This window comes from Photobacterium jeanii (assembly GCF_001650345.1).
GTDB classification, from domain to species: domain Bacteria; phylum Pseudomonadota; class Gammaproteobacteria; order Enterobacterales; family Vibrionaceae; genus Photobacterium; species Photobacterium jeanii.
The window spans coordinates 1-103,139 of record NZ_LVHF01000026.1; the positions used below are offsets into that span (position 1 = coordinate 1).

A 103,139-nucleotide genomic window follows, 5' to 3' on the forward strand; every position below is an offset into this window, starting at 1 on the left:
AAAAAAAACACCAAGCGAACAGATATTAATCAAAAGTCATAATTTCTGTCGTTAAAGTCTCCTTTTCTAGGCTTTTGTTACCTAATTCCATCATTGAATAGTGACAATTAACACTATGCTCATCACTCACCTGATAGTTGATTGGTACTTGATGCTGGCATTTCTCTGTTGCGAAGCGACATCGAGTATGAAATCGACACCCTTTAGGCGGATCGATTGGTGATGGCAATTCACCCGTCAGCATAATGCGTGCTTGATTTCGTCGGCGAGGATCAGGAATAGGGATCGCTGATAACAGCGCTTGGGTGTAAGGATGTTGCGGTTGATGGTATACCGACTCAGTTGGCCCCAACTCCACAATATTACCTAAGTACATCACTGCAACGCGATCAGAGATATGTTTTACCACCGACAAATCATGGGCAATAAAGATCAGTGATAAATTCAGCTCTTGCTGAAGTGACAATAGCAAGTTGATGATTTGCGCTTGGACAGAAACGTCCAGTGCCGATACAGATTCATCGCACACTAACAATTTGGGCTTTAGCGCAATTGCTCGCGCTATACCTATACGTTGCTTCTGCCCGCCAGAAAACTCATGGGGATAACGCTCCGCTGCCGACTCAGGCAATCCTACTTTGCGCAATAATTCTTTCACCCATTTATCACGCTCGCTCTTATTACCTTTGTTATGAATAATAAAGGGCTCTTCAATGATCATCCCGACGGTATGACGCGCATTAAGTGATTCGGTCGGGTCTTGAAATACGATTTGCATTTCTTGGCGTAAGCAACGCATAGCCTTTGGCGATAATGCTGTGATATCTCGCCCTTCAAACAATATTTGCCCCTCGGTTGGCTCAAACAACTTTAATAAAGTTCGCCCCAAGGTACTTTTACCGCAACCAGACTCCCCCACCAGCCCAAGTGTTTCACCTCGTTGTAATGTCAAGCTGATACCATCTACTGCTTTGACTGCATAGCCTTTGCGAAGTAACCCGCCACCGGAGTAAAAATATTGCTTAATGTTCTTTAATTCCAACAATGCTGTCATTGAGCCACCTCGCGCCAGTGATGACAACTTACGCTGTGGTCGTGACTCACCAATTCCCATTGAGGCACCTGGTGCTGGCAAGTATCTGTCGCATGTTGGCATCGAGTACAAAAACGGCACCCCTCCGGCATGTCATTTAAATGTGGCACATTACCTGGGATCGTTTTTAGTAGGGATTTATGACCCGTGTTTAGCGTCGGCATCGATTGCATCAACCCTATGCTATATGGGTGCTTGGCTTGTTCAAATAACGCAAAAACATTGGTTGATTCCACCGCTTTTCCGGCATACATCACCACCACGTCATCACACACCTCTGCCACAACACCTAAATCATGAGTAATAAAGATAATCGCCATGCCAGTTTGTTGTTGGATTTCACGCATCAGATCAAGGATTTGCGCTTGAACTGTCACATCAAGTGCTGTTGTGGGTTCATCACAAATCAATACATCAGGCTGACAGGCCAACGCTATCGCAATCATCACTCGCTGGCGCATCCCTCCCGATAAGTTGTGCGGAAATTCGTGAATACGTTGCTCCGGCGATGGGATCCCAACCTTCGCTAACATCGAAATAGCGTAATCGTAGCGCTGGCGTTTAGAAAGCTCAGGACGATGCAACACCAACACTTCGTTGATTTGCTTACCAACGGTATGAACTGGGTTTAGCGCAGTCATCGGATCTTGAAAGATCATCGAGATCCGGTTTCCCCGCATTTGATATAACTCTTGCGGCGACAGGCTCAGTAAGTCGGTTTGCTTAAATCGTACTTCCCCTGATACGACTTGCCCGTAAGGACGTGGAAGTAAGCCCATGATGGACATGGCTGTGACACTTTTGCCACAGCCTGATTCGCCAACAATGCCAAGAGTCTTACCTTGCTTTACCTCAAAGGATACGCCATCAAGTACCCTGACAAGGCCATTATCAGTGGTGAACTCTGTCACCAAATCACGCACCGATAGAATGACTTCTGCTGCCATTTATTGACTCCCTGTCAATTTGTAGGTGTCATCCACCACTGTCACAGGCTCAAACTGGGTGCCTTTTTTAAGCGCGGCTTTAGTTTCTTTATATGCCACCGGATCAATCCAGAATGTTCCATAATCACGGAATGTCCCAGTGGTAAACAAGAACTGAGTCAGCTTAGTCATCGCAGGTTTTGGATACTTCAACCAGCGCCAGTACCCTTCACGGGTATAAGGCACCATATAACCCGGGACGATAACATTGGCATCGGTGACAATTTGTTGGATCTGACGCGAAAGCGATTTCTTTTTCGCTAAATCAAACTCCCCACGATACGCAATGATCAACTTGTCTAACTCAGGTGTGCTGAAGTTAGTAAAGTTGTTGGTCTGCGGTTTATTGGCATTTACCGAATGGAAATACTCCCAATACGCTGGAATTTCCGAGGTTCCCATTTGATGGAAAGAAAGCTGGTGTTTTTTCTCAAGTACGTATTTAAACGCCGACGAACCATCAACTAAATTCAGAGTTAACTCTAATCCCGCTTGCTTAGCCTGCTCTTTAAGGTAGGCAATACGTGCTGTGTGCTGGGTATAACCGTATGTTACCGCAAAACTTAACCGCTCCCCTTTGGCATTAACACGGATACCATCGGTGCCTAACTTATCAAACCCTGCTTTCGCGAAGTGTTGAGCCGCAAGCTCTGGGTCAAACTTCGGCGCAGCAATAGTGGTATTGGTGTAATCGCCATGCCCGACACCGACACCATTTGGCTGACGAATATAGTCACCACGTAATAACTTGACAATTAGGCCATCAAAATCGAGCGCGTTCGCCAATCCTTTTCGCACTTCAATATTGTTCAAATGCGGCTTAGCAGTATTAATCCATAGTCCGCCAGCGCCTTGCGGTGTTTGGTTATAGCCCCAAAACTTATGGATGTAACCATCTTGATAGGGCTTGCCATTAGATTTGTCATGCCACAGTGATGGGATCAACAAGCCAAATGTATCGATATCCCCTTTTTCAAAGTGCTTTCTAGCGATGTCGTTATCGCGGATCACCTTGATATTGATCTGCTCAACGTTATAACGGTGCTTAAAGTAACGGTTACTATAGCCCCACCAATCTTGCCCCACATGTTTAAAGGTGATGGATTTGCCTTTCTTGATTTTATCAACATAGTAAGGCCCTGCAGATGGCTCGGGCTTGAAGTTAAAACGGCGAATAAATTTATCGTCGATCCCATCATTATTGTTATCAACTTTGACAGCATAAAAATGTGCAGGACGAGGTTGCATGTTGCTGTAAATCATCAACTCTTCACGGTTACGTGGTTTGGTCGATACCACAGCATAGGTGTGATCATCGTATTTCACGATATCGGCAATTTCTTCCGTATAAAATTGGTTGTACCAAGGGGCGATAATGTCTTTAGAGCGCATTAACGTCAGTACAAATACAAAGTCATCAGCGGTGATTGGCTTACCGTCTGACCACGTCGCTTTGGGGTTAATTTTAAAATAAACCGTTTTGTTATCAGCCCCGTACGCCCATTGCGAGGCTATCTCGGGAATCCATTTATTGGTGATAGGATGACGTGTTACCGAAGAGGGGCGATTATCCACCAGCCACGAGCGAAATGCGCCATTTGAGTCAGGACCGATCACACGGAAAGTCTGCGGGAAGCTTTGAATATAAGTACGGAACTTGCCACCAAACTGCGCTTCTGGCGAGGCAAAAAGCGGCTCGTTAGCGTTAGAGATCCATGTGAGATCCGAGGGCAATTGCGCAGCAAAACTACTGGTAGTCAGCAAGCAGGCGCCAAACGCCGCCGAAAGAGAAAGTCTTTTCATCGATATACGTCCTTGTGATGTGATGAACCATGTCTGTTTTAAATATAGCGGGTGTACTTTTTCGGATCGAAAGCTTCACGAATGGCTTCGCCAATAAAGGTCACCATGACCAATACCATGACGATGGCAGTGACAACTGAAACCACAATCCACGGCGAGTCCAAATTCGCCTTTCCTTGTTGCAATAAATCTCCCCAACTCGGTGTGGGGGGCATCAAGCCCAACCCCAAGTAATCCAATGCCGTCAGCGCTGTAATATTGGCTGCAATGGTGAAAGGCGCCAAGGTAACTATCATCACCATGGTATTAGGCAAAATATGCTTAAACATGATCCGCGCGGTTGACGCACCCAGTGCGCGAGCAGCCATCACGTATTCGCGGGCCGCTTCTTTATAGGTCATCGTACGCATGTACCATGTCATGCCCATCCAACCAAAGAGGACGTTAATAGCGACAAACAAAGTAAAAGTCGGTTGAGTGATCGACACCAATATCATGATGACGTACAAAAACGGCACCATAGACCAGACCTCAATCAAACGCTGAGCAATCAAATCAAACTTACCGCCCCAAAACCCCATCGCACATCCCACCGCAACACCTATTGCATACGAGATCACCATGGTGCTAAGTGCAAAGCCCATCGCGATACGAAAGCCATACACCAAACGCGCCACAATATCGCGCCCTATGGTATCAGTACCTAAATAATGCTTATCGGCGAAACTCGGGGCTGTGGGCGGAAAGTCACCGCTAAAATCTTGCTCATAAGGGTCCCAAGGAATAAGTGGCATCACCACAAAATTGCCTTCGCCCTGTTGCTGATAAAATGCTTGGAGCTCGCGGTAATCCGCCTCTTTTTGATAGCCCAAACCAAATTCCGCACCAGTTCGCACTTGGCTAACAACAGGGAAATACCACTGGTTATTGTAACTAACCAGCAAAGCCTTGCTGTTAATGAGTAACTCCGCGACCAGTGATAACAACAGCAAAGTCGATAGAATGATCAGAGAGTAATAGCCTCGCTTGATCTGCTTAAAACGTTGGAGCTTACGTTGAGTTAAGGGATTGAGTTTCATCACTTACGCTCCAAATTTCACGCGAGGGTCAACCACGGCGACACACATATCCGATAAGATATTGCCCACCATCAACAACACTGCATTGATCGCCACAATGCCCATCACCACCGGGTAGTCCCGCTCCATGATGGCTTCGTACCCAAGCAAGCCAATGCCATCGATATTGAAAATCACCTCAATCAAAAATGAACCCGTCATAAAGAACAGTAACGAGTTACCAAAGTGGCTCGCAACAGGGATCAAACTGTTACGCAACGCATGTCGACGTACTGCGACTTTAAAGGGTAAACCTTTGGCTATTGCCGTTCTTACATAGTCGGCTGATAGGTTTTCCATCAGGTTATTTTTCATGGTCATGGTCAACGTGGCGAAATCACCGATCAAGTAGCAGATCAGCGGCAAAATCGCATGCCACATGATGTCTTTGAATTGCTCATAAAAGGTTTCATAATCGTCAAAGTCATCCCCAACAAAACCGCCCATCGGGAACCATTCAAGGTGATAGCTAAACAAGGTAATGAGTAAGATCCCAACCACGTAACCGGGCAAGGCATAACCCACGAAAATCATGATTGACGAGGTGGAGTCAAAGACGCTGCCGTGGCGCATGGCTTTGAAGTACCCCAAAGGAATAGAGATAAAATAACTAATGAAGAAAGTCATTCCGCCGTAGAAGGCTGATACCGGGATCCGCTCGGCAATCATGTCCCACACTGGTTCGTAATAACGGGTCGATTCGCCAAAATCGAGAGAAAGCAGCTTACCGAGCCACTCGGTATAAGCTTCAAAGACAGGTTTATCCAACCCATAGAAAGCGTTGAGCTCTGCAATTTGGTCTTCCGACAACGCATTACTCATGCCCACATCAGAGGTGGTTTGTACATCGCCCTGCGTTTGCATGGTTGCCAGCAAGCGCTCAACGGGCCCACCGGGAACAAAGCGGGTGATGGTAAATATCAGCAAGGTGATCCCAAGAAACGTAGGGATCACTAACATCATCCTTCGTAAAAAGTATGACAACATCGACGACACTCCTTGTCGTTATTTTTAATTGTTATCTGTTAAAGTTTAATACCATAGTGCCAGTATAAGTGTTTATTTTTAGTCTAAAGTTTCAAAATAGATCAACACTTAATCAATGAAATCATCCACTTTTACCAGTTTTTAGTAGTGTGAGAGCTAAAAACGCAAACAGGCCGCCTAAGCGACCTGTTTTTTTGTATCTGTGATGCAGAAATATTAGCGAGCAGCTAACCACGCTGGTACATCTGCCACGCTGTCGAGCACCACGGAAGCTAATGCTTCGCCTTCTTCCGTCACAGGCTTACCAGTGCGAACTAACACTTTAGTACCCACATCTGCAGCTTGTGCGGCTCTCATGTCATCGGTCTTATCACCGATCATGATGGAATTCGCCATATCGATTTTTAGGAAATCGCGGGCTGAAATGAACATACCTGGATTTGGTTTGCGACATTCACATGCTTGCAGGTAGTCACCTTTGCCTTCCGTTGGGTGGTGCGGGCAGTAATAGATACCATCAAACTCAACACCGTTATCGACAAAATTCCAATCCATCCACTCGGTTAGTGATAAGAATTCATCTTCGGTGTACATACCACGCGCGATACCCGCTTGGTTTGTCACAAGCACCAATAGGTAGCCCATTGCTTTTAGTTGCTTACAAGCGTCAAAAACACCATCGATATATTCAAATTCATCTACAGTGTGAACATAGCCGTGATCAACGTTGATCACACCATCACGGTCGATAAAAACTGCTGGTTTGGCCAAAGGAAAGCCCTCTAAAGATCATTTGGGTTGATTATGGCATGCCTGCGGTACTGAATCATCTATTTGCCGATGTTCACTGGCAGTGAAAGCTGCAAATACCGAGAACAAGAGAAAAGAACACATCGTTTAGCCGTCTAGACGTAAAAATATCTATTGACTTAGCCATCCAGACTGCTAATCTCGAGTTCAACATAACGCAAGATAATTCAACTTTTCGCACAAACGCGTTACAAATACAACACAAGAAATAGCAAACACGTATTTTTTATCTGGTATCAGGAAGTTCGATGATAGAAATAAACAGAGTAGACAAAGTGTTTTATCAGGGAGAGACTGCAATCAATGCTCTTCGTGATATTAACCTCACCATTGAACAAGGTACGATTTTTGGTGTGATCGGCTCGTCCGGCGCAGGTAAAAGTACCCTGATCCGTTGTGTCAATTTGCTTGAGCGCCCCACTCGCGGCCAAGTGATTGTCGATGGCGTTGACTTAACCCAACTATCAAACCATGAGCTCACTCTAGCGCGTCGAAAAATCGGTATGATTTTCCAGCACTTTAACCTGCTCTCATCGCGTACTGTGTTTGATAACGTTGCGCTACCGCTTGAACTAGCAAATACCTCTAAAGCTGATATCAAAGCAAAAGTCACCGAGCTACTGCAATTGGTGGGGCTGGCTGACAAACACCACAGCTACCCAGCGAATCTCAGCGGTGGTCAAAAGCAGCGGGTCGCAATTGCCCGTGCCCTTGCGAGTGACCCAAAAGTATTGCTTTGTGATGAAGCCACCAGCGCCCTCGACCCTGCAACCACCCATTCTATTTTGGCGTTGCTGAAAGAGATTAACCGCAAGCTCAACTTAACCATTTTGCTAATCACCCATGAAATGGATGTGGTTAAAAACATCTGCTCAAAAGTGGCGATCATCGGTGGCGGTGAGCTAGTCGAAAAAGGGCCGGTTGGCGATATTTTTGCTCACCCGAAAACAGAACTGGCACGTGAGTTCATTCGCTCGACTTTGGATCTGTCGATCCCAGAAGATTACAAAGCGCGTATGACGCCAGAGCGCATTGAAGGCAGTTACCCGTTGGTTCGCTTGGAGTTTACTGGCTCTTCGGTAGATGCCCCACTCATTAGCCAAGTGGCTCGCGAGTTTAATATCGATATCAGCATTTTAAGCTCAGACATGGATTACGCTGGCGGCGTGAAATTCGGCCTGATGTTGGCTGAATTCTTCGGGACTGAACAAGCTGCAGAGAATGCCATTGCCTTCCTGCGCGATCATAAAGTTAACGTAGAGGTACTGGGTTATGTGGCTTGATTCTATTTCTGCATGGTGGCAAACCAACGAGCGCCTGATTCAACTGCTGATCACCGCCCTAGGGGAAACACTCACCATGGTTTTTGCCTCAGGTTTAATCGGCTTTGCAATTGGTATTCCCCTTGGTGTTGCACTCCATTTAACCAAAGACAACGGCTTAATGGCGAACCCAAAGTTAAATAAAGCCTTAGGTATTGTGGTTAACATTGGTCGCTCGATCCCTTTCATTATCCTGTTAGTGGCAATCATTCCGTTCACTCGTTTCGTGGTGGGTAGCTCAATTGGTACCGCTGCCGCTATCGTTCCGTTAACCGTGGGTGCTATCCCTTTCATTGCACGTTTGGTTGAAGGCGCGCTATTAGAAGTCCCATCAGGTTTAGTTGAAGCCGCGCAAGCGATGGGTGCCAAGCCAAGTCAGATCATCAGTAAGGTGCTACTTCCAGAAGCCTTACCAGGGATCATCAACGCAGTCACCATTACTTTAGTGACCTTGGTGAGCTACTCAGCGATGGCTGGCACAGTTGGTGGCGGTGGCTTAGGTGATGTCGGTATTCGCTATGGCTACCAACGCTTTGACGGCACGGTTATGGCAATCACAGTGATCATGCTCGTCATTTTGGTACAACTGATTCAATCGGCGGGTGATCACTTAGTGAAACGCGTCGACCACCGCTAACGGCAACATTATCGCATTTCCCCACGTCTAAGGGGTTAACACAGACATCAAAATTGGCTGATAACGACAATCAGCCCTATAAATTAGGGAATCCCCCACTAAGGAGAAGTAACATGGCATTTAATCTTAAAAACCTTTTCGCAGTCGCTGGCTTGGCATCAGCTTTAGTACTTACTGGCTGTGGTGAAAAAGAGGCAGCAGTCGATACCAGCAAGATTAAAGTTGGGGTGATGGCAGGCGCTGAAGCACAAGTAGCTGAAGTCGCAGCCAAAGAAGCCAAAGACAAATACGGTTTGGATGTGGAGCTAATTACCTTTACAGACTACGTATCACCAAACGCGGCACTGGAAGAAGGCTCTATCGATGTGAATGCTTTCCAACACAAGCCTTACCTCGATCAACAAATCACCGACCGTGGTTACAAATTCACTATCGCGGGTAACACCTTTGTTTACCCAATCGCAGGTTACTCAAACACCATCAAATCGATTGACGAACTACAAGAAGGTGACCAAATTGCAGTACCAAACGATCCAACTAACCTAGGTCGTTCACTACTACTGCTACAACAACAAGGTCTACTGAAGTTAAAAGAGGGTTCCGGTCTAACCGCAACAGTCTTGGATATTGTTGAAAACCCGAAAAACCTAAAAATTGTTGAGTTAGAAGCCGCGCAACTACCTCGCTCACTAGACGATGTAAAACTGGCGATCATCAACACCACGTACGCAAGCAGCATCAACCTAACACCAGAGCGTGACGGTGTGTTTGTGGAAGATAAAGAATCACCATACGTGAACCTTATCGTGTCTCGCCAGAACAATGTTGACGCTGAAAACGTAACAACCTTCGTAAAGGCCTACCAATCAGAGGCTGTATACACAGCAGCGAAAGACATCTTCCAAGGTGGTGTCGTAAAAGGCTGGTAATCATTCCCGCTTAAATTTCGCTTCACATACAACAAGCCCCTCATCACGATGAGGGGCTTTTGCTTTCTTAACACTCAATTTCCTTGAAAAGCGTTACTTACGCTTTTTCACCCGTCCTTGCACCGCTTTAAAACGCGGGTTGGACTTACAAATCACGTACAAACGACCACGACGCTTTACCACTTGGCAATCACGATGACGAAGCTTGGCGCTTTTTAACGAACTTAGAACCTGCATACCTTCCTACCTCACTATTTTCTTAAACAATTATTTGCGTGAACCAATCTGACCAAAACGACGATTGAAGTTTGCCATTCGGCCTTCAGACGAAATCACACGTTGTTTACCGGTGTAGAATGGGTGCGATTCTGACGACACATCCAAGGTGTAATACGGGTATTCTTTACCGTCTTCCCACTTGATGGTGCGATCCGTTGTTAAGGTTGAACCAATCAAAAAATATTTATCAACGCTAGTGTCGTGGAATACGACAGTACGGTAATCAGGGTGAATACCAGGTTTCATGGGTGACTCCTTTTCTTGTGAAACGCTTATCTTTTACAAATTTGCAGATAGCCGTGAGAAATAGCCATCTGAGAACGTTATATTGTAACAATTGTTATAGTGTAACACTTGATAATGATTCTCAACAAGTTATTGGTGATTTTTTTATGCTAAGGTCAGCGCAGTTCCAATGACCGTGATTTAGCTATGTCTGTTGAAATTGAACCTGTGGGCATTATTCGCTCGCCTTACAAAGAAAAATTTGCCGTCCCACGCCAGCCGGGATTAGTGCCTAGTGCAAAGGCTGAAATTCGCCTTCAAGGCGACGCCAACACCCTTGAAGCTGTGCGAGGCATTGAGCAATTTAGCCACCTTTGGCTACTGTTTTTATTTGATCAGAATTTAGAAGCGGGTTGGCGTCCGACGGTGCGCCCACCGCGTTTAGGTGGCAACGAGCGCATTGGTGTGTTCGCCAGTCGTGCCACTTTTCGTCCTAATGGCATCGGCATGTCAGCAGTCGAACTCAAAGGGGTGCGTCAGGAAAAAGGGGATGTGATCATCGAACTTGGTGGGGTTGATCTCGTCGACGGCACACCTATCGTTGATATCAAGCCCTACATTCCCTACTCCGATAGTTTGCCTTCGGCCCAAGGGGGATTTGCCGCTGACGAACCACAGACTTTGCCCGTGAACTTTAGTGAATTAGCATTGAGTCAGCTCGATCAGAAACAGGCATCACACCATCAAGCGGTGATCAGTGAAGTGCTGGCGCAAGACCCTCGCCCTGCGTATAAAAAGGGAAAAACTGACACTAAACAATATGCTGTACACTTATTTCACTATAATGTGCGGTTTTCAGTGAGTGAGTCAGTAGTTACGGTTACCGCATTAGAGCCGATTAACGATGAACTCTTTGGCGAGTCGCGTAATTGCTGATAATATAACTCCCTTCACACCAAATTTTTATCAACAAACGGATACCATCAATGCGTACCAGTAACTATCTTCTTTCTACTCTGAAGGAGACTCCAAATGACGCAGAAGTTATTAGCCACCAGCTAATGCTTCGTGCAGGTATGATCCGTAAGCTGGCTTCAGGTCTTTACACTTGGCTGCCTACTGGTCTGCGTGTTTTACGTAAGGTCGAGAACATCGTTCGCGAAGAAATCAACAATGCAGGTGCAGTTGAAACTTTGATGCCCGTTGTTCAGCCATTTGAACTTTGGGAAGAAACAGGTCGCTCAGAAAAAATGGGCCCTGAACTACTTCGCTTTACTGATCGTCACGCTCGTCCGTTTGTTCTAAGCCCGACAGCTGAAGAGGTTATCACTAGCCTTGTACGTAACGAAGTGAGCTCTTACAAGCAGCTTCCACTTAACCTGTACCAAATCCAGACTAAATTCCGTGATGAGCGTCGCCCTCGCTTTGGTGTAATGCGTGCACGTGAATTCTGCATGATGGATGCGTACAGCTTTGACATCGATAAAGAAGGCCTACAAAAGTCTTACGATGCAATGCACGATGCTTACTGTAAAGCGTTCGATCGCATGGGTCTTGAGTACCGTCCAGTTCTGGCAGACTCAGGCGCAATCGGTGGTAGCGGTTCTCAAGAGTTCCACGTACTGGCTGAGAGCGGCGAAGATTTGATCGCATTCTCAACAGAATCTGATTACGCAGCAAACATCGAAAAAGCTGAAGCTCTTGCACCAGCAGCTGAATGCGCAGCGCCAACGCAAGAAATGACGCTAGTTGATACACCAAATGCGAAAACAATTGCTGAACTTGTTGAGCAGCACGGCCTGGCTATCGAAAAAACCGTTAAGACGCTATTTGTTAAAGCATCTGATGAAGTTGATGCCGACATCATCGCACTGATCATCCGTGGTGATCACGAGCTTAACGAAGTAAAAGCTGAAAACTTAAAAGAAGTTGCTGCTCCACTAGAGATGGCAACGGAAGAAGAAATTCGCGCACTGATCGGTGCAGGCCCTGGTTCACTAGGCCCTGTTGGTCTAGAGCTACCATTCATTGTTGACCGTACAGTTGCAGTAATGAGTGACTTTGGCGCTGGCGCTAACGTTGACGATAAACACTACTTCGGTATCAACTGGGGTCGTGACGTTGAACTAGGTCAAGTTGAAGATCTACGTAACGTTGTTGAAGGCGATCCAAGCCCATGTGGTAAAGGTACAATCTCGCTGAAGCGTGGTATCGAAGTGGGTCACATCTTCCAACTAGGTACAACCTACTCTGAAGCAATGAACTGTGGCGTGCTTGACGCTAACGGTAAACACTCAATCCTAGAGATGGGTTGTTACGGTATCGGTGTTTCACGTGTTGTTGCATCCGCTATCGAACAAAACCACGACGAAAACGGCATCATCTGGCCTGCTGCGATTGCACCTTTCCAAGTGTCTATCGTACCAATGAACATGGCGAAGTCTGACGAAGTGAAAGAAGCAGCAGAGAAGCTATACGCTGATCTAACTGCAGCGGGTATCGAAGTACTATTCGATGACCGTAAAGAGCGCCCAGGCGTAATGTTTGCGGATCACGAACTGATCGGTATCCCACACACTATCGTTATCGGTAACCGCAGCCTAGAAAACGGCGAGATGGAATTCAAAGACCGTCGCGCGGGCACCAAAGAAGGTGTTGCGATTGCAGACATCGTTGAATTCATTAAGCAAAAACTGGCTTAATTGAACGCCTGATTTCAGGCCATTCAACCTATGCAAAAAAGCCTCCTCGCGGAGGCTTTTTTATTGCCTGTGATTTCTTACCAACTGAAAACTATGGTCATCTTCACCTTGATGCTTGTATAGTTAAACAAGAACGATGGGAGTGATGATATGGCGAAGGATAAGCCTAAAATCAGTTTACTACTCAGTGGGGGTGGCGCACGGGCGGCGTATCAAGTCGGTGTGCTCAAGGCCATCTCTGAGTGGTATCCGCGCGTCCATCATAGTCCGTTCACTATCTATTGCGGCACCTCCGCCGGTGCAATCAATGCAACCTCCATTGCCTGTTATGCCTCTTGCTTTCGTCTTGGGGTGAAAAAGCTCGAATGGATTTGGGGACGCCTCCACAGCCGCCGTATTTTTCACTCAAGCCCTGCGGGTATGCTCGGCTACCTCGGTCACCAATGGTTCGCTCGCATGCAAGCCGATCACCACGAACGTCCGCCTTTTGGCTTACTCAATAACCGTCCGTTACGCCTGCTCCTCAATCAAGTGAACAACTATAGTCGGCTAGAAAAACAAATCATGGCGGGTAACCTGCAAGGGTTATCAATCACGGCATCCAGCTACAAGAGCAGGCTGTCGGTCAGTTTCTTCCAAGGCCAATCACGCCTGAATGAATGGGATAGAGCCAAATCTAAAGGTCGCCGCGCGATGATCAACACCGACCATTTAATGGCTTCCTCTGCTATCCCTTTGGTTTTTCCAGCCAGCCGTATTGGTCGCACTTACTATGGTGATGGTTCTATCCACCAGCTCGCCCCGCTTCGTCCGTCACTCAAGATGGGGGCCGATAAAATTCTTATCATCAATCTGATCAACCAACAATTAACGTCGCCCGACCACACCCAAACGCCAGGGTTAGCAACCTTGGGCGGTCACTTAATGGATACCATTTTCAGTGATACCCTCACCGCCGATCTCGAACACCTTGAGCGCACCAATAAATTACTTAAAACATTAAGCCATGCCCAACGTCAACAAAATCGGATGAAAGTAGTAGAGCACATCCATCTCTCTCCCAGCCAATCTTTTGAACCTATCGCACAAGAAAACTACTGCTACCTCCCGCCAATGACTCGAGCATTGATGCGAATGATAGGGATCAGCCCTCGCGATGACGCTGCAATCACCAGCTATATACTGTTTGAACCTAGTTACATTAAGGCGCTTATTCAGCTTGGTTATGAGGATGCGTTAAGCCAAGAAGTCACACTACGCAACTTTCTGAAATAGAATCAGTAAATTATTATCAAATTTAACAACAAACTGTTGATCAGACGCTGTTTTCCCTTATAGTTACTGGTCACAGCAATTTATTGATAGTGTTATGGATCCGATTCATTGGAATAAATTAGCCGCCGAGCCTCAGAAACCAAGACGTAAACCGCTTGGTGCTGACGTACGTCTGCTGATCCTGCAAAAGATGCAAGGTAAACTTGACCTATCACTGCTGTTTGAAATCTTTGCTCGAGAAATCGAAAAACAAATCGATGTTTATCGTCTAGTATGGGAACTCGAAGGCACCACAACGCTGATCCGCCGTGGCAAAGCCACTGAGCACCGTCAGACTTTTGTATTGCGCTTCGGTGAAAATGAACTAGGCAAACTCCAGTACTGCACCCCGTACAAGCTCGACAAAGACGAAATCAACCTTCTTCATACTTATCACCGCTTGTTTGCTGGCCCACTGGTTAATGCGCTGGAATACCGCCGCGTGAAGAACCTAGCGCTGCAAGACTACCTATCGAACCTTGGTAACCGCACCAGCTTTGAGCAAGACATTCGCCACGCGATTGCATTAAGCGAACGACGTAATGTCGGCTTGGTCCTGCTAATTTTCGATCTCGATAACTTCAAGCAAGTGAACGACCGCTTTGGTCATTTGGATGGTGATAAGGTGATCCGTCGCTTTGCGACCATCTTGAAAGACTCGGTTCGTGCCACTGACCGTTGTTACCGTTTAGGTGGCGACGAGTTCACCGCTATCTTGCAACCAGCAACAGCCGAGTCAGCAGGCAAAGTAGCAAGCCGTATCAAGCAACTGATGCAGCAAGACCAAATTCTGTGCTCACTAAATATCAGTGTGTCACTGGGTTACTCGCTGTACCAAAAAGGCGATACTTCGATTTCGCTGATCGACCGTGCCGACCGTCAACTGTACCAACACAAGCGCCAAGTGAAATAACTGGCACACCCTTCCCCCTAAATCTTCTCGATTGTTAATCTTGATCAATCCCTCACTTTTCGCGTTATACTAATCTGCAAATGTGAATCATTCGCTGAATGTAGCAAGCTGGTAATATCGGCAGCCGCTGGATTGAGCCAATGATTTAGTTAAGGAAAAACCGATGAAAGTACAAGAGTGTTGCGAACTGATCCGTATGAACTACGCCCAAATTGGTGGTGGTGAATTGGGTTACATTCCTAATGCGATTCACTGTGCAGTGAAAGCGCTCGACTACATCGCTGCCAATACCGACCTACCACAGGAAGTACGTGAGCGAGCAGCCTATGCCGCGGCTAACTTGCTAATGAGCGATCACGAGGATTAATCATGAATCTAGCAAAGTTTGAAACCATGGATCCCGTGATGCTAATGAGCATCGTGAATATGAAGATCCGTGATGAATTTGGTGATTTAGACGGCTTGGTCAAATACTACGATATCGATAAAGAAAAGTTAGTCGCTCGCCTTGCCAGTGCCGGTTTTGACTACTTACCTGAAGCTAAGCAGTTTCGTTAACCCGCACTGTTATCACCGTATTTGAGTAGCAAAGCGGTTGATACTTTAAAAACAGAGATAAAAAAACGGAAGCCATGGCTTCCGTTTTTTTCGCTCAATCTGTAACTCTGAACGAATACTAGCCTTTAAATACAGGTAGTAAGTTCGCCATTGCCATTACATGGAAGATTGCAGTCAGTACCCCGAATGCCATTACCATATAAATGGTCACGTTACCGCCCGGTACTACAAAACCAGCCTGCTCAGGTGTACGTTGACGCAATGTCTTCGCCAAGGTTGCAGGAACAATACAAGTCCAAATCGTCGCTGCCGCACCTGCTAGACCAATCGCTGCCACAAAACCAAATGGGGCGACTAATGAAAATACCAATGGTGGTAGGAAAGTAACACCCCAGGTTTTTAGTCGACCTTGCTTGGTATCTGCAAAACCAAACAAATCCGCTAGGTAATCAAATAGTCCTAAACCAACACCGATGAAAGACGACACAATCGCAGCGATAGAAAACACGTGCAGGGCTTGTTTAATGCTGTTTGAGTCAATCGCTGAAGTTAGTGCTGATAACAATGCATCCACACCGCCACCCGCTGTTACCACAGGGCCAAATTCCGCACGAGGTAAGTTACCGAAGATACAAACAACCCAGCCAAGATAGAACGTCAGCGCAATCATAGTACCGCCTAGAATGGCTTTCTTAGCACGGTGCTCATCCTGATAGTAATCACGCATAGTACTCACTGAATGGTGGTAACCAAACGAGGTTAACGCCACAGGCAATAGCGCTAATGCGTAAGTTGAGTAAGAGCTCTCCCCTTCACCTTGAGCAAACAGGACAGGCACACTGATATTCGATGCCAGACCGGAAATACCAAGCACAAAACTCAGGATCATAAAGAGGATTAATACAATCGAAATACGGTCAACCGCTCGTGTTGAGTGCAACACGAAAGCCGAGCACAACGCCACAAACAAGATGGATGCAAACTCACGGCTCATACCCAACATTTCGCTGAAAATCATACCTGACGACGAAATGTACGCGTAAAGCAAAATACCGCCCACAAAATACAGCGAAAGGTTGTTTACAAAGTTAGCCTTTTTGCTGAGCAGATCTTTTGCCACCGTATTAAAAGAAGCTTTGAGCTCGTAATGTTTTAGAGCTTCCAACAACAACCAGCCAGAAAGCGTCATCATGATCATGGTGAAAGAAATGGCAATTACACTCCATAGCGTCCACGCACCCGCACCTGCGCTTGGCAACCCAAGCATGCCTGCTCCAACACAAACACTGGCGATAATACACGCTCCCCCAAGTGTGGATGGTTTACTCATAATGACTCCTAAACAAAATTATTGTATCAGCGTGCTAGTACAATAATATGTTCTATGTTTTTTGGCAACTAAAGAATGAGTAACTGAGCATTTCTTCGCCACTAGTGAAAAACCAATGAGCTTTCCGAAATACAGGTGAAAAGTGACAAGCAGAAAAAAACCGCCACTACTTTCATAGTGGCGGTTCTTATCAATACGTCTTTAATACGAGTGATTACTTCAGTTGGGCATAATAAGCGGCAACATTCGCAATATCGTTATCATTGAGCATGGCGGCTTGAGGCTGCATCAGCATCGCCATCGCACTTTTGCGCTCTTTGTTTTTATACGCTTTTAGCGAGTTAACGAGGTACTGCTCGTTTTGACCTTTAAGGTTCGGATACCCTGGGATCACGGCGATACCATCAGGGCCGTGACATGCGGCACAAATAGCGGCTTTTGCTTTACCAGCAACAGGGTCGCCAGCAAGTGCAGGGGCTGACATTACAGTAGCGAGTAGTGCAAGTGTAAGAACTTTTTTCATGATGTCCTCTATTATTATTGCTTCCTTAAGCCGCATTGTGCCTGTTTTACGAAAGCGATGCACTTTTAATATCAACCAGATAAGCTATTGTGCCAAGTGAGCTCACACTCTTTGCCTGCAAAACCATCAACGACAAATAACCCTGCAACAGCAGCTAACTGCTCGCCATAAAACACCAAAGGAGTACGACGACGGTTCCAACTCGGCACGCCGTATTCTTGAAACAGCTTTTTCATTTTGCGCTTACCCACTCGTCCAAGCGGTTTAACCTGTACCCCTTCAGGATCAAAACGCACAGTGACAACTTCTTGTGGTATAGGTTGACGCAAACGCAGCGCCTGTTGTTCGTCGCCATGAGCTAATTGAGGTTCGGTACTAGCTTCCTTACATGGCGTTAACCATAACTGCCCAAGGTCTTGGGGCAACAAACAAGGCTGATTTAGTGTCAAAGCGAATTCTTGCCCTTGGATATCTGGCCATTGCTGAATAAGGTATAAACGCTGCGCATAGCGACGAAGCTGATAATGGTGCCAATTCACCTGCGGATTCGCATCATCTTTAGCTAAGACGACCGACTGCCATACTTGCTCTAGCTGCGCTTGTGAAGGCATTAATACTTGCTGAGCTTGAAGCCATTGGCGGATCAACGCCTTACCCAAGCGTGCATTGGTTAACGCAGCCAACGCTAGGCTTCCATCTGACTGAAGAGCACTAGCGAGTTTATCAGCCAAGAGTTCAGCCAACAGCGCTTCTTGCTCACCACATAATGCGGCACTACGCCCCACCGCTTTACGGATCCCCGGCCAACGCTGCGCTAACTGCGGCGTAATATGATGACGGAGAAAATTGCGGTCATAGCGGGTATCTTGGTTGCTTTCATCTTCCACCCAATCCAATTTTTGCGCTGTTGCATAAGCTTCGATATCCGCTCGGCTCACCGTTAATAGCGGTCTAACATGCTTACCATTACCAAACGCCGTGCAAACGGGCATCGCGGCTAATCCAGCCGGACCACTGCCCCGCTTTAACGCCAGTAGAAAGGTTTCCATTTGATCATCGCCGTGCTGGGCGGTCAGTAACACATCACCAGCAACCACATGCTTCGCTAAAGCTTGATAACGAGCGTGACGCGCCAATTGCTCGATACTCTCACCTTGGGTATTGGACAGTGTGACATGCTCCACCACACAGGGAATACCCACTTGCTGCGACCATGTCTGGCACTGCTGCGCCCATGTATCTGCGTTTTTACTCAACCCATGGTGAACATGCACGGCAATAACGTCGATGGTTTGACCTTCCGCTTGATGCTTTGCTTGGTATTGCGCCATCAGATCCAGCAGTACCCGAGAGTCCATCCCACCGCTGAGCGCCAACACAAAACGCTGTGATGACGACGAATATGCCGCTAGGCAAGCTTGTAAATGGGAGAGCAAAGAAGATGAAGACATAACCGCAAGACGCTCGTGAACAAGGAAAATTAAGCGGTATCATACCAAGGGCGGCTGTAATGAGAGAAGTGACGAATAACAAAATGGGGCGACCGTTGCCGATCGCCCCATTGGGATAGGTTATGACTGTTGTTAGCGAAAGCTATAACAGACGGCTAATTAGCAGTAACCGTAGCTCATCAGGCGCTGGTAACGACGCTCAAGAAGAGTATCGCTATCTAGCGCATCAAGATCTTCTAGCGTTGCTTTAAATTGCGCTTTTAGCGCTGCCGCCATTTTCGCAACGTCACGGTGTGCACCACCTAGCGGCTCTTCGATAATGTTATCGATAAGCTCTAGCTCTTTTAGGCGCTCAGCGGTAATACCCATAGCTTCTGCCGCTTGAGAGGCTTTATCTGAATCACGCCACAAGATAGAGGCACAACCTTCAGGTGAAATTACCGAGTAAGTCGAGTATTGCAGCATGTTCACGCAATCACCTACACCGATTGCCAATGCACCACCAGAACCACCTTCACCAACAACGTTACAGATGATTGGCACTGTCAGACCTGCCATTTCTTTTAGGTTGGTTGCAATCGCTTCAGATTGACCACGCTCTTCCGCACCAACACCTGGGTATGCACCTGCCGTATCAATGAAAGTGATGATTGGCATTTTAAAACGCTCAGCCATTTTCATCAGACGTAGTGCTTTACGGTAACCTTCTGGTTTTGGCATACCGAAATTACGCAATACTTTTTCTTTAGTCTCGCGACCTTTCTGGTGACCAATCACCATTACAGGACGACCATCGATACGCGCGATACCACCCACAAGGGCTTTATCATCAGCAAAAGCACGGTCACCCGCTAGTTCATCAAACTCTTCAAAGATGTGTTCGATGTAGTCGAAGGTGTATGGACGCTGAGGGTGACGCGCCATTTGGGCAACTTGCCACGCACCAAGATCGCTGAACACTTTCTTAGTCAGCTCTAGGCTTTTCTTTTCAAGTTGTTCAATTTCTTTATCAAGATCAACCGACGCTGACTCGTCACGACGAGACACATCACGTAGTGCTTCAATCTTGGCTTCTAGCTCTGCAATTGGTTGTTCAAACTCAAGAAAGTTCAGGCTCATACCACTCAAAATCCTTTTGTCAGCAAGCGCTTGGCTCGCCAACATTATTAATTAAACTCAAGCTCGACTTGCTTCTCACCCAGCAGACCCTTGAGTTCAAGGATAAGCTTATCACTCGGCGTTACCCGCCATTCCGTGCCTAAAGTGAGTTTCACGCGTGCGTTCGAGCGCTGATAATACACATTAACAGGTACAGTACCTGCTTTGTGTGGCTCCAGCACTTGGCTGAAGCGTGCAAAAAACTGGTCATCAATTTGCCCCTCGCTAATCGAGATGGCAAGACTTCTTAGGTGCTTTTCTCTGGCTTCTGAGATATCGAGCACTTCTCGCGCCGACATTTTAAGGCCACCATTGAAATCATCAAAGCTGACCTGTCCCGTTACGACCACAATTCGGTCTTTTTCTATCAGATCCAAATAACGGTCAAGGGCTTCAGAGAACAACATCACTTCCATTCTGCCCGAACGGTCATCCAGCGACATTACACCAATGCGTGTACCGCGTTTAGTGGTAAAGACCTTAGCCCCGACCACCAATCCAGCCACAGTCGCTACTTTATCACGCCCAGTTGGATTCGCATCTTTTAAACGACAAGTTGTGTAGTGCTTCAACTCTGAAATGTAAGCATTTATTGGGTGGCCCGTTAAGTAAAGACCGAGCGTTTCACGTTCACCCTCTAGCCATACCGCATCTGGCCATTCAGGAATATTAGCATACGCATGCTCCACCTCTTCCGGCGCTTCGGTCAGTACCCCAAACATATCGGTTTGACCAAAGGCTTCAGCTTGGTGGTGTTGGCTTGCCGCTTTGATTGCATCATCAAGACTTGCCATCATCGCAGCTCGGTTTGGACCTAAACGATCCATCGCACCGGATTTGATCAGTTTTTCCAGTACGCGCTTATTCACTTTCTTGGTGTCGATACGGGCACAGAAATCGAATAAGTCTTTGAAGTGACCACCTTTATTGCGGGCTTCGATAATATTATCGATCGGGCCTTCACCCACCCCTTTCACCGCACCGATACCATAAACAACGGCACCGTTATCATCGACGTTAAAGCGGTACAGACCTTTATTCACATCTGGCGGCAGCAGCTTAAGCTTCATACGTAGACATTCGTCTACTAGCCCGATCACTTTATCGGTGTTATCCATATCGGCGGTCATTACCGCAGCCATGAATTCAGCCGGATAGTGCGCTTTCAGCCACAAGGTTTGATAAGAAACTAGTGCGTAAGCGGCTGAGTGCGATTTGTTAAAACCATAACCCGCAAATTTTTCTACCAAGTCGAAGATTTTCATCGCCAACTCACCGTCGACGCCGTTCTTCACCGCACCTTCTTCGAACGTCGCCCGCTGTTTCGCCATCTCTTCCGGCTTTTTCTTACCCATCGCACGACGAAGCATGTCCGCTCCACCTAGGGTATAGCCAGACAGAACCTGCGCGATCTGCATTACCTGTTCCTGATACAGGATAATGCCGTAGGTCGGATCCAAGATATCTTTGAGCGACTCGTGCTGCCATTGCTGATCAGGATACGAGATATCTTCGCGACCGTGCTTACGGTCGATAAAGTTATCTACCATCCCCGATTGCAGCGGACCCGGACGGAACAGGGCTACCAATGCGATCATGTCTTCAAAACAGTCGGGTTGCAGACGTTTGATCAGATCTTTCATCCCGCGGGATTCAAGCTGGAATACCGCCGTCGACTCCGAACGTTGCAACATCGCAAACGACTTAGCATCGTCCATCGGGATTGCAGCTATATTCACAGGGTCTTTACCCTGCGCTTCTAAACGCGGGTTGATCATCCCCAATGCCCAGTCGATGATGGTGAGGGTACGTAACCCCAAGAAGTCGAACTTAACCAAACCGGCCGTTTCAACATCGTTTTTATCAAACTGAGTTACTGGGTTGCCACCTTCCGCATCGCAGTACAGAGGCGCAAAATCGGTGATCGTGGTCGGTGAAATAACAACACCACCAGCGTGTTTACCGGCGTTACGGGTCACACCTTCTAGGATGCGACACATATCGATCAGATCTTTAACTTCTTCATCGCCATTATAGGCTTCACCCAACTGCGGCTCGGCATCAAAGGCTTTTGCCAGTGTCATCCCCGGCTCTGCCGGCACCAGTTTGGAAATACGGTCCACAAAACCATAAGGGTGCCCTAGTACACGACCCACATCGCGAATTACTGCTTTGGCCGCCATCGTACCGAAAGTGATGATCTGCGATACCGCATCACGCCCGTACAATTCCGCAACGTGGTCGATAACCAAATCACGCTTATCCATACAGAAGTCGATATCGAAATCGGGCATGGAGACACGTTCTGGGTTCAAGAAACGTTCGAATAGCAGGTCAAACTCAAGCGGATCCAAATCGGTGATATCAAGAGCGTATGCCACCAATGAACCGGCACCCGAACCACGTCCCGGCCCTACCGGTACATCGTTATCTTTCGACCACTGGATGAATTCCATTACGATCAAGAAGTAACCTGGGAAGCCCATTTGGTTGATTACGTCGAGTTCGATTTTCAAACGTTCGTCGTATTCAGGGCGGCGACGCGCACGCTCTTCTTCATCAGGGAACAAGAACGCCAAACGACGTTCCAGACCTTCTTCTGACTCCTTCACCAAGAAGTCTTCGATGGTCATCTCACCCGTTGGGAAGTTCGGCAGGAAGTATTCACCTAAACGTACGGTGACGTTACAACGCTTAGCAATCTCAACGCTGTTTTCCAGTGCTTCAGGAATGTCTGAGAACAACTCACACATTTCTTCTTCACTACGCAGGTATTGCTGATCGCTGTACAGTTTAGGGCGGTTAGGATCGGCTATGGTGTAGCCGTCGTGGATACAAACACGGATCTCGTGAGCATCAAACTGATCTTGCGTAATAAAACGTACGTCATTGGTCGCCACAACAGGCAGATCGTTTTGCTCAGCCAACTCAACTGCAAAATGAAGATACGCTTCTTCATCAGCACGGCCAGTACGCACCAACTCAAGGTAATAATGATCGGTAAAGTGCTGTTGATAAAAGCTTACACAGCGCTCAATCAGCTGCTGATTCCCTTTTAGCAAGGCTTTACCGACATCACCACTTTTACCACCGGAGAGTAAGATCAAGCCTTGTTTATGCTCAACTAACCACTCTTTGTCGATCACCACATTATGCTGGTAATGACCACGCTGATACGCTTTGGAAATCAACATGGTTAAATTCTGGTAGCCGTCGTTATCCGCCGCCAGAATGGTCAGATCAGATAGCTCATCACCCATTTCCTCTGACTTTACTTTGAAATCAGCACCAATGATCGGCTTCATGCCTGCGCCGTGGGCTGCAAAGTAAAACTTCACCAAACCACACAGGTTAGTGAAATCTGTCAGTGCCATTGCTGGCATGCCCATCTCGGCTACTTTTTTTACCAACGGCGGGACTTTCGACAAGCCGTCAACCATAGAAAAGTCACTGTGGACACGAAGATGAATAAAACGAGGTTCTGCCATGACAACCAGATAATAGATAGGTAATTGCGTGAAGGGTATTGTGCCAGAAAACACCGCGAGGGGCGCGTTTCTGGCACAAAAATTTATGGGTGAAATCAGTCTGCAGACAGAATGATTATTCGATACCCAAAATACGTTTTACAGGTTTAAAACTCTTACGGTATTGGTCAATAACACCGTGCTCAGCCAAGGCTTCAAAGTGTGCCTTGGTTGGGTAACCTTTGTGTTTGGCAAAGCCGTACTGCGGATACTGAGCGTCTAGCTCTTCCATCTCACGGTCACGGGTCACTTTAGCCAAAATCGACGCCGCACTGATCTCTGCAACCCGCAAATCGCCTTTAACGACCGCTTGTGCTGCCATTGGCAATTGTGGAATTTTATTACCATCAACCAATACAAAATCAGGTTGGGTATCAAGCCCAGCAACAGCACGCTGCATTGCAACCATAGTGGCTTGCAAAATATTGAGCTCATCGATTTCTTCAGGCTCACAACGACCTAACGACCACGACAATGCCTTCTCTTTGATCTCATCAAACAAAAGGTTACGCTTTTTCTCGGTCAGTTTTTTCGAGTCGGTCAGACCTTCAATTGGGTTATTCGGGTCTAAAATCACGGCAGCAGTCACTACTGCGCCAACTAAAGGACCACGACCCACTTCATCGACCCCTGCAATGCAATTGGCTTGCGGGTATTCGAATGGTTCAAATTCTTTCATTGTTCTAACTACAACTTGTGGGATTCTGCTGGTACGTCACGGTTGATCAATTTAAGTACCGCTTCTGCCGCTTTAACGTCTGCATTACAACGGATTTGCTGATGGAGCTGATGGAACTCAGCCAGCAACTCACTGTTATCTGCACTCAAGTAATGATTAACCTGCGCGGCCAATTTTTCTGGGGTACAGTTTTCTTGCAGCAGCTCCGGCACCAGCTCTTTATTCGCCAGAATGTTCGGTAACGACACGTACTTGGTTTTCAGCATTCGCCGTGCAATCCAAGCGGTTAGCGGTTTAACGATATAACCGACGACCATTGGGCGCTTCACGAGCATGCACTCTAGCGATACTGTTCCCGAGGCCAATAACACCGCATCGGACGCAATCATTACGTTACGTGCGGTATCGTCCACCAGCACAAAATCAAGCTCAGGCGCAGTTTGTTGCCACGCTTGCTCAAACTGTTGACGACGCTTGTCGTTCACCAAGGCAACCACAAAACCCAAGTCGGGATGTTCTGCTTTCAAACGGCGACAAGTTTCAATAAACGGTGCCGCAATCATGCTCATCTCACCGCCACGGCTACCCGGTAACACGGCTAGCCAACGCTTACCGGGGTCTAAGCCCAGCAATTCACGCGCGGCAGCTTTGTCGGTCAGCAACGGAATGGCATCCGCCATCGTGTGGCCAACAAACTCGCAAGGAACATTAAATTTATCGTAAAACGCTTTCTCGAACGGTAAGAATGCCAGTACCAAGTTGGTCGCAGCTTCAATTTTAAAGATCCGCTTTTGGCGCCATGCCCATACCGATGGACTCACGTAGTGCACCGTTTTAATGCCGCTGTCTTTCAAATCACGCTCAAGACGTAAGTTGAAATCAGGCGCATCGATGCCCACGAATACATCCGGTGGATTATCAGTGAAATACTTCACCAACTCGGCTTTTATCTTGAAAAGCCGAGGCAGACGCCCAAACACTTCCACAATCCCCATTACGGCCAGCTCTTCCATATCGAACAAGGCTTCACAGCCTGCTTCGATCATACGAGGGCCAGCCACGCCAACAAATTCAGCGTCTGGGTATTGGGCTTTGATTGCTTGGATAAAACCGGCACCTAAAATATCGCCGGAGATTTCTCCGGCGACGATACCTATTCGAAGAGGTTTAGTCATTAACGAATAATACCGCGAGTCGAGTTTTCAAACAGTTTGACGAACAGGCCAATCGATGGGAACTCTTGTGCCATCTCTTCTAACACTGGCTTCACTTCAGCCAATGTTTTACCTGAACGGTAAATTTCTTTGTAAGCACGACGAATCGCATGTAGCTCAGGCTTTTCAAAGCCACGACGCTTCAGACCTTCAATATTAATACCGAATGGTTTTGCGTGGTTACCTTGTGCCATCACAAATGGAGGGACGTCTTGCACCACAATCGAGCCACCGCCAATGAAGCTGTGTGCGCCAACAGTACAGAACTGGTGAACAGGTGATAGCGCTGACACGATAGCGTAGTCTTCAACCGTTACGTGACCCGCAAGCGTCGCGTTGTTACCCATGATGATGTTGTCACCCACGACACAGTCGTGAGCAATGTGAACATTCACACAGAACAGGTTGTCGCTACCTACCGTGGTCACGCCTTTATCTTGAACCGTACCGCGGTGCATTTGCACGCTTTCACGGATCACGTTGCGATCACCGACCACTAGACGCGTTGCTTCACCGTTGTATTTTTTATCCTGACACTCTTCACCAATAATGGCGAATGGGAAAATTCGGTTGTCCTGACCAATGACCGTTGGGCCTTTGATCACAACATGCGACATCACTTCTGTGCCGTCACCGATCTCGACATCCTTACCGATATACGTAAATGGACCAACAGTTACGTTAGCGCCGATCTTTACCCCTTCTTCAATCACTGCTGAAGGGTGGATTTGTGCCGTTTCGTGGATCATTAAAATTCTCGTCTTGCGCATTTAAGCTCAGCAGAGCAAACAACTTCGTCATCAACTTTTGCTACACCGTTAAACATAGCAATACCACGACGCTCTTTTAGGAATTCCACTTCAATCACAAGTTGATCGCCAGGACCAACAGGCTTACGGAACTTCGCTTTATCAATACTAGCAAAGTAGTAAAGTTCGTTCTCAGCTGGAGCACCAAAGGTTTTAAACGCCAGTAGACCCGTTGCTTGCGCCATCGCTTCAAGGATCATTACACCAGGGAATACAGGCATCTTAGGGAAGTGACCTGTAAATTGTGGTTCGTTCACTGATACGTTTTTGATCGCCGTTAGTGTCTTACCTTCATCGTAATTCGTTACGCGATCGATCATTAGGAACGGGTAACGGTGTGGAAGAAGCTCTTGGATCTCAGTGATATTTAACGTTTTGTTCTCGCAAGTCAAAACTTGAATTCCTGTCAGTAAGTGAAACGCACAATAACCGCGGATAAGCCAACCTGCATTGGCAGCGGTTATTCAGAGCGCCCACGAAGCCCTTAGGCTTCGTCGTCTAATTTTTTCTCAACAGCACGCAGACGCTTGTTCATCTCGTCGATTTTCATAACGCGCGCTGCCGTTTTACGCCATTCTTTGTTTGGCTGTACCGGAATACCCGAAGAGTAGAAACCCGGTTCTGTGATTGGACGCATTACCATCGCCATACCAGCAACAGTCACGCCATCACAAATTTCCATGTGGCCGTTGAACACACTCGCACCACCGATGAAACAATGCTTACCAACTTTCAGGCTACCCGCCATTACAGTCGCGCCAGCAATCGCTGTATTTTCACCGATTGATACGTTGTGAGCAATCTGACACTGGTTATCGATAATAGCACCGTCATGAATGATGGTGTCATCCAATGCACCACGGTCAATTGTGGTACAAGCACCAATTTCAACACGGTTACCGATACGAACAGATCCGAGTTGTGGGATCTTCACCCAGTTACCACGGTCATTCGCGTAGCCAAAACCGTCGGAACCCAGTACCGCACCCGATTGTACTAAACAATCTGTGCCCAATGTCACGCGGTGGTAAACAGTAACGTTTGCCCACAGCTTTGAGTTCGCACCAATCTGTGCTTCTTTGCCGATGAAACAACCCGCACCGATTTGTACGTTATCACCTAGCTTCACGCCAGATTCGATCACAGCGTTGTGACCCACGACCACACCTTCGCCAAGCTCAACGTCATCGGCAATCTGTGCTGATGACGCAATCTCAGTCGCGGCTTTTGGCGTAGTATCTAGAAGTTGTGCGGTAAGCGCGTAACCCAAGTATGGGTTTGCCATCACCAGCGCGTTACCTTCAAAATATGGCAGATCCGCTTCGGTCAACATCACCGCAGCGGCTTTACAATCAGCTAACTGCTTACGGTACTTACTGTTTGAAATAAATGTAATCTGACCTTCACCAGCTTGCTCAGTGCCCGCAATAGAGTGAATTTCGACAGCGCCATCACCATGCAGCTCTGCACCTAATTTTTCTGCTAATTCAGCAAGGGTAATTACAGTCATTGGGTACCTTATTATATTAGTTTAACGTCACAGGTTACTGTTCGCTTTATCAGTGATACATCGCCAATACCAAATAGAGTAAAAGACGACAAAGCTGCCATACGCAGAGCGCATAGCAGCTTAGATAAACCGTGACGCTTTAATCGGTTATTTTACAGCAGAGATAACCTTGCTCGATAGGTCATCTTTTGGATTTGCGTAAAGAACAGCTTGAGCATCAACAACGATGTCGTAACCTTCTTTCTTCGCTACATCCTGAATTGCTGTACGAAGTTTCATCACTAGTTTTTGCTCTTCTTCAGCACCACGACGACGCTGATCTTCTTGAAGCGCTTTTGCTTTCAGTTTGTAATCTGAATCTAGTGAAGCCAATTCACGTTGGATCTTAGTGCGGTCAGCATCGCTTAGTAGCTCGCCATCACGCTTTGCTTTATCCACTTTTGCTTTCATGCGGCTTTCGATACCACGAAGCTCATCGATACGGTCTTTGAATTCACTGCGCAACTTTTCGGTCACATTATAACGTTTCGCCAACTGTTGCATAGCCTGACCAGTTGCCACGTAACCTACTTTTTGCGCCGCTTCTGCTGCGTGAGCGTACATAGACGACGATAGAATTACTAGGCTAAGGCCTGCAGCTTTCATCCATTGTTTCAAAAGAGTTCTCCTCAAAAATTTAGAATGTCTGTCCGATGGTGAAGGTGAAGAATTCTTCCTGGTCACCGTCGTATTTCTTAATTGGTTTCGCAATCGAGAATACCAATGGCCCCATTGGAGACATCCATTGAAGCGCGGCACCGTATGACGCACGAATTAACGATGGATCGGAGTAGTCATATAGATACTTACCATCGATATCTTTTAGATCGTACTCGGTATCCCATACCGAACCAGCGTCAACAAAGAGGCTAGTACGGATTTGGTTTTTAAATTCTTCCGATGCAAATGGGGTTGGAACAATCAGCTCCAAACTTGCCAACGCAATGGCATTACCACCCGCTGCATCTTTGGTACCCGTTGCACAGTTGTTGTTACCAGATGGGCCACCACCTGAACAACCTTCAACGTACACCGCTTTCGGACCTACAGTATTAGAGCGGAAGCCTCGCAAGGTACTAAAGCCACCCGCGTAGAAATTTTCATAAAACGGCATTAAATGATCGCTACCGTTGTCAGTTTGACCATAACCGTTGCCGTAACCCAACTTACCACGTAGTAATACGGTGAAGTCGTGGCCTTCGTTCAATGGAATGTACTGACGCACATCGTATTGAACCTTAAAGTATTGCGCATCCGAGCCCGGAATCGTCATTCGGTATGACGCACGTTGGTGGTTACCAGCCGTTGGGAAGTAACCTCGGTTAAGGTTGTTACGCGACCAAGATACCGACCAGTCAAAGTCATCCAACTCGATAATATTCTCACCGCGGTCAAAACCGTGGATCGCTTTGAATTTCTCGATTTGGTAGTACTCACGAGTATTAGAGATCTTGTTATGATCGTAACCAACACCGAATTCAAAGAAGTTTAGCTCATCGAACGGGAAACCCCATGTCAGACTCGCACCGTAACTTTGGTTGGTGTAGTCCGAGATGTTCGCATTGGATGCTTCAAACTCGTTGTAGTAAATCTTACCACCCAAGCTAATACCATCGAGTGTGAAGTACGGATCACGGTAATCCAAGCTCACGTTCTTCTGGTATTTGTTGGTCATGGCATTAATACCAAAACGGGTACCTGTCCCCAAGAAGTTATCTTGCTGTAGACCTGCTTGGAAGCTGATACCTGATTCAGTACCGTAGCCAATACCAAAGTTAACGCTACCTGCGTTCGCTTCTTTTACGGTATACGATACATCGACTTGGTCATCAGAGCCTGGGACACGCGTAGTTTGTACATCGACGGTTTCAAAGAAACCCGTACGGCTCAAACGCTCTTTACCACGCTCAACCGATTTCGAGTTCAACCAGCTACCTTCCATCTGGCGCATTTCACGACGCAAGACTTCGTCTTTGGTTGTGGTGTTGCCGTTAAAGGTAATATTACGGACGTAAACACGCTTACCAGTCTCAACGTTCACAATCAAAGAGACTTGATTATTGTCGTCGTCAAAATCAGGAATGGTGTTTACTTGCGGGTACGCATAACCAGATTCGCCAAGCTTACGCTTGATCGCTTCTTCCAGTGCCGTGACTTGCGCGCCGTTGTAGATATCGCCGTCTTTGAATGTGATCAGGTTTTTCATTTCTTCCTGACGACCAGCAACATCACCACGGAACTTCACGCCACTCACTGTGTATTGATCGCCTTCGTCGATTTTAAGGGTGATGTATACCCCTTTCTTATCAGGCGAGATCGATACTTGCGTCGATTCCAGTTTGTATTTTAGGTAACCGTTATTGAGGTACTGCGAGCGCAAGACTTCCATATCACCAGCCAGTACCTGCTTCTGGTACTTTTCATTGGCAAGGAAGTTCCACCATGGCACGTTCGCCTTAAGGTTGAATTTGCCGCGCAGCTCATCATCAGTAAATACGTTATTACCGATGAAGTTAATTTGTTTAATGGTAGCCGAGACGCCTTCGGTGAAGACAAACTTCAAGTCAGCACGGTTACGTGGCAATGGGGTCACCACTGCGTGTACCGTGGCGTTGTATTTACCAACGCTGTAGTAGAAGTCCTCAAGCCCTTTTTCAATCTTGCTTAATGTGGTGCGATCAAGCGCTTCACCAACCTGAATGTTAGAAGCATTCAAGTTTTCTTTTAGCTGCTCTTCTTTGATCGCTTTGTTGCCTGAGAATGAGATGTTAGCAATGGTTGGACGCTCCAACACTTTCACTAACAGCGCGTCATTATCACGATAGACTTTGATATCTTCAAAGTTACCAGAAGCAAATAGCGCCTGAATCACATCCGCGATATCTCGGTCATCAACCTTATCGCCAACGCGTACTGGCATCTTCAAAAGTGCCGCACCTAAGGTCACACGCTGAAGACCTTCAAAACGAATGTCATCGACCACAAATTGTTCAGCACTTTGCGCAACACTACTACTCAGGAGTAGTGATGCGACCAACAGTTTTTTCATCGCCATTACTGTTCTGATTATTCCTTGCAAAAACGCATTTATTAAAGGCGGGTAAAGTCATTGAATAGCGCAACGGCCATTAACGCAACCAAGATGGCTGAGCCCACTCTGTAGCCTATGTCCTGAACACGTTCAGAGACAGGTCGGCGTGTTACCGCTTCGATCGCGAAGAACATCAAATGTCCGCCATCTAAGACTGGAAGCGGTAGCAAATTAACAATACCTAAGTTCACACTGATCAATGCCAAGAAACCAAGGAAATACACCAAGCCGTAATCGGCGGTCATTCCAGCCCCTTTGGCAATTGAAATTGGTCCGCTTAGGTTCTTCACTGCCACATCACCAGTGATCAGCTTAGTCACCATGTCGAAAGTTAGCGTTACCAACTGCCAAGTTTTTTCAGCCGCTTTACCAACAGCTTCAAATGGACCGTACTGTAAATTAATACGGTACGACGCTGGCCACTCTTCCACTGTCGGTGCAAAACCCGCGTAACCAATCACTTCACCAGAAGCGAGTTCTTTTGATTTCGGCGTTAAGGTTAGCGCAATGCGGTTGCCATCACGAATCACATCAACAACCAAGGCTTGCTCTGGGTGAGAGCGTACAGCATCAACAACTTGTTGCCATTTATCAACCGCTTGGCCATCAATCGCGACAATACGATCATTTAACCGCATATTAGCAGCAATTGCTGCGCCATCATCGACAAGTTGTGAGATAGATAAAGTGATTTCTGGTGTGAATGGCTTCATACCCAAACTCACCATCACACGTTCAGTTTCAGGATCAAACGACCAAGTTGATAAGTCGAGTGTCTTTTCCACCGTGCGACCTGAATCTTGCTCCGTCGCGGTGATCACCATTTTCTCATCACCGATATGGGAGATCATCGCCATGTTAACGGATTCCCAATCTGCGGTTTTGATACCTGAAATCGTTTTTAGTTCCATTCCTGGTGCAATTCCTGCCTGCGCAGCAATGGATTGAGGAGCGACTTCACCAATTACTGGCTTCACGGCTGGCACCCCAATCAGGTATACCACCCAGTAAGCAGCAATGGCGAAGATAAAATTCGCCAGTGGACCAGCTGCGACAATCGCACTGCGTTGCCACAGTTTTTTATTGTTAAACGCTTGGTTTCGACGGTGTGCTGGAACGTCATCAACACGCTCGTCGAGCATCTTAACGTAGCCGCCCAGCGGGATCATTGCTAACGTATATTCAGTGCCATCTTTGCCTTTTTTCTGCCAAATCGCTTTACCAAAACCAATGGAAAAACGTTCAACAAAAACCCCGCAACGACGTGCGACCCAAAAGTGACCAAATTCATGGACGGCGATCAAAATCCCTAACGCAATTAAAAACGCGCCCAAATTCCATAAAATGCCTGTCATTTTGCTACCTTAGCAATCTCATCCTGAGCTAAACGTCGTGCCATTCTATCTAGCTCAATTACACTTTCCAAGTCAGTCGGTTCAGTCATTGGTGCTAACGCTAATACTTTCTCATTAACCTTGGCAATATCAGTAAAACCAATACGATTAGCAAGGAATGCCGCGACCGCTTCTTCATTGGCGGCATTTAGCGCCGTTGTCGCCGCTTGGCCTGCGTAACACGCATCCATTGCCAGTTTTAAGCAAGGGTAGCGGTCAAAATCTGGCGGCATAAACGTAAACTCCCCCACCTGACTGAAATCCAACGGTGCAACGCCAGCATCCACTCGCTCTGGGTAAGAAAGCGCACACGCAATCGGCGTACACATGTCTGGTAGCCCCATCTGCGCTAATACCGAACCGTCTTTGTATTGAACCATAGAGTGGATCACAGATTGCGGGTGAATAATCACCTGCATTTGTTCGCGTGAGGCATTGAATAACCAACGCGCTTCAATGTATTCCAGCCCTTTATTCATCATAGTGGCTGAATCTACAGAAATCTTCGGTCCCATAGACCAGTTGGGATGCGCAATCGCCATTTCTGGCGTGACCGCAGCTAACTCTGCAATATCGGTGTAACGGAATGGACCACCCGAGCCGGTCAGTAAGATTTTACTAATGCCGTGCGCTTCAAGATCACAACGCCCCATCTTGCGCTGGATCTCAGCAGGCAAGCACTGGAAGATAGCATTGTGTTCGCTGTCCACAGGCAGTAGCTCTGCACCGTACTGCTCGCACGCATCGATGAACATCTTACCCGACATCACCAAGGCTTCTTTGTTCGCCAGTAAGATACGCTTACCAGCTTTAACACCCGCCATGGTTGGCATCAAACCAGCGGCGCCCACAATGGCTGCCATCACGGTATCGACTTCATCAAGAGCTGCAATCTGACACAGCCCCTCTTCGCCCGATAGCACTTGGATATCAAGCCCTTCTGCTGTCACCTTCTTAGCCAGAGTCGCAGCTGCGGCTTCATCGGCCATCACCGCATATTGCGGTCGCCACTGACAACACAGCTCAAACATTTTGTCACTGTTTGCCCCGGCACCTAATGCCACGACGTTAAATAGATCAGGGTTTTGCGCTGCAACGGCTAAGGTACTAGTACCAATAGAGCCTGTCGCACCTAAGATAGATAACTTACGCATACATCACTTCATTTGGCTAAGAAAAGGCAGCGTAATGCTGCCTTAATATAGAAGACGTCTTTCTACCAAAGGTAGAAAAGAGCAAAGACTGGGAGTGCTGCCGTCAGGCTGTCAATGCGGTCAAGAATACCGCCGTGCCCCGGTAAGATGGTGCCGCTGTCTTTAATGCCAGCCACACGTTTAAACATACTTTCAACCAAATCACCCAGTACAGAAATCACCACGGTGATCATGGCAATAGCCAATAACGCGCCTAAACCAGAAAATGGGATATTCATTAGCTTCGCCCCACTCCATGCGATAAACATCGCGAGTAGCGCGCCACCTAACAAACCTTCAATGGTTTTATTTGGGCTTACCGCTGGTGCCATCTTGTGTTTACCGAAACGCTTACCTGAGAAGTAAGCACCCGTATCTGCTGCCCATACTATAAAGCATACCAGCATTACCAACTGTGCGCCGTGATACGGTGATTCCATGTAATTCACTGCACGGAGCATTAATATGCTCCAGAAGAAAGGAACTAGCGTTAGAAAACCAAACAGGATTTTGCTAATGGAAGAGCCAGACCAAAGTTTGGCACTTGAAGGGTAAGTAATGGCAAGGGCTGAAGCAATCAACCACCAGATGCCGCCTACTGCTAACACACCTCGGTGTGAGTCAGCCACTGCGGCCAAGGCATTCACATCGGTAGGAAACGCAACCAGAGTAGCGGCAAAGCCTGCTGCAAAAATTGCCATGGTGCGAATACGTGAACTGTTTTCAACAAATTGGGTCCATTCCCAAAAGCCTACCAAAGTGATCACCGCCAATGCTGCTGTAAAGCCGGTAAATGGTAGGAAAAAGATCCCCGCTATGACTAAAGGAGCGAGAATCAATGCTGTAATTATGCGTTGCTTTAGCAAACTGCGTCCTCTTTACATCTTATTATTGTTGAAGCAATGCTTGAAGCTGTTCGCCGGTGCAACCGAAGCGGCGCTCGCGGTTTACAAACCATGCCATCGCATTTGCAAAGCTTTCTTCATCAAAATCTGGCCAGTATTGCTCGCAGAAGTACATTTCAGCGTAGGCCATTTGCCATAGCATGAAGTTACTGATACGAGATTCCCCACTGGTACGAATAAGGAGATCAACATCAGGCAAGCCAGCCGTTGATAACCCTTCAGCTAACATTTCTTCGGTGATATCTTCTGGCGTTAACCCGTTATCCGCCACTTGGTGTGCTAGGCGTTTGGTTGCCTGCACGATATCCCATTGTCCACCGTAATTAGCAGCGACATTTAACACCATGCCAGTGTTATGCGCTGTTAGGGCTTCAGCATCTTTAATTTTGTCTTGCAGACGCTGACTGAATCGACTGACATCACCAATGATCTTCAATCGAATATTGTTCTTGTGCAGACGTTTTACTTCGCGGCCAAGCACTGCCATAAACAGTTCCATCAGCAACGAGACTTCAGTTTCCGGACGACGCCAGTTTTCACTACTGAATGCGAATAACGTGACCGCCTTGATGCCAAAGCGATTCGCAGTAGAGACCGTTTTACGTACGGCTTCAACCCCCGCTTTATGACCGAATACGCGAGCCTTTCCTTGCGCCTTAGCCCAACGACCATTGCCATCCATGATCACTGCGACATGCTTAGGCAGGCTATCGATTGTCAGTGGCATGTCCGTTGTCGAATCCGACATAAATCTTCCTCAAAAAAAAACGCTGTGCTGCACGCACAGCGCTTTAACTTACATAAAGCTCAAGTGCTGAAAGATTAAACTTCCATCAACTCTTTTTCTTTTGCTTCTAGAACAACTTCGATGTCTTTAACAGCTGCATCAGTCAGTTTCTGGATTTCGTCTTGTGCGCGACGATCATCATCTTCAGAAATTTCTTTTTCTTTAAGCAGTGCTTTAACATCTGCGTTCGCATCACGACGGATGTTACGAACAGCAACACGACCTTGCTCAGCTTCTGCACGTACAATCTTAACTAGATCGCGACGACGCTCTTCTGTTAGCGGTGGAAGTGGAACGCGGATCACTGTGCCAGCAGACATAGGGTTTAGACCTAGGTCAGACATCATGATTGCTTTTTCAACTTTAGGCGCAAGCTCTTTGTCGAATACAGTGATAGCTAGAGTACGAGAATCTTCAGCAACAACGTTTGCAAGTTGCTTAAGCGGTGTGTTTGCACCGTAGTATTCTACGTAAATAGTGTCTAGTAGGCTTGGGTGCGCACGACCAGTACGTACTTTAGCCATTTGGTTTTTCAGCGCTTCAACGCTTTTACCCATACGCTCTTTCGCGTCTAGTTTAATATCTTCAATCACGATTAATATCCTTTATTATTCGGCATAATAGGCGGCTAATCGAATAGCCACCTATAAAAATTAGTCGTTAGTGATCAGCGTGCCTTCTTGCTCGCCCATTACTACACGGCGTAGAGAGCCAGGCTTATTCATGTTGAATACACGAATTGGCATACCGTGGTCGCGAGCTAGCGTAAATGCCGCTAAGTCCATCACTTTTAGTTCTTTATCAAGAACGTCATTGTAGCTCAGCTTATCATAAAGAACAGCATCTGGGTTCTTAACTGGGTCATCTGTGAACACACCGTCAACTTTCGTTGCTTTTAGTACCACGTCAGCTTCGATTTCGATACCGCGTAGACACGCAGCAGAGTCAGTTGTGAAGAACGGGTTACCCGTACCAGCAGAGAAGATCACAACGCGACCTTGACGTAGCTGGCTGATTGCGTCAGCCCAGTTGTAGTTATCACATACGCCGTTCAGTGGAATTGCAGACATCACTCGAGCGTTCACATAGGCACGGTGTAGTGCATCGCGCATCGCAAGACCATTCATCACAGTCGCTAGCATGCCCATGTGGTCGCCCACAACTCGGTTCATACCCGCTTCAGCCAGACCGGCACCACGGAACAAGTTACCACCACCGATCACTAGGCCAACTTGAACGCCAAGTTCGATCAGTTCTTTAATTTCTTGCGCCATGCGGTCAAGAACTTGCGCATCAATACCAAAACCTTCTTCGCCTTGTAGCGCTTCGCCACTCAGTTTAAGCAGAATTCGTTGATAAGTCGGTTTAGGGTTTGTGGTCATTAGGATTACCTTCCAGGCTTACAATTGAGATATGGAGTTGTAAAAAGACCGCAGCCTTGGCTACGGTCTTTAGCGTTCTTTTACAAGAAGGATTAACCCTTCTGTACTGCTGCTACTTCTTCAGCGAAGCTCATTTCTTGAGCTTTCTCGATACCTTCACCAACTTCAAGACGGATGAAGTTAGTTACTGTAGCGCCTTTAGCTTTCAGCATTTGACCAACAGTTTGAGATGGGTCCATGATGAATGCTTGACCAGTTAGAGAAACTTCGCCAGTGAATTTCTTCATGCGGCCAACAACCATTTTCTCTGCAATCTCTTGAGGCTTGCCAGATTCAACAGCGATAGCAACTTGAATAGCTTTCTCTTTCTCAACTACGTCAGCTGGAACGTCTTCTGGGTTAACGTACTCAGGCTTAGATGCAGCGATGTGCATTGCAACGTGCTTGATAGTTTCTTCATCAGCTTCACCAGCAACAACAACACCGATACGGTCGCCGTGGCGGTAAGAACCAACTTTAGCACCTTCGATGAACTCAACGCGACGGATAGAGATGTTCTCACCGATTTTAGCAACTAGTGCTACGCGAGTTTCTTCGAATTTAGCTTGAAGAGCTGCAACGTCTAGACGCTCAGCTAGAGCTACGTCTAGTACTTCGTTAGCGAATGCTAGGAAGCTTGAATCTTTAGCAACGAAGTCAGTTTGGCAGTTAACTTCTAGAAGAGCTGCAACACCGTCAGCATCTTTGATTAAGATAGCACCTTCAGCAGCAACGTTACCTGCTTTTTTAGCAGCCTTTGCAGCACCGCTTTTACGCATGTTTTCGATTGCTAGCTCGATGTCAGCGTTTGCTTCAACTAGAGCTTTTTTACATTCCATCATGCCTGCGCCAGTGCGTTCGCGCAGTTCTTTAACTAGGGCAGCTGTAACTGTTGCCATTGTCATATCCTCAGTTTTGTTTACTTGGTATAAAAATCAGGGGCCTAAGTAGGCCCCTGCTAACCATTCTTAGCTTACGCAAGGTAACTTAAGAAAGTTGTTAGAAGCTGGTTATTACTCAGCTACGTAACCTTCTTCAGCTTGTGCTGCGATGTCTTGGTTGCGTGCTTCAGTAACTGTCGCTGCTACAGCGTTAGTGTAAAGCTGGATAGAACGGATTGCATCATCGTTACCAGGGATAACGAAATCAACGCCGTCTGGGTTAGAGTTAGTATCTACTACTGCAAATACTGGGATACCCAGGTTGTTAGCTTCTTTAATTGCAATGTGCTCGTGATCAGCATCGATTACGAATAGAGCGTCTGGTAGGCCGCCCATGTTCTTGATACCGCCTAGAGATTTCTCAAGCTTCTCCATTTCACGAGTACGCATTAGCGCTTCTTTCTTGGTTAGCTTGTCGAAAGTACCGTCTGTAGACTGAGTCTCAAGATCTTTAAGACGTTTGATTGACTGACGAACAGTTTTCCAGTTAGTTAGCATACCACCCAACCAACGGTTGTTTACGTAGTACTGGTCACAGCTAACTGCAGCTTCTTTGATTGATTCGCTGGCTGCACGCTTAGTACCTACGAAAAGAACTTTACCTTTACGAGCTGCAATCTTGTTGATTTCAGCTAGCGCGTCGTTGAACATTGGTACAGTTTTTTCTAGGTTGATGATATGTACTTTGTTACGAGCACCAAAGATGAATGGCTTCATTTTTGGGTTCCAGTAACGAGTTTGGTGACCGAAGTGAACACCAGCTTGTAGCATATCGCGCATTGATACAGTTGCCATTGAATATTCCTCTATGGGGTTAGGCGTCCACATATCCCATCCTACCGACCCTCTATCTGTCTTTAGCAATAGCAAATGACAGCGGGCACCCCGGAGCATGTGTCGATATGTGTGAGTGATTAATAAAAAGTTTAGTGTGAATCCACATAACCCAATGAAGTGCGAAGCTTCGACTTGAATTAGCGTTTCACGGCGCGCTTTATACCATATATAGCAACCAAGAATCCAGCCTAATCTACCTCAGAGACGAAACTTGGTTTTCATATTGCGCCCCCGCTGATAACATGAAAGGTAAACCGAAATTCGTAGAGAAGATTGAATGACTATCAAGATTAAAACGCAGGAAGAAATCGAAAAAATGCGCGTTGCTGGCCGTTTGGCTGCAGAAGTGCTTGAAATGATCGAACCTCACGTTAAAGCAGGGGTAACGACAGAAGAGCTTGACCGCATCTGTCACGATTACATCACTAACGAGCAAGGTTGTATCCCTGCGCCGTTGAACTACCACGGTTTCCCTAAATCGATCTGTACGTCAATCAACCACATCGTATGTCACGGTATCCCAGCAGAGAAAGACGGTAACGAAGGCCAAAAATTCTCAAAACCTGCGGTACTGAAAGATGGCGACATCATCAACATCGATGTGACTGTGATCAAAGACGGTTACCACGGCGACACATCGAAAATGTTTGAAGTGGGTGAAGTATCCCTAGAAAACAAACGTCTGTGCCGCGTTGCACAAGAAAGCCTGTACCTAGCGATCAAAAAAGTGAAGCCGGGTGCTAAGCTTGGTGAAATCGGTACTGCGATTCAGAAGTTCATCAAAAACGGCAACAGCCGCTTCTCAATCGTGAAAGACTTCTGTGGTCACGGTATTGGCAACGAGTTCCACGAAGAGCCACAAGTGGTTCACTACAAAAACAACGACCGTACCGTACTTAAGGCTGGTATGTGTTTCACCATCGAGCCAATGATCAACGCTGGTAAATTCGGTTGTATGGTTGATGACGAAGACGGTTGGACAGTTTACACCGTGGATGCCAAGAACTCGGCACAGTGGGAACACACCCTACTGGTTACCGACACTGGCTGCGAAGTATTAACCCTTCGTAAGGAAGAAGACCTACCACGTTTTGTAAACAACGCGTAAGTCTAAAGAGCCGACCACAAGGTCGGCTTTTTTAATTTCTCTGAGACACGGATAGCAATGACAGAATCTTTGAGCCCAAATACCAGCTCGTGCGAGCAACAAGCACTGCGCGATGAACTGGAACAATTTGCCGAGCAGCAAAAAGCCCAATTCCTTGCCCATACCCCTGTGACCGAGTTGGTTTATGCCCGCTCACAATTTATCGATCGTTTGCTTACCCGTTTGTGGCGCCACTTTCAGTTTGACGCCATTCCTCGTCTTGCCTTAATTGCCGTTGGTGGTTACGGACGTGGCGAGCTTCACCCACTTTCTGACGTCGATATTCTGGTACTGAGCCAAGAACCACTCAACACCGCCACTGGTAATAAAGTCAGCGAATTTCTAACTTTACTTTGGGATCTTCGACTCGAAGTGGGTCATAGCGTACGAACCATTGAACAGTGCATTGAAATTGGCGCTGATGATCTCACCGTTGCCACCAACCTTCAGGAAGCGCGCCCTATTTGCGGCTGTACCGACACTTTTCAGCAATTAGAAGAACGTGTTCACGCGGGGGATTTTTGGCCAAGCGAAGCTTTCTATCGCGCCAAAGTCGAAGAACAAAAAACGCGTCATGCTCGCTATCACGACACCACCTATAACCTTGAGCCAGACATCAAATCTAGCCCAGGAGGACTTCGTGATATTCACACCTTAAGCTGGGTAGCTCGTCGCCACTTTGGCGCCACCAGCTTGCTTGAAATGAGCCGCTTTGGCTTTTTGACCGATGCCGAATACCGCGAATTGGTGGAATGCCAAACCGCCCTGTGGCGTATTCGCTTTGCCCTTCATATTGAACTGCGTCGCTACGACAACCGCTTAACTTTCGGTCATCAAGCGCAAGTAGCAGAACACCTAGGCTTCATCGGGGAAGGTAATCGCGGTGTTGAGATGATGATGAAAGAGTTCTACCGCACCTTGCGTCGGGTTTTGGAGCTCAACAAAATGCTATTACAGCTGTTCGATCAGGCAATTTTAAACAACACCGATGCCAGCGAAGTGATCGTGTTAAGCGAAGATTTCCAAATCCGTGGGCACTTAATCGAGGCAACCAAACCCGCGCTATTCCAAGCACGTCCAGAAACCATTTTAGATATGTGTTTGCATGTGGCAGACAACTCCACCATTGAAGGCATTGCCGCGCCAACTCTGCGTCAGCTGCGTACCGCCCGCCGTCGCCTCAACCGTTTCTTGGTCGATATACCAGCCGCACGCGATAAATTCATGGACTTAGTTCGCCAGCCGAATGCCCTGCAAAAAGCCTTTCGCTTGATGCACCGCCACGGCATTTTGTCGTCCTACTTGCCACAGTGGAGTCAAATCGTCGGTCAAATGCAGTTCGATCTCTTCCACGTTTATACCGTGGACGAACACAGCGTACGACTACTGAAACACCTCCATAAATTTAGCGATCCTGAGTACCGCCAACGCCACCCTATTTGTTGCGAGGTATATCCAAGGATCATCAAAAAAGAAATCCTGATCTTAGCGGCTATTTTCCACGATATCGCCAAAGGTCGCGGTGGCGATCACTCTGAGCTAGGGGCCGTTGAAGCCTATGACTTCTGTATTTTGCACGGCTTGTCGCGCCCTGAAGCCAACATTGTCTCTTGGCTGGTTCAGCACCACTTGTTGATGTCGGTCACTGCTCAGCGTCGCGATATTTATGATCCTGAGGTAGTAACCGAATTTGCCAAAACGGTGCGCGATGAAGAGCGCTTGGACTATCTGATCTGCCTGACCGTGGCCGATATTTGCGCTACTAACCAAGACTTGTGGAACAGTTGGAAACGCACTCTATTAGCGGAACTTTATTATTCGACGCAAAAAGCCTTGCGCCGTGGGCTGGAAAATCCACCCGATATGCGTGAGCGGATCCGCCACAATCAGCAAATGGCGTCAGCAATCCTTCGTAGCCATGGTTTCACCCCACGCGAAATCGAAGTGTTATGGCAACGTTTTAAAGCCGACTATTTCTTGCGCCACACCCACAAACAACTGGCGTGGCATGCCGAAGCGATGCTCACTCACGACCACGAAAAGCCGCTGATTTTACTCAGTAAAAAAGCAACTCGTGGCGGCACCGAAGTGTTTGTTTACTGCAAAGACAAGCCTAAGTTGTTCTCGATTGTGGTGGCAGAGCTAGATAAGAAAAACCTGAGTGTTCATGATGCCCAGATCATGACCAGCAAAGATGGCTACGCACTTGATACTTTCATGGTACTCGACCCAACCGGGAAAGCCTTACCAGAAAACCGCCATAACACGGTGCGTCGCGCACTGGTGAATGCACTCACGCACATGAAGTCGGATCGCAAAAAGAAACGCGCCCCACGTAAATTGTTGCATTTCAATGTGCCAACCAAGGTGGAATTCTTACCAACTAAAACGGGTAAGAAAACCATGATCGAGTTAGTGGCGCTAGATATGCCGGGGCTACTGGCTAAGGTCGGGGCCGTGTTTGCCAAACTGCATATCAGCTTGCAAGCTGCGAAAATTACTACCATTGGCGAGCGAGCAGAAGACTTTTTTATTGTGGTCAACGAGCAAGGTAGTCAGCTTACTAAGGAAGAGCAACAAGCCCTGAAAACAGCCTTGATTGCTAAGTTGGATCACCACGAAAAGTAACCTCGTCTTCACGACACTCATCAATCTATCCCTTAGTCTGCGCACTTATCAGACTAAGGGATCTTGTCCACATATCCCACCCGCAACACAAGCACCTTTGCTACAAACTTGCTACATTATTTGAACAAAGCGCACCTTTTATAACCTCTCCTACATCATGAGGCCTCTATGTATCCAAACCTCAAAAGCATCGGCATCGAAGTCCCTGAAACCATCGAACGCTACAGTCTGCGCCAAGAAGCAGCGAACGATATCTTAAAAATCTACTTCAAAAAGAAAAAAGGCGAACTGTTTGCCAAAAGCTTAAAGTTTAAGTTTCCGCGCCAACGTAAGTCTGTGGTGGTTAACAGTGGCAATCGTGAATACAAAGAGATCACCGAAATCAATCGCAGCCTCACCCATGTGATTGACGAGCTTGATATCCTAACCAAGAAAAAACACACTGAAGTCGATGTAAAGAAAAAGATTTTAAGCGACTTACGCCACTTAGAGCAGGTAGTTAGCCACAAGATCGCCGAAATTGAAGCTGATTTAGAAAAGCTAAAGTGATACTCCTAAAAGACAAACGCCACCCTGAGAGGGTGGCGTAAATAGCGGTAATTATAATACTTTGGATACTAAGCGACTTTCTGTAATAACCCACCAAGCCAAGGCAACACCACTTCTAACGCATCAAAGTTAATGCACGCATCAACATCCAATCGCGGTGCAACCGGCTTAGCTTGTATTTGGCTAAGCAGCTCATCAAACTGACGACCACCACCACAATAGCGATCTTCACCATAACTAGAATCCCCTAGCGCAATAACGCCGTAGCGAAGTGCTGGCATAAGAGGAAATTGATCATTTAGAGCGGTATAAAGTGGAAGCAGATTTTCGGGAATTTCCCCCTGCCCTGTGGTGGAAGAAACCACCAGCACCATGTCTTGTTGGTAAGCGACAAAATCTTCCAACGTCGGTTCAGTGTAAACCTCGCTCTGATGTCCACTTTCTCGCAACTTAGCCGCGACCTCGAACGCCACGTCTTCAGCGCCACCAAATACCGATCCTACAAAAATGCCTACTTTTGCCATCGCGTCCTCGCTTAACCTAAAGGTATGTTTTTACTCCCTTAGTTATAGAGTGGTTGCCAATGGCAAAAGTTGCAAATCCCGCTCAGTATTCAATTTAATCTGCTGGTGCCATCAAAGATACCGGCCAATCAAACGCTGTCATTACCCGCAGCCACGCTTCATCAACCGAGGCGCGAATATCTAACGCTTCACCTGTGATCGGGTGGTCAAACTGCAAACGCGATGCGTGCAGCATCAAGCGATGGCAATCGTAGTTTTGGCGGAACATCCGGTTATGACGACCATCGCCATGGTTCACATCACCAATAATGTGATGGCTTAAGTGGTGCATGTGGCGACGAAGCTGATGCTTACGCCCTGTCTCAGGCTTCATCTCAACCAAGCAGTAACGGCTGGTGTTATAACGCCCAACAGGAATATCCGTTTCAACGGTTGCCACCGGGCGATAAGCCGTCACAGCTTCTTGCGCTTCTTGTTCTTCACTCGCATGTTTGTCGGCGATTTTATCCAGCTCTTTTTTCAGCGGGTAATCAAGCACCGCCGCCTCTTTGATCCAACCGCGAACAACCGCATGGTAAGTTTTATGAATATCGCGACCAGCAAACAACGGCATCATTTGCGCTGCAATTTCACTCGACAAAGCAAAGATCAATACTCCCGAGGTTGGGCGATCCAAACGGTGAAGCGGGAACACGTGTTGACCAAGTTGATCGCGCAATGTCTGCATTACAAATTGAGTTTCATGGCTATCTAACCACGAGCGATGCACCAACATCCCCGCAGGTTTATTCACTGCCACTAAGTATTCGTCTTGGAATAAAATTTCGAGTTCCATTGCACTCACTTTTGCTTCATTAAGTTATCGAACTCGCGGCACACCGCGAAGATTGCCAAACCACCTTGTTCCTCTTTCATTGCTTCTTCAACGTAAGGGGCAATTTCAAACTGAGTCGGTAATGGCAGCCCAAGTTGCACCAACTGGTGCATCTTAGGAATGAAAATCCATTGCAGCCACTCGGCGCAGCGTAAAGTATCAATCGCGAACGGCTCCACACTCGCTAAGGCAGCCTCACTCGGTGGCACTGTTTGCCATTGCTGATGCTGCTGCATGGTGTGCTGCAATTGTTCAAGTAACCGCTGGCAATGCTGATATTTGTCCACCGTTTTCTCTCCGCTTGGCTGACGTTGGCGCGCAAGGATACCACCTCCCGTCGCCCTTCCCTAGGGTTAACAACCCAACCACAGCTTGAACCTTGCTCACCAAGCACTCAAAGCCCTTGATATTTCGCTCAACTCCCCCAATCTCCATAGTTGCAAGCTAAGAAATTACCGCTGAAACCCGCACCTTGAGGTGGCATAATCGGGGTTCACTTCTGGAGTAACTAAAAGATGTCCATGGATAACTTTCATACCCTGACCCAGCTACTAGACAACGCGGGTTGCCAATACAAGATCTTTGATTTAGGCCGCCGTGTGGCTGAAATCGACATAGCGCAATTTAAAGCGGTGGAAGATAACCGCCAACCTTATCCATGGCCGCTTCAGCAGCACGCGCATTTATCCATTTCCTTCTGGCAACCGGGAAATGCACCTTGGATCTGGTTCTTACGCTTACCGCTTGATGAGCGCGGTCTACTCAAACAAGCCGCTGTGGGTGATTTCATCAAATACGTGATTGAAGCGATGGGGGCGACACTCAATAGCGAGCCAACCGAAGAAGAGCAGGAAAAACTGGCGGCAAACCCGTACACCTTCAAGCCTAACGATGACAAGATGGCGATTTTCCATGCCCAGCTTCGTCAGCGTTTATCGCTTTCAGCAAGCCAATATTATGAGCATGCTCAACACTACCTCACTGGCGATCTTGGCTGGGATAAGTGGCAAGGCGTCGGTCTACAAGGTCTCGCTGATGTATGTGCACGCATGAAGCAAGAAAATAACACTACCTTGCTGCGCAAAGGGATCAACAAGCTGCCAATGACACCACTGTACGCGCTACTTGGCTGCTTAGAACACTGCGAGCTACCCGTGACCTTAGCTGAGCGCTTGCAAGAGCGTTTAACGCTGGAGTGCGAACAAGCCGATCCGGATCTGTTTTTGATTGCAGCGCTATTGCGTGCGATGTCTGGGGTTGAACCTGAGCTGCTGACCAAAGCATTACAAGGCGTACTCGCAAAACCAGCAATGTGCCACCCTGAAGTGTTAGTCGCGATTGCAGGCCGCTGTTGGAATGGGTTATCTACCCCTGAAATGGCTGCCGAGTTTTTGCTACGTTTAGCGCAAACTCAAGATCAAACGCTATTTAATCAACTGTTTGCCGATTTGGTTATGCTGCCACTACTGCGCGGTATCATGCTACAAGTACTTCATAGCCAAGCAAATCCTGAGCTTGTAGCGGCAATCACTCAGCTACAGCAAGCCACGCGAACGGGCAAGTAAACCCACTCATTCACCCAGAAGGGCAAGGAAGTAAGCAATGTCAGATTTGATATGGATTATGTTAGTTGCCCTTGGTGGCTTTTTATTTTGGCAGCAACGTCGCCAAACCGAGCTCGCCCAACGCTTTATTGAACAACGCTGCGAGCGGTTAGGGTTACAACTGCTGAGCATTGCACGCGGCTCTCACCAGCTTCGCGACGATACAAAATGGAACTGGCATACCGTGTATTGGTTTGAGTTTTCTGCCAATGGGCAAGACTATTACCAAGGTTACATCATTATGAAAGGGTTTCGCCCGCAGCGTTTCCATGTGCCACCGCATCACATGCCCGATATTGGTGAAGAATATTAATAATCGCCAAACGACAGATACAAAAAAAGCAGCCTAGGCTGCTTTTTTCATAAGATATTGGTGATAAAGCCGATGATCAAAAACTTTTTCGCCAACATCAATACCAGTCTGTCTTGGTATATGACACGACATTCACGCCCGCTCCTTCCCCAAAAAGAGCGGGCGCGACTTGCGTCGCGCCCTTAGGTCTTACTTGCAGCAATCCGGCTACTATGGTGCTCCCTGCATCCTTCCGTTGAATCGCTGTAATCCTTCAGCGCTATCCCTTAAATCTTCTTCCTGAAGTTGTCCTTGGCCTTACCCTGACCCGTCGAATCATCCTGCTTCGACTCTCTTCTCCTTCCTGGAGGTGTCCTTTACTTCGTCCTGAAGTGTTCCTTTATGCCTCAATCCTAGAGGTGTCCCTAACTTCATCCTGAAGTGGTCCATTTGTCATCCTGACTAGTAAGCTATCCTCGCCTACCTTTACCGATCCCTTCGGTGTCCCTTCACAGTCCTTGTTCGACATATCATCCTGATACACCGGTCTCTTCCTGAGACAGCCTTAATCCTTGGCTAATTTCCTGTTCCGTTCCGTCAGTTCCTTCCGACACCAATAAGATTACGCCGATCTACGGCAGATAGTAGCTACCTTGAGACAATTTCTTTTCCTGCTGACAAAAAGAAATCCATTACAAAACAACCAAGACCTTATTTATCAGCAACTTACAAATATAACCTTCTCATTTGCGACAGCAATTTCTTCGTATTTCCCACAGCTTTGTAAGAGATCTCTCACAAGGCGATCAGAGATAATGTCATAACGACGACTTGTCACCTCACTAGCCACATTCTTACCACAGCATTAATTATCAAAGACTTACGATAAAACGTGAGATAAATCACAACTACGACGCATCGAAACAGGGGGCAGAAATAGTAAAAGTGGAGGAAAAGCGTTAAGCCAATAGAGAATTTAAGAGGGAGAAAATTTAATAATGTTACTGAGAGATTAGAGATTAGAGATTAGAGATTAGAGATTAGAGATTAGCATCCAGCTAAAAAAGAACGGGCGCAACATCCGTTGCGCCCTTAGGTCTTACTTGCAGCCGTCCCGCTACTATGGTGCTCCCTGCATCAATCCTTGATCTGCTTTTTTGTTCCTAAGCGTAATTCCTAATCTCTATCCTAGAGTTGTCCTTCGGCAGTTCCTTGGCCCGTCGAATCATCCTGTTTCGACTCTCTCTCCTTCCTGGAGGTATCCATTACTTCTTCCTGAAGTATTCCCTTATGCCTCCATCCTAGAGGTGTTCCTTTACTTCATCCTGAAGTGCTTCCTTATCCTCCGTCCTAGAGGTGTTCCTTTACTTCGTCCTGAAGTTGTCCTTTCGTATCCTTACCGCCAGCATCCTGCTCGCTCAATCTATCCGTAGATTATCCTTGGCGTTCCTCGCCAGTTAGCATCCTCGCTAACTTCCCTCATCCTAAGGTCGGCTTGTTCCAAAAGCCGTTTCCAAGTTCCCATGCCAGTGTCCCTCTGACATGGTTAATATTACGTTTTTCACGGGTCGCCACAACCCGCCAATTACCCACAAAGGAGTAGATGGATAATATCTGCTTTATCAGTAAAATTTTAAATTACTGATTTTTAATAATTAAATTTCAAAGGTAAGCACAAGCAGACAATTTATTCTGCTTATCTCCCACAGCCTTGTAAGAGATCTCTCACAAGCAACTAGGTGAATAACTAAAAAGCTATTTATTGCTCCAAATAAAGTCGATCATTCTGATCTCAATGTGAGAAATAATACTTAACTTAGCTATTCATCCAAACTCACAACTACAACAGTTTGATCACATCTCTGCGCCTACTTCGTTTTCACTGGATTTGTTCACCGTCAAGTAATGAGATCTAAGGGACAAGCTCTATACTTAGAACATTATCGCTTTTGGGGAGATGCGTAATGGAAACCTTCAACCATAACCTGAGCCATTTATTTAGCCAGCTGGGGCTTAATAACTCGCAAGCTTACATTGAGCAATTTTTAGCGGAGCATCGTTTAGAGCAAAACGAAACACTCGCTGATGCGACTTTTTGGCAACCGTCTCAGCGCCGTTTTATCAAAGAATCCCAAGAGCAAGATGCCGATTGGTGTGAAGTGATTGATCAATTGGATGCTTTACTACGAAAATAGCGCCCTACTTTGATCTTTTATTTGGAAAGCGTGAACAAGGATCGCCATGTCAGACATTAGCCAAGACTTAGAACAAGCCATTTCATCATTAGTGGCAGAAGGAAAAGAACCATCGGTGGCTTTGATTAAAGCGCGTTTAGCCTCGCCATTACCGATGCCCGTGATCATCAAGGCGCTGCAATCTTGGAAGAAAAACGCCAAAGTTCCCAAAATAGAGAAGACCACGCCAACACTGACCAGCGAGCAACGCATCGAACAACTTGAGCAACAAGTGGCAGCCCTGACCGCCCGCATTAATCAACTCGAACAACAGATCTAACTTCTAGTACAAGGGGACGAAAAACACATTCGTCCCCTTTTGAATAATGGCGGCAAATTCCAAGCTAGCTTGGTTATTGATAATCCCAGGATAAGTTAGAAACAATACGGCAATCGTCGCATTTAAAGTGGAAGATACCGTGAAGCGGTTCATCGAGTGCCCACTCACCACCACATTTCGGGCATTTACGCGCCTTCTCTTGCGCTAAACCTTCACCACCCACTTGGTATTGGTAGTAATAGGTAGGGATTTTGGTGATGTATTCAATACGTCCACGCAAATCCCAGCCACGACGGAATAAATCACTATCGGCATCGCGAATTTCATGCAGAGTCGCATGCTCAGCCTGACAGCCACCCGCCATTTGCACTTCGTCGCATGCTTGCCACTCGGTTTGCCATTTCACTACCGCTTTATGATCGCCATTAAGGGTTGGCGGAATGCGGTACAAAGGGATCGGCATTAAAGTTTCACCGCAACGTAATGGCGAACAAGTATGGACATAAGTGGTGTAAATAACCTGCCACGATGGCGAAAAGTCTTCGGCTGCCGCTTCGGAGTTAATGTCACGCCCAAGCACTTTCACTTTCGGCGCTAACAGTTTCGCTTGCGATAGTCGATTCAAACAAGCGTTCACGTTGTCGCTATTAAACTGCGGGTGCAAGCTGTCCATTTCAGGGCAAACCGCTCGTACACGAAACACGGCGTCGTCCATCACGATCGGAAATTCACGCCCTAACACTTGGCCATTATAACGTAAGGCATCCATCAAGCCATTAACAGTCTGGTCTACCGCTGAGATTGTGGTGTTGTCAAAACACTCAAAACTCATTTCCACAACGTACATAATTAATCCTCGCGAACCACTGGCGTTAGCTTTTGTAGGAAGGTTTCCACATCTGCTGCTAGCACATCGCGATGATCTTTACCCAAGGTTTCTAAAATCACCTGACCGGTTAAGTTACAAATCGAGATCACTTTATCTTCAGCATCAAGCGCACCAATAAACACAGTCGGTTTCAGCTTCAAACGGCGCTGAGTAACAAGGTGACCCAAAATATTTTCTTGCAAACGTAACGTGTCGTCTTCGCTAAATGATTGCAGCAAATCGAATTCTAAATCACCAAACTTCGCTGTCATGTCACCGCTGTACTGACTTGCGTAAAAAGCCACGATATCTTGGTGCAAAGCCAGTTCAATGCCCTTTTCAACTGCGGCTAAATCGCCCATTGGATCGCGTGCAACAGCTTTCCATGTCACGTCATAACCCGAATCATGCTCAACACAAGGTGATGAAAGACCGACTAAATCGGCACTGCGGGGAAAATTGTGTCCGGCATCTTGCCACGCTTTCATAAAACGGGCGGAAAATTCAGATAATGCGTCCGTAACTGGATGATTCATTCGCAACCTCATTAAAGATTAAGTAAACTTTGGGTATTCTAATCTAAGAGTGTCCAAGACAGTATGAGCAAATATAAAGACGCGTCAGAATTAGCGGGTTTAACCTTAGGTCAAAAAACCGAATACGCCAGTCAATACGCCCCTTCGCTACTCCAAGCTGTTCCACGCAGCCTGAATCGAGATGACCTCGCCCTTGGCGATGACCTTCCATTTACCGGCTACGATATCTGGACACTCTACGAACTATCTTGGTTAAATAACAAAGGCTTACCTCAAGTAGCAGTTGGTGAAGTTCGCCTACCCGCGAACAGCCCTAACCTGATTGAATCTAAGTCTTTCAAACTGTACCTTAACAGCTTCAACCAAACACGCTTTGCGAGCTGGCAAGAAGTGGTCGAAACACTACACAAAGATCTGACTGCGTGTGCGGGTGCTGAAGTGGATGTTACCATTCAACCAGTAACCGACTTCACAGGCGAAGAGATTGTGAATTTTGATGGTACTTGCATCGACGATCAAGACATTGAAATCACTGACTACGACTTTGATGCCAACCACCTTGAAGGAGCGGCTGACGGTGAGGTTGTAACGGAAGAGCTACACAGCCACCTGTTAAAATCAAACTGCTTGATCACCAATCAACCTGATTGGGGTAGCGTGCGTATCTCATACAAAGGTAAGCAACTTAACCGCGAGAAACTACTGCGCTACTTGGTGTCATTCCGCAACCACAACGAATTCCACGAGCAATGTGTTGAGCGTATTTTCACTGACATAATGAAATTCTGTCAGCCAGAACTATTAACGGTATATGCTCGTTATACCCGCCGTGGTGGTTTGGACATCAACCCTTACCGTACCAACCAAGGCAAAACACCAAGTAACAACTTCCGTCTTGCTCGCCAGTAAGCGCTAATAACTACCTCTTATTGGGTGTTTTTACGCCAAGGTTAGGCTGTAAAGCCATAGATACAATAAGGGGTTGTTGGCTCTGTCCAAATAGTTACAAAATAAGTCCAGCAAATGCATGTCGTTTGCTGGACTTGATTGCCTAAGCCAGTATATTAGACCACTGTGTTTATTGTGGTTTAATTAATGATATGAATTTTTGCCGTTGGCTTTTTTGCGCATTCTTCTTCTGTAGTCTTTCCTTCAGCGCTGCTGCAAAAATTTACACCACGCCGATCTTGGCGGAAGCAAACGAATTACTTCAAACCAGCCCGGAGAAATCCCTTCAGATCACCGAGCGCTATCTCAGTCAGCGTCGCTTAAGCGAGCAAACTGAAACCGCACGCGTCCATGTCAACGATGAAGCGGACCACACTATTCGCACGCCACTAAACACAGTTAATGCGATGCAAATCAAAGCGCAAGCCCACGCTTTGCTTAACCAACCGGAACGCGCACTCACACTTATCAAGCAAGCCATCAAAATGGCGCAAGATAACGAGTTGGAATTTACCGTCTTAGAAACTCAGCAGATTTACGCCAAGATCTACTGGGAAAACCTACAAAACAGCGCCTTAGCCCTACAATTACTCGACAGTGTTGATGCTGCGATTAACCAATCTGAGCCGCTGAAACTCACCAAACAAGTCAAAGTGCTGCAATACGACAGCATCTTGCTGCGAGCTGTGATTGAATCGTCAGTTGGTACCGAAGAAAAAGCCGAAAAACTATTTAGCAAAGCCAAACGACTATTAGCCAACCTTGATGACAGCAGCGCACTTATTCACTACCAGCTTACCCTTGGCGAGCACTATCTCAAGTACAACCATTACGATTTAGCGCTTGATCGCCTGCTTAGCGGTTACTGGCTGGCAGTAGAAGAAGATAATAAGGCACAAACGGCTATCGCCAACCTTGGCCTTGCCACCTTATTTGAACAGCGCAAAGTATTCGATAAAGCCCTTGAACATGCGACACAAGCGGGTGAATTTTTTGAGCACTTTAAGCGTACCCAGCCGCTGGCGAAAACCCTTGCTCTTATTGCGTCAATCTACGAACAAGAGGGGCGTTTCAATCTGGCTTTAGTGCACTACTTCAACGCCTTAGATCAAGAAAGCCAGCTAAAACACGACGGTCGCTCGTCTCAGCTCTACCTCAATATTGCCCGCGTGTATTTGCAGCTCTACAACTACCCAAAAGCAGAGCAGTATTTACAACAAGCACGTCAAATGGCGAAAAAAACGGGCAATGAGATCCTGATCGCAGAGAGCTTGATCCTCGAAGGTAAACTGCAACTCGCGGAAGGTCATGTTGCTAAATCAATCTCGACACTACAGTCAGGGTTGCTAGCGGCAAGTCGTATTGGTCAACTTGAGCTGCAATTGCACGGCGAAGTTATTCTCTCGCAAGCCTTTGAGCAAAAAGGAGATTACTACAACGCCCTGCTTAGCCAACGTCGTTACGAACAACTGTTTGCCCGCAAACAGAAAACCCAAATGAAGAGTAACGTCGAGGTCTTCAAACAACAGCAGCGTATGATGGAACGCTCACTGATGCTCGAAGAGCTTGAGCGCCAACAGTTTGAAAGTGAAAAAGCCCTCCACCAACAGCAGCAAGTCAGCATTTTTCTGATCAGCGTGTTAGTGGTGATTTGTATTGTGCTCTGGCGCCGTCACAGCATGGCTAAAATGCTGCAAAACCGCCTGAAACGCTTACGCACCGAATTCTATACCCATCCGCGTAGTGGCTTGCGTAACCTGCGTATGCTCAATGCACGTTTACCTGATTCGTTACAGCAAAGCAGTGCCAACTTTGAGCAATGGCACTTGGGTGACATCATCAGTGAGCCGTTAAGCGACCGCTTACGCTTTGCCTTAGTTGAAATTCCGTTCCTCAAGCATATTTACCTTGAACGCGGTTACCAGCAAGGATTAGAAATGGAACGCCAGCTAGGTGCCTATTTCAAAAATGAAGTGTGTAAACCTGCTCGCTTGTACCACTTTTCAGACGCCATGTTCCTTTACATTGAGCCAAACTCTCGATTGAACAGCGAACCTTCACAGCTCGCAGATTCTATTCAGCAGCTAATTGATGGTTTTATCGGTGAGCGTAAGATCGATAACAAGGTACGCATTGGAATGGCGGAATACCCTTTCCTACCTCGCGCTTACACCGCGATTAATGACCAAGAGCTGATCGATATTCTGCTGATGGCAGCCAACCGTGCGCGTTTAAACAGCAAGCAAGAAGCGGGAAGCCAATGGGTGCACTTAAGTGCGATTGATGCCGCACCGGCTGCTAGCTTTGCCAGTGACAACATCCGAAAAGCATGTTTGCAAGGCATCAATAATGGTCTGGTGAAAGTGCAAGCTTCGACAGCGCTCGAATTTTGTTGGAATAATGATCACGATTTTGATAATTAGCTCAATTAAATCCTCTAGAAATAGCCATTGCAGCCGCTAAATCAAAGATGAGGTGAATCTTTTTGCTAAGATAAACACTTGTTTATAAATTATATAATTCTAACTAATTTTAAGTTCTTGTTTTAGGTAGTTATTACCCACGTGACAGATGTAAACGCCGTTGTTTCAGAAGTGAGTAAATTGAAGCAGCGACTCGATCAGGCTCAACTTTCATTCCGTGATGCGTCACTTAAGTCGCGTCGCGAGATTGTTATACTCAAGCGTCTGATCACCCGCCTGTCTGTAGCCTGTCGTGGTATCGATAACGAGTTAGATGCCAAGTTAGTGGAACTTCGCCACGACCTTGAACAGCCCAAAGACATCAGTAAGCTGATCCCGCGCTTAGCCATTATCGAACGTTTGGTGACACGCCAAGCCGCGCTTACAGAGCAAGCAAGCCAAAACCTTGAACAACATATTCACTTAAGCGGTGATACCCTCAACCGTGTCCGCAGTTTGCCAGCACAACTCAAACGTGACTTACGCAATATCTTGGCCTTTGATTCCGAAAGCTTGAATCAAAACCACCAGCGTATGATCCGCCTGCTGCAACTGTACGAAAACGCGGTCAAGATGCTGTCGACCTCCACCAATCATCAACACAGCAACCAAGTTGATCAAGATGTCCTTCAGCACCTTAGCAGCGAACTTCAGCACCTTATTACTGAGCTAGATTTCACCGATGAATCTAGCAATGTCTTACTCGAAATCCGCAATAAGCTGTTAATTGGTGTCAATGCCGAGACCTTGACTGAACTCTCTCTCACCGTGCTAAAAATGGTGATGGATGGACACCATAAAGACCGCCGTCATTCGCAAAAATTTATGGATGACATCAATAGCGATCTGGCGACGCTGAAAAAAGCGACCAACCAAACCTTAGGCCAAACCAGTGCCTTAGCAGAGCAGCGCGGTAGCATCACAACTGAATTTTCAGATCTGGCGCAACAAGTACAGACCGGATTAAAAGAAAACGATAATCTGGAAACCTACCGTCCAGAGCTTGAAAAGATGAGCCAAGAGTTTCAAACCTTGGTGGATCGCACTCATGCACTCGAAAAACGCGAACGCCAACTACTCGAGCAACTGGCGTATAACGAAAATAAAGTGATTTCGCTGTACGACAAAACCACCGAGCACCATCGCGAGTTAAACAACCAAGAGCGTAAAATGTTCTTGGATCACCTCACCAAAGTGTACAACCGCGCCGCCTTTAACGACCGACTCGAACACGAGTACCGCCGCTGGCTTCGCTACCAACACCCATTGTGTGTTGCCCTGTTTGATTTGGATAATTTCAAAGAAACCAATGTGAACTTTGGTTATGTGGCAGGTGATAAAGCGTTGAAAATCATCGCCCGAACAATTCACCAATGCCTAGCAGACACTGACTTTATTGCCCGTTTCGATGGCGATAAATTCATGGTGATCATGCCAGATTGCAACGAAGAAGATCGCACTAAGCGCATCACTCAAATTCGTGAAAACGTCGCGCAATTGCCGTTCCATTTCCGCGACCAACAAGTCTCTATCACCTTGTCGGTTGGTGCGACCCTGTTTGATGCCAACGATACCCCTCCCGCCATTATTGAGCGCACCCAAAAAGCCCTTAACACCGCAAAGAGTACCGGCACCAATCGCTTAAGTTGGATCTCATAACGCTGCTCGTTACACCTTTTCCTTATTCACAAACTGCTGATTCTTCACTGGGCAAATACCTTAACTCTGTGTAAGGTAACAATAAGACACTGATATTAAATAGTAAAAACTTCGCTAAGCTTATCTATACTAATATTTATGTCAGCAACATCAGCGCCAATAACTGATACCCACCAGACACATTCACGTGCTCAAGCTGGTCGGTATTACCAATATAAAGAGAACCAAAACAATAACTGCGCGTAATTGATGATCAGGGAGGTCACCATGATTACCCATATCAGCCCTGTCGGTAGCATGGACATGCTATCGCAACACGAAGTGGACCTATTAAAAGCGACCGCTTCTAGCGATTTATACCGCTTATACCGCAACTGCTCACTGGCCGTGCTCAACTCCGGTAGCCACACCGATAACTCTAAAGAACTCCTCGAAAAGAATAAGAGTTTTGATGTCAATGTTATGCGTCGCGAGCGCGGAATCAAACTTGAACTGCTCAATCCACCCGAGCATGCCTTTGTCGATGGTCGTATTATCCGCGGGATCCAAGAACACATGTTCTCGGTACTGCGCGATATCGTGTACGTCAACATGCACATTGAACAGCGTAAAGACATTAATCTTACCAGTGCACCACATATCACTAACTTCGTATTCAGTATCCTTCGCAACGCCCAAACCTTGCGTGCAGGGGAAAGCCCAAACATGGTGGTGTGCTGGGGTGGTCACTCCATCAACCCAACCGAATACCAATACACGCGCGAAGTCGGTAACGAACTTGGCTTGCGTGAACTTAATATTTGTACCGGTTGCGGACCGGGCGCGATGGAAGGCCCGATGAAAGGTGCAGCAATTGGTCATGCCAAACAGCGCTTTGGTGATAGCCGCTTCTTAGGGCTCACTGAACCCTCGATCATTGCTGCTGAGCCACCGAACCCCATTGTGAATGAATTGGTGATCATGCCTGATATCGAAAAACGCCTCGAAGCCTTTGTTCGTGTCGGTCACGGGATCATTATCTTCCCAGGTGGGGCGGGGACAGCCGAAGAGTTGCTGTATATCCTAGGTATCTTAATGGATCCAGAAAACGCCGCTCAACCTATGCCACTGGTATTAACTGGCCCCAAAGAGAGCGAGCCGTATTTCCGCACTCTCGATAGCTTTATTCGCGACACCCTTGGCGAAGCCGCGACCAAGCATTATCAAATCGTGATTGATGATCCGGCTAAAGTGGCGCGTATTATGAAAAACGCCATGCCGCAAGTGAAAGAGCACCGCTTGGCAACGGGCGATGCCTATAGCTACAACTGGTCGTTGAAGATCCCGCCTGAATTCCAATTGCCGTTCGAGCCAACCCATGAATCAATGGCAAGCTTGGATCTGCACATGAATCAACGTCCTGAACATTTAGCGGCCAATTTACGTCGTGCATTCTCGGGGATTGTAGCGGGTAACGTCAAAGAAGAAGGGATCCGCGAAATCGAGCGCAAAGGTCGCTTTAAAATCAACGGCGATATCGCCTTGATGAAACGTATGGATAAATTGCTGAAAAACTTTGTTGACCAGCAACGCATGAAACTACCGGGCTCCAAGTACGAGCCATGCTACGAAATCATCACTGCACCTGCGGTAATGAAATAAATCAACAAAGTGCGTACAATAAAGGGCCTGTTTGGCCCTTTTTTTATGTGTTATGTCTATCCATCTTGTTGTTATTGATGCTTTAAACCTCATTCGCCGTGTGCACGCAGCCCAACCGGGCGAACCTGATGTCGCCAACACCGCCAAAGTGTGTTGTCAAGCACTAGAGAAGATCATTAACAACAGCCAGCCAACTCATATTGTGGCAGTGTTTGATCATAACAGTGAAGATCGTGGTTGGCGTGCGGAGCTGCTACCGCACTACAAAGAAGGGCGCAAACCCATGCCAGAGGAATTAGCCGCTGGGATGGATCAAATTCAAGATGCCTTTATGGCAATCGGCATTGATTCCTTGCTCTCTGATGGCGATGAAGCCGACGATCTCATTGCGACACTTGCACTCAAAGTCGCGTCACGAGGCCAACAAGTCACCATTGTCTCGACCGACAAAGGCTACTGCCAATTACTCCAACCAACCCTACGTATTCGCGATTACTTCCAACAGCGCTGGCTCGATGCCCCTTTCGTCGAAAAAGAATATGGTGTCAAACCCGAGCAACTATCGGATTACTGGGGCTTAGCAGGGATCAGTTCAAGCAAAATACCAGGCGTAACAGGGATTGGTCCCAAAGCTGCCGTTGAGCTACTTGGCTTGTACCCAGATTTAGAAGCAGTATTAACCGCAGACGATCTGCCAGCCAAGTGGCAAAAGAAAATCACAGGCAACGAAGATACCGCTCGCGCCAGTAAAAAAGTGGCTTCGCTGCAAACCGACTTAACCTTGGGCTTTAATCTTCAAGATATTCGCTATACACCCGCGTAATAGCAGCGAAAATTCGGCTCGAGCCTTCAAAAACGCTCGGCAAGTCTACCGATAATGCAAACAAAAACGGCACTCCTTGGAGTGCCGTTTGTTTAGTTCTCAATACAATTGATTCTGCATTGGTCGCGCCATTTTACGCGAGGGATGCAAACTCAATTAGTGCGCTGAACGGTTATCGGTGCGCTCAATGTGCACTGTAATTTCTTCACGGTCGTGATATAGGTGCTTAGCTTGAAGATTAAACTTCACCCCGTTTTGGATCAGGTACTGCTTCAGGTTTTCGATATCTTGCAGTACTTCATCGTAGCGACCTTTCATTGGTAGTTTAAGGTTGAAAATGGCTTCTTTCGCCCATGCTTTGATCAGCCAATCACCCATTAGGTGAGCAACACGTGCAGGCTTTTCTACCATGTCACAAACAATCCAAGTCACGTTCTTACGTGGTGGCTCAAATTTAAAGCCGTCCACTTCGTGGTGTTTCACCTGACCTGTGTCCATCAGGCTCTGCGCCATTTGACCATTATCGATCGCGTGAACAAACATAGAGCGCTTCACCAGTTGGTAAGTCCAACCGCCCGGGCACGCACCTAAATCCACACCCCACATACCAGCAGCTAAGCGTTGATCCCACTCATCACGTGGAATGAATACGTGGAACGCTTCTTCCAGTTTTAGGGTTGAACGGCTTGGTGCATCAGCAGGGAACTTCAGACGAGGAATACCCATGAAGAACTGCGAGTTATTGTTGGTTAGCGAGTAACCCACATAACAGCAACCTGGTGCGATAAAGCACACGTGCAGTACTGGCTTCCACTTGTTGTCTTTCGCGTACAGTACATCTTTCTTACGTAGCGCCTGACGTAGCGGCACTGTGAACTTACGACAGAACTTCAATAGCTCTTTTGCTTCGTTGGTGTCAGGTGTCTCAACACGCAGTTCACCACAACGAGGAAATTCTTCAACCGCCTCTAAGATCGGTGAAATGCGGTCATCTTGCGGCAAATCTTGCAACAATGGCATTGCAGCAAACATTTGGCGCGCAAAAATCAACGATGAGAATGGCTGATTTTTAATGAACTTCTCAGCATCACCTTGCTGATAAAACTCAAATACCACAAAGCCGCTGTTGTTTTTCACCCGAGGGAAACCATACAACTCCAGATTGTTTGCTTTGTCTTGAACTTCACCGGCACATTCTTTTTCAAAGCCTGGACGACAGTAGAATATTACGTGATTCACTTTGAACCCTCAGCTGAACGCCAAGCAGCGACTATCAGTGCTACCCAGCCAAAAATAAAACAAAATCCCCCCAATGGGGTGATGGGACCAAACCACTTAATCCCAGTTAACGTCAGCGCGTATAAGCTTCCGCTGAAGCACACAATACCCGCTGCGAAAAAACAAGCTGCGTATAATACAGCTTTTGACGGCAGAATGCGTGCCCATAATCCACATCCCACCAGCGCAAGGCTGTGCATGCCTTGGTATTGGACCCCAGTTTCAAACACCCCAAGCAAATACGGCGACAATTGTGCCTTTAAACCGTGAGCAGCAAAGGCGCCTAACATCACGGTGAGCGCACCACTGACGCAAGCTAATACCAAAATCCAACGCGCGCGATTGATCGCCTGCGCCGAAGTGGCAATATCCAAACTTGAATCTGTTGCCATCGAAACCCTACCTTACGCCACCGCCGCGAGTATAAAGTCGGCCAATTGCTTTACGACTTGGTCACGATTTTGTTGCTCAGTAAAACCCGATGCTTTGCGTGGTTTGAAGCTATGATCGCCATCAGGCAAAAAAGCAGTCTGAACCGCTTCGCTGTATTGCCATGCTTCCACTTCGGCACGGGTACCAAAAGTATCGCGCTCACCTTGTAAGATCAGTGTGGGTGTTTGCATCGTCGCTAGGTGATCGCCACGAAAGTTCTCTGGTTTACCCGGAGGGTGAAACGGAAAGCCCAAACATGCTACGCCCTTCACTTGATCACGACAGCTTGCTACCTCTGGCGTGTCATCTGCGATATCGCTCACCATTAAGCTTGCCATACGACCGCCCATGGATTTGCCGCCAATCACCAGCTTGTCGCTGGCATGCGCAACAATATGACACTGAAAATCAACCAAGAGTTTAGGCTGGCGATCCGGCGGACGCTTCTTGCCGTCTTCGCGGCGTTTCACCATGTAAGGAAAATCAAACCGCACCACGTGAATGTCGTGCGCAGCCACACCTTGGGCAATCGCCGTCATGAACTCGTGATCCATCCCCGCCCCTGCGCCATGCGCAAACAAAAAAGTCGCTTTGGCTTCATCCGCCTCAGGACCGTCAATCAAGTAGGTTGGTAACGTGTTAGTCGACATCCGGCATGTCCTCTTGCTCACGAGCGGCTTTAGTGAGTACCCAATCACGGAACACTTGAATACGACCGGTATCCGCTTGTTTTTCCTGACATACAATATAGAAGGCATTTTTACTTAGCAGCACTTCATCAAACGGACACACCAAGCGCCCCGCTTCTAGCTCAGGCTGCGCCAGTACATTATTACCCAAAGCAATCCCCTGACCGTGAACCGCAGCCTGCAACACCATGGTAGAGTGACTGAAGATAGGTCCTTGGTTTACGTTGGTGCCCGCCACATTGTATTGGCGTACATAGTTCTTCCACTCTTTGCGTGAAGTATCGTGAAGTAAGGTATGAAGCTTAAGATCTTCCAGTGAATGCAACGGTTTGGGCCCGCTCAGCAGCATCGGCGAACACACGGGCATCAAGAACTCTTGATACATCTTATCGACACGTAGTCCAGACCAATTACCACGTCCATAGTAAATAGCCACATCAACATCATCGGTCAATGAACCTTCGTCTAAATCCACCGCTTTGATCCGCACATCAATGTCTGGGTGCTTCTCATTAAAATCGCTTAAACGAGGTACCAACCACTGAATAGCAAAACTAGGAGGTAAACTAATGGTTAATGCGCCTTTCGCACCACGTTCTAACACCTTATCTGTGGCATCTGAAATTGCAGAAAAGATGTCTTTCAAATCGAGAAAATAACTTTGCCCTTCTTCCGTCAATAATAATGAGCGGTTTCGACGGCGAAATAATTTGAGCCCTAAAAATTCTTCAAGTGCTTTAATTTGGTGGCTTACAGCTGCTTGTGTGACAAATAGCTCTTCCGCTGCACGAGTAAAACTTAGGTGGCGGGCGGCGGCTTCAAATACTTTTAATGAGTTGAGCGGTGGTAATCGTCTCGACATACTTTTCCTACTTGGCTATAACATTAGTTTTTTTTATGGTAATCATTATAATTTGTCCATTGCCCAAGTGCTACATAATCCCTATTATTCGTCTCGCAGCTGAGGTCTAGTGCAAGGTTTTTGCTCTCTAGCATATGTACTAACCAATGTTGCGATGTTGTGTTTGCATATTGTCCGATCACTATCGGATAGGTAGTTTAACTACCAATTTTACTTCCTGTATATTTGACCTGTCTGTCAAAATCATTTTTAGCACTGTGCCCCAACACAGTGCTATTTTTTTATCTTTTTCTTACCACCACCGTGCTCCATACCCAAATCCCGCGAGATTTAGTACAATTGCGCCCCTTCTTTTATCAGCAAGTGATCCACCATGACGGCTCAATTTTCGATCGATACAATTCGCGCTCAATTTCCCGCTCTTCATCAAGAAAGTAACGGTGAGCCTTTAGTGTATTTAGACAGCGCAGCAACCGCGCAAAAGCCGCAAGTGGTGATCGATGCGATCAAAAATTATTACAGCGGTCAAAACGCCAATGTTCACCGTGGCAGCCATTCGCTAACCGCCAAAGCGACCGCCAAGTTCGAGCAAGCACGTGAAACGGTGCAGCATTTTCTCAATGCCGCCAGTAACCGTGAGATCGTATGGACGCGCGGCGCAACCGAAGCCCTCAACTTAATTGCTCAAACTTATGCTCGTCAAAACCTAAAGCCGGGTGATGAGATTTTAGTGAGCGAACTTGAGCATCACGCCAATATCGTGCCGTGGCAAATCGTGGCAGAGCAAACCGGTGCCAAGGTGGTGAAAATTCCAATGACAGCCGATTGCACTTTGGATATGGCAGCCTATGAGCAGTTGCTCAACGCCAACACCAAGATTGTGGCTGTGGCGCAAATCACCAATGTGACCGGCACCCGTAATCCGATTGAACAGATGATCCCGCTTGCCCATCAATACGGCGCAGTTGTGGTTGTCGACGGCGCTCAAGCAGTGGTGCATGAGCAAGTGGACGTCCAAGCGCTGGATGCGGATTTTTACGTTTTCTCTGGCCACAAACTATATGCCCCAGCAGGGATCGGGGTGCTATATGGCAAACTAGCATTACTCGAAGCCATGCCACCTTGGCACGGCGGCGGTAAAATGGTGGAAAAAGTAACCTTTGCTGGCACCACTTTCTCTGGCGTACCGGGTAAATTTGAAGCGGGTACCCCCAACGTGGCAGGTAGCCTTGGCTTAGCCGCTGCCATTGAGTGGCACAATCAATTCGATCACCAGCAAGCCGAGCAACATATTGCGGCTCTGCGTCAGCGTGCAATCGACGGCATTAAAGATATTGAAGATTTGCGCTTTGTTGGCTTACAGCCCGATGCGAGTTTATTTTCGTTCGTGGTTGACGGCGTTCACCACCAAGACATCGCGACCCTATTAGATCAACAAGGTGTTGCTTTGCGTGCAGGTCACCACTGTGCTCACCCAATGCTCGATGCATTAGGATTGGCAGGCACCTTACGGGTGTCGATTGCGCTCTATAATACTGAAAGCGATATCGATCGCTTTATCGCTGCATTGCACAAAGCGTGTAGCTTGTTGTAAGGAATTATCATGACATTACCTCACCACCCTTTCGGTACTGAGATCACGGCAACTGACATTGTCGCGCAAATGCAAAGCGCGAAAGGCTGGGAAGATCGCTACCGCAATGTAATTCAACTAGGGAAAAAGCTGCCGGCTTTACCTGATGAATATAAACAAGACAATGTCACGGTAAGCGGCTGTGAAAGCCAAGTTTGGTTGGTTCATGCCAAACAAAATGAAGTATTCCATTTTGCAGCGGACTCTGATGCACGTATTGTGCGCGGCTTGATCACCTTAGTCTTAGCCGTGTATGAAGGCAAAACAGCCGATGAAATTGCCGCGTTTGATATTGATAGCTACTTTGCTGATTTAGGGCTGATAGATCATTTAAGTCCATCGCGTGGTAATGGCTTAAAAGCCATTGTGGAGCAAATCAAGCGGCTCGCCACTGCGTAATCGCTAGATTGGATACCTTGTATTGCCATCTGCTATAACAAGTAAGCGAATACCGAAGATTTGATCAAAAAAGCGAGAGTCCATAGGGCTCTCGCTTTTTAGTATGCAGTTAGTACGGGAAAGTTATTTTAGGTGCTTTTGTACCAGCTTTTGCAAAATGCGTGATACCGCCACAAAACCAAAGGTCGCCGTTACCATGGTAGCTGCGCCAAAACCGCTCGCACAGTCCATACGTTTTGGACCTTCCGCAGAAGCCTTCATATTACATACCGAACCATCCGCTTGTGGGTATTTCAACTGTTCGGTCGAGAACACACAATCAATACCAAACTTACGCTTTGGATTAGTTGGGAAGTTATGGTGACGACGCAAAGTATCACGCAGCTTCTTCGCTAGCGGATCTTGAATCGTCTTCGTCAAATCCGTGATTTGAATTTGAGTTGGATCGGTTTGACCACCAGCACCACCTGTGGTGATCACCTTGTATTTGTTACTCTTACAATGCGCTAGCAGTGCCGCTTTTGGCTTCATGCTGTCAATGGCATCCAAGATGTAATCATAACGACCATCGAGATACTCACGCACGTTATCAGGCGTAATAAAATCATCGATCAAGTTAACCTTACACTCAGGGTTGATCAACTTGATACGCTCAGCCATCACTTCAATTTTGCTTTGACCTACGGTGCCTGTCATCGCATGGATTTGACGGTTAATGTTGGTCACACACACGTCATCCATATCAATCAATGTCAGCTCACCGATACCTGAACGCGCTAACGCTTCGGCCGCCCATGAACCTACCCCACCGATACCAATCACACATACGTGTGCTGCTCGGTAAATTTCTACTTCACTATTACCGTAAAGGCGACGGGTGCCACCAAAACGTTGGTTGTAACTGTCTGATGCTGGGGTATCTAATTCGCGCATAAGGGGTTCACTGCTTTAAGTCGTTCAGATAAAGAAGGAGCGCGTGTTATACGCGCTCTGTTCTCAATTGTCCAGATTATACCTGATGTCGCCCAAGGGCGTAATCCACACCGATACCATCGTATAAACAACTCTTTTATATCTGTCGCTTATTGCTTCGTCGCTGGTGCTGATTGCTGCGCTGGTACATCCCAAGGGTTTTCCGTCGCGGTATTTGGTAACCCTAGCTTCCACACACGACCAAAATGCTTGTAATGTCCAGCATCGATACCTGCTTGTTCCCCCATACCGTGGTATAGATCCAAATGGTTCTTTTTCACCGCACCACCAGTGTCCAGTGCCATCAACAGCTTCAGTACATGTTGACCGTTCCAGTTACCTTCTGCGTCCAACTGAGGCACTTCCGCTAAAATCACACTGCCCATTGGCAAGTATTCACGATCCGCCGCAACCGAGGCATGCGCTTGCAGTGGGATCCCCGCAGTTCCCATGACATCCAAGCTATCTTGCGGCTTAAAGAAGACATACGATGGATTTTGCTCTAGCAGTTCACGTACTGTCGCTTCATCTTGTTGCTCGACCCACTCAGCAATCGCTTTCAATGACATTTTCTCGCGAGGCACTTCACCACGTTCAATCAAAATGCGGCCAATGCTGACATAAGGGTGACCATTTTTACCCGCATAAGCGAAATATTGCAGCTGGTCGTTATCATCGAAATGAACAAAGCCACTACCCTGCACTTCCATCATGAACACATCCAGCATCGACGCACTGTAGCCGAGTTCCAATTGCTTTCCTAACAGCACACCGCTATTAATTTCAGCGCGTGTTGGACACTTGCCGTCACACTCAGGCATGCCGTAAACAGGGTATTTAAATGTCTCGTCAGCTTGATGGCGAAGCTCAATCACAGGTGAGAAATACCCCGTAAACATTACGTTACCGTAACCATCACCGCCGCCCATTTGCGCGGCTTGAATACCGTAATCAGCTAACTTCGCAGGATCGCCAGACAACACCGCCCAGCTTTGAATCTGGTTATACAGAGGGAAGAACTTCTCTGCCATCGATGGCGAACGCTCCACCACCTTCATCATTTGCGCGTCGAACTGGCTGTAATCGCGGATTTTATCTGATTGAATGGTATCGACTTTATTCAATACCTGCTCAAATTCGCCATCAATATATTGCTGACCTCGATCAGTGGGCTTGGCACAACCTGCCAAACCTAGAATGCACAATGCAAGAGTTAAGTGACGAACCACGATAAGCCTATATAAGTTAAATAAATCAACAACAAGTATAACAAGCCAGTTCAAATTCGAACTAGGTTGATTGTAAAAAGCAGGTCAGTATTTTGTATGGAAATATTGATTCCGACAAAACTACCATCCATCAGGGTTGTAAAGCCCTCGAACCTGCAAAATCTCTACTGAGCTCGACGATTATAAATACTACCGATTTCTTCTTTTTCTCCCGCAGCACCAGCAGCATCTAAGCCGGCACTAACAATATCGCTAATGGTTGAAATACCATACCCCGTTAAGCGGAAGTTCGTGCCTACAGAAGAGTGGCCGCCCCAACACGCACCGTTTGAACCTTCGGTACCCGAAGCTTTCTTATGCATAATCGTAGCGGTATTTTTTGGCTCGACACAGCCACCTTGCGCTTTCGTGACCCCAGGCAAGGTTTTCGGATCAACATCAATCCCAATCGCAAACAGTGACAAATTTGGATAATCCATTGCAATCTTTTTACATAACCCACGCTCACTCAATTTTTTTAAAATTTGAGAATGGTCGATCACATTACCATCTTTATAAGTCACCTTATCGGTGCGGTTAGGTCGATCACCACCACCAAGAATAAAAACCATGGTCGACTGCTTTTCTTTATCACCGTGATGATGATAATCGTTCAACGCCTGTAATATGCCTTGATATGATGCGCTCCAACCACCAATATACTTATCCAACTCATCACCGACCGATTGTGTTTGATACGAATTCGAGGTAAAAGTATTAATCAAGCCAAGGTAATTACTGACCTTCTCCGTACTCGTGTTGTATTTTTGATCCGCCACCGAAACCGACCTAAAGTTTCCTCGGCATAAGCGATTATGAGGAAATGACATCAAGCCAGACTCGCGTGTCGTATCTGCCAACGAACTTCGAGAGTCTAAGGTATGGATCGTTTGTTGGTAATCGATATGCTTTTCGGCATCAGGTAACCAACTAATTGGCGAACGACTATCGAAAGTTTCTGAAACATAAATTCCATAGTCATCCTTGCGATTCTTAACTGACCGTAAATCTTGCCACTTGATCGCACTATCATTCCAGTTGAGCTCACCAAATCCTTTGGCGACACCCAATCCATTCACATGTTTTTCTTCAGCTGCCGAATAAAAGTCCAAGTGATTTTGGCATACAGCCAACTGTGCACCGTCATTGTCAGAGTGAGAGGTACGAGTATCAAAAGGAAAAATAGCAACATTGCCTTCGATAGGCTCAATATCGTCTTTAGTTTTATCAACCGATTTACCCAGTTTTCGATTAATAAACTCATGGGCAATTTGGTGGGAAACAAATAACTTGGCGGTCTGTAAACGATAATGATTAGGTGCATATTGGATCTGACATGTATTCATATTCATGTTCATAGAATGATCCATCACCAGAAAAACATCACCCACACCTGATTGCATCGACACTTTTTTTGAAGCCGCAAAATTGGCAACTTGCTGAGTTTCATCAAAAGAAGGAACGCCAGCCATGTCCATCCAAGAATCATGCTCAGTCGAGGCTGCAACTTTGTATTCCAGAAATTCAGCAGTCAGCTTTTTCCCGCCAACATTAACCTCTTCTTCTCCGCTCTTATACTCAATATTTAATGCGGGCAGTTTAGTCTCGGCATCCGGTAAATAACTGCGTGCCACCTTAGTCACCAACGCATGGTTTTTGTCATCTTCCGTTACTTTGGCTTCTTGGGCTGCCAATAATAAAGACGCCGTCTCCAATGCATCACCTAAGCGTGCTTTATTATTTAAATAACGCGCCCCTTCTACACCCAGTGCCGTTAAACTCGCTAACGCAATGAAAATTAACACGAACCAAATCGCAGCCACGCCAGACTGTCGTTTTATTAAATGCATAAATTAACGTCCTACATTGATGCTGGAAGAGCGAATCACGATGGGTTGGCTTGATGACTGCGCAAAACGTTGGAATAAATCGGGGCTTTCGTAGCAAACCGTTACCCGATACATCGGCATATAACGCTTTTTATTGGTATAAGGCGCTAACGTAGTAAATTCAGATTTATCTAAAACATCGCAAGATAACTGTCGATTACCAAATTGAAAGATGTCGTAATTTTTAATACTCGGCGGAATATCTTTACTCGCCGCGTTATAAAATTGCGCACCCTCGACAATCAAGGCATATTTATGCTCACTAAAACCCACACGTTGACGCGATAAGGTACTGCGAACAATGCGATCTATTTGTGCCGCGTCAGCTTTTGATAATTCTTCTCGCACTTTTTTAGCATGTGGCGTCGAATACAACGCACTACGATCGCGAATAATATTGACCATCGAATAACTCAAATTATCGAGCTCACCTTGAATCGTCATTTTTGCAGCAAGATCGCCAGCAAACATCATGCACATCGCTAGTGCACCTAAGACAAACGTTAATTCAATCGCTACTGAGCCGCGCTGCTTATTATTATTTATAACCATCATGATTTATACCTCGCGACGGCCAAACTCTTGTACCGCAATCACCTCACGGTGAATGGGAAATTCGGTGTAATCACCAAAACGAATGAGAGGCTTATAGGTATAGGTCAACTGATAAGAGGCTATTGGCACTTGAGAGGCATTCAGGCTATGCAAACTATGGTCTTGAGCAAGAGATGCAACGTTAGGATATAACTTCATATCAACGACAAAACTGTCGTTTTTACTCATGATCCCCCACAAAGAGAATGCGTTTTTCTGCAGCTGTTTTTCAAAAGCTTTCTCAAACTCATCTTCAGTGCCGATCTTTAATACTTTGATATCTCGGGTCACTTCAGAAGCCGCAAAATTCACTACCGCTATCGTGTAGTTTCTAAGCCCAATATCCATGATCATTATGGTTAGAAACCACAGGGCTAGAAAACCTAACGCAAACTCGATACTTGCAACCCCTTGCTGCGAACGATAGTTCTTTTTCATATTGAATAATGCATCTCTATTTGGCATACCACGACGACAAGATGTCAAATTTATGACGTAACAGAAAATGCAGTCTACAAAAAAGTAAATATGAAACAAGAGAGGTTTGAGCAGCCTAATAATATCTACCAGATATATTTAGCTTGTATAAAATAACAGCACAAATTAGTAACAACTAACTAAGCCATTGAAAAATATAAACTATAGATATTTATTATTTATACACGAACAATATATTTAATCGCATTCAGAGGTTGTTTTCAGCTGTACTGACAAATCAATAAATAGAGTTCACGAATTAACTTCGCTAATTTAAGAGTCAGATATAACCCAATTATTCGCGGCGATAAAAAAGATTTTTTTACTAGGGAAGGAGAAAACTAAAGCACTTTTGACTAAAGTACTTGGCGCGAGAACACAGAGACGTAGTGCGACGGTGACTTTCGCATGAACTCTCCAGAGAAATAAGAATACACGTACTTTTCATCACCATACTGATAACTTAATTCGTTACCATCCCATTCATAATGCGTACTCGCCACGCGACCATTCACATAGACCCCGTCAGAACGCACTTCAAAGCTCTCAGAAGCATAGTCAGCAACCGCCTGCTCAACCCAAACACCATTGATATTCGCTGGCGGCTCAGGTAGCAGCCATTCGTATGGGATCACATCGCTTGTAACTAAACCAGCAAAGGTTAACCCACTCATCAAGATACCAAGTAAGAAGGTAGCTTGGAGTTTACGATTGGACTTTTTAGAAGGCTTAGGGGCTTGGCTCATACTACTATCTAACGTCTAACCTTTACGAGTACGTGGTTTAATACCACGGATGAGAAATAAATATTTATTCAAGAATCAATAACGGGATCTTGAAGCAAAAAAAAATATTGGCGACACTGGTTAGAACACTCTTTTACACGGACGTAAATTTTGAAAAATCGCAGCATGGAACTCGTTAAGGGGTTTCGCCAATCCGCCCCTTATGTCAATGCTCACGCGGGTAAAACCATTGTGGTTATGCTCGGCGGCGAAGCTATCGAACACCCTAACTTCACCAACATCGTCAACGACATTGCCCTACTCAATAGCTTGGGGTTACGCATCGTTGTGGTGTATGGCGCACGACCGCAGATTAATGCTTTACTCACTCTCCACGAATATTCAACACCTTACCATAAAGGGATCCGCGTCACAGACGAGCGAGCGCTCGATATAGTAAAGCAAGCCGCAGGTCATCTCCAGCTCGATATTACGGCACGTTTTTCAATGGGGCTCAATAACACCCCAATGGCGGGTTCGCAAATCAATGTCCTCAGCGGTAACTTTGTGATTGCTCAACCTTTAGGGGTCAATGATGGGGTGGACTATATTCACAGCGGCCGAATACGTCGTATCGACTGCGATGGTATCCATCGTCAACTTGCCCAAAACGCCATTGTCTTACTTGGTCCAGTTGCCAGCTCAGTAACTGGCGAGTGTTTTAACCTTACCTCTGAAGAAGTAGCGACCCAATTAGCGATAAAGTTAAAGGCGGACAAGCTAATTGGCTTTTGCTCCGAGCAAGGTGTGATCGATGACACAGGAACCGTGCTCTCCGAACTGTTACCCAATGAGGCTGAAATCGCTCTGCAGCGCCTGAGCACCATCAACCAAGAAAACAGTGGCACAGGTCGCTTTCTTCGCGGTGCCATTAGTGCTTGTCGTGCTGGCGTACCACGTAGCCACTTGATCAGTTACCAAGAAGATGGCGCCCTGATCCAAGAGTTATTTTCTCTTGATGGTATTGGTACGCAAATCGTAATGGCGAGTGCGGAAAAAGTGCGAGCAGCAGGGATTGATGATATTGGCGGGATCCTCGAGCTCATTCAGCCATTAGAACAACAAGGAATTTTGGTGCGCCGCTCTCGTGAACAACTGGAGCAAGAAATTGAGCGCTTTACCATTATTGAGCGGGACGGATTAATCATTAGTTGTGCCGCCATGTACCCTTTCCCAGAAGATAAAATGGCTGAGATGGCATGCGTGGCTGTGCACCCTGATTTTCGCGATGGCGACCGTGGTAATCTACTGCTCAACCGCTTACGCCAACAAGCCAAGGAGCAAGGGATCAAACAGCTGTTTGTGCTCACTACTCAAAGTCTGCACTGGTTTCGAGAGCAAGGCTTTGTGGAGTGCAAAGTCGAGAAACTACCAATGGAAAAACAAGCGTTATACAACTTCCAGCGCCGCTCAAAAATCCTCGTTTTGGACTTATAGTCTGCGCTCAGTCTTTCCCTCACCTTGATCAAAAAAGGCTCATTATTTAATGAGCCTTTGAGTTAGGACTAGTAACGCTTGATCAGCTTGCCATGATCGCCCTTACAATCCCAATTCTTCACATTGTCATCTGCCACGTAATAACCCGAAGGGATCGGCGAATCACTACAAACATGCATAGAACGACCTGATTTATAGCGAATATTATAACTATCGCCACGGCCTGTCGTTGAAAGACGACATGACGAACTCGTTCTATCATTGGCGGTGATCACCCAGTTCGCAGGCATGTCATCAGTACAAATGGTGTATTTTGAAGAGGTATGTAATTTAGTCGCTACAATGGCATTTGGATCATTTCCCCAACCACTATCACATGAGTAGCTTCGAGTGTAACGCGTGATAGCATAGCCAGAAGGTGGATTTGAATAGACACCACAAATAACCAACTCACGGCTAGAAGCGTAAGCTTGTGGCTCCATACCCGACGCATCTAGCTGCTCAATCGACTCAGAGTGTTGTTGAACGTATTGATCAAAACTTAAATCAGTTGCCGAACCATCTGCAGCAAACGTAGGTAGTGCGATAGCTAACAGAGAGGTAAGAAGTAATGGTTTCATAACTTTCCTTAATCATGACAGAACCTCATCATGATGCAGCAAAGCAGAAATCATTAAACATTATCATTACAATTCATGGAGTTAGCTATCGATAATACCTTGTGAACATGCAACCAATACGCTCATCGTGTGACGCTTTCGTCAATAGAAACATCAATAATTGCCCTACTCAATCCGAATAAGGCAACAACGTTATTCAATGACAAAGACCCAATCACCCTAACAACTGAGCCAAACCACTGGCGCGGTCGGTACAAATACGCACAGCGCGGCTCACCACATCAGGTTGGGCGAAGAAGTGTAAGCGCGCTTTAGCACGTGTAACGCCGGTGTACACCAATTCGCGGGTCAAAATCGGGCTGTATTCGTTTGGTAGCACCATTAACGTATCAGCAAACTCTGAGCCCTGCGATTTGTGGATTGTCATCGCATAAGCCGTGTCATGCTCAGGCAAACGACTCGGTAGTACCCCGTAGATGCTGCCATCGGGCATTTCAAAATACACCCTTAATCGCGGCTTCACCCCAGGCTCACTCGGTTCGTACATAGCAATGCCGATATCACCGTTATATAGCCCTAAACCGTGGTCGTTGCGGGTGATCATCACAGGTCGGCCAAGATACCAAGTATCTTCGCTGGTACTGATTTTACCTACACGTTCAAGGCCGCGCTCAATCCGCTGATTCAGACCTGTCACGCCAAAATCCCCTTCACGCAGAGCACATAACAAGCGCACTTGCGCAAACGCATTTAGCACCTCTGACGGTGAGGCTTGTTGCTCGATCAAATCCAGATAATCTCGGTAAAAGTTAACCGTCATTTTGATCATGGTTTGATAGTTATCAGCCGACAATGGGTATTGGCGGATATCAGCAAAACCTTGCTGCCACACCTTATCTACCAAGGCGGATTTACCACTATTGATGGCCTTCGCCAGTTGACCGATACCTGATTTGGCATGAAAACGGTAACTCTTGCGCAGCATACACAAACTATCTGCAATCACGCTGGTTGCCGCTGCGCCTGCAGGTAAATGGTAGCCCGTTAGCATGCTCAATTGTTGAGCCTGAGCAGAGCTATAGCCTTGGTCGATAAAATCACAAATATCGCCTAACACAGCCCCTGCCTCAACCGAGGCTAATTGGTCTTTATCGCCCAATAAAATCAATTTGGCATGAGGCGGTAAGGCATCAAGCAACCTTGCCATCATCGGCAAGTCAATCATTGATGCTTCATCAACCACCAGTACATCCAAGTGAAGAGGGTTATCACGGTGATGACGAAAATCGACGCTATTGGGAATCGCCCCCAGCAAACGGTGAATGGTACTCGATTGAGTGGGGATCAAGGCTTTGATGTCACTTTCAACAGGCAATGACTTAACCGCCGAACCGATAGACTCAGTCAAGCGTGCCGCTGCCTTCCCTGTTGGCGCAACCAGTTTGATTGTTGGCGCTTCGTGGTCTGACGCGAGATTGGCTTCCATCACCAATGCCGCCAACAGTTTTGCCACCGTGGTGGTTTTACCCGTACCCGGACCTCCGGAAATCACTGCAAACTGGCGGGTTAACGCCATTGCCGCTGCCACTTTCTGCCAATTTAGGCACACCGAAGTAGGCACTAACTTATCGAGCGCAGCTAGATCTCCTATTTGCTCTGCTTGGGTTAACACCGCATCTACCGCAGCCCAATCTAACGCTGCACTATTAACAATATCGAGCTTGTCACACACCTGATCTTGGCGTATCTCGGCATTGTCATTGCCTTCGGCTTTCAACTTAGCGAGCGCTTCAAACAAATAGCCATAAGTGCGCGGGAAAAGATCATCTAACACCTTTGCCATCGTTGGCGCAGGCTGGTGAAATTGCGCGGCATGGGTCAGTTTGTTAGCGACCACTTGCTCATAATGCCAGTAACGATGAAGGTACAAGCGTGGAGCCGTAAGCACCAAAGGGGTAGCAAGATCACCAGACGACACCACTGGCAAATCCGCTAACAATTGCGGCCAAGTGGTAATATCTGGCAACCCATCCAGCAAGGCAGCAGTGTACTTCGGCGGTAAATCCATCACCCGCTGAGCACTTTTTTCATTCAGCACCAAGCACACATTACCTTTACCCAATTCGTAACTGGCCCAAGCCGCTGCCAATGTCGCGACAGCCTGCGTCGGCGTGTCTTGCGGTGAACTCTGACAGTGCTGAGCAACAAATTTAGCAAACTGATAATCCAATGGACGCAGCACACCTTGCTTGGTCAATTCATGTAATCGCTTAAGCATCGATTTGCTCTCCATCAATCAGTTTTTCCAACTCTGTGAGTAACTGCTCACTTGGCTTGGCATGGAAGATACCACTGTTACCTTCGGCGGTGATCCCACGCAAGAAGAGGTAATACACGCCACCAAAATGCGTGTCGTAATCGTAATCTGGAATTCGGCTTCTTAGGAAACGCTGCAGCGCCAAGGCATAGATTTGATACTGTAAATCATAGCGGTGATCACGCATCGCCTCGACCAGCTGCTGACCGTGGTACACAGAAGGGTCATCACCCAAGTGGTTTGATTTCCAGTCGAGCACGTAATATTTGCCTTGATGCTCAAATACCAAGTCGATAAAACCTTTAAGCATGCCGCTTACTGTAGCAAAACCTAACTCACCCGCTTTGGCTGACACCTGATCGTGCTTGGCAATCACCTTGGTTAGCATAGGGGCCGATAGCAACTCGATCGGCAGTAAGAACTCCATCTCTGTCAAACGCTGCGAAGGGGTTTTCTCGCCTAAACGCAACGCATCGCCGTCTAACGCACAACCCATCACTTGGCGGATCAATTGCTGTAAAACTGGCAGCCAAGCGAGCTCATAGTTTTCTTTTACTAATAACTCGGTCAAAGTCGCCACGGTTTCTGGGCTATCGACTGGCGCGGTAAACTCAATTTCCTCAAACACGGTATGTAGGAAAGTACCCGGACGCGCACCGCGTGGGAAAGTGTAAATCGAGTATTCCGGCTCAAGCTCAATATGATGCTCTTCATCCGCGGTCGTTGCTTCTTGCGCCGAGTCACTATCAAAACCCGGTAAATCAAAACTACTGTCGTAGGAGTGTTGATGTCCCTGTTTGACCAAGCTTGAATAGCTGGTCATCCACCAGTTTCGCTCGATATCCGCTTGAAAATGACTAGCCGCGAGCGTTGGTCCTTGCTCAGTCAGTGGCTGCCATTTTTCATCGCTAAGCACTGGTGGAGAATCCACGGTGATCGCCGACGACTCTTGAGCCAGTTTTGCTAACGCCAGCTCTAGCGCTGCTATCTCGCCCTCTTGACCGTTCTGTACTAAGTACCCCATGGCAGATAAATGCAGCCCAGTTGGTCCTTTGGTCGCTCGACCATTACGGATCGGGGTCATCCCAACAAAACAGCCGTACACAGCGCGAGTCAGAGCAACGTAAATCAAACGTAAGTCTTCCGCTAAACGTTCTTTATCGGCTTTTTCTAGCGAGTCTGGTTGCGCGGTAATATCTAGAATCGTGGTGTGCTGAGCTTCATCGTGGTATTTAGCTTCGCTGGCTTGGCGGTAACTACACACAAACGGCATGAAGACCAGATCGTATTCCAAACCTTTCGATTTATGGATAGTAACGATTTGCACCAAGTTACGTTCAGATTCCAACCGCTGGATTTGATCCTCAGCGTTGCCATTTGGCTCAGCCACATGCTCTGCCAACCAACGCAGCAAACCGTAATCACTATCTAGCGTTTGACTGGCTTCTTGCAGCAGTTCACCAATGTGCAGTAAATCGGTCAAACGACGCTCACCGCCCTCTTCTGCCAACAAACGTTCTGCAATTTGGTTACGACTCATTACTGCGCGAAGCATCGGCATCACGCCACGGCTTAGCCATAATTTACGGTAGTCTTTAAACTCGGTAACTGCGTTTTCCCACCGGTTTTCATCATTGTTTAGCTGATCTAACTCAGCCGCCGTGTAAGCAAACAAGCTCGAAGCGAGTGCCGCTCGCAAAGCGCGATCGTTTTCCGGTGTTAGTACCGCTTGTAGTAAGCGTTGGATATCTGCCGCTTCATAGCTACCAAACACACTATCGCGGTTTGATAAATACACACTGGCGATACCTTGTTCGGCCAGTGCCTGACGGATCAATTTGCCTTCGCTACCCGTACGAACCAATACCGCAATATCACCAGCCTGAATTGACTTCTTGCTGTCTTTATCTTGGAAAAAAGCGGTCTCTTGCTGCGATTGAGTCAAAATATCTTGGATCTTCGCCGCTGTCGCCGCTGCCATTACAGTTTGGTATTCCCCTTTGGTAACGGGTTTATCATCTTGGCTATCATGCAACCAAAATGTCAGGGCATGCTGTGATTCCCCGTTGAGCCACCAGCTACGGGTTGGCGCTTTCGGGCTATGGGCAACAGGCAAGAACTGAATGTCTTGATCGTACATAAACGGGCTATCAGGAAACTCAAACACCTGATTCACCGAGGCAATCATATCGGCAGTTGAGCGCCAGTTGGTTCCCAAGGTGTAGTGATCGGTCACCTGACGGCGAGCCTGGATATAGGTAAAAATATCGGCGCCACGGAATGCATAGATCGCCTGTTTCGGATCGCCGATCATAAACAGACCGCAGCCAGCTTGTTGCGCGTCATCTGTGGTATAGATATTACTGAAAATACTGTATTGCAGCGGATCGGTATCTTGGAATTCATCGATCATCGCTACCGGATACTGGCCTCGAATACGCTCGACCAACAACTGCTCACTGTCGTTATCAATCGCCGCTGAAAGCTGAGTCAGCAAATCATCGAACGACAGCCAACCTTTGCGCGATTTCGCCTGCGCCAATAACTGACGACATTCTTGAATCGCATGCGCCAGTAGTGGATCGCGCAAGTTCGCAGGTGAGTCTAAAAACTCCCCTACCTCAACAAATACCGGGTGCTGTGGCGGATTGTCTTTAGATTTTTCAATCAAGACTTGCTGGTGAAAGCGCTCCAGTTTATCGGGCAACTCATAATCATGGGTTGGCGTCGCAGCCCACTCATTCACCTGTGCCAGCCATGTTGGCAAACTCTTTTTGGTATAGCTGCGTTTGTTAACCCCAGAGCCCGCAATCAAGGCTTCAAAATCGGCTTGGTGCTCTCGCCATTGAGCTTTAAGCGCATCAATGCGCTGCAAATTAGTCTGGTGAAGTTCCGCCAATGAATCCGTCATCGCTTCCACGCTGAGCTTCACTGGTGCACCAGTTAAGCTACCACCGATATCAGCCAATAGCGCCGCAGGTGATGCCCACACATTACGCACTTCTTGTGCCAGCGCATGAGGTAAATGGTAAAAGGTTCGACGCCAATAATCCGCTATCACCATGCTTTTGAGCTGGCTTTCATCGGTCACAAATTCATTGTTAAAACGGCTGCCCGACTCAAACGCATTCTGGGTCAACATTCGCTGACAGAAACCATGAATGGTGTAGATCGCCGCTTCATCCATTTGGCGTTCGGCTTGCAATAAGATCTGGGCTGCCGTTTTGTGATCGCTAATTTCTGCCAACAATGGCTGGATCACAGGATCGTCACTCACCCCACGACTAAACGCCAGTCGTGCATCATGAATACGGGCACGGATACGATCGCGCAGCTCAGCGGTTGCCGCTTCCGTAAAGGTAACCACCAAGATCTGATCCACGTTCAACTCGGTATGATGGCGGCTATCGGCACTGCCATGACCTAGCAATAACCGCAGGTATAAGCTCGCAATGGTAAAGGTCTTTCCCGTCCCCGCCGATGCCTCGATCAAACGCGCACCGTGGAGCGGAAATGTCATCGGGTGAAGGGTATTTGCTTGATTATTCATCCCCGTTGTCCTTTTCTACCTTATTGATTGAATGAGTCGTTAATGACGACGGTAAACGCCCTGTCCAGCGCTGCCCGTTAAATATTGTCGGTGTCATGCACTTCACCTTGCTGATTAAGCTCAGCATATTGTTCAGTTACCACTCATCACTCTTGAGTGTGATCAATGGCTTAGAATTAAAAGTTAAGCCGTCGGGATTATTATGCTTTCTATTGATGTGAGAGTTTTCTCACAGTTTAACGCCATAGCATTGGGTAGTATCGCCGGCAAGAAATATGGTCACCTCTGGACCAGTGGCCGTACAGCGAACACCCTACAAATAAGAATGATTTGCTGGCGGCCACACTACATCCCTACTCTTTTTCGACACTTTCACTATTTATCACCGCGGCCTGCAATATTCTGCTAGCCAGCCGTGCTGCGTCGGTCGCTAAATTTTCATCCCACATCGGCCAAACGCGCGCGATGTAACTATCGGCACCTTCCCCGGCAAACAAGTAACCATCGTTAAAGGTATCTGCCATTTTTTTCAGGGCTTTTTGCTCGGTTTCATCATCATCAAGCCAGTTACCTTTGCGATCAAAATGGGCTTGGATCCCAGCCAAAGCCGTTTTCGGGAAATACGGTAGCGGCTGATTTAAACCATCAAAATACAGCTCAATCGCTTCTTGCAAGTATTGCTTGGCTTGCTCGGCATCAATGGCCAGCAAACGACGATGCTCACCATTACCAATAACATGACTCACTTTGCCACTGTCCGCACCCGAGCCATTGGCACTTGCAGCGAGACAAAGGTGATCAAACCAAGCAGTGAGCAGATCTTGCGAGCGCACCTTACCACTTCGATAACGCACTAAACCCGATTGATAATACTGCTTGAGCCAACCTTGCAGCTTCACGGTATGCCCCTGATACTGGAACGTCAGATCCACTTCGTGATCGGCAAGTGGCGCATGAATAAGGGGATAAATGTCCTCAGAAATGGTTTCAACTTCGCTACGAGTCGCAGCCAAATCCAAATCACCAAAGGCTCCAACAGGCAAGCGTCCCGCAGCCTTTTGCTGCGCGGCAAACAGGGTGAACACCTGCTCTTCATCAGCATTTGTAAGCTTGGCGTCCAGCAATTGCTGTAATAGCTGTTCACGCATCTGATAACCATCCAAGCCGTTTAAAGTAAAAGGCTCATCATCTTCGGTCACGGCCATTGGCGGTTCAAAATAAACTTTTAACCGACGATTAAAGAAATAACGCACAGGTAAACGCCAAAATCGCTGCAATTCGGCTAAATCAAGTTCCAATACTTTGTCGTCTGGCAGGGGCTCTGATTCGAGGGCTGTTAGCTGGAACGCACTGGCGGCTTGTCCTTGGCGCTCTGCCGCTGGCAACCATTCCGCCGCATAACTGGCAAACTGCCCGCGGAAAGCGCTCGGGCTAAATGGGACCAAGGCATGATGGTGGAATAAGTGCGCTTTGAGCTTATCAGCCGATTGATCGACCGCGAGCGCTTCATCACCAGCTAAGCAATAGCCTTGCTGACAATACTCCACCAGCTCGCTGACCAACACTGAAGGGACTTTCTCGGTGTTATCTTGAATTGAGCGGCCAACATAGCTGATATACAAAGTCTGCTGCGCCGATTGCACCGCTTCTAAGAACAGGTAACGGTCGTCGTCACGGCGAGAACGGTCACCGGCTTTGGTGCGCCCGTCCATTAAGTCAAACCCTTCAGCAGGCATGCTGCGCGGGTAAGCACCATCGTTCATCCCTAGCAAACACACCACGTTAAACGGGATCGAACGCATTGGCATCAAGGTACAGAAGTTCACTTGTCCGGCAAGGAAACGTTGGCTGACACGCTCACCCGAGAGTTTGCTGGTCAGGTACTCGGTCAGCACTTGCGGTGAAATCAGTGCACGATAGTTGGCATCATCTAATTGCTCTTGCAAACGATGCAAACAATCGCGGATCGACTTCAATACGAGCTCTCCTTCGAGCTCAACCGCAAAGAAATCATCAAGCAGTTGGTTCAGGGTTGCCGTCCAATCAGCGACGGATTGGGCTTGCGCTAAGCCGTGGCGATAATCGACAAGTTTGTCGATAAAACTCGCCAATTGACCAGCAAGTTCGGCATCCAAACCTTGCACTTCATCGTAAGCAGAAATGCCATCAAATAGGCCCGCTTCGTACGGCATGGCATAGCCAAGCAACATGCGCTGAATACCAAACAACCATGTATTTTGTTGCTGCGGCGGTAAATCGAACTGGCTCGCGGTGTGACTATCTAAGCCCCAACGTACGCCAACCTCTTCGATCCAGCGCTTAACTTTGTCAAAGCTCTGGCTATCAAAACCAAATTTCGCCATCACCGCTGGCACTTCTAATAGCTCCAACAACTCGGAAGCCTGACAACGGCTTTCAGGCAAGGTAAGTAAGCGCAAGAACGCAAGCAGGATCGGGTTTTCTTGCTCGGCGGTACGGTCGGAAATTGAGAACGGGATATAGCGATTCCCCGGCGCATTACCAAACACCGCTTGGATCGCAGGGCTGTACGCGTTGATATCTGACACCATCACTATGACATCACGCGGCTTTAAGCTGCTATCTGCGTCGAACATCGCTAATAATTTATCGTGCAGCACTTCGACTTCACGCATCGGGCTATGACACGCTTGGATCGAGAGCGAGTGATCGTCAGGTTGAATGGTTAGCTTATGGTGGCTGGAATCGAGAATATCGTCGTTTTGACGATCGTCTAAATTCAAAATATCGGCTTGGATCGAATGCAATAAAGTATCGGGTTCAATATCGACAAAAGCTTCGATTTCATTGGCTTCCATCTCCGATAACAGGAACAGATTATCACGCCCCAGCTTGCCCATTGAGGCCAACAAGCTGTTACCCACCGCATCGGTGTGCATTTCATCGATCACGTTATCTTCGATACTGCCTTTTAGCTGATCGGTTAAATCGCCATGCTCACTATGATCATCCAACCATTTCACCTGCAAACGGCGCTTTGCCGCTAAACGGGCAAGGTATTTACGATCGCGCACTTCACCCCAGTAATAACGACACGGGTTGGTGAACATCAAGTGGACATCAATGTGCTCGCCGAGTGCAGCCAAGGCATCCATATAACGCGGTGGCAGCGATGAGATACCAAAGACAAACAAACGCTTTGGCAGTCCTTCTGGCAAGGTGCCGCTGGTTTGAGCATAGTTTTCTAGGGTTTCAATGAAATGCTCGTACAAGTTAGCACGGTGGTACGGTGACTGACCGAGCGACAAGGTATGGTCGTACAATGCCTGCCATAACATCGGCTGCCACGGGTGTTCATCGCCAAGCTCGGCAACGGTTTCCCCTGCTTCCCATTGTTGGATCCATTCAGGGCGGTATACCAAATATTGGTCGAAGATATCTGCAATTTTCTCGGCCAACTGGTAAATCTTCAAGCCATCTTCATCCCCTTCAAGGTAACGACGTAATGGCTCAAACTCCTCTAACGCCAACTGGGTCGGCAGCACTTCCATCAGCTTCCACGTCATGGCCTCTTTGTTGAACGCGCTGCGCTCAGGGACATCACTCAGTACCTTGGTAAACATGGTCCAAATAAACGTCGCTGGCAGTGGGAACGTGATATTGGCCGCAACCCCAAACGACTTCGCCAATTCCAGTTTGAGCCATTGCGACATCCCTGGGCTTTGCACTAGGATTTGTTCTTGCTCAAAGGGATTATCAAGCGGCTGAAGACGGATTAATTCAACCAGAAGGGATTTCAGCATATCAAGCTGATTAGAGTGATAGACAGTAAACACGCAGATATCTCACGAAAAAGAGAATGTTATAGGAATTGTCTACCAATCATTGCCGAGCAGCAAATAGAATTGACGCCAAACCCGAGTTCAACAGGTTTGGCGTGTGAAGATTAAGCGGTGGCAGGAATTTGGAACAAACGACTCAGTGGACGGTAGTGGGCTAAATATCGCACCGCAACGTAACTGACTATCAAGGTTGCCATCCCTAATTCAAATCGCGCCAAGGTCGCAACTTGCTGAACGTACTGCACATCAAAACCAAACTGGGTCATCCAAGCCGCGACTTTAAATAGCGCGGTCGCGCTGATCACCACCGGGAAGGTAAATGCCGCGTAGCCCGCACTGAACGGCAACCGTAATAGGCGATAGAAAGTCAGGTAAATAACAAACGTCATCAATACCGCAATACCCACTAACAGACCAATCACTACTGGTGATGGCGTAGCCGTTACCGTCAAATACCCCGCCAATGATAGACTCGCTGGTGCCGCCATAATAGCAATGGTTGGTTTGGCTGCATCATGAATTTCAGCGCTAAAGATCAGGCGGTAAATCATCAGAGGCAACATCACCGCATAAGCGCCCATGCCAAATACAAGCAAGGCATCAGCCAAAGGTGCAAAAGCGCCTCCTGGGAAAGCCACATCAGCAACAATAATCCCCACGGGCGGTACAAACCAACTAGGTACCATGTGGTGTAATTCAAATTCCCGTGCTCGATGAACAATGAAGGTCAGCAAGAAAGCCAAGTGCAAAACTACCGCCACCAACCATAGCCCTTGACCAACCACAGGATAAAACTGGCTGATTGCTTTAGCGACCACCATGCTTGCCATGGCATAAGTCGGTACTACACTGCCCACCACTGGATGCGCTAAGTCTTGCCACAGCAGCCGAGGGTGGCAAATAAACTTCACCGTTAAAATCAGCAACAGTACAGCGGCAATGCCCGCCCCTGTTAGCTGCGCCATGCCCTGCGCGGGGACGGCATTTTCCCAACACCAACCTAAGCTGGCGATACCTAAAGCTAATCCGGCCATTGGGGTCGGTGCGCCTGCCACTTTTCGTTTGGTTGCTTTTAACATGACATCACTCCACCTGCATTTTGCGTGCTCAACACACACTGTGAGAATAAAATGCAGTCTAACTCGCTGCTATCATTTAGAATATCTGAATAAATTTAACCCAAGGTTAAGTATTACTTAACGGAAAACCGCGTCGTTGAGTGACTCGACTCAATCGCCTATCAACTGGGTTATCAATAACAGGTATTATATTTGCAACTTTCGTTAAATAATAGGATTAACACCATGGCGTCAGCGATTGCCCTCAAACAGCTCAAAGTCTTTGTTACTGTCGCGCAAGAAGGCACGATTACTGCTGCCGCCGACAAATTGTTTCTCTCTAAACCTGCGGTCAGCATGGCGTTATCTGAATTAGAAAAGCAGCTCGATCACAAGTTATTTGACCGCAATAACAACCGCCTGATCATCAATGAACAAGGTAAGCGTTTATTACCCCTTGCCGATGAGTTACTGGCCCGTAGTCAAACCATAGAGCAGCTATTCAATCAAACGGGTCCCGCTACGGGTCAACTACGCATTGGTTCCAGCGATACTGTGGGCAATCAACTCACCCCGTTTTTGTTGCGCGACTTTCGCCGCCACGCTGATCACCACCAGCAATCGTTATTTATTGCCAATACCAGCCATATTTGCCACATGTTGAGTGAGTTTGAATTGGATGTCGGATTAGTTGAAGGCAATGTTCAGCAAGCGGATTTGATCAGCCTACCGTGGCTTGCCGATGAAATGGTGGTGGTTGCCCACCCTGAACATCCACTTGCCAAGCTCAACCAAGTCTCGCTACAAGATTTAGAGCATTCCGAGTGGATTTTGCGTGAACCCGGCTCTGGCACACGCGAGTTTTTTCTTAATCGGCTTGCGCCACGTCTCGCCAATTGGCAACAAGCGTTTGAGCTCAATACCACTGAATCAATCATAAACTGTACCGCCGCCGGCTTAGGCTTAACTTGCCTGTCGAAATTCGCGGTCCAGCGCGCCGTTGCCGATCAACGCTTGGTGATCTTGCCACTGCCACTCGATATGCAACGCCAGTATTGGTTGCTATACCACAAAGAGAAATACCAAAGTCCGCTGATGGAACTCTTCATCTCTTTTAGCCAGCAATGGCAATTTACCGTCTAGTATCAGCACTTACAGTCATTCTGACTTACAGGCGGTTATCACCAGTACTAAAAGCAATAATCTGGCTGATTTGGCACAGTGGTCGCCCTGACTCCTGCTGCCAATCGTTAAACGCCGCTAACGTGGCTTGCTGCGATTTTTTAGTATCGCGTCCGCCATCGATCACCCCAGTGCTGCGCAAGTAAGCTTCAACATCACCGCTTAAAATAAAGGTATCTTTGCCCATCACACGCAAAGTATAAGGGCCAGTATTACCGCCCAGTCGCTTACCGTGCTTTTTCAAGTGCTGCCACAAACCTATGATGTCTTGCTGTGGCCACTGGGCAACCATGTTGGCAAAAGAGCCGTACTCACGAGTCGCTTGGTGGATCATGCGGGCATTTTCAGGAATCGTCATCACTTTGCCTAAGTGACGAATAATGGCTGGATCGGTCGCTTTACGCTCCCACATTTCATTTGGCATCAGCAGCATTTTTTCGATATCAAACCCAAAAAACACCTCTTCAAAATTCGGCCATTTGCTGCGAACAACCTTCCAACTCATGCCAGATTGAAAGACTTTCTGGGTAAAAGCCGCCAACCAACGGTCATCGGGGATCGCCGCTAACTGCTCAGCAGATAATGGCACCGATAACATCGATTCCAATGCCTCGTCACCGCCTTTTCGCTCTGCTGCTCGCGCATAAATATGAGTAAATTTTTCCTGCACCATCACATATCACCGCTTATCACTGGACATACCCCTTGATGCTACTGTATAAACAGCCAGTAAATCAATTCGGGAGAGGGTGACCATGGCTGTTATCGTCAAATATGTAGTTGAGCGCAACGGAGAAGAAAAGATGACTTTCACCTCTAAGTCCGAAGCCGACGCATACGACAAAATGTTGGATATGGCTGACGAAATGTTTGCTTTACTAGGTGAAAGCGAGCTATTCGAAGACGAAGCAAAACAAGAAGAGCTATCTATGTTCTTGGCACAAAAACGTGAGCAAGTACTGGTAGCACTGGGTGCAAAAAAAGCGAAAGCTGCACCAAAGAAAAAAGCCGCGAAACCTGAAGTGGTAGCAGATGCGCCACAAGAAGACGCAGCGTAAGCATTGTTTTGCACCTATCCTTAAAACCTCCGCTTGGAGGTTTTTTTATGGCTCAAATTTCAGCATCTTCAGTCCCAGCCACCCATTTTTGTCCGATCTACGTCATTTTTCACTGATTCCCCTCTCACCCCTTCTATATTTTGATAACTCTCTTTATGATGAAGCTAACAACATAAAGACGAATTAAGTGCTATGCACTTTCGAGATGGAGAACAATTCAAGATGGCCAATTTTGCTCTTGCCTTAGGTACTGCTACCAAAAACCGTGATGGTAAAATCATCGAAGCTTTCTTCCCAACACCAGTACTAAACCCAAGCGACGCTTTGGTTGACGCAATTGCTGCAGTAGTTGAATACAAAGAAGGTAACCAAGCGATTGAAGTGACGGCTGCTCAGTGTGCAGATCTTAGCGCTGCTTTCGCTGCTGCTGGCGATGACAAAAGTGCACAGTTTGCTGCTAAAGCAGCAGACAGCAAGCAACCACTAGTAATGGTGATCCTAGCAAGCGACGAGCAACCAACCTCGGTTTCTGAAGCCTTCCTTAAGCTACAGCTTATTTCTCACCGTCTTGTTAAGCCGCACGGCGTGGTACTGGATGGCGTATTCGGCCTTCTTCACAACATCGCTTGGACTAACCAAGGCGCAATCGACCTACCAGAGCTAGCTGATCGTCAAATCGAAGCACGCCTAAACGGTGAAACCCTCACTGTCGATTGTGTTGATAAATTCCCTAAAATGGTTGACTACGTGGTACCAACTGGCGTGCGTATCGCTGACACGTCTCGCGTTCGTCTGGGTGCGCACGTAGGTGAAGGCACTACCGTGATGCACGAAGGTTTCATCAACTTCAACGCAGGTACAACTGGTGTGAGCATGGTGGAAGGTCGTATTTCTGCAGGTGTTGTGGTTGGCGACGGTTCAGATATCGGCGGTGGTGCGTCTATCATGGGTACTCTATCTGGCGGTGGTAAAGTAGTCGTATCTATCGGTGAAAACAGCCTACTTGGCGCTAACGCAGGTCTTGGCTTCCCTATGGGCGACCGTTGTACGATTGAATCAGGTCTATACGTTACAGCTGGCTCAAAAGTACGCATGCTTGATGCAGACGGTAAAGAAGTAGAAGTCGTTAAAGCGCGCGATCTTGCAGGCAAACCGGATCTACTATTCCGTCGTAACTCAATGACAGGTCAAATCGAATGTCTAACCAACAAGACTGCGATTGAGCTAAACAGCGAGCTACACAGCAACAACTAATTGAGTTGCTGAACATCCGTCCCCTTTTCGGGCGACACAAATAACAAAGGCTGCCTGTTGGCAGCCTTTACTGTATGAAATTACGATTAATAACCACGCCCAACCAAACCGTAACTACTACTGTTAGATGTGCAATCATTTAAGTAGCCTGAATTAACGACCGTATTTGGCGTTTGGCGCCCGCTACAATAATCAAATCGCCCTTTGAGGTAACCGGCTCGGTACTCTTCATACTCGGTTTCACTTAATGCGCCCAAATCACCTAATCGGTCTTCATTGAGCTCACGATACCCTTGTTCACCGTGGTAATTACCTAACGCCTGCCAATCTTTATTCTTGGTCAGTTCCGCTTCATAAAACGAACTACAACCCACGATCAGCCCTGCCAGCAAGGCTATGCTTATCCATTTTGCCATACTTACATCCTCTGCCACTGACGCTTATCTTGCATCATTGTTGTTATTCATGACTGAAATACGCTTGAGGCGGCGTTTCAGTTTATTCCAAACGGTATAACGTTAAGCCACCAGCCAAATGTTACCCGCTCAGAATCACTCCACTGCTGTGGGAGTCATTTAAGTATGGTTGAAATTGACAGAAAACGTGTGATGAAACTCGAATATCACAACAGTGAAGATTGCATACTCTAATTACCAGTATTGCTTAATCGTAAGTTAATTGAGCGCAGCAGCGGCTTGCTGACCACTGACAGAGTGACTGCCCCAAAAGACCAAACTCCAACCAATCAATACAGCAGCCAGCAACACACTTCCTAGATGCCATAATTGGCTGATACCAAAGTGCAACAACAAGCTACTAATGATTGATGCAATGATCATTTGCCCAGCTCCAGATAAGGCTGAAACGGTGCCCGCTTTATCCGCGTATGGCTGCAATAAAATCGACTGAGCACACGGAAATGCCATCCCGTTCGCCATCGCTAACAAGAAGTGACCGCCACTCACGGTATAAGGCGACAGAGGCATTACAATAAAAATCAGCCCAGCAAGTAAATGCAGTAAAGGCGTTAAATACAGCATCTTCATGGTGCCGAGTCGAGGCCGTACCCGCTGGCACAAGAGACCACCACTCAATAAACCTACCGCTGGCATCATCGCCCATAACGCGTACTCATCTGAGCTCATCCCAATTTGTACCTGCATAATAAAAGGCATCAGGGAAATCGACAGCACCACCAAGGTGAAGTTAACCCAGCCAATGGCAGCGAAGCTCATGAAATGGCGTTCACGCAGCAATGAAAAATAAGAAAGGGCTAACACCTTCACCGATTGCGGACGCTCGGTTTGCGATAAAGTTTCTTTGAACATCACCATCAGCAATAACCAAATCACGCCCACATACACTAACAGCAGCACAAACAAACTGTGCCAACCAAGGTAGTGATTCACCATCCCCCCAATCACGGGGCCGATAATAGGCGTAAAGGCAGCAACAATGGATACCCAAGTCATGGCTTTGACAAAGTTCTGATTTTGATAACTGTCACGCATCGTCGCTCGCGCCAGCACACTCACACTGCCGACGCCAAAACCTTGTAAGATCCGCCCTATCAACAACCCGGTAAAACTGGAGCTAAAACCAACCACAATCACCAGCCCCACCATAGCGATGGTTAAACCTGATAACAGTACAGGTCGGCGACCAAATACATCAGACAGCGGACCATAGATCAGTTGAGAGGCCCCAAACATCAGCAAATAACCCGACACCAGCAGCTGGGTTTGATCCGCAGTGATCGCAAGATCCTTGGCGATCCAAGGCAAAGAAGGAAAAACAAGCCCAAGGCTTAGCTGGCCAACACTGACTATCAAACAAGCAAGTAGCAGGGGTTTCCAGCTAAATTTATCCATTCCACACCTCATCAAACGAAGAAAAAGTCAGTCATCACGACGGCTCTGCGCACACTTTTCTATTATGCACGTTAAAGACAAGAGTATTAGTAGCGCGAAAATAAGGAATAGTTTCCCAATAGGAAAGAGTGGTGGCATGTGTCTATATAGACATCAGAGTAGAAAAATAAACGATTGAAATTTATATACAAAAACGCCAAGCACAGATGCTTGGCGTTAATAAGCAGTGGTACAACTCAGACCAAATTATTCGTCGTGTGTTTGCGATTGAGACGCAGGCTGTTCTTTTTGAATAACGTAAGTCAGCGGATTATTAAACGAGAATTTACTTCCTTGGGTCTTCACTCGACCTTGTTTAAGCGCTACCAAAATTTCACGGTGCACTTTAATTATGGTGAAGAAACGCACCGCAATGAAAACCAAAAATGCAGGCATCAGGATTTGAGCCACTGGCGCTGACTGCAACATAAAATCATTTAATAACCAGACAGCCAACATCCCAAACATCAAGTACAAAGAATGCGGTTTGATCACCACACAAATTTCTCGCTCTGATTCGGTACGCTCGTAAAAAAACTTCATGCTTTTTAACCCTATAACTAAACCTAGCCTAACCCTCTCATAACTCAGATAATCGACGCAAGTAGAAGCCTTTCAATACACTTAACACCTTGTTTAATTCAGCAGATAATGTGTAAGTAACTATTAAGCCAATTCTTAAACCTGCTCATAAACCTTCTCATAAACTAAGTCACGAGCTTGAGCCATGATCGAAGACGATATGTTGAAATGCTAGTTTTCACTCTGTTACCAAGCGAGTTACATCGCCTCATCAACCAATACAATCGGAAAACCTCTAGAGCATTGTTCAACTCGTCCGCGGATCCCATACGCTTGCTGCAAAATACTCGGCGTGAGCACCACGTCCGGTTTACCCATTACCAGTAACCCTGCAGGACCAAGCACCATCAGCTGATCGCAAAATCGCAATGCCAAATTAATATCGTGAATGGCGACCAAACCAATAGCTTGGCTATCGCTAACAATCCGCTTTACGGTTTGCAGCACACTGATCTGCCAATGTAAGTCCAATGCACTGGTTGGCTCATCCAATAACAATAACTCAGGTTCGCGGATCAGCACTTGTGCCAAGCCAACCATTTGCCGTTGTCCGCCCGACATTTCACTCAAACGCTGAAGGGCTAAGTGAGAAATACCTAATGTTGCAAACACTTGTTCAATGAGGGTTTCGATATACTGAGTACTTAACTCAGGCTTCACTGCTCGACATGAGCTAAAGGCGATTTCATACGCCACCAAGCTAGTGGCTTGAGGCAAGGTTTGCGGCAGATACCCCACTCGTCTCGCGGATTCAGCCAGAGGTAATGTTGCTAATGGCTCTCCCGCTAAATGCACTTCGCCCTGATAAGGCTGCAAGCGGGCTATAGCGCGTAATAAGGTTGATTTACCGACCCCATTCGGTCCTAAAACCGCTACCAACTGACCACTGGGAATGGTCGGTACGGTTAAACCATCAATAATGATCTGACGACGATAACCCACTTGTAACTGCTCTATGGATAACGACACTTTAGCCTCTCCCTTTTTGCGACAAAATCAGGCTGATAAAAAATGGGATACCAATTAACGATGTCACTATCCCTATGGGTAGAATCACCCCGTCGATCAAACTTTTACTCGCAATAGAAGCCAATGACAGCAACAAAGCCCCAGCAATAGCACTTCCTGGTAGAAAGAAGCGATGATCTTCACCTAATAACAAACGCGCAATGTGCGGGCCGGCCAAGCCGACAAAACCAATCTCACCGACAAATGCGACCGCAACCGCAGTAAGTACACTGACACGCAGCAACACCATTAACCGCATTCGCTCGACACGAATGCCAATGCTACGTGCTTGATCTTCCCCCGAGCGGATCGCCGTCATTGCCCACGCTTGGCGCCAAGAAAGCGGAAAACAAATCGCAAATGCAGTCAGTACCACCAATACTTTTTCGATATTGGCACGTGCGAGGCTCCCCATGGTCCAAAACACAATTTGCTGTAACGCATTACTGTCAGCAATGAACATCAGTAAACTAACTAACGCATTGAGCGCAAAGAACAAAGAGATACCAAACAAAATTACTGTATTCACCGAAGCACCTTGGCTACGCGATAACATCACCACCAGCAAAGCCGCCGCCAACGCAAACAGGAAGGCAAATAAAGGCAACACAAAGTGAAAACCGAATGGCAGCCAAGACCAATCAAACAGTATCGCCACTGCCGCCCCCAACGAAGCAGCTGCACCAATGCCTAACGTAAATGGACTCGCCAAAGGGTTATTAAGCGACGTTTGCATTTCAGCCCCCGCCAGCCCAAGTGATGCCCCCACAGCGACGGCCATTAAAGCGTAAGGAATACGCACATCAAAAATGATCACCTGCTCAACGGCATCTAAACTCTGTGGCGAAAACAAAGCTTGAATAATCTTTTCTAGTCCTAACAGCGAAGGACCTGTCGCGGTATCAACTGTCCATGACACCAGTAGTGCGACCGCCATCGCAATGAGCAGCATTAAGCGCTTTAACACAAACGAACGATATTGCTGCGCCAGCGAAGTTGGCTGTGGGATCCCATCGTTAGCGCCATCCACTTTTAACTCTGTACTCATCATTTTCTCTTTGGTTTTGAAACGCAAAACCGGAGAAGCGCTATCAGCTTCTCCGGCACATATCAGCTCAGCTCGCTATTTGCTTATTCAAGCTGATAAATCACGCATTATTTGCAGCTATTGACTAGGTCACCGTTAACCTTTTTTTCTCACTTTTACCTTGTGTTACAACGCCATCCAGTACGTGCCTGCTAATGGCACGGGTTGATAACGCTGATACAAGGTTTGCAATGTCGCTTGCGGGTCGAGAGCAGCAAAGGTTTGTGGGTACACCCACTTAGCTAATGTCTGAACCGCAACAATGTTTAAAGGGGTGTTATAGAAATGGTGCCAAATCGAGTAGGCACGCTTATTTTGAACTGCCGTCAGCTCTTTCAATGGCGATTGTTGAGTGATGCTAGCTAGAGAGCGATGAGCAATACCTTTATCAATACTGGTTCCCAATACGATGTATTGCGGCTCTTCCACCAAGGTTTCAGTAGAGCCAATCGCGGTACCAATATAGATATCGGGTTGATGTGTCAGAAGGTACTCTTGATTCATGACCCCGACAGTACCTGGAATAAGCGGCTTAGCAATGTTATCGGCACCGACAAAATCCAGCATTTGCGCCACCATACCTCGAGCCATCGTTTCACAACACTCGTTGCTAAGCCCAACTCGACTATGAAGAAAAACTTTAGGTGCAGGCTTGCCCTTCAGCGCTGCCAATCCTTTTTCTACTTTTGCTAATTCGGCGTTATAAAATGCAATATAATCTTGAGCACGCTGTTCACGCCCTAATACCTCGCCCATGATTGCCAAACTACGGGTAGTATTTTTCATCGGATTTTTGCGAAAATCGATAAACACGACGGTCACGCCTGCGCGCTCTAAAATATCGATAATGTCGCTGTTACGTGCACTTGGACCATGGCCTTCGATACCAAAAATCGCCACATCGGCTTTCAGTGCCAATGCCGTTTCCAAACTAAAACTATCGGATGCGCCTTTACCAAATAACGGCACCTTATCGATTTCAGGAAACGCTTGCTGATACTGGTGATAGGTATCAGGATCAACTATCTTCAGATCCCCCATCATTCCCGCGACTCGCGAAAAGACTTGGTCGCCTTCTAAAATCGCTAACGCAGGAATATAGCGACTTTCACCCAGTAAGATGCGCTCCACTTTGGCAGGTAAAGTCACTTCACGCCCAGCTAAATCAACGATGGTTTTCGCCGCTGACGCTGTCATGCTGGTAAGCGCAAGAATCACAGTAAACACAGATACCAATAACCCTCGGTACCATCCTTTGTTTTTAATATGCACCATTCTTTCCCTCATCTCGGCAGTTTGTTCCCCACAACGCAAAAAGAGGAGCAAAGCTCCTCTTTCATGGATGTATTATTAAAATGCGTAAGATGCGCTTACACGAATGTCTCGACCCGGCTCTAAAGTCCCTTGGGCTATGTCACCGTTATTACCGTAGCTAGCATGATCGCGGTACGCTTTATCCAGTAAGTTCTTCACGGTTAGAGTTAGCTTGAGACCCTCATTAGCCAGCGGTAACCATTGGGCATAAATATCATGCACGGCGTAACCCGCTTTCTCATCGTAACCTGTCGCCACATCTTTCAAGCGCTGCACAAAACGACCGTTATAACCCAACTCAAGCCCATCAAACACTTGGTAATTAAAGTCAGCAACCCAAGTATCACCAATCGCAGTACCGATACCTTTGGTATCATCATTAAGCGGCTGACCGTTCAACTCAGGACGAGAACGGTTGTAGCTCAACCCAGCGCGCAACGCATCCCATTGATAACCAGCGCGAGCAGTAAAGCCTTTGGTTTTCAAATCACCAAGGTTAGTCAGTTCACGTGGACGCGTTTCCGTTTCGCCAACAACATCTTTCACTTTGGTGTAATAACCTGTTGCCGACAAACTTAAGCCGTTGCTGTGCCAGTTAATCCCTAGCTCAGTGTTTTGCGCCTGCTCTTCTTTACGATCAGCGCTGCTCTTAGCACCGTCCAATTTAAAGATTTCACGTACTTGTGCCCCACGGATCGCTTGAGCGTAACCCGCGTGAACATTCAAGCCTGATAGAATTTCATAGTTCAAACCAATATTAGGGCTAAAGCCACTGTGCTTTAAGCTCGAGCCTTTTGATTCATCCAAAGTATACTTGTCGTAACGCCCCCCCACGCTCAACAACAAGGCTTCCATTAATTGGAAGTCACCTTGCAGGTAGACACCTGCAGCAGTGCCTTTATCGGTATCTGAGCCATAAATTGGGCTACCTAGCGAACCTTTATCATCACGGTATTCCACACCGTATGTCAGTTGGTGATCGCCAATCGTGCTAACGTTACGAACATCACCACCATAGCTTCTCGCTTCACCTAGGTAATCACCCCAAGGGCCTTGAATATGCTTAAGCGAAGTATCTGTATTGTACAAAGTGACATCCAGTGCCAACCATTGATTGGCGGCAGGATCAAACTGGTAGTTACCGGTAATCGTTTCACGGATCATTTCTTGGTTGATCGGCGCATTTTTACGGCTCGGCACCCATTGTGGTCGGTGGTAACGGAAGGCCTCATCTTCACGACGATCATAGCTTAGCGTTAGTTTTTGCGATTCGGTAAAATCACCTACTAACTTCAAGAAACCAACCTTGTTCTCTGATTCGGTATGCGGCTGTTCTTGTCCGTTACCATCCTTAAAGTTGCCGTGATCACTATAAGAAATCGTGGCTAATGCACTGATTTTATCGCTCAAGTAACCATAGCCACTTACGCTTGCCTTATAACCTTTGGTGTTATCGTAGTAACCGCCTTTCACTAAGGCGCCAAAACGCTCCCCATTGCGTAGCAGGTCTTCCGGATTTTTCGTTTTAAATCGGATGGTACCACCAAGCGCACCGGCGCCATTAGTAGCACGCCCAGCCCCAGCGGCGACTTCAACCTGCTGTAATAATTCAGGTTCAATCGATAGACGTCCTTGGTGATGATAGATATTGCCCGACTGCGTCGCACCATCGATGGTGACATTGAGCATGTTATCTTCGAGCCCACGAACATAGATTTTCTGCGACACACTTGAGCCACCACCAATAGCGACTTCAGGATCACTACGAAATATATCGCTAAGATCATTGGCTTGGCGCTTATCGAGCTGATCAGCATCGATCACCACTTCGGTCATGGTGAGTGGATTACCTGTCACAATCAGCGTTTCGTGATTTTCTTGTGCAACGCTCACGCCACTGAACAGCACAGCAGAAACAGCAGCAGTAAGTGAAGAGAGGGGAAATGTACGGCCTTGTATCATTCTATTATCCAACAGTAATGAGAACTATTATCGAAATTTGAGCTATTCTCTATACTTGTTAGTTTGGTGTAAACGAGTTTTACAACTGTTACACTTAAGATTAAATACATCAAAATCAAACAGATACAGCAAACCATCACAGAGCATAGGCTCCATGATAGTGAATTTATTCGTATTGATATTAGAGGCAGTGAAAAGCCGCTATTACATAAATGCTGGCACTAACCTAAAACGCAGATCAAGCGAAGCAATAGCCTTTACCGTGGGAGGTTTGTAACCGTGTCGCTGACATCCCTGCCGCCACCAGCTTTTTCCTCACCCGACTCAAGTGCATGTCTAAACTACGATCATAAGGACTAAACTCTCGCGCAAGCACTTGACGATACAGATAGGCTTTGGTTAACACTTCGCTATGTTGCGATGCTAACGTCCAAAGTAATTTAAACTGAATTGGGGTCATCGAAATGGCTTGTTCATTAACCGTCACACGCAATGTTTGGCGATCCATCGTCAATTCACCAATCACCAACTCAGTTCGCTTTTCAGCACCAATCCCTACGTTGTGGATACGGCGCAAAATCGCCTGTGAGCGATACACCAGCTCTTGCAGCGGGCGTTGCAGGGTCATGTAATCGTCAGCACCATATAAAAAACTGCTGGTACAATCCGGTACATGATAACTAGCAGCCAATACGATGATCGGCGTATCTGTAATCTGGCGACACTGTTTCAATAATTTAAATGCTCCCATTTCAGGAAGCTCCATCGATAACACAATCAAATCAATATCAGTAAATGTTGCTGCATGATTTAACGCTCGTGCATCGCGCTGGCGTTTAACAATAAATCCTTCTTGCCAATAGTGTTCGCTGAGTTGCTGACTATCTTCTTCATTAGGCTCAACAATCAGCACAGTCATTGATTGGCGGCATATCCTCGATGCCATAATGATCCCTGCCCTGACATGGTTAACGTTATTTTCTCGTTGTAATAATAAGATGCTAATGAGATTAGTTATCATCTAGTTGTGAGCATTAAACTACTTATGCAATTAATATGCAATCTCTAACACATTAACTTTGGGGCATAAGACATAACAAAACATTTGCACATCCTTTACTCCCCACTTAACAATCCCTTACATCACCCGCGGTCCGTTCTGTACTAAACCACAACAGCATGATGTTGAGGTGTGTATCTACGTAATTGATCTATCGCGGCTTTGTCTTGCAGTAACGTCGATTTCACATCATGACCAAACCACTCTAACGACGCCGATTTATCAGCCTCTAACCCAATCTGAGCTAAAAAACGACGATAATCGAATGCCCCATCAAACAGTGGCACCATGCCATGACGCGTACCAGCCGGTGAATAAACATTGTCTGGACTAAAAACATCTAACTGTTTGCGTGAAGCTATGTTTTTTAAATGATAATGCCCAACATATTCAGCAACTTGATGATGAAAATCGATCGGTTCAGCGCCTGCTTCCCATACATGCAAGATATCAAAGTTAAGTTTCAATACTGGGTGATCAACCTCTTGGAGCAACTGCCAAGTCGAGGCAGGGGTATCAGCTAAAGTATTAGGATGCGTTTCAACCAATACCTCTAACCCTTGTTGCTCAGCATAATGGCAAATTGCCCGCAGTCGATTAACCATCGCCTGCCGCTCAGATGCTGTAACACTTCGACTGGCTTGGTGTCCTGCAAAGGTGCGTACTTTATTCGTTTGCCAATAGTTAGCAAGACGGCAAATATGCTCACACTTTTGTTGCCCGAGGTGCTTATCACCGACGATTGGTAAATAATCGCTGAGCATCGAGATGGACAGCCCCATACTCCGTAACCATTTGGCATCGTATTGCGGTTGTTGTTCTAAACCTATGGCATGCACACCCCACAACTCAATCCCATCAAACCCAGAACGGCGTGCCCATTCAGCTAGGTGCTCAAGCGAAGTTAATTGGTGTCGAAACGAGATGGTACAAATTGAAAGCTTCATCTTAGACCTCCTCTACCACGGCATTAAGCGGTAAATCGTTCAATTCACACCAGTCTTGATATACTTCGTACAGGCGACGTTTGATCTGATGCTCTGTCCGATCTTGCTTATCTAGGAGCGCTTCAATACCTGTCACCAAGCTAAGATCTTCGGTTTCAGCCAGTTTCATTAACTGATACTGAATTGAAGAGTAAGTCTGGATAAGATCTTCAATCACATCACACCAAGCCTCAAAGTCATCATCAGCGAGCCCCAGCGCTCGCCAGAAGTAAGCAAAGCCATGTTCATAAGCATATTTTCTTACCGCGATCACTCTGATCTCCCTTGCAGCACGACCCAATGCAGATAACGCTACACCAGATAATCCCTCAAGATGAGCGTGTAAAATAGTACGAATCGTATCTGTCAGCGGGTTAGCTTGAGTAATAAAGCAAGCATCAAAATATGCTTTAACATCAACATCTAAAGCCGGATGACTCGCTTGCTCATCAAACCAATATCCACCAGCAACACTCGGTTGGGCAATGGCATTAAAAATACGCTCAGTGGCTAATGCTCCTTCCCAACGAAAATCAGGATCCGACATCCAGAGTTGTGTCGGATCGTCGGTTTTTTCTAACATGACATAGTGAGGAAACGGATTCTGGTTAAACTTATTCTCACGCTCTGGCAACTGATACATATCAAGCATCACCATTAGATGCTGGCTATCTGCTTTTTGCGACAGCAGCGCCATCATGCGGTCAATATTGGCTTGTTTCGATAACGCAGGATCAAACCAGGGTTCGATGGCAACGCCATACAGCCGCTGATACCAATCACGAAACTCTTGATGACGAATGTCTTCTGAGTGATAGCACAGTTGATAGGCATCATTTAGGGTAAAATTGGCATCCCAAACCCCGAAGTAATAAGGTCGATGATCTATGCCCAATCGCTTCAGAGATTCACAAACACAACTCACAAAACAGTGAACCTTTACATCCTCAAATTCTTCCGTTGTTGCTGGTGGTGTCGCGGCAGAAGTTGACGATCCAACCTGTGACAAGAAATTCGCTAAACTCGATACGGTTGCATAATCTTGAGGCGATAAATTGCCATCTGGCACCGATAAGCCGAGATCAAGCTCAAGATGAAGGATAAGTTGCAAGATAAGGACGGAATCTAAATACAGATCTTCATTCAATCGTGCCGATTCACTAAACAGTGCCATGTGCTGACACTGCATATTTTCAGTGAGCACCTTTTCAATCGCACGGATCATTTCTTGGTAAGTCATTTCACTTTCCTCAACCTAGTGCAGGTATCGCTACCGCTCGTTCAGCCAAGGCTTTACGGCTAACCTTGCCGTTAGCCATTTTCTCTATCCGCGCAACCTGCTCGAATTCAACCGGCAACTGGAAACTCGCCAAGCGAGTTCCACACCATCGACGGATCCGACTCGGCTCCATTTTCTCTGTGGCGACATATTGCAAGCAAACCCGCTCACCGGATAATGGATCTTGGCGTTTAAATACCACGGCATCCGTTATTTCTGTCATTTCCAACACCACATCTTCAACATCTTGCGGGTACACATTGAGCCCAGCGACATTAATGGTGTCATCTAATCGTGCAATAAAATGTAAGCCACCAACATCATCAAAATACCCAAGATCTCGGGTATATATCGTCTTTTCGCCGTAGTTAACCACAATTTCTTTGGGATCATCACGATGGTTTCCTGCCGATACCGTTAAGTGCGGTAATGGAAAACCAATATGCTCAGCACTTTGAGTGTCTGAATTAATCGCCACACACCCGGCCTCAGAGCAGCCATATTGCTGGAAAAGATGATCGGTACGCGCAGCGAGCGCATTAAACCAGGCCTGAGGCAAAGCCGTCCCCGAAGTCATCACCGCGTGAATCTTCTTATCCGCGGGATACAGCTTCACAACCGATTGCAATAAGGTCGGCGATGAATAGAGCAATGGCTTTTCCATCTGAAGCAATTTTTTGATCAAATACTTAGGATTAATATTGCTGATGACTATTGGCTCTAAGCCTCGTTGTAAGGCGACAAGTACGCCAGCGATCAAGCCATAAGAATGGGTAATTGGGCATGCGATTAACGGTGTCATGGTGTTAGGTAAAGTGAAGTTGGCGACATAACTGGCAAGCTCTTCATCTATCGCATGCCAAGTTCGCATGATCACTTTAGGCTCCCCCGTTGTTCCCGAGCTCGTTTGCACTAGCACGGCTTGGCTATCATTATCAGTTCGACCTAATGACAGGCATTGGCGTCCTTCTTCTAACAGCAAATAATGACAGTTCGCTTTTTTTGCCAGCCTTTTTGCTGCCAATTTTGGCGTTTGGCCATAAATGGGATACGCCGAAGCACCACAGCTTTTGAGGTACAAACAAACCGCCAACCAATACGCAGGATCTGAACTGCAAACTGCAATACGTTTCCCTTGGCATTGCCCCAACACATCATGCTGCGAAAAAGCCGCATTATGACGCTCAAAATAAGCTTGATCATAGTGATCATCGTTTACGTAAATCATACTTTCCTTGTGATATTCACTTATTACTTGCAAGGGCGTTCGGTACCCAGTGATGACACTCATCGGCTGAACTTGTCAGTTTTCGAGTCATCAAAGATTCCGTGAGCACTTGCGGGGCATGACAATTGAGGGCATGTAACCGTTTACTCAATCCAGGATGACGCTCGGCGTAGGCATCCAAGCACTGGCGTACCAATGCCCAAAATGTCTCTTCATCAAAGCCGTAGCAGACATGAAATAAGTGCGAGACTTCAGCCAAGTTATAAACAAACAAGGTGTCGACTACGAGTTCACGCAGCAACTCAACAGAGCTCATCTGGTAATAGAGATCGAGAGGTGCTTGTTGATAAACGTCATTAAGCGCAGCAAAGTCTGGCAGGAACTCTTCGCATGCCAAAAATGACGCGCAATACTCCACACTCTCATGAAAATCACGCACCATGATCCGCTCCGGCCAACCATCGCGGTGGATCAAAATCATATTCTGACCATGTGCTTCAATGGCGATTCCATGCTTAACCAAGAGATGCCACACAGGCACCACAGCGACCTCCAGCAAACGCGTCAGCCACGCAGCCAACCCATAACGTTCAATCCATCCAGCCATAAACGGTAAGTCATCACGCTCTATCATCATCAAGGCATTAAATGGAATCGCTTGCTCGCCTGTTTGGAGCTGGCTTTCAACACTGGTTCGAAAAATAGCGGCTAAGCATCCATCAGCAGGAGCTTGTCCTAAGGGATGGTGCCTAGGTTGGAAGTGTAATCCCGCGTACTCTGGCAAAATGGTGAGACCATGAAGTTCAACATCACTGGTAATAACCTGCATTAACCACTGTGAAATGGCTGGGGCACTACAAATTGAATGCGGTTCCAGCACGCGTTTAGCAGAGGTATTCACCATACTCAATGGCAGTTTGATATGCGCTTTGGTTGCGTAACTCTGATTAATCAAAGTGCGCACCGACTGTGAAGCGACATAGTTATCGCCCGCCAGCCCTAAATCAATCACCTCATCACCTCCCCCTTCTGTCGTGCTTTTTTTCAAGAAAGGAGAGAAGGTGTCATCTTGCTGAAGCTGCTGCCATTGCCATGGGTGAACCGGCATCAAAGCATAGCGCTGCCAATCCCCTCCCTTTTCCTTTAGCTTCTGAGTTAAAGACCGCCAATGGTGACGCCCTAACTCGGTTTGCCAAAACACATCATGCGTGGCAGGTAGATTCATTTGCAGGTGACGCTGCTTAATTGCCAACCATTGCAGCGAGAACGATTGGGCACCTTCAGGACCATAGGCATGATGATCCTCCAACGAAAATCCCGTTCGAGCTTTGAATGAAGGGTGATAAGGGTGACCTTCATCCAGCAAGGCTTCAAGTTGGGTATAGCTCGCTCGACGACGTGATAAAGGCAATGTTAAGTGGCTCTGATTCCATTTGCACAGAGTGATCGTTTGGCGAAACTCATCCATCATTGCGGCTTTTACCTGCTCCGTGGTCGGTAAATCTGCGACCACTTGAGCAAGGCAAGGCGCAAATACATCCGCTGTTTTACACTGTGAGGAAGAAGCCACCGAGCAAGTTAAGCTACCGATATCCAACCTGACACGACCAAAAGCACCTTCTCGTGCTATCACTTGATAGTCATGTTGACCCATGCGCCATTGAAAGCGTGTTCGTCCATCACTCAGCGATTGCTTTTGAATCGGCAAAGCACCTTCAAATAACAACGCCTCAACTAATTGACGTAATACACGTTGCTCTGCAGAAAGCATCCTCATATCAGGCAATGGCATTCGTCACCTCCGAAGGCTCTGTCACTACCGCTTTCTCATCGTTGTTTTGTGATACATCACTCTCTGTCCCCACCAGAGATGAACAGGGTAATGCGCTTGAGAGTGGATTAGGAAACGCGGTATACACCGCTTGCTCGTTCTCCACCATTAACTCATCAATATCTTGCACTCGAGTAAGCAAGTTCGCTTTAGCTGGAATACTGGGCTTACTCAGCAAACTGGCAACAAAACGATGGCCCGCCCCTGTCAGTTCCTGCTTCAAAGCCGTTAGGCGCTGCTGTACAAAATGCAATAACACTGATTCAGCAATCAATTGATCAGCCCCCATACGACCAATGATGGAAAAGAGATGATTAACCATCAGATAGTAAGCAAAGCGATCACAAATCATCTGATCATCAAAATACAAATCATGGACTGTCGCAGAGTCAGGCTCTAACGATTCTAAATAGGTGGCGTACGCGGTGGATAAATAGAAACCTTGGTTATCGCGAAAATAGTAAGTCTGCGGGTAGCCCTGAGAATTAAAGCGCAGCACACTATTTTGTTGATGCGCCTCAAGCGCTATACCGTGCTCATCGTACAAGCGGATCATTGGCTCGATAGCACAATCCCAATAACGAGCAAACCACTTCATACTTGTTTGCGGCAATGACGTCTGCATTCGCTCCGCTAACTGCTTAATATGGCAGGCAAGTAGAGAGTCAGAAGTTAAAAGAGGGTCTTGCGTTAACGCCGCGATGGTAACGGTGTCGTGATCATCGCCCAGTGGGAAAGGATTTTCTCGAATAATGACTTCAAAACCACTCTCAGCACGCGCAGGTAAATCGACCGTAATATAGGCTGGGTCAGTGATCACTTGAAATGTTGGGTAGCGCTCTGAAAACCCGGTCTTACGATAGAGGCTTGCCATAACCACACCAGCTTCTAGCTCATGGCGCTTATTCACTCGTAATGAGTTCGTGATTTTTATTGGTATTGAAAACTTATACATCCATGGCAACTCAGGATGATATAGCGAGCGAACCGATGATGTCGCAGTCATTGCAATGCCGCGGCGACCACAGTCAATGATCATCCGCTGTGCGATCAAGGCTTGGACATAGTCTTGATGTAGCAACCATTGAGCCTGAATAGGGTGCATGGGTAACACTACGTGTTCAGATGTGACTAAATCCCCAACAGCAAAACTATGGCGGATCATATCTTCAGCTGTGATTGCCAATGCTGAGCGTTGGCTAATCAAAGAACGGTGAATTTGAAAATAATGGAGAGAAAACTCACCTGTCAGCTCAGGGGCATAGTCATCATGTTGATAATCCGCCATTCCCTGACGGCTCTTAGGAGTCGGATGCTGCCAATGTCCAAAGACCAAGGCTTGCTCGGCGTCGATAAAACGTAAGCTTTGTAGTCGCTCATCATCTTTACGCGCTGTCACATAGCGCTGCATGACTTGCTCGCTATCAAGGATCCGTCGGAGTAACTCACGCTCCTTTTCTGCCATGTCTTGATAACCTGCGTTAACGTACATCTCTCGTACCAATAACAGCACGGCATTTAGTGGCGCAATGACACTCCATTGCGGCAAAAATTGCCACGCTTGGTAGTGGAAAAGACGACCAAAGCTGTGCCGTCCAACCTGGGTGCGATATGTGACTTCAACCGCTAACTTTGCAGATTGATGCGGTAAAGGAATCTCTACAATCCAAGCATCATCCTTGATAGCAAACAACGTTGTATTGTCACGCTCGTGTTGGGATTGATAGACCTGACGCCATTGTTGGGCGGTTTGCCACCCTCCTTGTTCCACTTCCCGCAAGTAGCAGTTCATAAATGCTTGAAAGGATGCCTGCTCCGCTATGTTGTTCACATCTAAGCTCATAATCCCTCTAGCTAAATCCTTGATGTCTAAATTTTCGTACTAAATACTGACTAAGCTCACAAGAATTTAATGATATTAATTCTCATTTCAATAAGAGTTACGTTTGTTACAAGGAAGGTTGAGTAGGATTCAAAACAACAGATAGGAAGCTAGCGGTCGAGCAGGATTTTCAACAAGATACTGGTTTTCAAAATAATAAATCATGTATTTCTATGGCAAAGCAAACCAACCGTGCCCTTGAGGGTGCCGTATTACCGACGTTTTTCTATTACGCCATCCCATCACTATTGGGTTTATTAGCCATATCTACCGCCGGGATTGTTGATGGTATTTTCATTGGCCGCTTTTTAGGCTCAAGTGCGCTAGCGGCTGTGAATCTGTTGATCCCATACTTCACCTTTATGTTTGCACTTGCGTTAATGATCGCTATTGGTGGTTCAGTGTTAGCCGGAAAGTATCTCGGCGAAAATAAACACGTCTTCGCTCATCGCATTTTCAGCCAATCATTGCTCACAATCATTAGCATAACGACGCTTGCCGCTCTGTTGATACATTGGTTTCCAACTGTGCTATTTCACTTCTTAGGCGCACCATTAGCCCTACATCAAGACATGTCTCACTATCTCAATATCATGTCGCTTTGCCTTATCATTCAATTGACAGGCATGGTGTTGTATTACTTTATCCGAGTAGATGGTCAGCCAGTGCTTGGCACAATAGCTTTGATGGTTGGGGCGGGAACGAATATCGCTTTAGATGCCTTGTTTCTTGGTTATTTTAAGTTAGATATTTCGTGGGCGGCTTGGGCAACAACGTTAGCACAAACTCTACAATGCGTGATTATGCTACTCTTTTTTACTCGCCCAGAACGACGTTTACAACTCACTACGAAACTACTCTCTGCACCTCGCTTTTTACGCGCACTTTACAATGGCAGCTCAGAGTTTATTAATGAACTCTCGGTAGGGATCGTGATATTTACAGTACATTGGCTACTGCTTCGCAACGTAGGAGCGCAAGGTGTCGCAGGGTTTGCCATTGCCAATTACTTACTCTTTATCGGAATGATGACGTTTTATGGCATTATCGATGCCGTTCACGTCTTGATCAGCCAAAATCATGGAGCAAAAAACAAACACCGCATACGGCAGATCATGGCAGTCGCTACCACAACAATCATGATGATCAGTGCATTATTGGCAATGGCTGCATGGTCGGCACCTCAGTTTATTACGGCACTATTTCTTGATGACATCACCAGTACAGCAAGCCTTCAAGCCCAAGCTTACATGCAGGTTATTTGGCCTTGTTTTCTCTTTAGTGGGATGAATGTTCTGCTCTCATCCTACTTCACGGCAACCCAACAACCACGCCAATCTGCCACCATAGCCTTATTACGCGGATTAATATTACCAGTGGGGTTATTGCTAGGGTTCAGCTTTGCTGCTCCATGGCACTTTCTTATCGCACTTCCCGTCGCAGAAGGACTCACATTACTCTTTGCTTTAAATTGTTACCGAATCCACTCTCGTACTCAGCACTACACCACAAATTACGCTAACTAAGTGCAAGAGGGGCTTAAAAACAATGAAGAAATGGGAATCAAAAAGGTATAGCTAACCAACTGAACGACCGCTTCCAATCCATGATTAACCAAAATACAAACGTAAAAAAGCCCGAGTCTTTCGACTCGGGCTTAGTATAAGTGGCGGAGCGGACGGGACTCCCCATACCGAAAATCAGCGCGACCCTCGGCGTGGCAGGCCGCTGCCTTCAAGGTAAATAGGCTAACCTACTGAACGACCGCTTCCAATCCATGATTAACCAAAATACAAACGTAAAAAGCCCGAGTCTTTCGACTCGGGCTTAGTATAAGTGGCGGAGCGGACGGGACTCGAACCCGCGACCCCCGGCGTGACA

At 47.0% G+C, this 103,139-nt stretch carries 90 protein-coding genes; 28 read left to right on the forward strand and 62 right to left on the reverse strand.

The features are described from left to right. Nucleotides 1-25: 25 nt before the first annotated feature. The 6 genes from A3K86_RS12210 to gmhB all read right to left on the reverse strand — a co-directional run bounded on the left by A3K86_RS12210 (nucleotide 26) and on the right by gmhB (nucleotide 6,758). Complete coding sequence (locus tag A3K86_RS12210) at nucleotides 26-1,054, reverse strand: ABC transporter ATP-binding protein (protein WP_068331336.1); 1,029 nt, start codon at nucleotides 1,052-1,054, stop codon at nucleotides 26-28. After that, entirely contained in the window at nucleotides 1,051-2,040 is a 990-nt protein-coding gene (locus A3K86_RS12215; protein ID WP_068331338.1) for an ABC transporter ATP-binding protein, read from the reverse strand. Before A3K86_RS12215 ends, A3K86_RS12210 begins: the two co-directional genes overlap by 4 nt. Continuing rightward, nucleotides 2,041-3,882, reverse strand: a complete 1,842-nt coding sequence (locus A3K86_RS12220) for an extracellular solute-binding protein (protein ID WP_068331341.1) — start codon at nucleotides 3,880-3,882, stop codon at nucleotides 2,041-2,043. A gap of 38 nt (nucleotides 3,883-3,920) precedes the next feature. Beyond that, a complete protein-coding gene (locus tag A3K86_RS12225; protein WP_068331343.1) occupies nucleotides 3,921-4,964 on the reverse strand; it encodes an ABC transporter permease in 1,044 nt (347 codons plus the stop codon). Next, on the reverse strand, nucleotides 4,965-5,987 hold the full coding sequence (locus tag A3K86_RS12230; protein ID WP_068331346.1) for an ABC transporter permease subunit: 1,023 nt from the start codon (nucleotides 5,985-5,987) through the stop codon (nucleotides 4,965-4,967). A gap of 216 nt (nucleotides 5,988-6,203) precedes the next feature. Then, nucleotides 6,204-6,758, reverse strand: a complete 555-nt coding sequence (gene gmhB / locus A3K86_RS12235) for a D-glycero-beta-D-manno-heptose 1,7-bisphosphate 7-phosphatase (RefSeq protein WP_068331348.1) — start codon at nucleotides 6,756-6,758, stop codon at nucleotides 6,204-6,206. Nucleotides 6,759-7,045: 287 nt separating this feature from the next. On the opposite strand from gmhB, the gene metN reads away from it, so the two are divergent. The 3 genes from metN (at nucleotide 7,046) to A3K86_RS12250 (ending at nucleotide 9,685) form a co-directional block, all read left to right on the forward strand. Further along, a complete protein-coding gene (metN, locus tag A3K86_RS12240; RefSeq protein ID WP_068331349.1) occupies nucleotides 7,046-8,080 on the forward strand; it encodes a methionine ABC transporter ATP-binding protein MetN in 1,035 nt (344 codons plus the stop codon). Next, the gene (locus tag A3K86_RS12245; protein WP_068331351.1) at nucleotides 8,070-8,756 is read left to right on the forward strand and encodes a methionine ABC transporter permease; all 687 of its coding nucleotides are present in this window, start codon (nucleotides 8,070-8,072) and stop codon (nucleotides 8,754-8,756) included. Before metN ends, A3K86_RS12245 begins: the two co-directional genes overlap by 11 nt. Before the next feature lie 113 nt (nucleotides 8,757-8,869). Next, the gene (locus tag A3K86_RS12250) at nucleotides 8,870-9,685 is read left to right on the forward strand and encodes a MetQ/NlpA family lipoprotein (protein WP_068331353.1); all 816 of its coding nucleotides are present in this window, start codon (nucleotides 8,870-8,872) and stop codon (nucleotides 9,683-9,685) included. Nucleotides 9,686-9,778: 93 nt separating this feature from the next. Here the strand turns inward: A3K86_RS12250 and ykgO are convergent, their stop codons facing one another. Both ykgO and A3K86_RS12260 read right to left on the reverse strand, forming a co-directional pair. Continuing rightward, nucleotides 9,779-9,922: a type B 50S ribosomal protein L36 gene (gene ykgO, locus A3K86_RS12255; RefSeq protein ID WP_068331355.1), complete on the reverse strand. Its 144-nt coding sequence runs from the start codon at nucleotides 9,920-9,922 to the stop codon at nucleotides 9,779-9,781. A gap of 30 nt (nucleotides 9,923-9,952) precedes the next feature. Then, a complete protein-coding gene (locus A3K86_RS12260) occupies nucleotides 9,953-10,210 on the reverse strand; it encodes a type B 50S ribosomal protein L31 (RefSeq protein ID WP_068331357.1) in 258 nt (85 codons plus the stop codon). Between the two features lie 186 nt (nucleotides 10,211-10,396). Here A3K86_RS12260 and tsaA point away from each other — a divergent pair, with 186 nt between their 5' ends. The 6 genes from tsaA to A3K86_RS12290 all read left to right on the forward strand — a co-directional run bounded on the left by tsaA (nucleotide 10,397) and on the right by A3K86_RS12290 (nucleotide 15,676). Then, nucleotides 10,397-11,125, forward strand: coding sequence for a tRNA (N6-threonylcarbamoyladenosine(37)-N6)-methyltransferase TrmO (gene tsaA / locus A3K86_RS12265; protein WP_068331359.1), 729 nt, complete (start codon nucleotides 10,397-10,399; stop codon nucleotides 11,123-11,125). 50 nt (nucleotides 11,126-11,175) lie between these two features. Continuing rightward, nucleotides 11,176-12,891 carry a proline--tRNA ligase gene (locus A3K86_RS12270; RefSeq protein WP_068331361.1) on the forward strand — a complete coding sequence of 572 codons (1,716 nt, stop codon included), beginning with the start codon at nucleotides 11,176-11,178 and terminating at the stop codon, nucleotides 12,889-12,891. A 150-nt stretch (nucleotides 12,892-13,041) separates the two neighbouring features. Further along, a complete protein-coding gene (locus tag A3K86_RS12275) occupies nucleotides 13,042-14,166 on the forward strand; it encodes a patatin-like phospholipase family protein (RefSeq protein WP_068331363.1) in 1,125 nt (374 codons plus the stop codon). 94 nt (nucleotides 14,167-14,260) lie between these two features. Further along, entirely contained in the window at nucleotides 14,261-15,118 is an 858-nt protein-coding gene (locus A3K86_RS12280) for a GGDEF domain-containing protein (RefSeq protein WP_068331364.1), read from the forward strand. A gap of 163 nt (nucleotides 15,119-15,281) precedes the next feature. Further along, on the forward strand, nucleotides 15,282-15,485 hold the full coding sequence (locus A3K86_RS12285) for a YaeP family protein (protein ID WP_068331366.1): 204 nt from the start codon (nucleotides 15,282-15,284) through the stop codon (nucleotides 15,483-15,485). A gap of 2 nt (nucleotides 15,486-15,487) precedes the next feature. Further along, nucleotides 15,488-15,676 carry a DUF4250 domain-containing protein gene (locus A3K86_RS12290; protein ID WP_068331368.1) on the forward strand — a complete coding sequence of 63 codons (189 nt, stop codon included), beginning with the start codon at nucleotides 15,488-15,490 and terminating at the stop codon, nucleotides 15,674-15,676. A 118-nt stretch (nucleotides 15,677-15,794) separates the two neighbouring features. On the opposite strand, the gene A3K86_RS12295 is transcribed toward A3K86_RS12290, so the two are convergent. The 20 genes from A3K86_RS12295 to rpsB all read right to left on the reverse strand — a co-directional run bounded on the left by A3K86_RS12295 (nucleotide 15,795) and on the right by rpsB (nucleotide 38,443). After that, on the reverse strand, nucleotides 15,795-17,006 hold the full coding sequence (locus tag A3K86_RS12295) for an aromatic amino acid transporter (RefSeq protein ID WP_068331369.1): 1,212 nt from the start codon (nucleotides 17,004-17,006) through the stop codon (nucleotides 15,795-15,797). A gap of 214 nt (nucleotides 17,007-17,220) precedes the next feature. After that, nucleotides 17,221-17,529 carry a c-type cytochrome gene (locus A3K86_RS12300; protein ID WP_068331371.1) on the reverse strand — a complete coding sequence of 103 codons (309 nt, stop codon included), beginning with the start codon at nucleotides 17,527-17,529 and terminating at the stop codon, nucleotides 17,221-17,223. A 71-nt stretch (nucleotides 17,530-17,600) separates the two neighbouring features. Further along, nucleotides 17,601-18,980 (reverse strand): tRNA lysidine(34) synthetase TilS, encoded by a 1,380-nt coding sequence (gene tilS, locus A3K86_RS12305; RefSeq protein WP_084406594.1) that lies wholly within the window; start codon nucleotides 18,978-18,980, stop codon nucleotides 17,601-17,603. A 159-nt stretch (nucleotides 18,981-19,139) separates the two neighbouring features. Continuing rightward, complete coding sequence (gene accA / locus A3K86_RS12310; RefSeq protein WP_068331497.1) at nucleotides 19,140-20,099, reverse strand: acetyl-CoA carboxylase carboxyl transferase subunit alpha; 960 nt, start codon at nucleotides 20,097-20,099, stop codon at nucleotides 19,140-19,142. Between the two features lie 47 nt (nucleotides 20,100-20,146). Further along, the gene (dnaE, locus tag A3K86_RS12315) at nucleotides 20,147-23,626 is read right to left on the reverse strand and encodes a DNA polymerase III subunit alpha (RefSeq protein ID WP_068331373.1); all 3,480 of its coding nucleotides are present in this window, start codon (nucleotides 23,624-23,626) and stop codon (nucleotides 20,147-20,149) included. 115 nt (nucleotides 23,627-23,741) lie between these two features. After that, nucleotides 23,742-24,344, reverse strand: coding sequence for a ribonuclease HII (gene rnhB / locus A3K86_RS12320; RefSeq protein WP_068331375.1), 603 nt, complete (start codon nucleotides 24,342-24,344; stop codon nucleotides 23,742-23,744). A gap of 8 nt (nucleotides 24,345-24,352) precedes the next feature. Then, nucleotides 24,353-25,519 carry a lipid-A-disaccharide synthase gene (gene lpxB / locus A3K86_RS12325; RefSeq protein WP_068331377.1) on the reverse strand — a complete coding sequence of 389 codons (1,167 nt, stop codon included), beginning with the start codon at nucleotides 25,517-25,519 and terminating at the stop codon, nucleotides 24,353-24,355. Beyond that, the gene (lpxA, locus tag A3K86_RS12330) at nucleotides 25,519-26,307 is read right to left on the reverse strand and encodes an acyl-ACP--UDP-N-acetylglucosamine O-acyltransferase (RefSeq protein ID WP_068331379.1); all 789 of its coding nucleotides are present in this window, start codon (nucleotides 26,305-26,307) and stop codon (nucleotides 25,519-25,521) included. The genes lpxB and lpxA overlap by 1 nt, the downstream gene beginning before the upstream one ends. Then, nucleotides 26,307-26,759 (reverse strand): 3-hydroxyacyl-ACP dehydratase FabZ, encoded by a 453-nt coding sequence (gene fabZ / locus A3K86_RS12335; protein ID WP_068331381.1) that lies wholly within the window; start codon nucleotides 26,757-26,759, stop codon nucleotides 26,307-26,309. Before fabZ ends, lpxA begins: the two co-directional genes overlap by 1 nt. A 92-nt stretch (nucleotides 26,760-26,851) precedes the next feature. After that, nucleotides 26,852-27,877, reverse strand: a complete 1,026-nt coding sequence (gene lpxD / locus A3K86_RS12340; RefSeq protein WP_068331383.1) for a UDP-3-O-(3-hydroxymyristoyl)glucosamine N-acyltransferase — start codon at nucleotides 27,875-27,877, stop codon at nucleotides 26,852-26,854. Nucleotides 27,878-28,024: 147 nt separating this feature from the next. Further along, nucleotides 28,025-28,534 (reverse strand): OmpH/Skp family outer membrane protein, encoded by a 510-nt coding sequence (locus tag A3K86_RS12345; RefSeq protein ID WP_068331385.1) that lies wholly within the window; start codon nucleotides 28,532-28,534, stop codon nucleotides 28,025-28,027. A gap of 19 nt (nucleotides 28,535-28,553) precedes the next feature. After that, nucleotides 28,554-30,971, reverse strand: a complete 2,418-nt coding sequence (gene bamA / locus A3K86_RS12350) for an outer membrane protein assembly factor BamA (RefSeq protein ID WP_068331387.1) — start codon at nucleotides 30,969-30,971, stop codon at nucleotides 28,554-28,556. A gap of 35 nt (nucleotides 30,972-31,006) precedes the next feature. Continuing rightward, nucleotides 31,007-32,362, reverse strand: coding sequence for a sigma E protease regulator RseP (gene rseP, locus A3K86_RS12355; protein WP_068331389.1), 1,356 nt, complete (start codon nucleotides 32,360-32,362; stop codon nucleotides 31,007-31,009). Next, entirely contained in the window at nucleotides 32,359-33,555 is a 1,197-nt protein-coding gene (gene ispC / locus A3K86_RS12360) for a 1-deoxy-D-xylulose-5-phosphate reductoisomerase (protein ID WP_068331391.1), read from the reverse strand. The genes rseP and ispC overlap by 4 nt, the downstream gene beginning before the upstream one ends. Nucleotides 33,556-33,617: 62 nt before the next feature. Beyond that, entirely contained in the window at nucleotides 33,618-34,460 is an 843-nt protein-coding gene (locus tag A3K86_RS12365) for a phosphatidate cytidylyltransferase (protein WP_068331392.1), read from the reverse strand. 22 nt (nucleotides 34,461-34,482) lie between these two features. Continuing rightward, nucleotides 34,483-35,247 carry an isoprenyl transferase gene (locus tag A3K86_RS12370; RefSeq protein WP_068331394.1) on the reverse strand — a complete coding sequence of 255 codons (765 nt, stop codon included), beginning with the start codon at nucleotides 35,245-35,247 and terminating at the stop codon, nucleotides 34,483-34,485. A gap of 74 nt (nucleotides 35,248-35,321) precedes the next feature. Further along, complete coding sequence (gene frr / locus A3K86_RS12375; RefSeq protein ID WP_068331395.1) at nucleotides 35,322-35,879, reverse strand: ribosome recycling factor; 558 nt, start codon at nucleotides 35,877-35,879, stop codon at nucleotides 35,322-35,324. A gap of 60 nt (nucleotides 35,880-35,939) precedes the next feature. Next, nucleotides 35,940-36,668 (reverse strand): UMP kinase, encoded by a 729-nt coding sequence (gene pyrH, locus A3K86_RS12380; protein ID WP_068331397.1) that lies wholly within the window; start codon nucleotides 36,666-36,668, stop codon nucleotides 35,940-35,942. A 92-nt stretch (nucleotides 36,669-36,760) separates the two neighbouring features. After that, complete coding sequence (tsf, locus tag A3K86_RS12385; protein WP_068331399.1) at nucleotides 36,761-37,606, reverse strand: translation elongation factor Ts; 846 nt, start codon at nucleotides 37,604-37,606, stop codon at nucleotides 36,761-36,763. A gap of 114 nt (nucleotides 37,607-37,720) precedes the next feature. Continuing rightward, a complete protein-coding gene (gene rpsB / locus A3K86_RS12390) occupies nucleotides 37,721-38,443 on the reverse strand; it encodes a 30S ribosomal protein S2 (RefSeq protein ID WP_068331401.1) in 723 nt (240 codons plus the stop codon). A gap of 319 nt (nucleotides 38,444-38,762) precedes the next feature. Between rpsB and map the strand changes: the two genes are divergently transcribed. The 3 genes from map (at nucleotide 38,763) to A3K86_RS12405 (ending at nucleotide 42,809) form a co-directional block, all read left to right on the forward strand. After that, a complete protein-coding gene (gene map, locus A3K86_RS12395) occupies nucleotides 38,763-39,593 on the forward strand; it encodes a type I methionyl aminopeptidase (protein ID WP_068331403.1) in 831 nt (276 codons plus the stop codon). Between the two features lie 57 nt (nucleotides 39,594-39,650). Then, a complete protein-coding gene (glnD, locus tag A3K86_RS12400) occupies nucleotides 39,651-42,260 on the forward strand; it encodes a bifunctional uridylyltransferase/uridylyl-removing protein GlnD (protein WP_068331405.1) in 2,610 nt (869 codons plus the stop codon). Nucleotides 42,261-42,428: 168 nt separating this feature from the next. Continuing rightward, nucleotides 42,429-42,809: a DUF3461 family protein gene (locus A3K86_RS12405; RefSeq protein WP_068331407.1), complete on the forward strand. Its 381-nt coding sequence runs from the start codon at nucleotides 42,429-42,431 to the stop codon at nucleotides 42,807-42,809. 68 nt (nucleotides 42,810-42,877) lie between these two features. On the opposite strand, the gene A3K86_RS12410 is transcribed toward A3K86_RS12405, so the two are convergent. From A3K86_RS12410 to A3K86_RS12420, 3 genes are all read right to left on the reverse strand, one after another. Next, nucleotides 42,878-43,333: a flavodoxin gene (locus A3K86_RS12410; RefSeq protein ID WP_068331409.1), complete on the reverse strand. Its 456-nt coding sequence runs from the start codon at nucleotides 43,331-43,333 to the stop codon at nucleotides 42,878-42,880. A 94-nt stretch (nucleotides 43,334-43,427) separates the two neighbouring features. Continuing rightward, a complete protein-coding gene (gene truC / locus A3K86_RS12415) occupies nucleotides 43,428-44,168 on the reverse strand; it encodes a tRNA pseudouridine(65) synthase TruC (RefSeq protein ID WP_068331411.1) in 741 nt (246 codons plus the stop codon). Nucleotides 44,169-44,173: 5 nt separating this feature from the next. Continuing rightward, a complete protein-coding gene (locus tag A3K86_RS12420) occupies nucleotides 44,174-44,494 on the reverse strand; it encodes a YqcC family protein (RefSeq protein WP_068331413.1) in 321 nt (106 codons plus the stop codon). Nucleotides 44,495-44,728: 234 nt separating this feature from the next. Between A3K86_RS12420 and A3K86_RS12425 the strand changes: the two genes are divergently transcribed. From A3K86_RS12425 to A3K86_RS12440, 4 genes are all read left to right on the forward strand, one after another. Beyond that, on the forward strand, nucleotides 44,729-45,772 hold the full coding sequence (locus tag A3K86_RS12425; RefSeq protein WP_068331415.1) for a DUF3549 family protein: 1,044 nt from the start codon (nucleotides 44,729-44,731) through the stop codon (nucleotides 45,770-45,772). Nucleotides 45,773-45,809: 37 nt separating this feature from the next. Then, the gene (locus tag A3K86_RS12430) at nucleotides 45,810-46,124 is read left to right on the forward strand and encodes a DUF3301 domain-containing protein (RefSeq protein ID WP_068331417.1); all 315 of its coding nucleotides are present in this window, start codon (nucleotides 45,810-45,812) and stop codon (nucleotides 46,122-46,124) included. Between the two features lie 1,943 nt (nucleotides 46,125-48,067). Then, the gene (locus A3K86_RS12435; protein ID WP_068331420.1) at nucleotides 48,068-48,298 is read left to right on the forward strand and encodes a DUF2789 domain-containing protein; all 231 of its coding nucleotides are present in this window, start codon (nucleotides 48,068-48,070) and stop codon (nucleotides 48,296-48,298) included. 40 nt (nucleotides 48,299-48,338) lie between these two features. Beyond that, nucleotides 48,339-48,617, forward strand: coding sequence for a hypothetical protein (locus tag A3K86_RS12440; protein ID WP_198160426.1), 279 nt, complete (start codon nucleotides 48,339-48,341; stop codon nucleotides 48,615-48,617). A 73-nt stretch (nucleotides 48,618-48,690) separates the two neighbouring features. Here A3K86_RS12440 and A3K86_RS12445 read toward each other — a convergent pair whose 3' ends face one another. Together A3K86_RS12445 and syd are read right to left on the reverse strand one after the other, a co-directional pair. After that, nucleotides 48,691-49,464 (reverse strand): Zn-ribbon-containing protein, encoded by a 774-nt coding sequence (locus A3K86_RS12445; protein WP_068331424.1) that lies wholly within the window; start codon nucleotides 49,462-49,464, stop codon nucleotides 48,691-48,693. Nucleotides 49,465-49,466: 2 nt separating this feature from the next. Next, on the reverse strand, nucleotides 49,467-50,021 hold the full coding sequence (syd, locus tag A3K86_RS12450; RefSeq protein ID WP_068331426.1) for a SecY-interacting protein: 555 nt from the start codon (nucleotides 50,019-50,021) through the stop codon (nucleotides 49,467-49,469). A 63-nt stretch (nucleotides 50,022-50,084) separates the two neighbouring features. Between syd and queF the strand changes: the two genes are divergently transcribed. The 5 genes from queF to xni all read left to right on the forward strand — a co-directional run bounded on the left by queF (nucleotide 50,085) and on the right by xni (nucleotide 57,554). Beyond that, entirely contained in the window at nucleotides 50,085-50,930 is an 846-nt protein-coding gene (gene queF, locus A3K86_RS12455) for an NADPH-dependent 7-cyano-7-deazaguanine reductase QueF (protein WP_068331428.1), read from the forward strand. Nucleotides 50,931-51,121: 191 nt separating this feature from the next. Then, a complete protein-coding gene (locus A3K86_RS12460; protein ID WP_068331430.1) occupies nucleotides 51,122-53,392 on the forward strand; it encodes a tetratricopeptide repeat protein in 2,271 nt (756 codons plus the stop codon). Nucleotides 53,393-53,533: 141 nt separating this feature from the next. Further along, a complete protein-coding gene (locus A3K86_RS12465) occupies nucleotides 53,534-55,090 on the forward strand; it encodes a GGDEF domain-containing protein (protein ID WP_068331433.1) in 1,557 nt (518 codons plus the stop codon). A gap of 267 nt (nucleotides 55,091-55,357) precedes the next feature. After that, a complete protein-coding gene (gene ppnN, locus A3K86_RS12470; protein ID WP_068331435.1) occupies nucleotides 55,358-56,731 on the forward strand; it encodes a nucleotide 5'-monophosphate nucleosidase PpnN in 1,374 nt (457 codons plus the stop codon). 52 nt (nucleotides 56,732-56,783) lie between these two features. Continuing rightward, a complete protein-coding gene (gene xni, locus A3K86_RS12475; RefSeq protein ID WP_068331437.1) occupies nucleotides 56,784-57,554 on the forward strand; it encodes a flap endonuclease Xni in 771 nt (256 codons plus the stop codon). Between the two features lie 156 nt (nucleotides 57,555-57,710). On the opposite strand, the gene rlmM is transcribed toward xni, so the two are convergent. The 4 genes from rlmM to A3K86_RS12495 are packed head-to-tail and all read right to left on the reverse strand — an operon-like array spanning nucleotide 57,711 to nucleotide 60,815. Continuing rightward, a complete protein-coding gene (gene rlmM / locus A3K86_RS12480) occupies nucleotides 57,711-58,793 on the reverse strand; it encodes a 23S rRNA (cytidine(2498)-2'-O)-methyltransferase RlmM (RefSeq protein ID WP_068331439.1) in 1,083 nt (360 codons plus the stop codon). Beyond that, on the reverse strand, nucleotides 58,790-59,224 hold the full coding sequence (locus A3K86_RS12485; protein WP_068331442.1) for a DUF423 domain-containing protein: 435 nt from the start codon (nucleotides 59,222-59,224) through the stop codon (nucleotides 58,790-58,792). Before A3K86_RS12485 ends, rlmM begins: the two co-directional genes overlap by 4 nt. Nucleotides 59,225-59,236: 12 nt before the next feature. Continuing rightward, on the reverse strand, nucleotides 59,237-59,914 hold the full coding sequence (locus tag A3K86_RS12490) for an alpha/beta family hydrolase (RefSeq protein ID WP_068331444.1): 678 nt from the start codon (nucleotides 59,912-59,914) through the stop codon (nucleotides 59,237-59,239). Further along, complete coding sequence (locus A3K86_RS12495; protein WP_068331446.1) at nucleotides 59,904-60,815, reverse strand: transcriptional regulator GcvA; 912 nt, start codon at nucleotides 60,813-60,815, stop codon at nucleotides 59,904-59,906. The genes A3K86_RS12490 and A3K86_RS12495 overlap by 11 nt, the downstream gene beginning before the upstream one ends. Nucleotides 60,816-61,188: 373 nt before the next feature. Between A3K86_RS12495 and csdA the strand changes: the two genes are divergently transcribed. Next, on the forward strand, nucleotides 61,189-62,409 hold the full coding sequence (csdA, locus tag A3K86_RS12500; RefSeq protein WP_068331447.1) for a cysteine desulfurase CsdA: 1,221 nt from the start codon (nucleotides 61,189-61,191) through the stop codon (nucleotides 62,407-62,409). Between the two features lie 9 nt (nucleotides 62,410-62,418). After that, nucleotides 62,419-62,847: a cysteine desulfurase sulfur acceptor subunit CsdE gene (csdE, locus tag A3K86_RS12505; RefSeq protein WP_084406596.1), complete on the forward strand. Its 429-nt coding sequence runs from the start codon at nucleotides 62,419-62,421 to the stop codon at nucleotides 62,845-62,847. A 123-nt stretch (nucleotides 62,848-62,970) separates the two neighbouring features. Here csdE and tcdA read toward each other — a convergent pair whose 3' ends face one another. From tcdA to A3K86_RS12535, 6 genes are all read right to left on the reverse strand, one after another. Next, a complete protein-coding gene (tcdA, locus tag A3K86_RS12510) occupies nucleotides 62,971-63,780 on the reverse strand; it encodes a tRNA cyclic N6-threonylcarbamoyladenosine(37) synthase TcdA (protein WP_068331451.1) in 810 nt (269 codons plus the stop codon). Nucleotides 63,781-63,929: 149 nt separating this feature from the next. Continuing rightward, entirely contained in the window at nucleotides 63,930-65,048 is a 1,119-nt protein-coding gene (mltA, locus tag A3K86_RS12515) for a murein transglycosylase A (RefSeq protein WP_068331453.1), read from the reverse strand. Between the two features lie 164 nt (nucleotides 65,049-65,212). Continuing rightward, the gene (locus A3K86_RS12520; protein ID WP_068331455.1) at nucleotides 65,213-66,937 is read right to left on the reverse strand and encodes a TadE/TadG family type IV pilus assembly protein; all 1,725 of its coding nucleotides are present in this window, start codon (nucleotides 66,935-66,937) and stop codon (nucleotides 65,213-65,215) included. Between the two features lie 3 nt (nucleotides 66,938-66,940). Further along, nucleotides 66,941-67,531, reverse strand: coding sequence for a tight adherence pilus pseudopilin TadF (gene tadF, locus A3K86_RS12525; RefSeq protein WP_068331457.1), 591 nt, complete (start codon nucleotides 67,529-67,531; stop codon nucleotides 66,941-66,943). A 3-nt stretch (nucleotides 67,532-67,534) separates the two neighbouring features. Next, a complete protein-coding gene (locus A3K86_RS12530) occupies nucleotides 67,535-68,008 on the reverse strand; it encodes a TadE/TadG family type IV pilus assembly protein (protein ID WP_068331459.1) in 474 nt (157 codons plus the stop codon). Between the two features lie 395 nt (nucleotides 68,009-68,403). Further along, a complete protein-coding gene (locus A3K86_RS12535; RefSeq protein WP_068331461.1) occupies nucleotides 68,404-68,793 on the reverse strand; it encodes a DUF2850 domain-containing protein in 390 nt (129 codons plus the stop codon). Nucleotides 68,794-68,943: 150 nt separating this feature from the next. Between A3K86_RS12535 and argA the strand changes: the two genes are divergently transcribed. Beyond that, on the forward strand, nucleotides 68,944-70,269 hold the full coding sequence (argA, locus tag A3K86_RS12540) for an amino-acid N-acetyltransferase (RefSeq protein ID WP_068331463.1): 1,326 nt from the start codon (nucleotides 68,944-68,946) through the stop codon (nucleotides 70,267-70,269). A gap of 68 nt (nucleotides 70,270-70,337) precedes the next feature. Here the strand turns inward: argA and A3K86_RS12545 are convergent, their stop codons facing one another. The 5 genes from A3K86_RS12545 to A3K86_RS12565 form a co-directional block, all read right to left on the reverse strand. Further along, nucleotides 70,338-70,889: a hypothetical protein gene (locus A3K86_RS12545; protein WP_068331465.1), complete on the reverse strand. Its 552-nt coding sequence runs from the start codon at nucleotides 70,887-70,889 to the stop codon at nucleotides 70,338-70,340. Between the two features lie 214 nt (nucleotides 70,890-71,103). Next, complete coding sequence (gene recD / locus A3K86_RS12550) at nucleotides 71,104-73,167, reverse strand: exodeoxyribonuclease V subunit alpha (RefSeq protein ID WP_068331467.1); 2,064 nt, start codon at nucleotides 73,165-73,167, stop codon at nucleotides 71,104-71,106. Continuing rightward, complete coding sequence (recB, locus tag A3K86_RS12555; protein ID WP_068331469.1) at nucleotides 73,160-76,756, reverse strand: exodeoxyribonuclease V subunit beta; 3,597 nt, start codon at nucleotides 76,754-76,756, stop codon at nucleotides 73,160-73,162. The genes recD and recB overlap by 8 nt, the downstream gene beginning before the upstream one ends. A gap of 353 nt (nucleotides 76,757-77,109) precedes the next feature. After that, nucleotides 77,110-80,571 (reverse strand): exodeoxyribonuclease V subunit gamma, encoded by a 3,462-nt coding sequence (gene recC, locus A3K86_RS12560; protein ID WP_068331471.1) that lies wholly within the window; start codon nucleotides 80,569-80,571, stop codon nucleotides 77,110-77,112. Nucleotides 80,572-80,681: 110 nt separating this feature from the next. Further along, nucleotides 80,682-81,656, reverse strand: a complete 975-nt coding sequence (locus A3K86_RS12565; RefSeq protein WP_068331473.1) for a TDT family transporter — start codon at nucleotides 81,654-81,656, stop codon at nucleotides 80,682-80,684. A gap of 225 nt (nucleotides 81,657-81,881) precedes the next feature. Here A3K86_RS12565 and A3K86_RS12570 point away from each other — a divergent pair, with 225 nt between their 5' ends. Further along, a complete protein-coding gene (locus tag A3K86_RS12570) occupies nucleotides 81,882-82,778 on the forward strand; it encodes a LysR substrate-binding domain-containing protein (protein ID WP_068331475.1) in 897 nt (298 codons plus the stop codon). A gap of 25 nt (nucleotides 82,779-82,803) precedes the next feature. Here A3K86_RS12570 and A3K86_RS12575 read toward each other — a convergent pair whose 3' ends face one another. Beyond that, nucleotides 82,804-83,490 (reverse strand): DNA-3-methyladenine glycosylase I, encoded by a 687-nt coding sequence (locus A3K86_RS12575; protein WP_068331477.1) that lies wholly within the window; start codon nucleotides 83,488-83,490, stop codon nucleotides 82,804-82,806. 82 nt (nucleotides 83,491-83,572) lie between these two features. On the opposite strand from A3K86_RS12575, the gene A3K86_RS12580 reads away from it, so the two are divergent. Further along, nucleotides 83,573-83,875: a YebG family protein gene (locus A3K86_RS12580; RefSeq protein WP_068331481.1), complete on the forward strand. Its 303-nt coding sequence runs from the start codon at nucleotides 83,573-83,575 to the stop codon at nucleotides 83,873-83,875. 222 nt (nucleotides 83,876-84,097) lie between these two features. Further along, nucleotides 84,098-85,129 (forward strand): 2,3,4,5-tetrahydropyridine-2,6-dicarboxylate N-succinyltransferase, encoded by a 1,032-nt coding sequence (gene dapD, locus A3K86_RS12585; protein ID WP_068331482.1) that lies wholly within the window; start codon nucleotides 84,098-84,100, stop codon nucleotides 85,127-85,129. 86 nt (nucleotides 85,130-85,215) lie between these two features. On the opposite strand, the gene A3K86_RS12590 is transcribed toward dapD, so the two are convergent. From A3K86_RS12590 to A3K86_RS12650, 13 genes are all read right to left on the reverse strand, one after another. Further along, complete coding sequence (locus A3K86_RS12590; RefSeq protein WP_068331483.1) at nucleotides 85,216-85,545, reverse strand: DUF2799 domain-containing protein; 330 nt, start codon at nucleotides 85,543-85,545, stop codon at nucleotides 85,216-85,218. Between the two features lie 258 nt (nucleotides 85,546-85,803). After that, nucleotides 85,804-87,000 (reverse strand): multidrug effflux MFS transporter, encoded by a 1,197-nt coding sequence (locus A3K86_RS12595; RefSeq protein WP_068331484.1) that lies wholly within the window; start codon nucleotides 86,998-87,000, stop codon nucleotides 85,804-85,806. A 246-nt stretch (nucleotides 87,001-87,246) separates the two neighbouring features. After that, entirely contained in the window at nucleotides 87,247-87,582 is a 336-nt protein-coding gene (locus A3K86_RS12600; RefSeq protein WP_068331485.1) for a hypothetical protein, read from the reverse strand. Between the two features lie 237 nt (nucleotides 87,583-87,819). Next, nucleotides 87,820-88,590 carry an ABC transporter ATP-binding protein gene (locus A3K86_RS12605; RefSeq protein ID WP_068331486.1) on the reverse strand — a complete coding sequence of 257 codons (771 nt, stop codon included), beginning with the start codon at nucleotides 88,588-88,590 and terminating at the stop codon, nucleotides 87,820-87,822. Nucleotide 88,591: 1 nt separating this feature from the next. Then, nucleotides 88,592-89,677, reverse strand: coding sequence for a FecCD family ABC transporter permease (locus A3K86_RS12610; protein WP_107270411.1), 1,086 nt, complete (start codon nucleotides 89,675-89,677; stop codon nucleotides 88,592-88,594). 165 nt (nucleotides 89,678-89,842) lie between these two features. Beyond that, a complete protein-coding gene (locus A3K86_RS12615) occupies nucleotides 89,843-90,991 on the reverse strand; it encodes an ABC transporter substrate-binding protein (protein WP_084406597.1) in 1,149 nt (382 codons plus the stop codon). Between the two features lie 75 nt (nucleotides 90,992-91,066). Then, nucleotides 91,067-92,992, reverse strand: a complete 1,926-nt coding sequence (locus A3K86_RS12620; protein WP_068331488.1) for a TonB-dependent receptor domain-containing protein — start codon at nucleotides 92,990-92,992, stop codon at nucleotides 91,067-91,069. Nucleotides 92,993-93,230: 238 nt separating this feature from the next. Further along, entirely contained in the window at nucleotides 93,231-93,938 is a 708-nt protein-coding gene (locus A3K86_RS12625) for a response regulator transcription factor (protein WP_068331489.1), read from the reverse strand. 218 nt (nucleotides 93,939-94,156) lie between these two features. Continuing rightward, a complete protein-coding gene (locus tag A3K86_RS12630; RefSeq protein ID WP_068331490.1) occupies nucleotides 94,157-94,999 on the reverse strand; it encodes a sugar phosphate isomerase/epimerase family protein in 843 nt (280 codons plus the stop codon). Between the two features lies 1 nt (nucleotide 95,000). Continuing rightward, a complete protein-coding gene (locus tag A3K86_RS12635; protein WP_068331491.1) occupies nucleotides 95,001-96,278 on the reverse strand; it encodes a DUF6005 family protein in 1,278 nt (425 codons plus the stop codon). A 10-nt stretch (nucleotides 96,279-96,288) separates the two neighbouring features. Continuing rightward, nucleotides 96,289-97,545 carry an AMP-binding protein gene (locus A3K86_RS12640; RefSeq protein WP_068331492.1) on the reverse strand — a complete coding sequence of 419 codons (1,257 nt, stop codon included), beginning with the start codon at nucleotides 97,543-97,545 and terminating at the stop codon, nucleotides 96,289-96,291. A 16-nt stretch (nucleotides 97,546-97,561) separates the two neighbouring features. Beyond that, the gene (locus A3K86_RS12645; RefSeq protein WP_068331493.1) at nucleotides 97,562-99,337 is read right to left on the reverse strand and encodes an IucA/IucC family protein; all 1,776 of its coding nucleotides are present in this window, start codon (nucleotides 99,335-99,337) and stop codon (nucleotides 97,562-97,564) included. Next, nucleotides 99,324-101,219 carry an IucA/IucC family protein gene (locus A3K86_RS12650; protein WP_068331494.1) on the reverse strand — a complete coding sequence of 632 codons (1,896 nt, stop codon included), beginning with the start codon at nucleotides 101,217-101,219 and terminating at the stop codon, nucleotides 99,324-99,326. Before A3K86_RS12650 ends, A3K86_RS12645 begins: the two co-directional genes overlap by 14 nt. A gap of 212 nt (nucleotides 101,220-101,431) precedes the next feature. On the opposite strand from A3K86_RS12650, the gene A3K86_RS12655 reads away from it, so the two are divergent. After that, on the forward strand, nucleotides 101,432-102,784 hold the full coding sequence (locus A3K86_RS12655) for an MATE family efflux transporter (protein WP_068331495.1): 1,353 nt from the start codon (nucleotides 101,432-101,434) through the stop codon (nucleotides 102,782-102,784). Nucleotides 102,785-103,139 lie beyond the last annotated feature (355 nt).

What these genes read in the sequence shown, in the direction of transcription:
- A3K86_RS12210 (WP_068331336.1), bottom strand. Translation starts at nt 1,054, where the DNA reads ATGACAGCATTGTTGGAATTAAAGAACATTAAGCAATATTTTTACTCC.
- A3K86_RS12215 (WP_068331338.1), bottom strand. Translation starts at nt 2,040, where the DNA reads ATGGCAGCAGAAGTCATTCTATCGGTGCGTGATTTGGTGACAGAGTTC.
- A3K86_RS12220 (WP_068331341.1), bottom strand. Translation starts at nt 3,882, where the DNA reads ATGAAAAGACTTTCTCTTTCGGCGGCGTTTGGCGCCTGCTTGCTGACT.
- A3K86_RS12230 (WP_068331346.1), bottom strand. Translation starts at nt 5,987, where the DNA reads ATGTTGTCATACTTTTTACGAAGGATGATGTTAGTGATCCCTACGTTT.
- metN (WP_068331349.1), top strand. Translation starts at nt 7,046, where the DNA reads ATGATAGAAATAAACAGAGTAGACAAAGTGTTTTATCAGGGAGAGACT.
- A3K86_RS12245 (WP_068331351.1), top strand. Translation starts at nt 8,070, where the DNA reads ATGTGGCTTGATTCTATTTCTGCATGGTGGCAAACCAACGAGCGCCTG.
- A3K86_RS12250 (WP_068331353.1), top strand. Translation starts at nt 8,870, where the DNA reads ATGGCATTTAATCTTAAAAACCTTTTCGCAGTCGCTGGCTTGGCATCA.
- ykgO (WP_068331355.1), bottom strand. Translation starts at nt 9,922, where the DNA reads ATGCAGGTTCTAAGTTCGTTAAAAAGCGCCAAGCTTCGTCATCGTGAT.
- A3K86_RS12260 (WP_068331357.1), bottom strand. Translation starts at nt 10,210, where the DNA reads ATGAAACCTGGTATTCACCCTGATTACCGTACTGTCGTATTCCACGAC.
- tsaA (WP_068331359.1), top strand. Translation starts at nt 10,397, where the DNA reads ATGTCTGTTGAAATTGAACCTGTGGGCATTATTCGCTCGCCTTACAAA.
- A3K86_RS12270 (WP_068331361.1), top strand. Translation starts at nt 11,176, where the DNA reads ATGCGTACCAGTAACTATCTTCTTTCTACTCTGAAGGAGACTCCAAAT.
- A3K86_RS12275 (WP_068331363.1), top strand. Translation starts at nt 13,042, where the DNA reads ATGGCGAAGGATAAGCCTAAAATCAGTTTACTACTCAGTGGGGGTGGC.
- A3K86_RS12280 (WP_068331364.1), top strand. Translation starts at nt 14,261, where the DNA reads ATGGATCCGATTCATTGGAATAAATTAGCCGCCGAGCCTCAGAAACCA.
- A3K86_RS12285 (WP_068331366.1), top strand. Translation starts at nt 15,282, where the DNA reads ATGAAAGTACAAGAGTGTTGCGAACTGATCCGTATGAACTACGCCCAA.
- A3K86_RS12290 (WP_068331368.1), top strand. Translation starts at nt 15,488, where the DNA reads ATGAATCTAGCAAAGTTTGAAACCATGGATCCCGTGATGCTAATGAGC.
- A3K86_RS12295 (WP_068331369.1), bottom strand. Translation starts at nt 17,006, where the DNA reads ATGAGTAAACCATCCACACTTGGGGGAGCGTGTATTATCGCCAGTGTT.
- A3K86_RS12300 (WP_068331371.1), bottom strand. Translation starts at nt 17,529, where the DNA reads ATGAAAAAAGTTCTTACACTTGCACTACTCGCTACTGTAATGTCAGCC.
- tilS (WP_084406594.1), bottom strand. Translation starts at nt 18,980, where the DNA reads ATGTCTTCATCTTCTTTGCTCTCCCATTTACAAGCTTGCCTAGCGGCA.
- accA (WP_068331497.1), bottom strand. Translation starts at nt 20,099, where the DNA reads ATGAGCCTGAACTTTCTTGAGTTTGAACAACCAATTGCAGAGCTAGAA.
- dnaE (WP_068331373.1), bottom strand. Translation starts at nt 23,626, where the DNA reads ATGGCAGAACCTCGTTTTATTCATCTTCGTGTCCACAGTGACTTTTCT.
- rnhB (WP_068331375.1), bottom strand. Translation starts at nt 24,344, where the DNA reads ATGAAAGAATTTGAACCATTCGAATACCCGCAAGCCAATTGCATTGCA.
- lpxB (WP_068331377.1), bottom strand. Translation starts at nt 25,519, where the DNA reads ATGACTAAACCTCTTCGAATAGGTATCGTCGCCGGAGAAATCTCCGGC.
- lpxA (WP_068331379.1), bottom strand. Translation starts at nt 26,307, where the DNA reads ATGATCCACGAAACGGCACAAATCCACCCTTCAGCAGTGATTGAAGAA.
- lpxD (WP_068331383.1), bottom strand. Translation starts at nt 27,877, where the DNA reads ATGACTGTAATTACCCTTGCTGAATTAGCAGAAAAATTAGGTGCAGAG.
- bamA (WP_068331387.1), bottom strand. Translation starts at nt 30,971, where the DNA reads ATGGCGATGAAAAAACTGTTGGTCGCATCACTACTCCTGAGTAGTAGT.
- rseP (WP_068331389.1), bottom strand. Translation starts at nt 32,362, where the DNA reads ATGACAGGCATTTTATGGAATTTGGGCGCGTTTTTAATTGCGTTAGGG.
- ispC (WP_068331391.1), bottom strand. Translation starts at nt 33,555, where the DNA reads ATGCGTAAGTTATCTATCTTAGGTGCGACAGGCTCTATTGGTACTAGT.
- A3K86_RS12370 (WP_068331394.1), bottom strand. Translation starts at nt 35,247, where the DNA reads ATGTCGGATTCGACAACGGACATGCCACTGACAATCGATAGCCTGCCT.
- pyrH (WP_068331397.1), bottom strand. Translation starts at nt 36,668, where the DNA reads ATGACCACAAACCCTAAACCGACTTATCAACGAATTCTGCTTAAACTG.
- tsf (WP_068331399.1), bottom strand. Translation starts at nt 37,606, where the DNA reads ATGGCAACAGTTACAGCTGCCCTAGTTAAAGAACTGCGCGAACGCACT.
- rpsB (WP_068331401.1), bottom strand. Translation starts at nt 38,443, where the DNA reads ATGGCAACTGTATCAATGCGCGATATGCTACAAGCTGGTGTTCACTTC.
- map (WP_068331403.1), top strand. Translation starts at nt 38,763, where the DNA reads ATGACTATCAAGATTAAAACGCAGGAAGAAATCGAAAAAATGCGCGTT.
- glnD (WP_068331405.1), top strand. Translation starts at nt 39,651, where the DNA reads ATGACAGAATCTTTGAGCCCAAATACCAGCTCGTGCGAGCAACAAGCA.
- A3K86_RS12405 (WP_068331407.1), top strand. Translation starts at nt 42,429, where the DNA reads ATGTATCCAAACCTCAAAAGCATCGGCATCGAAGTCCCTGAAACCATC.
- A3K86_RS12410 (WP_068331409.1), bottom strand. Translation starts at nt 43,333, where the DNA reads ATGGCAAAAGTAGGCATTTTTGTAGGATCGGTATTTGGTGGCGCTGAA.
- truC (WP_068331411.1), bottom strand. Translation starts at nt 44,168, where the DNA reads ATGGAACTCGAAATTTTATTCCAAGACGAATACTTAGTGGCAGTGAAT.
- A3K86_RS12425 (WP_068331415.1), top strand. Translation starts at nt 44,729, where the DNA reads ATGGATAACTTTCATACCCTGACCCAGCTACTAGACAACGCGGGTTGC.
- A3K86_RS12430 (WP_068331417.1), top strand. Translation starts at nt 45,810, where the DNA reads ATGTCAGATTTGATATGGATTATGTTAGTTGCCCTTGGTGGCTTTTTA.
- A3K86_RS12435 (WP_068331420.1), top strand. Translation starts at nt 48,068, where the DNA reads ATGGAAACCTTCAACCATAACCTGAGCCATTTATTTAGCCAGCTGGGG.
- A3K86_RS12445 (WP_068331424.1), bottom strand. Translation starts at nt 49,464, where the DNA reads ATGTACGTTGTGGAAATGAGTTTTGAGTGTTTTGACAACACCACAATC.
- syd (WP_068331426.1), bottom strand. Translation starts at nt 50,021, where the DNA reads ATGAATCATCCAGTTACGGACGCATTATCTGAATTTTCCGCCCGTTTT.
- queF (WP_068331428.1), top strand. Translation starts at nt 50,085, where the DNA reads ATGAGCAAATATAAAGACGCGTCAGAATTAGCGGGTTTAACCTTAGGT.
- A3K86_RS12460 (WP_068331430.1), top strand. Translation starts at nt 51,122, where the DNA reads ATGAATTTTTGCCGTTGGCTTTTTTGCGCATTCTTCTTCTGTAGTCTT.
- ppnN (WP_068331435.1), top strand. Translation starts at nt 55,358, where the DNA reads ATGATTACCCATATCAGCCCTGTCGGTAGCATGGACATGCTATCGCAA.
- xni (WP_068331437.1), top strand. Translation starts at nt 56,784, where the DNA reads ATGTCTATCCATCTTGTTGTTATTGATGCTTTAAACCTCATTCGCCGT.
- A3K86_RS12485 (WP_068331442.1), bottom strand. Translation starts at nt 59,224, where the DNA reads ATGGCAACAGATTCAAGTTTGGATATTGCCACTTCGGCGCAGGCGATC.
- A3K86_RS12490 (WP_068331444.1), bottom strand. Translation starts at nt 59,914, where the DNA reads ATGTCGACTAACACGTTACCAACCTACTTGATTGACGGTCCTGAGGCG.
- A3K86_RS12495 (WP_068331446.1), bottom strand. Translation starts at nt 60,815, where the DNA reads ATGTCGAGACGATTACCACCGCTCAACTCATTAAAAGTATTTGAAGCC.
- csdA (WP_068331447.1), top strand. Translation starts at nt 61,189, where the DNA reads ATGACGGCTCAATTTTCGATCGATACAATTCGCGCTCAATTTCCCGCT.
- csdE (WP_084406596.1), top strand. Translation starts at nt 62,419, where the DNA reads ATGACATTACCTCACCACCCTTTCGGTACTGAGATCACGGCAACTGAC.
- tcdA (WP_068331451.1), bottom strand. Translation starts at nt 63,780, where the DNA reads ATGCGCGAATTAGATACCCCAGCATCAGACAGTTACAACCAACGTTTT.
- A3K86_RS12520 (WP_068331455.1), bottom strand. Translation starts at nt 66,937, where the DNA reads ATGCATTTAATAAAACGACAGTCTGGCGTGGCTGCGATTTGGTTCGTG.
- tadF (WP_068331457.1), bottom strand. Translation starts at nt 67,531, where the DNA reads ATGATGGTTATAAATAATAATAAGCAGCGCGGCTCAGTAGCGATTGAA.
- A3K86_RS12530 (WP_068331459.1), bottom strand. Translation starts at nt 68,008, where the DNA reads ATGAAAAAGAACTATCGTTCGCAGCAAGGGGTTGCAAGTATCGAGTTT.
- A3K86_RS12535 (WP_068331461.1), bottom strand. Translation starts at nt 68,793, where the DNA reads ATGAGCCAAGCCCCTAAGCCTTCTAAAAAGTCCAATCGTAAACTCCAA.
- A3K86_RS12545 (WP_068331465.1), bottom strand. Translation starts at nt 70,889, where the DNA reads ATGAAACCATTACTTCTTACCTCTCTGTTAGCTATCGCACTACCTACG.
- recD (WP_068331467.1), bottom strand. Translation starts at nt 73,167, where the DNA reads ATGCTTAAGCGATTACATGAATTGACCAAGCAAGGTGTGCTGCGTCCA.
- recB (WP_068331469.1), bottom strand. Translation starts at nt 76,756, where the DNA reads ATGAATAATCAAGCAAATACCCTTCACCCGATGACATTTCCGCTCCAC.
- A3K86_RS12565 (WP_068331473.1), bottom strand. Translation starts at nt 81,656, where the DNA reads ATGTTAAAAGCAACCAAACGAAAAGTGGCAGGCGCACCGACCCCAATG.
- A3K86_RS12570 (WP_068331475.1), top strand. Translation starts at nt 81,882, where the DNA reads ATGGCGTCAGCGATTGCCCTCAAACAGCTCAAAGTCTTTGTTACTGTC.
- A3K86_RS12575 (WP_068331477.1), bottom strand. Translation starts at nt 83,490, where the DNA reads ATGGTGCAGGAAAAATTTACTCATATTTATGCGCGAGCAGCAGAGCGA.
- A3K86_RS12580 (WP_068331481.1), top strand. Translation starts at nt 83,573, where the DNA reads ATGGCTGTTATCGTCAAATATGTAGTTGAGCGCAACGGAGAAGAAAAG.
- dapD (WP_068331482.1), top strand. Translation starts at nt 84,098, where the DNA reads ATGGCCAATTTTGCTCTTGCCTTAGGTACTGCTACCAAAAACCGTGAT.
- A3K86_RS12590 (WP_068331483.1), bottom strand. Translation starts at nt 85,545, where the DNA reads ATGGCAAAATGGATAAGCATAGCCTTGCTGGCAGGGCTGATCGTGGGT.
- A3K86_RS12595 (WP_068331484.1), bottom strand. Translation starts at nt 87,000, where the DNA reads ATGGATAAATTTAGCTGGAAACCCCTGCTACTTGCTTGTTTGATAGTC.
- A3K86_RS12600 (WP_068331485.1), bottom strand. Translation starts at nt 87,582, where the DNA reads ATGAAGTTTTTTTACGAGCGTACCGAATCAGAGCGAGAAATTTGTGTG.
- A3K86_RS12610 (WP_107270411.1), bottom strand. Translation starts at nt 89,677, where the DNA reads ATGAGTACAGAGTTAAAAGTGGATGGCGCTAACGATGGGATCCCACAG.
- A3K86_RS12615 (WP_084406597.1), bottom strand. Translation starts at nt 90,991, where the DNA reads ATGGTGCATATTAAAAACAAAGGATGGTACCGAGGGTTATTGGTATCT.
- A3K86_RS12620 (WP_068331488.1), bottom strand. Translation starts at nt 92,992, where the DNA reads ATGATACAAGGCCGTACATTTCCCCTCTCTTCACTTACTGCTGCTGTT.
- A3K86_RS12625 (WP_068331489.1), bottom strand. Translation starts at nt 93,938, where the DNA reads ATGGCATCGAGGATATGCCGCCAATCAATGACTGTGCTGATTGTTGAG.
- A3K86_RS12630 (WP_068331490.1), bottom strand. Translation starts at nt 94,999, where the DNA reads ATGAAGCTTTCAATTTGTACCATCTCGTTTCGACACCAATTAACTTCG.
- A3K86_RS12635 (WP_068331491.1), bottom strand. Translation starts at nt 96,278, where the DNA reads ATGACTTACCAAGAAATGATCCGTGCGATTGAAAAGGTGCTCACTGAA.
- A3K86_RS12640 (WP_068331492.1), bottom strand. Translation starts at nt 97,545, where the DNA reads ATGATTTACGTAAACGATGATCACTATGATCAAGCTTATTTTGAGCGT.
- A3K86_RS12645 (WP_068331493.1), bottom strand. Translation starts at nt 99,337, where the DNA reads ATGCCATTGCCTGATATGAGGATGCTTTCTGCAGAGCAACGTGTATTA.
- A3K86_RS12650 (WP_068331494.1), bottom strand. Translation starts at nt 101,219, where the DNA reads ATGAGCTTAGATGTGAACAACATAGCGGAGCAGGCATCCTTTCAAGCA.
- A3K86_RS12655 (WP_068331495.1), top strand. Translation starts at nt 101,432, where the DNA reads ATGGCAAAGCAAACCAACCGTGCCCTTGAGGGTGCCGTATTACCGACG.